Origin of the sequence: Pseudomonas sp. AB6 (assembly GCF_034314105.1) — a bacterium.
Lineage (GTDB): Bacteria > Pseudomonadota > Gammaproteobacteria > Pseudomonadales > Pseudomonadaceae > Aquipseudomonas.
In genome coordinates, this window is sequence record NZ_JAVIWJ010000001.1 from 3,191,837 (window position 1) to 3,305,441 (window position 113,605).

General features: G+C 54.8%; 113 protein-coding genes, 5 tRNA genes and 1 pseudogene (2 of these 119 cut by a window edge). 41 read left to right on the forward strand and 78 right to left on the reverse strand.

Annotated elements, in window-relative coordinates; all coding sequences use genetic code 11:
• On the reverse strand, window positions 1–198 hold the beginning of the coding sequence (gene rsmI / locus RGW60_RS15045) for a 16S rRNA (cytidine(1402)-2'-O)-methyltransferase (protein ID WP_322205347.1). It extends 675 nt beyond the left edge of the window; 198 of the gene's 873 nt are visible here — the first part of the coding sequence; its start codon is at window positions 196–198; the stop codon falls past the left edge of the window.
• A gap of 267 nt (window positions 199–465) precedes the next feature.
• Between rsmI and RGW60_RS15050 the strand changes: the two genes are divergently transcribed.
• From RGW60_RS15050 to RGW60_RS15065, 4 genes are all read left to right on the forward strand, one after another.
• On the forward strand, window positions 466–2,277 hold the full coding sequence (locus RGW60_RS15050; protein WP_322205348.1) for a penicillin-binding protein activator: 1,812 nt from the start codon (window positions 466–468) through the stop codon (window positions 2,275–2,277).
• Window positions 2,277–2,648, forward strand: a complete 372-nt coding sequence (locus RGW60_RS15055; RefSeq protein WP_407074089.1) for a YraN family protein — start codon at window positions 2,277–2,279, stop codon at window positions 2,646–2,648. The genes RGW60_RS15050 and RGW60_RS15055 overlap by 1 nt, the downstream gene beginning before the upstream one ends.
• Before the next feature lie 124 nt (window positions 2,649–2,772).
• The gene (locus tag RGW60_RS15060; RefSeq protein WP_322205350.1) at window positions 2,773–3,366 is read left to right on the forward strand and encodes a phosphoheptose isomerase; all 594 of its coding nucleotides are present in this window, start codon (window positions 2,773–2,775) and stop codon (window positions 3,364–3,366) included.
• On the forward strand, window positions 3,363–3,941 hold the full coding sequence (locus RGW60_RS15065) for a BON domain-containing protein (RefSeq protein ID WP_322205351.1): 579 nt from the start codon (window positions 3,363–3,365) through the stop codon (window positions 3,939–3,941). The genes RGW60_RS15060 and RGW60_RS15065 overlap by 4 nt, the downstream gene beginning before the upstream one ends.
• Before the next feature lie 134 nt (window positions 3,942–4,075).
• Here RGW60_RS15065 and RGW60_RS15070 read toward each other — a convergent pair whose 3' ends face one another.
• The 7 genes from RGW60_RS15070 to rplM form a co-directional block, all read right to left on the reverse strand.
• Complete coding sequence (locus RGW60_RS15070) at window positions 4,076–4,492, reverse strand: ClpXP protease specificity-enhancing factor (RefSeq protein WP_322205352.1); 417 nt, start codon at window positions 4,490–4,492, stop codon at window positions 4,076–4,078.
• Between the two features lie 17 nt (window positions 4,493–4,509).
• Entirely contained in the window at window positions 4,510–5,127 is a 618-nt protein-coding gene (locus tag RGW60_RS15075) for a glutathione S-transferase N-terminal domain-containing protein (RefSeq protein ID WP_322205353.1), read from the reverse strand.
• Window positions 5,128–5,303: 176 nt separating this feature from the next.
• Window positions 5,304–6,083, reverse strand: a complete 780-nt coding sequence (locus RGW60_RS15080; protein ID WP_322205354.1) for a cytochrome c1 — start codon at window positions 6,081–6,083, stop codon at window positions 5,304–5,306.
• Window positions 6,083–7,294, reverse strand: a complete 1,212-nt coding sequence (locus tag RGW60_RS15085; protein ID WP_322205355.1) for a cytochrome bc complex cytochrome b subunit — start codon at window positions 7,292–7,294, stop codon at window positions 6,083–6,085. The genes RGW60_RS15080 and RGW60_RS15085 overlap by 1 nt, the downstream gene beginning before the upstream one ends.
• Window positions 7,291–7,887 carry a ubiquinol-cytochrome c reductase iron-sulfur subunit gene (gene petA, locus RGW60_RS15090; protein WP_322205356.1) on the reverse strand — a complete coding sequence of 199 codons (597 nt, stop codon included), beginning with the start codon at window positions 7,885–7,887 and terminating at the stop codon, window positions 7,291–7,293. The genes RGW60_RS15085 and petA overlap by 4 nt, the downstream gene beginning before the upstream one ends.
• 255 nt (window positions 7,888–8,142) lie before the next feature.
• Window positions 8,143–8,535 (reverse strand): 30S ribosomal protein S9, encoded by a 393-nt coding sequence (gene rpsI / locus RGW60_RS15095; protein WP_322205357.1) that lies wholly within the window; start codon window positions 8,533–8,535, stop codon window positions 8,143–8,145.
• Window positions 8,536–8,549: 14 nt separating this feature from the next.
• Window positions 8,550–8,978 (reverse strand): 50S ribosomal protein L13, encoded by a 429-nt coding sequence (rplM, locus tag RGW60_RS15100; protein WP_297846182.1) that lies wholly within the window; start codon window positions 8,976–8,978, stop codon window positions 8,550–8,552.
• 557 nt (window positions 8,979–9,535) lie between these two features.
• Between rplM and RGW60_RS15105 the strand changes: the two genes are divergently transcribed.
• Complete coding sequence (locus RGW60_RS15105) at window positions 9,536–10,456, forward strand: GlxA family transcriptional regulator (protein ID WP_322206932.1); 921 nt, start codon at window positions 9,536–9,538, stop codon at window positions 10,454–10,456.
• Between the two features lie 93 nt (window positions 10,457–10,549).
• Here the strand turns inward: RGW60_RS15105 and zapE are convergent, their stop codons facing one another.
• From zapE to RGW60_RS15120, 3 genes are all read right to left on the reverse strand, one after another.
• Window positions 10,550–11,644 (reverse strand): cell division protein ZapE, encoded by a 1,095-nt coding sequence (zapE, locus tag RGW60_RS15110; RefSeq protein ID WP_322205358.1) that lies wholly within the window; start codon window positions 11,642–11,644, stop codon window positions 10,550–10,552.
• A gap of 67 nt (window positions 11,645–11,711) precedes the next feature.
• Window positions 11,712–13,055, reverse strand: a complete 1,344-nt coding sequence (locus tag RGW60_RS15115; protein ID WP_322205359.1) for a tryptophan--tRNA ligase — start codon at window positions 13,053–13,055, stop codon at window positions 11,712–11,714.
• A gap of 67 nt (window positions 13,056–13,122) precedes the next feature.
• Entirely contained in the window at window positions 13,123–13,752 is a 630-nt protein-coding gene (locus RGW60_RS15120) for an alpha/beta hydrolase (RefSeq protein ID WP_322205360.1), read from the reverse strand.
• Between the two features lie 145 nt (window positions 13,753–13,897).
• Between RGW60_RS15120 and RGW60_RS15125 the strand changes: the two genes are divergently transcribed.
• Window positions 13,898–14,332, forward strand: coding sequence for a YhcB family protein (locus RGW60_RS15125; RefSeq protein WP_322205361.1), 435 nt, complete (start codon window positions 13,898–13,900; stop codon window positions 14,330–14,332).
• A gap of 115 nt (window positions 14,333–14,447) precedes the next feature.
• Here the strand turns inward: RGW60_RS15125 and RGW60_RS15130 are convergent, their stop codons facing one another.
• The 7 genes from RGW60_RS15130 to cysD form a co-directional block, all read right to left on the reverse strand.
• Window positions 14,448–14,711, reverse strand: a complete 264-nt coding sequence (locus tag RGW60_RS15130) for a hypothetical protein (protein ID WP_322205362.1) — start codon at window positions 14,709–14,711, stop codon at window positions 14,448–14,450.
• 162 nt (window positions 14,712–14,873) lie between these two features.
• On the reverse strand, window positions 14,874–15,530 hold the full coding sequence (locus RGW60_RS15135; RefSeq protein WP_322206933.1) for a DUF2931 family protein: 657 nt from the start codon (window positions 15,528–15,530) through the stop codon (window positions 14,874–14,876).
• A gap of 12 nt (window positions 15,531–15,542) precedes the next feature.
• Window positions 15,543–16,199 carry a DUF2931 family protein gene (locus tag RGW60_RS15140; RefSeq protein ID WP_322206934.1) on the reverse strand — a complete coding sequence of 219 codons (657 nt, stop codon included), beginning with the start codon at window positions 16,197–16,199 and terminating at the stop codon, window positions 15,543–15,545.
• A gap of 12 nt (window positions 16,200–16,211) precedes the next feature.
• Window positions 16,212–16,868, reverse strand: coding sequence for a DUF2931 family protein (locus RGW60_RS15145; RefSeq protein ID WP_416194848.1), 657 nt, complete (start codon window positions 16,866–16,868; stop codon window positions 16,212–16,214).
• A 2-nt stretch (window positions 16,869–16,870) separates the two neighbouring features.
• Window positions 16,871–18,484: a DUF2235 domain-containing protein gene (locus RGW60_RS15150; RefSeq protein WP_322205364.1), complete on the reverse strand. Its 1,614-nt coding sequence runs from the start codon at window positions 18,482–18,484 to the stop codon at window positions 16,871–16,873.
• Between the two features lie 824 nt (window positions 18,485–19,308).
• On the reverse strand, window positions 19,309–21,204 hold the full coding sequence (gene cysN, locus RGW60_RS15155) for a sulfate adenylyltransferase subunit CysN (protein ID WP_322205365.1): 1,896 nt from the start codon (window positions 21,202–21,204) through the stop codon (window positions 19,309–19,311).
• A gap of 15 nt (window positions 21,205–21,219) precedes the next feature.
• Window positions 21,220–22,137 carry a sulfate adenylyltransferase subunit CysD gene (gene cysD, locus RGW60_RS15160; protein ID WP_322205366.1) on the reverse strand — a complete coding sequence of 306 codons (918 nt, stop codon included), beginning with the start codon at window positions 22,135–22,137 and terminating at the stop codon, window positions 21,220–21,222.
• 475 nt (window positions 22,138–22,612) lie between these two features.
• On the opposite strand from cysD, the gene algW reads away from it, so the two are divergent.
• The gene (gene algW / locus RGW60_RS15165) at window positions 22,613–23,773 is read left to right on the forward strand and encodes a Do family serine endopeptidase AlgW (protein ID WP_322205367.1); all 1,161 of its coding nucleotides are present in this window, start codon (window positions 22,613–22,615) and stop codon (window positions 23,771–23,773) included.
• A gap of 143 nt (window positions 23,774–23,916) precedes the next feature.
• On the opposite strand, the gene hisC is transcribed toward algW, so the two are convergent.
• The 10 genes from hisC to RGW60_RS15215 form a co-directional block, all read right to left on the reverse strand.
• Window positions 23,917–24,969 (reverse strand): histidinol-phosphate transaminase, encoded by a 1,053-nt coding sequence (gene hisC / locus RGW60_RS15170; RefSeq protein WP_322205368.1) that lies wholly within the window; start codon window positions 24,967–24,969, stop codon window positions 23,917–23,919.
• Complete coding sequence (gene hisD, locus RGW60_RS15175; RefSeq protein WP_322205369.1) at window positions 24,966–26,300, reverse strand: histidinol dehydrogenase; 1,335 nt, start codon at window positions 26,298–26,300, stop codon at window positions 24,966–24,968. Before hisD ends, hisC begins: the two co-directional genes overlap by 4 nt.
• Window positions 26,301–26,425: 125 nt before the next feature.
• A complete protein-coding gene (gene hisG, locus RGW60_RS15180; RefSeq protein WP_322206935.1) occupies window positions 26,426–27,061 on the reverse strand; it encodes an ATP phosphoribosyltransferase in 636 nt (211 codons plus the stop codon).
• A 90-nt stretch (window positions 27,062–27,151) separates the two neighbouring features.
• A complete protein-coding gene (gene murA, locus RGW60_RS15185) occupies window positions 27,152–28,417 on the reverse strand; it encodes a UDP-N-acetylglucosamine 1-carboxyvinyltransferase (protein WP_322205370.1) in 1,266 nt (421 codons plus the stop codon).
• A 22-nt stretch (window positions 28,418–28,439) separates the two neighbouring features.
• The gene (locus tag RGW60_RS15190; RefSeq protein ID WP_322205371.1) at window positions 28,440–28,679 is read right to left on the reverse strand and encodes a BolA family protein; all 240 of its coding nucleotides are present in this window, start codon (window positions 28,677–28,679) and stop codon (window positions 28,440–28,442) included.
• A gap of 142 nt (window positions 28,680–28,821) precedes the next feature.
• Entirely contained in the window at window positions 28,822–29,130 is a 309-nt protein-coding gene (locus tag RGW60_RS15195) for an STAS domain-containing protein (protein ID WP_322205372.1), read from the reverse strand.
• Window positions 29,127–29,777 carry an ABC transporter substrate-binding protein gene (locus RGW60_RS15200; RefSeq protein WP_322206936.1) on the reverse strand — a complete coding sequence of 217 codons (651 nt, stop codon included), beginning with the start codon at window positions 29,775–29,777 and terminating at the stop codon, window positions 29,127–29,129. Before RGW60_RS15200 ends, RGW60_RS15195 begins: the two co-directional genes overlap by 4 nt.
• Window positions 29,778–29,788: 11 nt before the next feature.
• Window positions 29,789–30,256: an outer membrane lipid asymmetry maintenance protein MlaD gene (gene mlaD / locus RGW60_RS15205; protein WP_322205373.1), complete on the reverse strand. Its 468-nt coding sequence runs from the start codon at window positions 30,254–30,256 to the stop codon at window positions 29,789–29,791.
• Entirely contained in the window at window positions 30,256–31,053 is a 798-nt protein-coding gene (gene mlaE, locus RGW60_RS15210; RefSeq protein WP_322205374.1) for a lipid asymmetry maintenance ABC transporter permease subunit MlaE, read from the reverse strand. Before mlaE ends, mlaD begins: the two co-directional genes overlap by 1 nt.
• Window positions 31,053–31,862: an ATP-binding cassette domain-containing protein gene (locus RGW60_RS15215; protein ID WP_322205375.1), complete on the reverse strand. Its 810-nt coding sequence runs from the start codon at window positions 31,860–31,862 to the stop codon at window positions 31,053–31,055. Before RGW60_RS15215 ends, mlaE begins: the two co-directional genes overlap by 1 nt.
• 296 nt (window positions 31,863–32,158) lie before the next feature.
• Between RGW60_RS15215 and RGW60_RS15220 the strand changes: the two genes are divergently transcribed.
• The 10 genes from RGW60_RS15220 to RGW60_RS15265 all read left to right on the forward strand — a co-directional run bounded on the left by RGW60_RS15220 (window position 32,159) and on the right by RGW60_RS15265 (window position 39,197).
• Window positions 32,159–33,133 (forward strand): KpsF/GutQ family sugar-phosphate isomerase, encoded by a 975-nt coding sequence (locus RGW60_RS15220; RefSeq protein ID WP_322205376.1) that lies wholly within the window; start codon window positions 32,159–32,161, stop codon window positions 33,131–33,133.
• A complete protein-coding gene (locus RGW60_RS15225) occupies window positions 33,133–33,669 on the forward strand; it encodes a KdsC family phosphatase (protein WP_407074066.1) in 537 nt (178 codons plus the stop codon). The genes RGW60_RS15220 and RGW60_RS15225 overlap by 1 nt, the downstream gene beginning before the upstream one ends.
• 9 nt (window positions 33,670–33,678) lie before the next feature.
• Entirely contained in the window at window positions 33,679–34,251 is a 573-nt protein-coding gene (gene lptC, locus RGW60_RS15230; protein ID WP_322205377.1) for an LPS export ABC transporter periplasmic protein LptC, read from the forward strand.
• Window positions 34,238–34,780, forward strand: a complete 543-nt coding sequence (gene lptA / locus RGW60_RS15235; protein WP_322205378.1) for a lipopolysaccharide transport periplasmic protein LptA — start codon at window positions 34,238–34,240, stop codon at window positions 34,778–34,780. Before lptC ends, lptA begins: the two co-directional genes overlap by 14 nt.
• Entirely contained in the window at window positions 34,780–35,505 is a 726-nt protein-coding gene (gene lptB / locus RGW60_RS15240; protein ID WP_322205379.1) for an LPS export ABC transporter ATP-binding protein, read from the forward strand. Before lptA ends, lptB begins: the two co-directional genes overlap by 1 nt.
• A 186-nt stretch (window positions 35,506–35,691) precedes the next feature.
• Window positions 35,692–37,182: an RNA polymerase factor sigma-54 gene (locus RGW60_RS15245; RefSeq protein WP_322205380.1), complete on the forward strand. Its 1,491-nt coding sequence runs from the start codon at window positions 35,692–35,694 to the stop codon at window positions 37,180–37,182.
• A gap of 79 nt (window positions 37,183–37,261) precedes the next feature.
• The gene (gene hpf / locus RGW60_RS15250; RefSeq protein ID WP_065832888.1) at window positions 37,262–37,570 is read left to right on the forward strand and encodes a ribosome hibernation-promoting factor, HPF/YfiA family; all 309 of its coding nucleotides are present in this window, start codon (window positions 37,262–37,264) and stop codon (window positions 37,568–37,570) included.
• A 13-nt stretch (window positions 37,571–37,583) separates the two neighbouring features.
• Window positions 37,584–38,048: a PTS IIA-like nitrogen regulatory protein PtsN gene (ptsN, locus tag RGW60_RS15255; RefSeq protein WP_322205381.1), complete on the forward strand. Its 465-nt coding sequence runs from the start codon at window positions 37,584–37,586 to the stop codon at window positions 38,046–38,048.
• Between the two features lie 2 nt (window positions 38,049–38,050).
• Window positions 38,051–38,908 carry an RNase adapter RapZ gene (gene rapZ, locus RGW60_RS15260; RefSeq protein ID WP_322205382.1) on the forward strand — a complete coding sequence of 286 codons (858 nt, stop codon included), beginning with the start codon at window positions 38,051–38,053 and terminating at the stop codon, window positions 38,906–38,908.
• A 16-nt stretch (window positions 38,909–38,924) separates the two neighbouring features.
• Entirely contained in the window at window positions 38,925–39,197 is a 273-nt protein-coding gene (locus RGW60_RS15265; RefSeq protein ID WP_322205383.1) for an HPr family phosphocarrier protein, read from the forward strand.
• A 174-nt stretch (window positions 39,198–39,371) separates the two neighbouring features.
• Here RGW60_RS15265 and pmbA read toward each other — a convergent pair whose 3' ends face one another.
• Complete coding sequence (gene pmbA, locus RGW60_RS15270; RefSeq protein WP_322205384.1) at window positions 39,372–40,718, reverse strand: metalloprotease PmbA; 1,347 nt, start codon at window positions 40,716–40,718, stop codon at window positions 39,372–39,374.
• Window positions 40,719–40,825: 107 nt separating this feature from the next.
• Between pmbA and yjgA the strand changes: the two genes are divergently transcribed.
• Window positions 40,826–41,347: a ribosome biogenesis factor YjgA gene (gene yjgA, locus RGW60_RS15275; protein ID WP_322205385.1), complete on the forward strand. Its 522-nt coding sequence runs from the start codon at window positions 40,826–40,828 to the stop codon at window positions 41,345–41,347.
• Window positions 41,348–41,394: 47 nt separating this feature from the next.
• Here yjgA and tldD read toward each other — a convergent pair whose 3' ends face one another.
• From tldD to mreB, 8 genes are all read right to left on the reverse strand, one after another.
• Entirely contained in the window at window positions 41,395–42,834 is a 1,440-nt protein-coding gene (gene tldD, locus RGW60_RS15280) for a metalloprotease TldD (RefSeq protein ID WP_322205386.1), read from the reverse strand.
• A gap of 2 nt (window positions 42,835–42,836) precedes the next feature.
• Window positions 42,837–43,688 (reverse strand): carbon-nitrogen hydrolase family protein, encoded by an 852-nt coding sequence (locus tag RGW60_RS15285; RefSeq protein WP_322205387.1) that lies wholly within the window; start codon window positions 43,686–43,688, stop codon window positions 42,837–42,839.
• A gap of 45 nt (window positions 43,689–43,733) precedes the next feature.
• Window positions 43,734–47,549: a YhdP family protein gene (locus RGW60_RS15290; protein ID WP_322205388.1), complete on the reverse strand. Its 3,816-nt coding sequence runs from the start codon at window positions 47,547–47,549 to the stop codon at window positions 43,734–43,736.
• A gap of 127 nt (window positions 47,550–47,676) precedes the next feature.
• Window positions 47,677–49,134: a ribonuclease G gene (gene rng, locus RGW60_RS15295; RefSeq protein ID WP_322205389.1), complete on the reverse strand. Its 1,458-nt coding sequence runs from the start codon at window positions 49,132–49,134 to the stop codon at window positions 47,677–47,679.
• Entirely contained in the window at window positions 49,131–49,742 is a 612-nt protein-coding gene (locus RGW60_RS15300; protein WP_322205390.1) for a Maf family protein, read from the reverse strand. The genes rng and RGW60_RS15300 overlap by 4 nt, the downstream gene beginning before the upstream one ends.
• A gap of 108 nt (window positions 49,743–49,850) precedes the next feature.
• On the reverse strand, window positions 49,851–50,342 hold the full coding sequence (gene mreD / locus RGW60_RS15305; RefSeq protein ID WP_322205391.1) for a rod shape-determining protein MreD: 492 nt from the start codon (window positions 50,340–50,342) through the stop codon (window positions 49,851–49,853).
• On the reverse strand, window positions 50,342–51,436 hold the full coding sequence (gene mreC, locus RGW60_RS15310; RefSeq protein WP_407074067.1) for a rod shape-determining protein MreC: 1,095 nt from the start codon (window positions 51,434–51,436) through the stop codon (window positions 50,342–50,344). The genes mreD and mreC overlap by 1 nt, the downstream gene beginning before the upstream one ends.
• A 228-nt stretch (window positions 51,437–51,664) precedes the next feature.
• Entirely contained in the window at window positions 51,665–52,702 is a 1,038-nt protein-coding gene (gene mreB / locus RGW60_RS15315) for a rod shape-determining protein MreB (RefSeq protein ID WP_322166077.1), read from the reverse strand.
• Window positions 52,703–52,911: 209 nt separating this feature from the next.
• Between mreB and gatC the strand changes: the two genes are divergently transcribed.
• The 5 genes from gatC (at window position 52,912) to RGW60_RS15340 (ending at window position 57,774) form a co-directional block, all read left to right on the forward strand.
• Window positions 52,912–53,199 (forward strand): Asp-tRNA(Asn)/Glu-tRNA(Gln) amidotransferase subunit GatC, encoded by a 288-nt coding sequence (gatC, locus tag RGW60_RS15320; RefSeq protein WP_322205392.1) that lies wholly within the window; start codon window positions 52,912–52,914, stop codon window positions 53,197–53,199.
• Between the two features lie 15 nt (window positions 53,200–53,214).
• Window positions 53,215–54,666 carry an Asp-tRNA(Asn)/Glu-tRNA(Gln) amidotransferase subunit GatA gene (gene gatA, locus RGW60_RS15325; RefSeq protein WP_322205393.1) on the forward strand — a complete coding sequence of 484 codons (1,452 nt, stop codon included), beginning with the start codon at window positions 53,215–53,217 and terminating at the stop codon, window positions 54,664–54,666.
• 11 nt (window positions 54,667–54,677) lie between these two features.
• A complete protein-coding gene (gene gatB, locus RGW60_RS15330) occupies window positions 54,678–56,123 on the forward strand; it encodes an Asp-tRNA(Asn)/Glu-tRNA(Gln) amidotransferase subunit GatB (RefSeq protein ID WP_322205394.1) in 1,446 nt (481 codons plus the stop codon).
• A gap of 166 nt (window positions 56,124–56,289) precedes the next feature.
• Window positions 56,290–56,670 (forward strand): septal ring lytic transglycosylase RlpA family protein, encoded by a 381-nt coding sequence (locus RGW60_RS15335; protein WP_322205395.1) that lies wholly within the window; start codon window positions 56,290–56,292, stop codon window positions 56,668–56,670.
• A gap of 45 nt (window positions 56,671–56,715) precedes the next feature.
• Entirely contained in the window at window positions 56,716–57,774 is a 1,059-nt protein-coding gene (locus tag RGW60_RS15340; RefSeq protein ID WP_322206939.1) for a calcium/sodium antiporter, read from the forward strand.
• On the opposite strand, the gene RGW60_RS15345 is transcribed toward RGW60_RS15340, so the two are convergent.
• The 4 genes from RGW60_RS15345 to ptsP all read right to left on the reverse strand — a co-directional run bounded on the left by RGW60_RS15345 (window position 57,771) and on the right by ptsP (window position 64,430).
• A complete protein-coding gene (locus RGW60_RS15345) occupies window positions 57,771–58,712 on the reverse strand; it encodes an AEC family transporter (RefSeq protein WP_322205396.1) in 942 nt (313 codons plus the stop codon). The genes RGW60_RS15340 and RGW60_RS15345 overlap by 4 nt on opposite strands.
• A gap of 100 nt (window positions 58,713–58,812) precedes the next feature.
• A complete protein-coding gene (locus tag RGW60_RS15350; protein ID WP_322205397.1) occupies window positions 58,813–60,552 on the reverse strand; it encodes a PTS fructose-like transporter subunit IIB in 1,740 nt (579 codons plus the stop codon).
• Window positions 60,553–60,567: 15 nt separating this feature from the next.
• Complete coding sequence (gene pfkB / locus RGW60_RS15355) at window positions 60,568–61,509, reverse strand: 1-phosphofructokinase (protein ID WP_322205398.1); 942 nt, start codon at window positions 61,507–61,509, stop codon at window positions 60,568–60,570.
• Window positions 61,509–64,430 carry a phosphoenolpyruvate--protein phosphotransferase gene (gene ptsP / locus RGW60_RS15360; RefSeq protein WP_322205399.1) on the reverse strand — a complete coding sequence of 974 codons (2,922 nt, stop codon included), beginning with the start codon at window positions 64,428–64,430 and terminating at the stop codon, window positions 61,509–61,511. Before ptsP ends, pfkB begins: the two co-directional genes overlap by 1 nt.
• Before the next feature lie 354 nt (window positions 64,431–64,784).
• Here ptsP and cra point away from each other — a divergent pair, with 354 nt between their 5' ends.
• Entirely contained in the window at window positions 64,785–65,780 is a 996-nt protein-coding gene (gene cra, locus RGW60_RS15365; RefSeq protein ID WP_322205400.1) for a catabolite repressor/activator, read from the forward strand.
• Window positions 65,777–66,562, forward strand: a complete 786-nt coding sequence (locus tag RGW60_RS15370; RefSeq protein WP_322205402.1) for a TatD family hydrolase — start codon at window positions 65,777–65,779, stop codon at window positions 66,560–66,562. The genes cra and RGW60_RS15370 overlap by 4 nt, the downstream gene beginning before the upstream one ends.
• A 6-nt stretch (window positions 66,563–66,568) precedes the next feature.
• Here RGW60_RS15370 and RGW60_RS23835 read toward each other — a convergent pair whose 3' ends face one another.
• From RGW60_RS23835 to RGW60_RS15390, 5 genes and pseudogenes are all read right to left on the reverse strand, one after another.
• Entirely contained in the window at window positions 66,569–67,282 is a 714-nt protein-coding gene (locus RGW60_RS23835) for a methyl-accepting chemotaxis protein (RefSeq protein WP_407074068.1), read from the reverse strand.
• A 144-nt stretch (window positions 67,283–67,426) separates the two neighbouring features.
• Window positions 67,427–68,566 (reverse strand): annotated as a pseudogene (locus RGW60_RS23840) (HAMP domain-containing protein); the annotation flags it as partial.
• A 274-nt stretch (window positions 68,567–68,840) separates the two neighbouring features.
• Window positions 68,841–69,677 (reverse strand): regulatory signaling modulator protein AmpE, encoded by an 837-nt coding sequence (ampE, locus tag RGW60_RS15380; RefSeq protein WP_322205405.1) that lies wholly within the window; start codon window positions 69,675–69,677, stop codon window positions 68,841–68,843.
• A gap of 15 nt (window positions 69,678–69,692) precedes the next feature.
• Window positions 69,693–70,241 carry a 1,6-anhydro-N-acetylmuramyl-L-alanine amidase AmpD gene (gene ampD, locus RGW60_RS15385; RefSeq protein WP_322205406.1) on the reverse strand — a complete coding sequence of 183 codons (549 nt, stop codon included), beginning with the start codon at window positions 70,239–70,241 and terminating at the stop codon, window positions 69,693–69,695.
• A 131-nt stretch (window positions 70,242–70,372) separates the two neighbouring features.
• Complete coding sequence (locus tag RGW60_RS15390) at window positions 70,373–72,616, reverse strand: DUF1631 domain-containing protein (protein WP_322205407.1); 2,244 nt, start codon at window positions 72,614–72,616, stop codon at window positions 70,373–70,375.
• Between the two features lie 331 nt (window positions 72,617–72,947).
• Between RGW60_RS15390 and nadC the strand changes: the two genes are divergently transcribed.
• Window positions 72,948–73,796: a carboxylating nicotinate-nucleotide diphosphorylase gene (gene nadC / locus RGW60_RS15395; RefSeq protein WP_322205408.1), complete on the forward strand. Its 849-nt coding sequence runs from the start codon at window positions 72,948–72,950 to the stop codon at window positions 73,794–73,796.
• Window positions 73,797–73,853: 57 nt separating this feature from the next.
• Here nadC and RGW60_RS15400 read toward each other — a convergent pair.
• Together RGW60_RS15400 and RGW60_RS15405 are read right to left on the reverse strand one after the other, a co-directional pair.
• A tRNA-Thr gene (locus RGW60_RS15400) sits at window positions 73,854–73,930 on the reverse strand.
• 128 nt (window positions 73,931–74,058) lie between these two features.
• On the reverse strand, window positions 74,059–74,496 hold the full coding sequence (locus RGW60_RS15405) for a pilin (RefSeq protein WP_407074069.1): 438 nt from the start codon (window positions 74,494–74,496) through the stop codon (window positions 74,059–74,061).
• Window positions 74,497–74,715: 219 nt separating this feature from the next.
• Between RGW60_RS15405 and pilB the strand changes: the two genes are divergently transcribed.
• The 5 genes from pilB to yacG are packed head-to-tail and all read left to right on the forward strand — an operon-like array spanning window position 74,716 to window position 79,330.
• Window positions 74,716–76,416, forward strand: a complete 1,701-nt coding sequence (gene pilB / locus RGW60_RS15410; protein ID WP_322205410.1) for a type IV-A pilus assembly ATPase PilB — start codon at window positions 74,716–74,718, stop codon at window positions 76,414–76,416.
• Between the two features lie 2 nt (window positions 76,417–76,418).
• Entirely contained in the window at window positions 76,419–77,636 is a 1,218-nt protein-coding gene (locus RGW60_RS15415; RefSeq protein ID WP_322205411.1) for a type II secretion system F family protein, read from the forward strand.
• Between the two features lies 1 nt (window position 77,637).
• Complete coding sequence (locus RGW60_RS15420) at window positions 77,638–78,510, forward strand: A24 family peptidase (protein ID WP_322205412.1); 873 nt, start codon at window positions 77,638–77,640, stop codon at window positions 78,508–78,510.
• Window positions 78,507–79,130 carry a dephospho-CoA kinase gene (gene coaE, locus RGW60_RS15425; RefSeq protein WP_322205413.1) on the forward strand — a complete coding sequence of 208 codons (624 nt, stop codon included), beginning with the start codon at window positions 78,507–78,509 and terminating at the stop codon, window positions 79,128–79,130. The genes RGW60_RS15420 and coaE overlap by 4 nt, the downstream gene beginning before the upstream one ends.
• Complete coding sequence (yacG, locus tag RGW60_RS15430) at window positions 79,127–79,330, forward strand: DNA gyrase inhibitor YacG (RefSeq protein WP_322205414.1); 204 nt, start codon at window positions 79,127–79,129, stop codon at window positions 79,328–79,330. Before coaE ends, yacG begins: the two co-directional genes overlap by 4 nt.
• A 26-nt stretch (window positions 79,331–79,356) precedes the next feature.
• Here yacG and RGW60_RS15435 read toward each other — a convergent pair whose 3' ends face one another.
• Window positions 79,357–80,055, reverse strand: coding sequence for an energy-coupling factor ABC transporter permease (locus RGW60_RS15435; RefSeq protein ID WP_322205415.1), 699 nt, complete (start codon window positions 80,053–80,055; stop codon window positions 79,357–79,359).
• A 200-nt stretch (window positions 80,056–80,255) separates the two neighbouring features.
• Between RGW60_RS15435 and RGW60_RS15440 the strand changes: the two genes are divergently transcribed.
• Genes RGW60_RS15440 through RGW60_RS15450 form a run of 3 tightly spaced genes read left to right on the forward strand, consistent with a single transcriptional unit; the run spans window position 80,256 to window position 81,602 of the window.
• On the forward strand, window positions 80,256–80,885 hold the full coding sequence (locus RGW60_RS15440) for a DUF1780 domain-containing protein (RefSeq protein WP_322205416.1): 630 nt from the start codon (window positions 80,256–80,258) through the stop codon (window positions 80,883–80,885).
• Window positions 80,882–81,391 (forward strand): MOSC domain-containing protein, encoded by a 510-nt coding sequence (locus tag RGW60_RS15445; protein WP_322205417.1) that lies wholly within the window; start codon window positions 80,882–80,884, stop codon window positions 81,389–81,391. The genes RGW60_RS15440 and RGW60_RS15445 overlap by 4 nt, the downstream gene beginning before the upstream one ends.
• Window positions 81,392–81,428: 37 nt before the next feature.
• Entirely contained in the window at window positions 81,429–81,602 is a 174-nt protein-coding gene (locus RGW60_RS15450; RefSeq protein ID WP_322205418.1) for a DUF3094 family protein, read from the forward strand.
• A gap of 165 nt (window positions 81,603–81,767) precedes the next feature.
• Here the strand turns inward: RGW60_RS15450 and RGW60_RS15455 are convergent.
• The 7 genes from RGW60_RS15455 to rluD form a co-directional block, all read right to left on the reverse strand.
• A tRNA-Pro gene (locus RGW60_RS15455) sits at window positions 81,768–81,844 on the reverse strand.
• Between the two features lie 98 nt (window positions 81,845–81,942).
• Window positions 81,943–82,018 (reverse strand) — tRNA-Lys (locus RGW60_RS15460).
• 5 nt (window positions 82,019–82,023) lie between these two features.
• Window positions 82,024–82,100 (reverse strand) — tRNA-Pro (locus RGW60_RS15465).
• 22 nt (window positions 82,101–82,122) lie between these two features.
• A tRNA-Asn gene (locus RGW60_RS15470) sits at window positions 82,123–82,198 on the reverse strand.
• Between the two features lie 288 nt (window positions 82,199–82,486).
• Window positions 82,487–85,051, reverse strand: a complete 2,565-nt coding sequence (clpB, locus tag RGW60_RS15475) for an ATP-dependent chaperone ClpB (RefSeq protein WP_322205419.1) — start codon at window positions 85,049–85,051, stop codon at window positions 82,487–82,489.
• Window positions 85,052–85,304: 253 nt separating this feature from the next.
• The gene (gene pgeF / locus RGW60_RS15480) at window positions 85,305–86,042 is read right to left on the reverse strand and encodes a peptidoglycan editing factor PgeF (RefSeq protein WP_322206940.1); all 738 of its coding nucleotides are present in this window, start codon (window positions 86,040–86,042) and stop codon (window positions 85,305–85,307) included.
• A gap of 8 nt (window positions 86,043–86,050) precedes the next feature.
• Window positions 86,051–87,013, reverse strand: a complete 963-nt coding sequence (rluD, locus tag RGW60_RS15485; protein ID WP_322205420.1) for a 23S rRNA pseudouridine(1911/1915/1917) synthase RluD — start codon at window positions 87,011–87,013, stop codon at window positions 86,051–86,053.
• A gap of 150 nt (window positions 87,014–87,163) precedes the next feature.
• Here rluD and RGW60_RS15490 point away from each other — a divergent pair, with 150 nt between their 5' ends.
• The 4 genes from RGW60_RS15490 (at window position 87,164) to RGW60_RS15505 (ending at window position 91,465) form a co-directional block, all read left to right on the forward strand.
• Entirely contained in the window at window positions 87,164–88,180 is a 1,017-nt protein-coding gene (locus tag RGW60_RS15490) for an outer membrane protein assembly factor BamD (RefSeq protein WP_322205421.1), read from the forward strand.
• Window positions 88,181–88,297: 117 nt separating this feature from the next.
• Window positions 88,298–88,537 carry a PP0621 family protein gene (locus RGW60_RS15495; protein WP_322205422.1) on the forward strand — a complete coding sequence of 80 codons (240 nt, stop codon included), beginning with the start codon at window positions 88,298–88,300 and terminating at the stop codon, window positions 88,535–88,537.
• A complete protein-coding gene (locus RGW60_RS15500; protein ID WP_322205423.1) occupies window positions 88,527–90,119 on the forward strand; it encodes a sensor histidine kinase in 1,593 nt (530 codons plus the stop codon). The genes RGW60_RS15495 and RGW60_RS15500 overlap by 11 nt, the downstream gene beginning before the upstream one ends.
• Window positions 90,120–90,121: 2 nt before the next feature.
• A complete protein-coding gene (locus RGW60_RS15505; RefSeq protein WP_322205424.1) occupies window positions 90,122–91,465 on the forward strand; it encodes a sigma-54 dependent transcriptional regulator in 1,344 nt (447 codons plus the stop codon).
• Between the two features lie 131 nt (window positions 91,466–91,596).
• Here the strand turns inward: RGW60_RS15505 and thiO are convergent, their stop codons facing one another.
• The 11 genes from thiO to pilV (RGW60_RS15560) all read right to left on the reverse strand — a co-directional run bounded on the left by thiO (window position 91,597) and on the right by pilV (RGW60_RS15560) (window position 100,841).
• Window positions 91,597–92,697 (reverse strand): glycine oxidase ThiO, encoded by a 1,101-nt coding sequence (thiO, locus tag RGW60_RS15510; protein ID WP_322205425.1) that lies wholly within the window; start codon window positions 92,695–92,697, stop codon window positions 91,597–91,599.
• A 22-nt stretch (window positions 92,698–92,719) separates the two neighbouring features.
• Window positions 92,720–93,145 (reverse strand): type IV pilin protein, encoded by a 426-nt coding sequence (locus RGW60_RS15515; protein ID WP_322205426.1) that lies wholly within the window; start codon window positions 93,143–93,145, stop codon window positions 92,720–92,722.
• Between the two features lie 10 nt (window positions 93,146–93,155).
• The gene (locus RGW60_RS15520; RefSeq protein ID WP_322205427.1) at window positions 93,156–96,227 is read right to left on the reverse strand and encodes a pilus assembly protein; all 3,072 of its coding nucleotides are present in this window, start codon (window positions 96,225–96,227) and stop codon (window positions 93,156–93,158) included.
• Window positions 96,214–96,705: a pilus assembly PilX family protein gene (locus tag RGW60_RS15525; protein ID WP_407074070.1), complete on the reverse strand. Its 492-nt coding sequence runs from the start codon at window positions 96,703–96,705 to the stop codon at window positions 96,214–96,216. Before RGW60_RS15525 ends, RGW60_RS15520 begins: the two co-directional genes overlap by 14 nt.
• 16 nt (window positions 96,706–96,721) lie before the next feature.
• Window positions 96,722–97,432: a PilW family protein gene (locus RGW60_RS15530; protein WP_322205429.1), complete on the reverse strand. Its 711-nt coding sequence runs from the start codon at window positions 97,430–97,432 to the stop codon at window positions 96,722–96,724.
• The gene (gene pilV, locus RGW60_RS15535; RefSeq protein ID WP_322205430.1) at window positions 97,429–97,911 is read right to left on the reverse strand and encodes a type IV pilus modification protein PilV; all 483 of its coding nucleotides are present in this window, start codon (window positions 97,909–97,911) and stop codon (window positions 97,429–97,431) included. Before pilV (RGW60_RS15535) ends, RGW60_RS15530 begins: the two co-directional genes overlap by 4 nt.
• Window positions 97,911–98,387 carry a GspH/FimT family pseudopilin gene (locus RGW60_RS15540; RefSeq protein WP_322205431.1) on the reverse strand — a complete coding sequence of 159 codons (477 nt, stop codon included), beginning with the start codon at window positions 98,385–98,387 and terminating at the stop codon, window positions 97,911–97,913. Before RGW60_RS15540 ends, pilV (RGW60_RS15535) begins: the two co-directional genes overlap by 1 nt.
• A gap of 368 nt (window positions 98,388–98,755) precedes the next feature.
• A complete protein-coding gene (locus tag RGW60_RS15545) occupies window positions 98,756–99,184 on the reverse strand; it encodes a type IV pilin protein (protein WP_322205432.1) in 429 nt (142 codons plus the stop codon).
• Window positions 99,181–99,690, reverse strand: a complete 510-nt coding sequence (locus RGW60_RS15550) for a pilus assembly PilX family protein (RefSeq protein ID WP_322206941.1) — start codon at window positions 99,688–99,690, stop codon at window positions 99,181–99,183. Before RGW60_RS15550 ends, RGW60_RS15545 begins: the two co-directional genes overlap by 4 nt.
• A gap of 12 nt (window positions 99,691–99,702) precedes the next feature.
• The gene (locus tag RGW60_RS15555; protein WP_322205433.1) at window positions 99,703–100,383 is read right to left on the reverse strand and encodes a pilus assembly protein PilW; all 681 of its coding nucleotides are present in this window, start codon (window positions 100,381–100,383) and stop codon (window positions 99,703–99,705) included.
• Complete coding sequence (gene pilV, locus RGW60_RS15560) at window positions 100,380–100,841, reverse strand: type IV pilus modification protein PilV (RefSeq protein WP_322205434.1); 462 nt, start codon at window positions 100,839–100,841, stop codon at window positions 100,380–100,382. Before pilV (RGW60_RS15560) ends, RGW60_RS15555 begins: the two co-directional genes overlap by 4 nt.
• Window positions 100,842–101,047: 206 nt before the next feature.
• Here pilV (RGW60_RS15560) and RGW60_RS15565 point away from each other — a divergent pair, with 206 nt between their 5' ends.
• Window positions 101,048–101,542 (forward strand): GspH/FimT family pseudopilin, encoded by a 495-nt coding sequence (locus RGW60_RS15565; RefSeq protein ID WP_322205435.1) that lies wholly within the window; start codon window positions 101,048–101,050, stop codon window positions 101,540–101,542.
• Between the two features lie 6 nt (window positions 101,543–101,548).
• Here the strand turns inward: RGW60_RS15565 and ispH are convergent, their stop codons facing one another.
• The 6 genes from ispH to murJ all read right to left on the reverse strand — a co-directional run bounded on the left by ispH (window position 101,549) and on the right by murJ (window position 108,959).
• Window positions 101,549–102,496 (reverse strand): 4-hydroxy-3-methylbut-2-enyl diphosphate reductase, encoded by a 948-nt coding sequence (ispH, locus tag RGW60_RS15570; RefSeq protein WP_322205436.1) that lies wholly within the window; start codon window positions 102,494–102,496, stop codon window positions 101,549–101,551.
• A gap of 57 nt (window positions 102,497–102,553) precedes the next feature.
• The gene (locus RGW60_RS15575) at window positions 102,554–103,021 is read right to left on the reverse strand and encodes a peptidylprolyl isomerase (protein WP_322205437.1); all 468 of its coding nucleotides are present in this window, start codon (window positions 103,019–103,021) and stop codon (window positions 102,554–102,556) included.
• The gene (gene lspA, locus RGW60_RS15580) at window positions 103,014–103,514 is read right to left on the reverse strand and encodes a signal peptidase II (protein WP_322205438.1); all 501 of its coding nucleotides are present in this window, start codon (window positions 103,512–103,514) and stop codon (window positions 103,014–103,016) included. The genes RGW60_RS15575 and lspA overlap by 8 nt, the downstream gene beginning before the upstream one ends.
• Window positions 103,507–106,338 (reverse strand): isoleucine--tRNA ligase, encoded by a 2,832-nt coding sequence (gene ileS, locus RGW60_RS15585; RefSeq protein ID WP_322205439.1) that lies wholly within the window; start codon window positions 106,336–106,338, stop codon window positions 103,507–103,509. Before ileS ends, lspA begins: the two co-directional genes overlap by 8 nt.
• A gap of 35 nt (window positions 106,339–106,373) precedes the next feature.
• Window positions 106,374–107,300, reverse strand: a complete 927-nt coding sequence (ribF, locus tag RGW60_RS15590) for a bifunctional riboflavin kinase/FAD synthetase (protein WP_322205440.1) — start codon at window positions 107,298–107,300, stop codon at window positions 106,374–106,376.
• A gap of 120 nt (window positions 107,301–107,420) precedes the next feature.
• Window positions 107,421–108,959 (reverse strand): murein biosynthesis integral membrane protein MurJ, encoded by a 1,539-nt coding sequence (gene murJ, locus RGW60_RS15595; protein ID WP_322205441.1) that lies wholly within the window; start codon window positions 108,957–108,959, stop codon window positions 107,421–107,423.
• A 249-nt stretch (window positions 108,960–109,208) separates the two neighbouring features.
• Between murJ and rpsT the strand changes: the two genes are divergently transcribed.
• Window positions 109,209–109,487 (forward strand): 30S ribosomal protein S20, encoded by a 279-nt coding sequence (gene rpsT / locus RGW60_RS15600; protein ID WP_322166129.1) that lies wholly within the window; start codon window positions 109,209–109,211, stop codon window positions 109,485–109,487.
• A gap of 73 nt (window positions 109,488–109,560) precedes the next feature.
• On the opposite strand, the gene RGW60_RS15605 is transcribed toward rpsT, so the two are convergent.
• The 5 genes from RGW60_RS15605 to rplU form a co-directional block, all read right to left on the reverse strand.
• Entirely contained in the window at window positions 109,561–110,034 is a 474-nt protein-coding gene (locus RGW60_RS15605) for a CreA family protein (protein ID WP_322205442.1), read from the reverse strand.
• A gap of 28 nt (window positions 110,035–110,062) precedes the next feature.
• Window positions 110,063–111,181: a glutamate 5-kinase gene (proB, locus tag RGW60_RS15610; RefSeq protein ID WP_322206942.1), complete on the reverse strand. Its 1,119-nt coding sequence runs from the start codon at window positions 111,179–111,181 to the stop codon at window positions 110,063–110,065.
• A gap of 88 nt (window positions 111,182–111,269) precedes the next feature.
• A complete protein-coding gene (gene cgtA, locus RGW60_RS15615) occupies window positions 111,270–112,493 on the reverse strand; it encodes an Obg family GTPase CgtA (RefSeq protein ID WP_322205443.1) in 1,224 nt (407 codons plus the stop codon).
• Window positions 112,494–112,704: 211 nt separating this feature from the next.
• The gene (gene rpmA, locus RGW60_RS15620) at window positions 112,705–112,989 is read right to left on the reverse strand and encodes a 50S ribosomal protein L27 (RefSeq protein ID WP_297836646.1); all 285 of its coding nucleotides are present in this window, start codon (window positions 112,987–112,989) and stop codon (window positions 112,705–112,707) included.
• A 34-nt stretch (window positions 112,990–113,023) separates the two neighbouring features.
• Window positions 113,024–113,335: a 50S ribosomal protein L21 gene (gene rplU, locus RGW60_RS15625; RefSeq protein ID WP_322166132.1), complete on the reverse strand. Its 312-nt coding sequence runs from the start codon at window positions 113,333–113,335 to the stop codon at window positions 113,024–113,026.
• A gap of 238 nt (window positions 113,336–113,573) precedes the next feature.
• Between rplU and RGW60_RS15630 the strand changes: the two genes are divergently transcribed.
• On the forward strand, window positions 113,574–113,605 hold the beginning of the coding sequence (locus RGW60_RS15630; protein WP_322205444.1) for a polyprenyl synthetase family protein. It continues 937 nt past the right edge of the window; the window shows 32 of its 969 coding nt (coding positions 1–32); the start codon lies at window positions 113,574–113,576; its stop codon lies off the right edge, out of view.

The window sequence follows — 113,605 nt, forward strand, 5'->3', positions numbered from 1 at the left end:
ATGACACGCCGCCAGTGGCGTAGGAATACCAAAATGCTGCATCAACCGTAACGAGTGACGAGTATCTTCGGCAGCAATTAGCGCCACGTCGCGCAACACCTTCAGCGCACGCACGCTCATGTCATCCAGGTTACCGATAGGCGTAGCAACAACATAAAGCGAGCCTGGAGCGGAATTCAAAGCACCTGGAGCAGTCAAAGCGCACACCTCTTGTGTTGAACAAAAAATGCATTGTACAGATTAAGGCCGTGGCGAACGGATCGCTGGCACAAGCGAACACTAAAACAGTTTGAGAGAACGTTTGATTTCCTTACCGCACAACGTGAATAAACAATAAAACACCGCTTCGCCTTTTATTTAGCTGCACCGCGACCAATATCACCGCTTTAACGCCATCAACATCGCGCCCCGGCCAGTGCTTGGGTACAATTCCAGCCTATTTGCTTGAGTATCAGGATCACATACATGATCGCTTGCCTGCGCCTGTTCACCGCCCTTTGTCTCGCTGCCCTGTTGGCGGCGTGTGCCAGTTCGCCGTCGTCGACCCTGGGCGAACTTCCTCGCACGCCCGACGCCAGCATCGAGCAATTGCTCGAACAAGCCGCTGCCGCCAAAACCCCCGATCAAGCCGCGTCGCTAAGGCTGAGCGCGGCCGATCAGGCCAATCGACAAGGGGACGTGGGCCGAGCCGCAAAAATTCTTGAGCAAGTTCCTGTTGATCAGCTCAAACCTGCACAACAGGTCTACGCGAGCACTCTTTCCGCTGAGCTGGCCCTGGGTCGCAACCAACCCAAGGTTGCTCTGGCAGCGCTAAGCCACCCAAGCCTGCTGCGCTTGGGCGAACTGCCTATTGATCAGCAAGTTCGCACCGGCCTTGTTCAGGCGCGCGCACTGGAAGCCGACGGACAAATCCTGGCCGCCGCCAGCCAACGGGTATTTATCGCGCCGCTACTTAAAAACGGCGATGCCACAGCCAACCACGAAGCGATCTGGTCGCTGGTTTCCCAGTTACCGCCTGAGCAACTCCAAGGCTCTGGCAACGGTGACCTTGCGGGCTGGCTGAGCTTGGCCCTGGCGGTAAAAACCGCCGGTACGCTGGAGCAGCAGCAAGCCGCGATCGATACCTGGAAAGCACAAAACCCGCAGCATCCGGCCGCCCAGCAATTACCACTTCCGCTGATTGCCCTCAAGGCATTAGCCAGTGCCCCGCTGACCAAAATTGCGTTGTTACTGCCACAAGACGGCCCGCTAGTTTCGGTGGCCCGGGCACTGCGCGAAGGCTTTATGGCTGCGCACTATCAAGCTCAGCAAGCGGGACAAAAGCCCCCCGTCATCCAAGTGTTCGATAGCTCACGCCTGACTTCGCTTGACGATTTCTACCGTCAGGCCAAAGCGTCCGGCGTGCAACTGGTAATTGGTCCGCTGGAAAAACCACTGGTTAAACAGTTAAGCAACCGTCCACACTTGCCTATTACAACGCTGGCACTTAACTACAGCGATTCTCGTCAAGCGGGGCCACCGGAACTGTTCCAGTTTGGCCTTGCCGCTGAAGACGAAGCCAGGGAAGTGGCGCGCCGCGCCTGGGCCGATGGCAAGCGGAGCGCTGCCGCCATGGTGCCGAGAGGTGAATGGGGTGACCGTGTTCTGGACGCCTTCCGTCAAAGCTGGCAAGCATTAGGCGGCACGTTCATCGTCGCCGAGCACGTAGACCAACCGGTCGCCCTCGCCCAGCAAATTGCTGACATGTTCCAACTGCGCAATGTCGATGCCCGCGCCAAAAGCTTGCAAAATACTGCAGGCGCTCAAGCACCTCAGCCAACGCGTCGCCAAGACATTGATTTTATTTTCCTGGCCGCCACGCCTCAGCTAGCGCAGCAGATCAAACCGACGCTGGTGTTCCAATATGCTGGTGATGTGCCTGTGTATGCGACCTCCCAACTGTTTACTAACAGCGGCGATCAAGCGCAGTACAAGGACTTGGAAGGCATTCAATTCTGCGATACCCCATGGCTGCTGAACACCAGTAATCCGCTGCATCAGCAAGTGATCGCGCAATGGCCACAAGCGGCCGGGAGCCTGGGTCGGTTGTACGCCATGGGAATCGATGCTTATCGCTTGGCACCGCGTCTGACACAACTCAAAGCGTTGCCTGACACTCGCCTGGATGGCGAGTCCGGCAGATTAAGTCTGGGCCAAGGGCAGCGTGTAGAACGGCAACTGCCATGGGCTCAATTTGTCGGCGGCCAGGTTCATCGCCTGCCAGACACCGCGCATTGATACCTGTCGCACCGCATTTGAGGGCCGGGCGTGAGGCTGAGGCATTCGCCCTGACATATCTTCAGCAGCAGGGATTAAGCCTGATCGCGCAGAACTGGTTATGCCCACGCGGCGAACTCGATCTGGTAATGCTTGATGGCGATACAGTAGTATTCGTCGAAGTGCGCTATCGGCGCCACGCAGGCTGGGGTGGCGCGCTTGAAAGCGTCGATGTTCGCAAGCGCGAAAAACTGGCTATGGCCGCTCAATATTTTCTGCAACAAGCGTCACACTGGGCTGACTCACCTTGCCGCTTTGATGTGATTGGCATTAATGGCGACCCTGGCAAGGAACCCTCATTAAATTGGCTCCAAAATGCATTTGACAGCTAGACCAGGCGGCAGGACTTGTCGAACCTGGATGCCTGATTTTCGAATGAAACACCTATACCGATTTTGCTTTGCAGGCTGCACATTGTTTGTGCCTGGAGCAGTTGCCCTACTTAAGGTCACATAGATGGACATGCAATCCCGAATTCGCCAGCTTTTCCAAGCCAGTATCGACACCAAACAGCAGGCGATGGAGGTTCTTGCACCCTACATTGAGCAAGCCAGCCAAGTGATGGTCAATGCGCTGCTCAATGAAGGTAAAATGCTTTCTTGCGGCAATGGCGGCTCTGCGGGTGACGCTCAGCATTTTTCTTCGGAATTGCTCAACCGCTTTGAACGTGAGCGCCCTAGCCTGCCGGCCATTGCGCTAACCACCGACACCTCAACCATTACCTCGATTGCCAACGATTACAGCTACAACGAAATCTTTTCCAAACAGATCCGTGCGCTGGGTCAGCCGGGCGATGTGCTGCTAGCTATTTCCACCAGCGGTAACTCGGCCAACATTATTCAAGCCATCCAGGCCGCACATGATCGGGAAATGGTTGTCGTAGCTATGACCGGTCGCGACGGTGGCAACATGGCGTCGCTGCTGCTGCCGGAGGACGTGGAGATCCGCGTTCCGTCCAAAGTCACTGCACGTATTCAAGAAGTCCACCTGCTGGCGATCCACTGCCTCTGCGATCTGATCGACAGCCAACTGTTCGGGAGTGAAGAATGACACCTAATCGCCTAAGCCTACTGGCTCTGACACTTTGCCTGGGTCTCAGCGGATGCAGTTCGGTCCTGACTGCCACCCGCGATACGCCGATCCAGGATGACCGTGGCACTCGCACGTTCGGCAGCAAAATTGACGACTCTCTGATCGAGACCAAAGTTGCGGTCAACGTCGCCAAGGCTAATCCTGACTTGGATGAAGGCTCGCACATCATTGTGACCAGCTTCAACGGCATCGTACTGCTGGCAGGCCAGACACCCCGCGCGGATCTGAAATCCCTTGCTGAACAAGCCGCAGCTTCGGTTCAACGGGTGAAAAAGGTCAACAATGAACTCCAGATCATGGCACCGTCTTCCATACTGGCGCGCAACAACGATGCTTGGTTAACCACCAAGATCAAAACGCAAATGTTGACGGACAACACTATTCCAGGCTCGCGTATCAAAGTCGTGACTGAGAACGGCATCGTTTACCTGCTGGGTCTAGTGACTCAACAAGAAGCCACCCGCGCTACCAACCTGGTCCAAGGCGTATCGGGCGTGCAGAAGATTGTGAAGCTGTTTGAGTATATTGATTGATCTGACCGTAGATACCGCCTCGACTGCGCCCACGTTGCGCTTACGCAGCGAAGGCCAAGATGGTGTCTGTTACTTCCAACAAAAAACGCCGACATCTCTGTCGGCGTTTTTTTGTTTCAAAAAGCTGAGTTCGATTATTTGACCACTTTCAGGCTCGGTCTGCCTGTCGGTCGCGGTGGTTCGCTTTCCGGTGGCGGTCCTTCATCATCAGGATCGATATCTTCATCAACGTCTTCAAGGGCCGGTTCTACTTCAAAAACCATACCCTGACCGTTTTCCCGGGCATAAATACCTAGAATCGCGGCAATAGGAACGTACAACGTGTGCGGAACACCGCCGAAACGACCTTCGAAACTGACAGCATCGTTATCCATGTGCAGATGACGCACAGCACTGGGCGACACGTTTAAAACGATCTGACCATCATTGGCAAAGCCCTGAGGGACCTGCACTGACGGGTATTCCGCATTAACCAGCATGTGCGGGGTGCAATCGTTATCTACGATCCACTCATACAGAGCACGAATCAGATAAGGGCGACTGGAGTTCATCAACGGCTCCTTAAGCCTTAGCGCATATCACGTTCAGCACCAGACAGACTTGTCTGGAAAGCCTCACGTGCAAATTGGCGCTCCATGTAATCAAGCAGCGGTTTCGCTTGCCGAGGCAATTCTATACCCAGGACCGGAAGACGCCAAAGTATCGGCAACAGGCAACAATCAACTAGGCTTTGATCTTCGCTGAGGAAAAAAGGCTTGTCAGCGAACAACGCAGAGACACCGGTCAAACTTTCACGCAGCTCTTTACGCGCCTGAACGCGAGCAGGTTCTTTACTGCGTGAATCCAGAATCAGATCCACCAAACCACACCAGTCGCGCTGAATACGATGAATCAGCAGGCGGCTGTTGGCGCGGGCTACAGGATAAACCGGCAACAAAGGGGGGTGCGGATAACGCTCATCCAAGTATTCCATCACCACCGTCGACTCGTACAAAGCCAAGTCGCGATCGACCAGCGTTGGTACGCTGCCGTACGGATTAACCTCGATCAATCTTGGCGGATGACGACCCGTCACAACATCAATGATCTCAGCGCTGACACCTTTCTCGGCGAGCACAATGCGCACGCGGTGGGAATAGTGGTCGGCGGGGTCGGAGTAACAGGCCAACCGATTGGTCACGCCCATGGCGGTCCTCCTCGCTTGTAAAAGTTTTCAGAAGCAGAAAAACGAGCGCGCCCAAGGGGCGCCTCCAAAAACGACTACGGGGGCAGACAACCACAGAAGCGGTCACTTGCCCCACGCTCGTTTTTCGGAGAAACACCCTAGGGCGCGGCTCGTTAACAGCAGGGGTTACAGCATAATCAATGGACGTCTTTCCAGTATTCGCGCTTGAGTAAATACGCGAAGACGAAGAAGAAGGCCAAGTAAAGCAATACATAGGTTCCGATGCGCTGATGCTGCAGCTTCACCGGATTTGCCGAGTAAGCGAGGAAGGTTACAAGATTTTTGATCTTCTCATCGAACTGTTCTTCATTTAGCGAACCGGTTTTCGGCAATACGGTCAATTGATCGCATGCTTCATGGGTCAATGGAGAACCTGTCAGAGGGTCGAACTGCTTCTTCCCATCCTCAACGATTTGCATTTGCTTACAGCCGATAACCTGACGACCTTGCAGACCAGCCAGTACGTTAGGCATACCGACGTTCGGGAAAACCTTGTTGTTCACCCCCCAAGGACGTGCAGGGTCTTCATAGAACGAGCGCAGATAGCCATAGAGCCAGTCAGTGCCGCGGACACGAGCCACCAGGGTCAGATCGGGCGGAGCCGCGCCGAACCAGGCTTTAGCGTCAGCAGGCTGCATGCCGATGGACATGTGATCGCCAATCTTGGCGCCCGTGAATATCAGCTTATCCAGCATCAAATCGTGGGGAATACCTAGATCGTCAGCCACACGCTCATAGCGCTGGAACTTGGCACTGTGGCAACCCATGCAGTAGTTGGCAAACGTACGTGCACCATCCTGCATGGCCGCTTTGTCAGAGACGTCAATATCAACATGCTCTAACTCTGGACCGTGCTCTGCCGCATAGGACACAACGGGCAGAAGAGCAAAAATCAATACAGCAAATAGCTTTTTCATCAGCCAGTCACCCTTTCTGGAACCGGTTTGGTCTTCTCGAGCCGGGTATAGAACGGCATCAGAATGAAGTAGGCGAAGTACAGGAACGTACAAACCTGCGACAGAATCGTGCGCTCTGGTGTTGGCGGTAGAACGCCCAGCACGCCGAGAATTACAAATGCCACGCAAAACACCAGTAACCAGATCTTGCTCAACCAGCCTTTATAACGCATCGATTTGACCGGGCTACGATCAAGCCATGGCAACACGAACAGAACGGCAATTGCAGCACCCATGGCAATAACGCCCATGAGCTTGTCCGGTATAGCACGCAGGATCGCGTAGAACGGCGTGAAGTACCAAACCGGAGCAATGTGCTCAGGGGTCTTGAACGCGTTAGCTACTTCAAAGTTAGGTTTCTCGAGGAAATAGCCGCCCATTTCAGGGAAGAAAAATACGATCGAGCAAAAAATGAACAGGAACACCACGACGCCGACGATGTCTTTCACGGTGTAGTACGGATGGAAGGGAATGCCGTCCAGCGGTATGCCGTTTTCGTCTTTGTGTTTCTTGATGTCTACACCGTCGGGGTTGTTGGAACCCACTTCGTGCAGTGCAAGAACGTGCAACACCACCAGACCCAGAATGACGATCGGCAACGCCACGACATGCAACGCAAAGAAGCGGTTCAGGGTAATACCTGAAATCAGGTAGTCACCACGGATCCATTGAGTCAGGTCACCACCGATGACAGGAATCGCACCAAACAGCGAGATAATTACCTGAGCGCCCCAATAGGACATCTGACCCCAAGGCAGCAGATAACCCATGAATGCTTCAGCCATCAGCGCCAAGTAGATCAGCATCCCGAACAGCCAGACCAGTTCGCGCGGCTTCTGATACGAACCGTAAAGCAGTCCACGGAACATGTGCAGATAAACCACGATGAAGAACGCAGATGCACCTGTTGAGTGAAGCAGGCGCAGGATTGAGCCATATTCCACGTCACGCATGATGTATTCGACAGAAGCGAACGCCTCTTCAGCCGATGGCGTGTAGCTCATGGTCAGCCAAACACCAGTAACGATCTGATTGACCAGCACCAGCAGCGCCAGTGAGCCAAAAAAGTAAAAAAAGTTAAAGTTTTTTGGGGCGTAGTACTTGCTGAGATGGTCTTCCCACATTTTTGTGGCGGGAAAGCGCGCATCTACCCAGTCCATGAACTTACTCATGACGCTTTCTCCTGATCGACGCCGATGACGATAATGCTGTCCGACTCATAGGAATGCGGCGGCACAGGCAAATTCAAGGGTGCCGGTTGAGACTTATAGACACGCCCGGCCAGATCGTAGTGCGAACCGTGGCAGGGGCAGAAATAACCACCGACCCAATCCTTGCCTAGATCTGCAGGAGCTACTTCGGGACGGAACGTCGGCGAACATCCCAAGTGCGTACAAATACCGACCAGCAACAAAATCTCTGGTTTGATCGAACGCATTTCAGGGTCGACGTAAGTCGGTTGCGAGGAGTTCTTTGAAGTGGGATCGGATAATTGCCCTTCGATCTTTTTCAGGTTCCCTAAAATCTCTGCGGTACGACGGACAATGAATACCGGTTGGCCACGCCATTCGGCAATCATTTGTTGTCCGGGCTCGACCTTGCTGATATTCACCTTTACCGGTGCACCTGCGGCTTTCGCCTTGGCACTGGGAAACCATGACCCCACGAACGGGACCGCCGCCCCCACCGCTCCTGCTGCACCAACCACGGATGTGGCTGCTACGAGGAAGCGACGCCGGCCTGCATTCACGCCGTCATTGCTCATTCCGTCCTCTCCCATCAGCTCTATGGCCTGTTTGATCAGGCGTCTACTTAATAAATATCTAGAACGGTGTAAAAATCCTGCCGGATGGTAATGAAAAGCCCCTCAATTGACAAGGTAATTACCATCACCCAATGGTCTCAAGCCTTATAACACGCGGCACCCAGACATGTGGCACGTTGTCACACCAAAACCGAGCGCCCATAAAAAAACGCCCAGATCCTAAAAGGAACTGGGCGCTTAGAAAGTAGCAGCGAATTAACGCTTCGAGTACTGCGGACGCTTACGCGCTTTACGCAGACCGACTTTCTTACGTTCTACTTCACGAGCATCACGAGTAACGAAGCCAGCTTTGCGCAGAGCGCCACGAAGGGTTTCGTCATACTGCATCAGAGCGCGAGTGATGCCGTGGCGAATTGCGCCCGCTTGACCACTTGTGCCGCCACCGATAACAGTGATGTAGATGTCGAATTTTTCGGTAGTCTGAGTCAATTCCAGCGGTTGACGAACTACCATGCGGGCAGTTTCGCGACCGAAGAAACCGTCAAGAGTACGGTTATTGATAGAGATGTTGCCAGTACCTGGACGCAGGAAAACGCGTGCAGTTGCGGTCTTGCGACGGCCAGTGCCGTAATTTTGAGTCGCCGACATAATGAACTATTCCGTTAAAACTTCAGTTCTTGGGGCTGCTGAGCAGTATGAGGGTGTACAGCGCCCGCATAGACTTTCAGCTTACGATACATGTCGCGACCCAGCGGGTTCTTAGGCAGCATGCCTTTAACCGCGGTCTCGATCACGCGCTCTGGGGCTTTAGCGATCAGCTTTTCAAAGTTGATCGACTTGATCCCGCCCGGAAAACCAGAGTGAGAGTAGTAGATCTTATCGGTGGTTTTAGCACCGGTAACACGGATCTGCTCAGCGTTGATAACGACGATGTAGTCGCCTGTATCTACGTGCGGAGTATATTCCGGTTTGTGCTTGCCACGAAGACGGCTCGCGATCTCGGTCGCCAGACGACCCAGTGTCTGACCAGCAGCGTCGACGACGAACCAGTCGCGCGTAACTGTTTCCGGTTTAGCAGTAAAAGTTTTCATTCTTTAATAGCCTCAGGGGCCGCCCTGATAAATTAGACGGCGGATCTTACTGAATAGTGCGTACTTTGACAAGGTCAAAGGCAGCCGGGAACAGACGCTGTCGGGGGCTCGGGTCGGCGCGTCCGTAATACGGCAAGATTCTTCGGCAGACGGCGCATCACTTCCACTGCAAAGAGCTGCGGAATTATGCAGATTTCGAAAAAAATCTCAAGCAGCTTTTGCAATTCACCCTGAATTCAGAGGTAGAAAGTGATGACATACAGTTTTAATCGACGAAATCAGACCATTCCAGATCCATTCCGCTCGACTTCCTCCGATTGAAACGAGCTCCAGCAATCATGTCACCCCCATCAGAAAGCCAAAACCCGGAATACATTTCGGAGCCTGAGCCCATGACCTGCACGAGGACACTGGACACATACAACAAAAAATAAGACGATCCCGCCGTCGCCTGACCACTTTCCCATATAAGAAAAAGAATTATGCCTACCCAGCTCTCCGCGCCATTGCGGCGCGTCAGCATCCTGGCCATCGATGGGGTATTCGCCTCGACCCTGATGCAAGCCAAAGATTTTTTCCACCTCGCCAGTCTGCGCTATGGAAAACAGCTCGGCCAAGGCCTAAAGACCACCTTCGAAACTCGAATCGTTAGCCCAAACGGCCTTCCTGTGCGCAGTTTCAGCGAGGTCATGCTGCCGGTGGAGGGAGGTCTAGAGCAGAGCGATGTGATTATCCTGCCGGCGTTTTGGGATAATTTCGATACGTTGTGCCAGCGATATCCCCAAGTGTTGCCGTGGTTACGCGAACAACACGCTAAAGGCGCCGTACTATGCGGCGAGGCCAGCGGGGTGTTTTGGCTAGCGCAATCGGGCTTGCTGGACGGCAAAGAAGCGACTACTTACTGGCGTGCGTTTGCGGAATTCGGGGAACGATTCCCACAGGTATTGCTCAATCAGGAAAAACACCTGACCGACGCCGATAACCTGTATTGCGCTGGCGGCACTACCTCAGCCTGCGACCTCTACATTTACCTGATCGAACGTTTCTGCGGGGCCAATGTTGCTCAAGCCGTGGCGCGCGACATTCTTTACGAAGTGCAGCGTAGCTATGTGCCGGGACGGATGGGTTTCGGCGGGCAAAAACTGCACCATGACGTGATCATTCTGCAGATTCAGCAATGGCTAGAAGAGCACTTTGCCGACAAGTTTCGTTTTGAAGACGTTGCGCGTGAGCACGGCATGAGCATTCGCAACTTCATGCGACGCTTCCAGACCGCTACTGGCGACAAACCGCTGCACTATCTGCAACGCTTGCGCATTGAAACCGCCAAGGGCCTGCTCTCGGGCACACGCAAAAGCATCAAGACGATTAGCTATGAAGTCGGTTACGACGATGCCAGCTTCTTTGCACGGCTGTTTCGTCAACACACGGAATTGTCACCGAATCAGTACCGCCAGCAATTTTTGCAGGCAGCCTGAGGGCAGTTACAAGCCATAAGTTTCAAGCTACAAGCTACAAGCTACAAGCTAATTCCTTCTTGCAGCTTGAAGCTTGTAGCTCGCAACTCTCCCCTAGGGTTTATGCGCCCGAGACAGGAACTCATGGGATTGCATTTCCAACAGCCGACTCAGGGTGCGCTGGAACTCGAAGTTCAGACGACCCCCGGTATACAAATCCTTGAGCTCGACTTCAGCTGAGATGATCAGCTTGACGTTACGATCGTAGAATTCGTCGACCATGTTGATGAAGCGGCGGGCGATGTCGTCAGTTTTGACACTCATCTGTTCGACGCCGCTGATTAATACTGCGTGAAATATTTTGCCGAGTTCGATGTAATCGTTTTGGCTACGTGGACCGTCACACAGTTCACGAAAGTCAAACCAGGCCACGTCATCGCAGGTAAGCATCGCCCGAATTTCGCGGTTTTCAATCATCAGCACATCGTCTTTGGTCGCTTGAGTGCATTCCGGGGTCAGCGCTCGGAAGCTCTTGCGTAGGCTTGCTTCGGCGGCTTCGTTCAGCGGGAAGTGAAACAACTCCGCCTGTTCCAAGTGACGCAAACGATAGTCGACGCCACTGTCGACGTTGACGATGTCAGTGTTGAGCTTGATCAAGGCAATAGCCGGCAAGAATCGCGCGCGCTGTAAACCGTCCTTGTATAAACCGTCCGGGACGATGTTCGACGTCGCGACCAAGGTCACGCCGTTCTTGAACAGTTCTTCCATCAGGGTGCCAAGGATCATGGCGTCGGTGATGTCTGAAACGAAAAACTCATCGAAACAAATTACCCGCGCCTCATCGGAAAAGCGCTTGGCGATAATGATCAGCGGGTTTTTCTCGCCATTGAGGGTTCTCATCTCTTCGTGCACACGCTTCATGAAGCGGTGAAAGTGAGTTCGGACTTTCTCCTTGAACGGCAGGGCTTCAAAGAAAGTGTCGACCAGGTACGTCTTTCCTCGGCCAACGCCCCCCCAAAAGTACAAACCTTTGACGGGCACCTGCGACTTCTTGCCGAACAGCTTGCCCAGCAGACCCGGCTTACTGTTGTGCGCGGCGACCAGATCGTCGTACAGGCGTTGCAGATGGCGCACAGCAGTTTCCTGCGCGGCATCATGGAAGAAGTCGGGGCGTTTCAGATCAGCTTGATATCGTTCTAGGGGGGTCATATTTGTTAACAAGGCGACAAAAACGGGCCGCCACTGTAGCGACGGCCCTTGGAAATGGCAATCAGACCTATTGCGATGCCAACGCCCGCTTCAGATTTTCGATGGCCGCGTCGCGCGCTGCGCCGTCGACAAACTCAGGACTGTCCGCCACACATGAATCGTTTAGCCATAACGTGAAGCGATCATCCTCGCTGCGCAGGTCCAGCTCGCCACCCAACTGCAGCTGCTTGCTGACTGCACCCGCCGCCTTGCCATCAGCGAACGTGCGCGATAACAACAATTGCTCACCGTCGGCGGCCAGCAGGCGAAAACGGAAGCTGCCATCGTCTTCACGGAAGCTGATAAACCGCACACCTTTGGCGGCTTTTTTTTTCCCGCTGTCAACGTTTTGCACAACGCTGCGGAACGACCGCAGGCCAACCGCCTCACGTAACTCGCCGAGGAAAGGCGTTGCGACGGCGCGGGCCTTTACAGCACCGGCGAGCAGAATATCTTCCAGATCGGCTGGACGCGCCATAAAACCATGATAACTCTCGCGAGCCTCGCCCAGCTCAGCGTCAAGCAGCGTGAACAAACGTTGCTTGGCCTCGCCCCAACCCAGGCCCTGCAACAGCTCTGAACGGAACTCAGCGCCTTGCTCCAGGGTGGCAAAAGCCTGATAGAGGGTGAACAGGTGCGAATTGTCCGGATCCTTAGCTTCGCCCGGCGCACGCGAGTCGGTGACGATCTGCGAAATCGAGGCTTTCATCTCTTTGGCACTGCTGAACAACGGAATGGTGTTGTCGTAGCTTTTCGACATCTTGCGACCATCCAGGCCGGGTAGCGTGGCAACGCTTTCTTCGATCAGCGCTTCGGGCATGACAAAAAACTCTTTGCCCTGCCCAAATAGGTGGTTGAAACGCTGACCAATGTCCCGGGCCATTTCCACGTGCTGAATCTGATCGCGGCCAACCGGCACTTTGTGCGCATTGAACATCAGGATGTCAGCCGCCATCAGCACCGGGTAGCTGTACAAACCCATGGTGATACCGGCGTCCGGGTCTTCACCGGCTTCTACGTTTTTGTCTACCGAGGCTTTATAAGCGTGTGCACGGTTAAGCAATCCTTTAGCCGCCACACAGGTCAACAACCAAGTCAGCTCAGGAATTTCCGGGATGTCGGACTGGCGATAGAACGTGACCCGATCGACATCAAGTCCCGCAGCCAACCAAGTCGCTGCGATTTCCAGACGTGAACGCTGAATGCGCAGCGGGTCATCACATTTGATCAGCGCGTGATAGTCGGCAAGGAAGTAGAACGAATCAGCATCGCTCTGGCGGCTGGCGATGATCGCCGGGCGAATGGCGCCGGCATAGTTGCCCAGGTGCGGCGTACCGGAAGTAGTGATGCCGGTCAGGATACGAGTGGTCATGGCTAGTCGCTGCTTATTAGAGTAGGGCAGGTTGGGCGCTTACAGAATCAGGCGCTTCTGGCTGCAATCAATTCGAAAGGCGTGGCAAGACCAAGTCTTTAAGGTCGGTTAGCTTGCCATGAAAAAAGTGTCCGCATTCTGCCACTTTCAGCAGCTCATGGGGACGCTTGAGAGCGGCGGACCAATCGTAAACGGTCTGCGGATCGATCACCTCGTCGGTTTCAGGTTGAATCAAGGTTATCGGACAGTTTTGCGGCACTGGGTGATCGGCGCTGAGTCGAGTGACCGCCGCCGCCACCATGAATAAATGCGCCAACTTCTCACCCCTGTCTTCCAAGCGTCCGCCAAGACTGGCCGCGACAAAACCACCAAACGAAAAGCCCAGCAGGGTCATTGGCAAGTCGAGGTGTTTATTACGCAACCACTGCGCTGCGGCTTGGGCATCATCGACTTCGCCAGCCGCCATGTCGTGGCTGCCCGCGCTGGCGCCAGTCCCGCGATAGTTGAAGCGCAAGGTGATCAAACCCGCATCGCGTGCAGTTCGCTGCAATGTCGATACGACTTTATTCAGCATGGTTCCGCCCTGCACCGGGTTAGGATGGCAGATCAGCGCCAGACCGCGAGCACCTTCGGTATTAAGGTAAAGGGCTTCGATTTGGCCGACTGGGCCATCAATCAATACAGGGGTTTCGCGCATGAGCAAAAATGAACTCCGTGACCTCGAATTGGGTCGACTCGTCTAGCTGATTGTCTGTGTCTGGCATATCCGAGAGCGTCTCGCGGTATACAGCGCAGGTTCGAGCCGTTAACGTAAAGCAAAGCCGTTTATAGAGGAAGGACTCGTGGAACACTCGCTCTTAGTTTGGTTGTTGCCGACTATCGCCCTGGTCGCAGGTGTGGTCATTGGTTTCCTGGTCGCACGTCTGCTACCCAACGCCGCACCGAGCAGCACCCAGCGTCAGCTGGATGATGTGCAGGAGCGCTTCAATAGTTATCAGAACGAGGTAGTCACCCACTTCAACAGCACGGCGAACCTGGTGAACAAGCTTTCGCAGAGCTACCAAGAAGTACAGGATCACCTTGCCGATGGTGCCAACCGCCTGGCCCTGGATGAGCAGACGCGTCAGCGCTTACTCGCCAGCTTACACGCGGACACCACTCAAGCACCTCGGGATCGCCTGACCCCACCGCGCAACTCTGAAGCGCCGAAGGACTACGCGCCCAAGACCCCGAATGCACCCGGCATGCTGGATGAGCATTACGGTTTAAAAAAGTGATGTGAGCGACACGCATCAACAAAAAGCCCGCCGTTCAGAGTGAACTTTGAACGGCGGGCTTTTTTTGGAGTTACATACGGTCGGGCCATACTCTCGCAGTCAACATGGGCTAACCCTATTCCGAGGCCTGACGTTTTGGCAATTTGACGTAACAGCCACGCGATTCTTCGATAGTTAGGCAATCGTCTCCGACAACCAATACCATCTCGTCGAAGAACTGGCTGATGTCATTTTCGCCGTTCAAGCCCTCGTTATTCCGGCGCAACGTTAGCCGTTGTCCGTCTTGTGACCATTTACCCTTTGCATAACCGTCAGCGGAGCCATATTCAACGACGGCTTCAAAGTTATCGCCCTCTTGCAGCGACAGCTGCGAGGCCATTTCCATGACCCCTTATAAATAATAGTTGCCGATTAAATCGTTGGATGGCGCGTTATCAGCATGGGAGCAGGAGGCCAGGAATAGAGCTGAAACGAGTAGGACGATTCCTTTCATTTGTTTCTCCGGGGTTGTGAATACAAGAGTTGAGAGGTTGACCGGGGATCACCAACTGCCATACGGAATGCCGAAGCGTTCGATGTATTGCTTCGAGTCCTTGGTTTGTTGGAAGTAGTGCCCGTTTGATTTACCCAGATACGGGCCTAAGGGTTCTATCCCCACTTGGGCGCGGTTGAAGGCGACTCGGCGTAAACACTCATCCCACACCCACACTTGCACGATACCGCCGGGTGCAAGCCCCAGGGTCAGGCTGGGGTGCCAGGATGCTGGGCGGTCAGGGTATTTGGCACAGCGTCGAGCGATGGAGTAGCGCATCAGTTGACGGGCTTCTTCCGGGATCTCTATCCAGCCCTGATAGGTTTGAGGCTCGACCGAGGATTGCCAGCGCACAAAGACCCGTTTCGGGAGATCGGCACCGGTGACAAAGCTCCCGTTTCCACCGGTATCCGACCATCCCCTAGCATCGTCGATGTCGTCATTCTGGAAAACTTCAATGCCAATTCCGCCGCCACCTCGGCGTGGGAAGAATCGGTTATTAATGTCCACTACCGCGCTCATCTCGACCCAACCCGTCATATAGTACGGCGCGGAGAATCGCAGATCCCACCATGGGTGATGGGGGTCATTAACGCCGGACAATGGGTCGGCGGCCTGGCATCCTGCGATCAGAGCTAGACCCAGTAATGCGGCGAGTTTTCTGATAATCATCCGGGATCACCAACTGCCATACGGAATACCGAAGCGTTCGATGTATTGCTTCGAGTCTTTGGTTTGTTGGAAGTAGTGCCCGTTTGATTTACCCAGATACGGGCCTAAAGGCTCGACTTCGACTTGTACGCGGTTGAAGGCGACTCGGCGTAAACACTCATCCCACACCCACACTTGCACGATACCGCCGGGTGCAAGCCCCAGGGTCAGGCTGGGGTGCCAGGAAGCTGGCTCTTCCGGATCCTCGGCACAGCGTCGAGCGATGGAGTAGCGCATCAGTTGACGGGCTTCTTCCGGTATTTCTATCCAGCCTTGATAGGTTTGAGGCTCGACCGAGGATTGCCAACGCACGAAGACCCGTTTCGGGAGATCGGCACCGGTGACAAAACTCCCGTTTCCACCGGTATCCGCCCATCCGTGGGCATATTCGATGCCGTCGTTCCGAAAAGCTCCGATGCCGATAGCCCCGCCGCCTCTGCGTGGAAAGAATCGGTTATTGATATCCACTACCGCGCTCATCTCGACCCAACCCGTCATATACCTTGGTGCAGAAAACCGTAAATCCCACCAAGGGTGATGGGGGTCATTAACGCCGGACAATGGGTCGGCGGCCTGGCATCCTGCGATCAGAGCTAGACCCAGTAATGCGGCGAGTTTTCTGATAATCATCCGGGATCACCAACTGCCATACGGAATACCGAAGCGTTCGATGTATTGCTTCGAGTCTTTGGTTTGTTGGAAGTAGTGCCCGTTTGATTTACCCAGATACGGGCCTAAAGGCTCGACTTCGACTTGTACGCGGTTGAAGGCGACTCGGCGTAAACACTCATCCCACACCCACACTTGCACGATACCGCCGGGTGCAAGCCCCAGGGTCAGGCTGGGGTGCCAGGAAGCTGGCTCTTCCGGATCCTCGGCACAGCGTCGAGCGATGGAGTAGCGCATCAGTTGACGGGCTTCTTCCGGGATCTCTATCCAGCCCTGATAGGTTTGAGGCTCGACCGAGGATTGCCAGCGCACAAAGACCCGTTTCGGGAGATCGGCACCGGTGACAAAGCTCCCGTTTCCACCGGTATCCGACCATCCCCTAGCATCGTCGATGTCGTCATTCTGGAAAACTTCAATGCCAATTCCGCCGCCACCTCGGCGTGGGAAGAATCGGTTATTAATGTCCACTACCGCGCTCATCTCGACCCAACCCGTCATATAGTACGGCGCGGAGAATCGCAGATCCCACCATGGGTGATGGGGGTCATTAACGCCGGACAATGGGTCGGCGGCCTGGCATCCTGCAATCATTGCTAGACCCAATAATATCCACAGCTTTTTGATCTTCATCGTTGGCCCTTGATTACGTGAGGGTGTTGGATGCGTATGCCGTTTTCCGTCGGTGCATTAAAGTAAAAAAGCTTCAGGCCCTCCCCATGTCGCTTAGTCACTGGGTTGTTCCAATGGGCGGAGGTATGGATATAGCGCAGCTTTAACTGAGCTTCTTCGGCAGGTGTGGTGCTGTAATCACCGGCCACAAAGCGGTCGCACAGCGATTGGAGGTCTTGAGGGAGCTTGTAGTCAGCACGCTGCTCATCGATATCGGTAAAACGTACCTTCTTTTGTTTCGCCAGGGTGTACATCACCCGCAAATACACACGCGACAACTCTCCGCGTACTGTTCGCTTGAGTTGTAGGCCCGCAAACACTCTTTTTTCCCGGGGTGCCTGTCGATCCTGCGGGTCGATCGCTAACTCCGTGGAGGGCGGCGTAATAATTTCCAGCATCTCGGCGGGCCAGCCTTTAGCGATCATGTGCAGTTTCGCTTGCAGCGCGTCCTGGTAAATGGAGGTGGTTTTTACGTCACAGTTTTCCGCGACCGTCAGCGCCTGCATGGGAGTGATCAGCACGCATTCGTCCGCCTCGGCGCGATAACCTCCTCCAACGTCCGAGTGAACACCGGGCACGATAATTTCAGGATGATCGGGGCCGATTTTATTAAGGGCAAAATTGTCTCGGCACTCGTCGCGAGCCACTAATTGCACCACGTATCTGAAGTCTGACGAGGGCAATGCAATGTTCAATCCGGGAGTAACTGAACTGCTGATATTGAGTAAGTTACTCAACCCACCCGTAGCTGCCACGGTATCGAACAGGCCGATAAAACCGATGCGGATATCTTTTTTGTATTGGCCAATGAATTCCGGGCTGAAGGCGATCTTTTGGCTATTAAGTGCAACCCCAAAGGGGCCATTACGAGCTTTGGCGACTTCTGTGGCAAAGTGCCTGGCCGCTGCTGCGCCTCGACTGAAACCGAAGACATCAAACATGATGTGGGTGATTTCATTATTAGGATCTTGCTTGTATATATCCCGAATATGTCGACCTATCGCAACGAATACCGACTGCACACGCTCTGCCACGCCAGTCTCGCCACGCCCTAGGCTTGAACCGAGCTTGCTGTCTTTTTCGCCCACCACGGTTCCAATACCGTTGACGTAGATTTTTCGGTAGGCGTACGAATTTGGTTCCCCAAAACCACCTTTCTCCAACTTTATAGGTGCGTGATAAAGATCATGCAACTTCGCTACATTGCTTAAATCATTCCCATAACTGCTGTCAGCATCCGCCATATACGGTTTGCAACTGGTCTCGAGGTCTTGCGGCTGAATCGGGTGATGCGCGCCACACATAATGCCCATCGCGGTGTTGCTGGCGTTATTGCAGGTGCCGTCGAAGAACACACCGATGGTCAAGAAGACCGGCACCTTGCTGTCCCGCTCGCGTTTTTTCTGCTCAGCCACCCTGCGGTAGAGCGCCTCTTGGCGTGCTTCCCTCTGCGCAATTGCGGCCAAGGCGGGTTTTTGCATCTCCTCCCGGGCGGCGAGTTGCTGAGGGGTTTTTTCTTTTGGTCGATTCGCCAGACATACCCGGCAGGAATTGGGGTCGTGTTTTTCCACAAGCGGTACTCCTGAATAACTTCGCGGACATTAGTCGTTTTAGATTGCGCAACTATTTGCGCGCTTGCTGCTTAAAATGGCGCACTCAAGACGAATGAAACCGCTATAGGCGCAACTATCCCAGCACCTAAGTCGAGGCAGTCAGTGCATAGATACATATGTACAAATAATTTGGTTGCGAAAAAATACGACGGTTAAGTGTTTATAACAAGCGAATTTATGCCATTTAAAAAGCTCCAATTTCCGTTATTTATGTGGGATATTTCCTACGGACAACAGCGAGTTTCAAATATTGGTAGTCTCTTATCAAAAATTTCGGAAGCTTCATCAGACGCACCCGATATAGGAAGGTAAAGAGTCCTACATAGCGAATGTAGTATCGCTTATTATTCGACTTAAGTTCGAGGAGCCCAAGTATGACGTACGATAAACAATAGGTTATTCGGTCAGCTTGCGCTGGCCTCTGCCTTAGGGAATAGCAAGCTGTGGCTGCCTACTCTAAGGCGCGCGTGCTCAGAGCAAATCAGCAAGCATCCGGGTAGATACTGCCAATGCAAGAGCCAGAGGCTGGCCTGCGGCACCTGTATCAAAACACCGCATAACTTGTTGAATAAGCGGGCTTGCTCGCGATGGAGCACAAAGCGGTCCTGATAGGCCGTCCCGGCTCCAACTGAAAAATAGAATGGCTGGTTTTACGACCGCTGCGTAGCCGATCGCGAGCAAGCCCGCGCCTACAGGTCCTGTGTTTGCTGCGCGACAGCATGGCCCATAAAAAGCCCCGCGATGAATCTCTCCATTGCGAGGCTTTTTAGTGCACGTTGCGATTAAATCGCGCCGCGGCTCCGGAGCAGTTCCAGCACTTGCTTGACGCTCTCTTCAATTGACAGCGATTGTGTGTCGATCACCAGATCAGCATTCAATGGCACGTCGTAGGGGAAAGAGTCACCCGGGATGTTGTCGCCATTGGCGGCATACAGGCCTTGTGGGTCGCGCTCGCGGCAAACAGTAGGCGATGCCTGGACATAGATCGTAATCAGACGATCAGTGCCAATCAGTGTTTTGGCCTGCTCACGGCCTTCGGCGTCCGGGGCAACGAATGCCGCCAGTGTCAATAGGCCCGCTTCGTTGAACTGACGTGCAACATGCGCTGCACGCCGCCAATTTTCAGTGCGACCGGCACGGGTTTGCGGCAGGCCTTTATTAAGGTCATGGCGCAGGTTTTGACCATCCAGGACGAACACCGCTCGCCCCATGTCGAACAACTTGCGTTCCAGCGCGTAAGCCAAGGTGCTTTTGCCCGCACCGGACAAACCGCTGAACAACACCGTTGCTGGCTGCTGGCCAAAACGACGAGCGCGCTCTTCAGTGGCCACGTGCGCTTTATGGTCGTGGTGACTGGCACCGGCGACGATTGGCCGGGCGATGATCATGCCCGCCGCAACCGTGCCGTTGGTCAACCGGTCAATGATGATGAACGAACCGGTAGTGCGGTTGCTGTCGTAACCGTCCAATGCAATGGCGGTGTCGAGGCTGACCTTGACTCGCCCGATTTCGTTCAGCTTCAACTCGCTGGCAGGACCTTCAGCCAAGGTGTTGACGTCGACCTTATAGGTGATGCTGGCAATCGAGCCCGGTATGTAGCTGGTGGCGCGTTTGATGTCGTATTTCTTGCCCGGCAGCATCGGCTCTTCTGCCATCCACACCAGCATGGCGTCGAAGGTGTCGGAGATTTGCGGAATACTGTCAGCGTGTACCAGCAAGTCGCCACGGGAGATGTCGATCTCGTCTTCCATGGTCAAGGTTACGGCCTGGCCTGGACCCGCCTGCTCCAACTCGCCATCGAAGGTGACGATGGATTTAACCCGGCTGGTTTTACCTGATGGCAGTACGACTATTTCGTCGCCCTTGTGCACGACGCCGCTGGCCAATGTGCCGGCGAAACCGCGGAAATTCAGGTTGGGACGGTTGACGTATTGCACCGGGAATCGCAAGTCGGTGAGGTTGCGATCAGCGGCCACCTCAACCGTTTCAAGGATTTCCATCAGCGTTTGGCCGGTGTACCACGGCGAACGCTCGCTGTGGTTCACCACGTTGTCGCCTTTTAGGGCCGACATCGGAACGAAATGCATGGTGGTCGGCTTGAGCGCGATGCCGTCGGCAAAATTCTTGTAATCCGCCTTGATCGACTCGAACACACCTTCGTCGAAGCCTTTAAGGTCCATTTTGTTAATCGCGACAACGATGTGCTTGATGCCTAGCAGCGAAGCGATGAAGCTGTGACGACGGGTCTGGGTCTGCACGCCATAGCGCGCATCCACCAAAATGATCGCCAGGTCACAGGTCGAGGCGCCGGTGGCCATGTTGCGGGTGTACTGCTCATGGCCTGGCGTGTCGGCGATGATGAATTTGCGTTTTGCGGTAGAGAAATAGCGGTAAGCAACATCAATGGTGATGCCCTGCTCGCGCTCGGCTTGCAAGCCGTCGACCAGCAACGCCAGATCGATGTCATCGCCGGTAGTGCCGACTTTCTTCGAGTCCCGAGTAATCGCCTCCAAGTGATCTTCGTAGATCATTTTGGAGTCATGCAGCAAGCGGCCGATCAGCGTACTTTTGCCGTCGTCGACATTACCGCAGGTGAGAAAGCGCAACAGTTCCTTGCGTTCGTGCTGGCCCAGATAGGCGAGGATGTCCTCGCTGATCAATTCAGATTGATGCGACATTGTGAGACACCCTGTTTAGAAATAGCCCTGACGTTTCTTTTCTTCCATCGACCCTGCGCCATCGTGATCGATGACTCGGCCTTGGCGCTCGGAAGTTCGCGTCAGGAGCATTTCCTGAATGATGTCGGTGAGGCTCGTCGCCTCAGACTCGACCGCGCCCGTTAATGGGTAGTCGCCAAGGGTGCGGAAGCGGACTTTCTTCTTGACGATGCGTGCGCGGTCTTCTTCGCTGAGGTGATTACGCAGGCGATCGTCGTCGATCATGATCCAGGTGCCATTCATCTCGATGACTTCACGTTCGGCCGCGAAATACAGCGGTACGATCGGGATGCCTTCGAGGTAGATGTACTGCCAGATATCCAGCTCGGTCCAGTTCGACAACGGGAATACGCGGATCGATTCGCCCTTGTTGACCTTGCCGTTGTAGACATTCCACAGCTCGGGACGTTGATTTTTCGGGTCCCAACGGTGTTTGTTATCGCGAAACGAGTAGACGCGCTCTTTGGCACGAGACTTCTCTTCATCGCGACGTGCGCCGCCGAACGCCGCATCGAAACCATACTTGTCCAGTGCCTGCTTGAGGCCCTCGGTCTTCATGATGTCGGTGTGTTTGGCGCTGCCGTGGGTCAGCGGATTGATACCCTGCGCAACGCCATCGGGGTTGACGTGCACTATCAGGTCAAGGCCCAACTCTTCGACCAGACGGTCGCGGAAGGCGTACATTTCCTTGAACTTCCAGCGGGTATCAACGTGCATCACGGGGAAAGGCAGCTTTCCGGGGAAAAACGCTTTGCGTGCCAAGTGCAGCATTACCGCAGAGTCTTTACCGACGGAGTAGAGCATCACCGGGTTATCGAACTCGGCGGCCACCTCGCGGATGATGTGGATGCTTTCCGCCTCCAACTGTTTCAGATGCGTCAGTTTGTCGACCATGGCTACTCACGAAAACGTACAGATGAACGGCCAACGGGCCGTGTTCGAGCCGCACACTTTATCACAGCGTCTGCTTATATTAACGGCCTGGTTAGATCGAAACGATATACCCATAGACCGCTTCGTTCGGGCTTTAGTGGGTGTCAGACCATCAATAAACGGAGGCTCAAACACGAAATATCTTAACGAGTAAAGCCCTATGTTTACCCTCCGTACCGCCTCGCTCACCGTCACGCCACTGACCCATCGCGTCAGTTGCGCACGCATCAGACCCGCAACCGCTGGAGCAATAATCCCGGATTCGTGAGCAGTCCAGATAGTCGTTCGAGCCCTCCACCAAGGTGCTCGGGGCGAAGGCCATAAAAGACGCTTAAATATGCAGTTCAGCGCTGCCCGGTACTCGTATAATGCCCGCCACTATGGCGCAACCCCCAGCTGAAAGCTGCCGCGCTTGGCATTTCTCAGGACGTGTTCAATGTTCAAGGCACTGCGTTTCTTCGCTTGGCCCCTGCTGGCTGGCGTGCTCATCGCCATGTTGATTATTCAGCGTTACCCACAATGGGTTGGCCTACCCAGCCAAGACGTTAATCTTCAACAAGCACCGCAGTCATCGACCGTACAAAAAGGCCCGGTGTCGTATGCCGACGCGGTGATTATTGCCGCGCCTGCCGTTGCCAATCTATACACCACCAAAGTGGTCAGCAAATCAAACCATCCACTGTTTGAAGACCCTCAGTTCCGCCGCTTCTTCGGCGATAACCTGCCTAAACAGAGGCGTATGGAGTCGAGTCTCGGCTCAGCTGTAATCATGAGCCCTGAAGGGTATTTGCTGACCAACAACCACGTCACCAGCGGGGCCGATCAGATCGTCGTGGCGCTCAAAGACGGCCGCGAAACCACCGCACGAGTCATTGGCAGCGATCCCGAGACCGACTTGGCAGTGCTGAAAATAGACCTCAAAAACCTACCCTCTATTACCATCGGCCGCTCGGACAATATCCGCATCGGCGATGTAGCGCTGGCCATCGGCAACCCGTTTGGCGTTGGTCAGACAGTGACGATGGGCATAATCAGCGCCACCGGCCGCAATCAACTGGGTCTCAATACCTATGAAGACTTCATTCAGACCGACGCGGCGATCAACCCCGGCAACTCCGGGGGGGCACTGGTTGACGCCAACGGCAATTTAACAGGCATTAACACGGCGATTTTCTCCAAGTCTGGTGGTTCGCAAGGAATCGGTTTCGCTATTCCAGTGAAGCTGGCGTTAGAAGTCATGAAGTCGATCATTGAACATGGTCAAGTGATTCGGGGCTGGCTGGGTATCGAAGTGCAGCCACTCACTCAAGAACTGGCTGAATCGTTTGGATTAAAGGATCGGCCAGGCATCGTGGTCGCGGGGATCTTCCGCGACGGACCGGCGCAAAAAGCGGGCCTGTTGTTGGGTGATGTGATTTTGAGTATTGACGGCGAACCTGCCGGTGATGGCCGTCGTTCGATGAACCAGGTAGCGCGCACCAAACCAAGCGACAAGATCGCAATACAGGTCATGCGTAACGGCAAGGAGCTAACGATGACCGCTGAAGTAGGCCTGCGACCGCCGCCTGCACCGAGCGCAACGCCGGAAGAGGAATAAGCCCTGCGGGGATCTTCGATTTTTCCTCGGTCTATGGGCGCGAAGTCTTCGCGAAGCGAACAATGCGGTCTGTCGGATGTACCGCTTTGTACCCTTCTCGAACACGTTCGCTCCCGTCGGATCGCGGCGTTGATCCACACTTCTTACAAATCGCCGAAACCATCGAGCAATGCCTGATTATGCTCAGGCGTGCCAATGCTGATTCGCAAGAATTGCGCGATGCGCTCCTGCCTGAAGTGTCGAACGATTACCCCCTGCTCCCGTAATTTAGCGGCAAGACCTGAAGCGTCATGCCGCGGGTGGCGGGCAAAGATGAAGTTGGCTGCGGAAGGCAAAACTTCGAAGCCCTTGGCCTCAAGCTGCTTGATTAACACCTCACGGCTGTCGATCACTGCCTTGCAGGTGCTTTCAAAGTACTTGCGGTCTTCAAACGCAGCGGTCGCACCGACAATTGCCAAACGATCCAGAGGATATGAGTTAAAGCTATTCTTAACCCGCTCCAGCGCCTCAATCAGATCAGGATGCCCCACGGCCAGACCCACTCGCAGCCCCGCCAGCGAACGCGACTTGGACAACGTTTGGGTAACCAGCAGGTTTGGATATCGGTCTACTAGACTGATGGCGGTTTCACCCCCGAAATCGATGTAAGCCTCGTCCACCACCACCACCGAATCAGGGTTAGCCCTGACCATATTTTCCACGGCATCCAGCGCCAAGAGGCAGCCAGTCGGCGCATTTGGGTTGGGGAAGATGATCCCGCCATTGGGTCGGGCATAGTCTTCGACGCAAATCTGAAACTGTTCGTCCAGCGCAATCGCGTCAAACTCAATGCCGTACAAGCCGCAGTACACAGGATAGAAGCTGTAGCTGATATCCGGGAACAATAAAGGCTTGCCGTGACGGAACAGCGCGTTGAATACGTGTGCTAGCACTTCATCCGAACCGTTGCCTAAAAACACTTGATTGCGCTGAACGCCGTAATAGGTGGCAACTGCCTGCTTTAACAGATCGCTGTTGGGGTCCGGATACAAGCGCAAATCGTCGGTCACCCCGACACGCATGGCAGCCAACGCTTTAGGCGACGGGCCATAAGGGTTTTCATTGGTGTTGAGCTTGATCAGTTTAGTCAGCTTTGGTTGTTCGCCCGGCACGTAAGGCACGAGGGTGCTGACAAATGGACTCCAGAACTTGCTCATGCTTTTTCCCCTTGCTCAGTGCTGCCAGCAATGCGGTATTCGGCGCTGCGAGCGTGGGCGGTCAACGACTCGCCTCGCGCCAATACTGAGGCCGTTTTGCCCAATTCAGAGGCGCCCTGCTCCGAGCAGTAAATGATCGACGAACGCTTCTGGAAATCGTATACGCCCAGTGGCGACGAGAACCGTGCAGTACCTGAGGTCGGTAATACGTGATTCGGGCCGGCACAGTAATCGCCCAGCGCTTCGGAGGTGTGACGCCCCATGAAAATCGCGCCGGCGTGGCGAATCTGCGGTAGCCAAGCTTCAGGATCGGCCACTGAGAGTTCAAGGTGTTCCGGGGCAATTCGGTTGGCAACCTCAATGGCCTGCTGCATATCAACCACTTTAATCAGCGCCCCACGGCCATTGATCGAGGTGCGGATGATCTGCGCACGCTCCATGGTGGGCATCAGCTTGGTGATACTTGCGGCCACTTTGTCGAGAAACTCCGCGTCCGGGCTGATCAAAATCGCTTGGGCGTCTTCATCATGTTCCGCTTGGGAGAACAGATCCATCGCGATCCAATCCGGGTCGGTCAGACCGTCACACACCACCAGAATCTCTGACGGACCGGCAATCATGTCGATTCCCACCTGACCAAAAACATGGCGCTTGGCAGTGGCAACATAAATGTTACCGGGGCCAACGACCTTATCGACTTTAGGCACGCTCTCGGTGCCGTACGCCAAGGCTGCAACAGCCTGCGCGCCACCGATGGTGAATACGCGATCAACCCCCGCGATACAGGCTGCCGCGAGCACCAGTTCATTGATTTCGCCACGCGGCGTAGGGACAACCATGACCACTTCGGTCACGCCAGCGACTTTTGCTGGAATCGCGTTCATCAATACTGACGACGGATACGATGCTTTGCCGCCCGGCACATAGAGCCCGGCGCGGTCCAGAGGCGTGACCTTCTGGCCCAACACCGTGCCGTCGGCTTCGGTGTAACTCCAGGAATCCTGTTTCTGCTTTTCGTGGTAAACACGCACGCGTTCGGCGGCTTTTTCCAACGCAGTGCGCTGCTCTGGCGTAATACGGGTCAGGGCCAGCTCTAACCGCTCGCGTGGCAAAATCAACTCTGCCATCGACGCCACTTCAAGACCGTCGAAACGTTGGGTGAACTCCACCAGTGCCGAGTCGCCACGCTCGCGCACAGCTTTGATGATCTCAAGCACGCGCTCGTTGACCGACTCGTCGGACACACTTTCCCAGCTCAGCAGGTGGTCCAGATGGCGCGCAAAATCTGGATCAGCGGCGTCGAGTCGGCGAATTGCAGTGGTCGTGGTCATAGCGGAAGCCTCAATAATTGGCGAATGCTCAGGCGCCGATAGACTACCAAGCCATCCGCGTGGGCACCTGAGAAATTTGGCTATGACACGGATAGATGGGCGCGACTCAAGGTCGCGCAGGTGAGTCAGCGGCGGTGTCGCGACTCGACTGCTTTACGCAGCGTATCGATCAACGCCTGAATACGCGCATGTTGCATCTTCATTGACGCCTTGTTCACCACCAGACGCGAACTGATAGTTGCAATCAGTTCCTGAGGTTCAAGCCCGTTGGCCCGCAGCGTGTTGCCAGTGTCGACGACATCAATGATTTTGTCCGCCAGGCCGATCAAAGGCGCCAGCTCCATCGAGCCATACAGCTTGATGATGTCGACCTGACGACCTTGCTCGGCGTAATAACGCTTGGCAACGTTGACGAATTTGGTAGCAACACGCAGACGGCCTTTTGGCTCAATCGCGCCGACGGCGCCAGCGGTCATCAAGCGGCACTGAGCAATTTGCAGGTCCAACGGCTCGTAAAGGCCCTGGCCGCCGTATTCCATCAGCACATCTTTACCGGCCACGCCCAGGTCGGCGGCACCGTGTTCAACGTAAGTCGGGACATCTGTAGCGCGCACGATCAACAAGCGCACATCAGCTTGGGTCGTGGTGATGATCAGCTTGCGGCTTTTGTCCGGATCTTCGGTCGGCACGATGCCTGCTTCAGCGAGAAGCGGCAGGGTGTCGTCGAGAATACGGCCCTTGGACAGTGCGATGGTTAGCATGGGAAACGTAAGTCCTTGGCAATCGGGCGCTTCCATGCGCCCCACGTATCCTGACTCAACGAGTCAGGACCTTGTGCTAATGATCAAAGCCTAGCCCGGAACGCGACGGATCTTGGCGCCGAGCATCTGCAGTTTTTCTTCGATGCATTCATAACCACGATCGATATGATAAATGCGGTCGATCAAGGTATCGCCCTGAGCAACCAACGCCGAGATGACCAGGCTGGCCGAAGCACGCAGGTCGGTAGCCATTACAGGCGCGCCTTTGAGTTTCTCAACACCGGTAACAACAGCAGTATTACCTTCGACCAGAATCTGCGCGCCCATACGGTGCATTTCATATACGTGCATAAAGCGGTTTTCGAAGATGGTTTCGATAACAGCACCGGTGCCCTCGGCGATTGCGTTGAGCGAGATAAATTGTGCTTGCATATCGGTTGGGAAAGCTGGATACGGAGCGGTCCGCACATTAACGGCTTTTGGCCGCTTGCCGTGCATGTTCAGCTCAATCCAGTCCTTGCCGGTGGTGATTTCAGCACCCGCTTCTTGAAGCTTGAGCAATACAGCTTCGAGAATGGCTGGATCGGTGTCCTTGAGCTTGACGCGACCACCGGTGGCAGCAGCTGCCACCAAGTAAGTGCCCGTCTCGATACGGTCCGGCATCACTTTGTAGGTAGCGCTGTGCAAGCGCTTTACACCTTCAATGGTGATGGTGTCAGTACCGGCACCGGTGATGTTCGCACCCATGGCGATGAGGCAGTTAGCCAGGTCAACCACTTCCGGCTCGCGAGCGGCGTTTTGCAAGACACTGCGCCCGTTGGCCAGGCTTGCGGCCATCATGATGTTCTCTGTTCCGGTAACGCTGACGGTATCAAAGAAGAAATTCGCACCACGCAAGCCGCCTTCTGGCGCCTTGGCCTTGATATAGCCACCTTCAACGTCAATTGTTGCGCCCATGGCCTCAAGACCGCGGATGTGCAGATCGACAGGCCGCGAACCAATGGCGCAACCGCCTGGCAAGGCGACTTCAGCGTAACCGAAACGAGCAACCATCGGACCCAATACCAAAATCGAGGCGCGCATGGTTTTCACCAGTTCATAAGGCGCGATCAAGGTCTTGATGGTGCGGGCGTCGATTTCAACGCTGAGCTTCTCGTCGATTACAGGCTCAATGCCCATGCGACCGAACAGCTCGATCATAGTGGTGATGTCGTGCAGGTGCGGCAGATTGCACACCGTTACCGGCCCATCCGCCAGCAAGGTTGCAGCAAGAATTGGCAGGGCAGAGTTTTTCGCCCCGGAAATGCGGATCTCGCCATCAAGACGAAAACCGCCGGTAATAATCAGTTTATCCATAAGAGTCTCGACGCCAATTGGCTCAGGTGCGCTCGGACCAAGCAGCGCGGCTGAAAAATTTCATGGTGACCGCATGGATGCTGCCATCGGCGATCCAGGGGTTTAAATGGGCATAGATCTGCTGCTGACGCTTGACTGGGCTAAGGCCCGCCAGTTCATCACTGATCACGTTCAGCTGAAAATTGCAGCCTTCGCCTTCAACTTCTACCTGGGTTTCTGGCAGCTTTCCTTCAAGGAAGCTTTTAACTTCTACGGCCTGCATGCTTAACCTCAATCGGCGCCCTACGCGCGCGGGTCGGCCATCATACAAAAAAGCCTGCCTGCTGCGAACCCCGGATTAACAGACTCGGACGGAAAGCTTTTCGGCGGGTCACCTGGAAACGCTTCATTCGACCCGCTGACGGCTATTGATGTTGATCGAACAATTCGGTCAAGCCAGAGACCTGCGCAATGTCGCGCATGTCCTGCGGCAGTGACTGAACGCTGACAACCTTACCCTCGGCGTTGGCGTCGCGCATGAACGCAAGCAGCAAAGACAGACCGACACTGCTGGATTTCTCCACTTCGGAACAATCCAGGATCAAAGCCGTCGCGTCAGTGGCCTTGATCAGCGCTTGACCCTGCTTACGCAAGGCCGGACCGCTGCGGTAGTCAAGTGCGCCACTCAGGTGCAACTCACCTGATGCGCCCAGACGAACAGCTGACTCACTCATTGGGCAGGCTTCTCGGCAGCATCAACCTTGGTTTTGGCTTTCGCAACTTCACCCGCCCATTCGTTGATGGTTTTATCCAGGTTATTGCTGTTCTGCCGCATAGCATCAGCGAATTGATCGCGGAACAGTTTGCCAATGTTGATGCCATTGACGATAACGTTGCGAACTTTCCACTCGCCATTAAGCTTCTCAAGCGTGTAGCTCACAGGGTAAATCGCCCCACCATTGCCTTTAACAGACATGTCGACGCTAGTGCGGTCGCCGCTCTCGTCCTTGGCCGCAGAAACAGTAATACCCTGGTTGTTGTATTCAAGCAGGGCATTGCCATAGAACTGAAACAGGCTGCGCTTGAAGTTTTCCTGGAAACGCTGCATCTGCTCAGGCGAGGCTTTACCTGAGTATTTAACCGTCATGACGCTTTTCGAGATGCCTTCAGCATCAACTACCGGACCCACAATTGTGTTTAACGCGTCGTAAAAAGCGCTTGGGTTGGTTTTGTATTGATCTTTGTGGGCAGCCAAATCGGCCAGCAGTGCTTTAGTCGTGCCGTCGACCAGATCATGGGCTGACTGGCTTGGGGCCGCATTCGCGAACAATGGAAAAGCAGTCAGCAGGATTAGCAGACCGCAGCGCAAGCTTGAGAACAGGGAGGAATTCCTCATTTGGCGTCTTTACCCACAGTGTTGAGCATGAATTTTCCGATCAGGTCTTCGAGAACCAATGCAGACTGAGTGTCATGAATAATACTGCCATCTTTGAGCAGCGCTTGCTCTCCCCCTACGCTGATGCCGACGTACTTCTCACCGAGCAAGCCAGCAGTAAGGATTGATGCAGTAGAGTCTGAAGGCAAGTTATTCACCCGCTTTTCGACTTCCATGGTCACACGACCCATAAAGGTGTCACGGTCCAGATCAATAGCCGTGACCTTGCCGATGGTCACACCGGCCATGGTCACCTTTGCTCTGACAGTCAAACCGGCAATATTGTCGAAGTTTGCGTAAAGTTTATAGCTGTCATGGCTGGCGCTTGCGCTCAGACCACTGACACGCAAGGCCAACAAGATCAAAGCCAGGATCCCGGCCAGCAAAAAAAGGCCAACGCCGGTTTCCACGGTGCGGTTTTGCATCAGAAATCTCCAAACATCAGGGCAGTCAAAATAAAGTCGAGGCCTAATATGGCCAGTGAGGCGTACACCACAGTTTTAGTGGTCGCACGGCTGATCCCTTCCGACGTGGGCTCACAGTCATAACCCTGGAATACGGCAATCCAGGTCACCACAAAAGCAAAAATTATGCTTTTAATTACACCATTGAGCACGTCACTTTGAAAGTTCACGCTATTTTGCATGTTCGCCCAAAACGAGCCCTGGTAGACACCAAGCCAGTCAATCGCGACCCATGAGCCACACCAGATGCCGACCACGCTGAAAATCATCGCCAGTAACGGCAAAGAAATAAACCCCGCCCACAAGCGTGGCGCTACGATGTATTTAAGCGGATCAACACCAATCATTTCCAGGCTTGACAATTGCTCAGTGGACTTCATGTTGCCAATCTCGGCCGTCAACGCAGAACCTGCACGGCCGGCAAACAACAAACCTGCAACGACCGGCCCTAGCTCACGCAGCAGCGTTAAAGCCACCATCTGCCCCACCGCCTGCTCCGATCCATACTTCTGCAGAATGCTGAAGCCTTGAAGCGCCAATACCATGCCGATGAATCCGCCTGAAACGACAATTATCAGCAGCGACATCACACCGACCGAATGCAACTGGCGAACCAGCAGTTGAAAACTGCCGCCGACTCCGCCACGACCGAACAACGCATGAAATAAAAACAGCCCCGAGCGGCCTAGCACCGTCACCATGTCGATTGCAGATTGGCCGAACAAATTAATTCGGCCCATTAAAGACTGTTTGCGCATCAGCGCTTCCCCAAAAGATCTTCGCGGTAATCCGGTGCCGGATAGTGAAATGGAACAGGGCCATCCGGGTCGCCGGTCATGAATTGATGGATGCGCGGATTATCCGAACCCAGCAGCTCTTCTGGAGTTCCCTGACCTAACACCTGACCATCGCCGACTACATATAAGTAGTCAGCGATGCTCGCGGTTTCCGCAAGATCGTGAGAAACCACAATACTGGTGATTCCCAACGCATCATTCAGCAGACGAATCAACCGGACCAATACACCCATGGCGATGGGATCTTGACCAACAAAGGGCTCGTCATACATAAGAATTTGCGGATCGAGCGCAATAGCCCTGGCAAGTGCCACACGCCGCTTCATACCACCAGATAACTCGTCAGGCATCAAATCGACGGCGCCACGAAGGCCGACAGCCTGCAGTTTAAGCAGGACAATGTCGCGAATCATGTCGTCCGGCAAATGGGTGTGAATCCGTAGCGGGAATGCCACGTTTTCGAACACATCGAGATCAGTGAACAAGGCCCCGCTTTGGAACAACACACCCATATGCTTGCGAGCATCGAATAAATCGCTGCGCGACAACTTGGGTAAATTCTGACCGTTGACCCACACCTCTCCGCTGTTGGGACGCAATTGAGCACCCATCAAGCGCAGCAGCGTGGTCTTGCCGCTTCCGGAAGGCCCCATGATTCCGGTGACCTTGCCCCGGGGAACACGTATATCAATATTATTGAAGATGCTGCGCGTGCCGCGCTTGAAGGACACGCCCTTCAGCTCGACCGCGTAGGCGTTATCGGCGCTCATCTAAACTCCTCACGAGGCGGCCTCACTCTCATAAACCGATGTCCATGGCGCTGTGCATGCACCGACTAGGTGGGCCGAACTGGCCGCGAACTATACCACTGCGCGCGCATGTGTCCCACGGAAGAAGCCTCTTTAGTTCAGGCGCAAGACAGATACTTCGAACAATTGCGAACCACTCTCGAAGAGTACGGGTCAACCGCGATGCGAGAACCTTGCACTGACATAAGATCAAAGGTGAGGGAATTGACCATTACCGCTATAATCGGCGCCTTTTCATCAGGCTGACCGTTTCCGACATGAGCCAATCCAGCGACCTGATTCAAACAGCACAACGCACTATCCGCTTAGAAATAGAAGCAGTAGAAGGTTTACTGATGTATATCGACGCTGATTTCGTACGCGCTTGCGAAATGATTCTGGCCGGCAAGGGCCGCGTAGTCGTAGTCGGCATGGGCAAGTCGGGCCACATCGGCAAAAAGATCGCCGCCACGCTGGCAAGTACCGGCACCACAGCATTCTTTGTCCACCCAGCCGAAGCCAGCCATGGCGATATGGGCATGATCACCCGTGACGACATCATCTTGGCCATTTCAAACTCGGGCACTACGACCGAAATCGTTACACTTTTGCCCCTGATAAAACGTCTGGGCATCCAGATGATCAGCCTGACCGGCAACCCAGACTCAACCCTGGCCAGGGCTGCAGAAGTCAATCTGAATGTTCACGTCGAACATGAGGCCTGCCCTCTGAACCTGGCCCCGACATCATCGACCACGGCAGCACTGGTAATGGGTGATGCGCTGGCCGTCGCGCTATTGGAAGCACGAGACTTTACAGCCGAAGATTTTGCTTTTTCGCACCCCGGCGGCGCCTTGGGTCGGCGATTACTGCTCAAAGTCGAGCACGTCATGCACATCGGCGAAGATTTGCCGAAGGTCCGGCGCGGCACTCTGTTGCGGGACTCGCTGATGGAAATGACCCATAAAGGTCTCGGCATGACTGCCGTTTTGGAAGCCGATGGTCGTCTGGCCGGAATATTCACTGACGGTGATTTACGCCGCACCCTTGATCGAGACATCGACATCCGCACGGCGATCATCGACGACGTTATGACGCTCCACGGCAAAACTGCCCGCCCCGAGATGCTCGCGGCCGAGGCACTGAAAATCATGGAAGATCACAAAATTGGCGCACTGATCGTTGTTGACGAAAACGACCACCCAGTCGGCGCCTTTAACCTGCAAGATCTTCTACGCGCGGGAGTGATGTAGTGAGTGGCGCAATAAATAAAGATTTGCTGCATCGCGGCAAAAATATCAAATTAGCGATTTTTGACGTGGATGGCGTATTGACGGACGGCCGCCTGTACTTTCTCGAGGATGGAAGCGAGTTCAAGACATTCAATACTCTTGATGGGCAGGGTATCAAGATGCTGATCGCATCGGGCGTAATCACCGCTATCATCAGCGGACGCAAAACCCCCGTGGTCGAGCGCCGAGCAATGAATCTGGGCATACAGCATCTGTACCAGGGCCGCGAAGATAAGTTGGTCGTACTCGACGAGTTATTGTCCCAACTCAACCTGACCTACGAACAAGTCGCCTATTTAGGCGATGATCTGCCAGACTTGCCAGTCATTCGGCGCGTCGGCTTGGGAATGGCCGTTGCCAATGCCGCAAGCTTTGTAAAGCTGCATGCTCATGGCGTTACCCAGGCTCGCGGGGGCGAAGGCGCAGCACGTGAGTTTTGCGAACTGATCCTGAACGCTTCAGGCAGCCTTGAAGCGGCCCACGCCGCCTACTTATAGAAGTTATTTATGCTGAGAAAAAAAATTCGCAGGTTCTTGATTCTGGGTGTGCTGGCATTATTAGTCGCAGCGGCAGGCTATTGGAACATCAGCCCAGAAACTTTTCTTGAGCAAAAAGCGGCCGTTGTCGATCCAGGCGCTATCGATTTCTATGCCACCAAGGCACACAGCTTGCAATTTTTGCCAGACGGTAAACTTCAGTACGATATGACATCCGACAAAGTTGAGCATCTTCAGGCCTCGGACGTCACGCTGCTGACAAATCCCGACCTGCAGCTGTTTCGCGGTGCGCAGTTTCCATGGCACGTACAAAGCTTGAGAGGTGAAGTTTCGCCTGGCGGCACTCAAGTCGAGCTGATTGACTCAGTACGCGTCGCCCGAACAGACGAAAAGAACCGTACAACCATCATTACCAGCAGTCGAATGACGGTATTCCCACAGAAGCAATATGCGCAGACCGAGCAAGCCGTTAGAATCGACGGCTTCGGCGGTGTTACCACCGGAACGGGCATGAAAGCGTATTTGAACGACGGCAGGATGAACCTGCTATCTAACGTAAGAGGACTGTATGAGGCTCGTTAAAACCCTCCCTTTTTTGCTCGGCCTGGGCACAGTACTGGGAAGCGTGAGCGCTTGGGCTCTGCCGACGGACCGCGATCAGCCTATTCATATCCAGTCTGACGACGCGCAACTCGATGACAAGCAAGGCATTGCCACTTACAAAGGCAACGTCATCATCACCCAAGGCACCATGAAAATCACCGGCAATACTGTGACTATCACCCGTACACCAACAGGTGAAATCAACGTATTTACCTCCGTAGGCAACCTTGCTTACTACGAACAGAAACCTGACGTGAACAAACCGATAGTTCAGGCGTACGGTGTAACTATTCAGTACTTTGCCCTGGATAATAAAATTGTGCTGATCGACAAAGCCAAGGTTATTAACGACGGCAACACCTCTGAAGGTGAAAAAATCATCTACGACACGGTGAGGCAGATCGTTAACGCCGGTCGTGCAAACGGCACTAAATTGACCGCTCCGCGTCCGCGGATCGATATGGTCATTCAGCCAAAAAGCAAACCCGACGCGCAGAAGGCCCCTTAATGGCGACGCTGAAAGCCCAACACCTGGCTAAATCCTACAAGGGTCGGCAGGTCGTACGCGATGTCAGCTTGTCTATCGACAGCGGTCAGATCGTCGGACTGCTTGGCCCTAACGGCGCAGGAAAAACAACCTGCTTTTATATGATTGTAGGGCTGGTACAGGCTGATCAGGGTCGTGTATTGATTGACGATCTGGACGTCAGCCACCAGCCAATGCACGGTCGTGCGCGGGCCGGAATCGGCTACTTACCGCAGGAAGCCTCCATTTTTCGCAAGCTGTCTGTTGCTGATAACATTATGGCGATACTAGAGACCCGCAAAGAACTAGATCGCGCGGCACGTCGCAAAGAGCTTGAAAGCCTGCTGCAAGAATTCCATATCAGCCATATCCGCGACAACTTGGGCATGAGCCTGTCAGGCGGCGAACGCCGTCGTGTGGAAATTGCACGCGCCTTGGCGACTTCACCCAAGTTTATTTTGCTGGATGAGCCTTTTGCAGGCGTCGACCCGATTTCAGTAGGCGATATAAAGCAAATCATCTACCACTTGAAGGCCAAGGGAATTGGCGTTTTGATCACCGACCATAATGTTCGCGATACCTTGGATATTTGTGAGACTGCCTATATCGTCAACGATGGACAACTGATCGCTGAAGGTGATTCAGAAACCATTCTGGCCAACCAATTGGTTAAAGAGGTTTACCTCGGCCATGAATTCCGCCTGTAAGGTCTGCGGTATATCGCTCTTCATAGGCGACAGACGCTAGAATTTCGCGCTGGCAAGCATTTTAATTTCCAGCGGACTCTAGGCAAACACTTAAGTTTCAGGCATATAATTTGCTTAAGTTGGCGCTCCGGCGCCCTGTAGTGGATGGCGCATGAGCGCCGGCGAATAAGGTGTTAAGCCCCTGCCATGAAACCATCGCTAGTCCTGAGAATGGGCCAGCAGCTGACGATGACACCTCAGCTGCAACAGGCTATCCGTCTACTCCAACTGTCGACCCTGGACCTTCAACAAGAGATCCAGGAAGCGTTGGAGTCCAATCCTATGCTGGAACGTCAGGAAGAAGGCGACGACTTCGACAACGCCGATCCAGTGGCCGATAGTGTAGAAAAACCTAACCCCGACATTCAGGAACCGACCTATCAGGAATCTGCCCCCACGGTGGACAACCTGGAAGAAGGTGACTGGAGCGAGCGAACGCCCAACGAGTTGCCCGTTGATACCGCGTGGGACGACGTTTATCAGTCCAGCGCCAGCAGCCTGCCGAGCAACGATGATGACGAATGGGATTTCACCACGCGCACCTCAGTTGGCGAGAGCCTGCAAAGCCATCTGTTGTGGCAGCTCAACCTGGCACCGATGTCCGACACTGATCGACTGATCGCAGTAACGCTGATCGACTGTATTAACAATCAGGGTTATCTGGACGAATCACTTGAGGAAATTCTCGACGCTTTCGATCCTGAGATGGACGTCGAACTGGATGAGATAGAAGCGGTGCTGCACCGCATCCAACAGTTCGAGCCCGCCGGGATCGGGGCTCGCAATCTGAGTGAATGTTTGTCACTTCAGTTGCGCCAGTTAGCCCCGAAAACTCGCTGGCTAGCAGAAGCACAACGCTTGGTATGCGATTACATCGACCTACTGGGGAGCCGAGATTACAGCCAATTAATGCGCCGTATGAAGCTCAAGGAAGATGAGCTGCGCCAGGTGATCGAACTGGTGCAGAGCCTTAACCCACGACCAGGCTCGCAAATCGAATCTGCTGAAGCCGAATACGTCGTGCCCGATGTGATAGTGCGCAAAGATAACGAACGCTGGTTGGTGGAGCTCAATCAAGAGTCAGTTCCACGCCTTCGGGTCAACCCTCAGTACGCTGGCTTCGTGCGCCGGGCCGATACCAGCGCCGACAACACGTTCATGCGCAATCAGCTGCAAGAAGCCCGCTGGTTCATCAAGAGCCTACAAAGCCGTAATGAAACCCTGATGAAAGTTGCAACACAGATCGTCGAACATCAGCGTGGGTTCCTTGAATACGGCGACGAAGCAATGAAGCCATTGGTCCTGCATGACATAGCAGAAGCGGTCGGCATGCATGAGTCGACAATTTCACGGGTGACCACCCAAAAATTCATGCACACCCCCCGCGGCATTTACGAACTGAAATATTTCTTTTCAAGTCACGTAAGCACCTCGGAGGGCGGCGAGTGTTCGTCTACGGCCATTCGCGCGATCATCAAAAAACTAGTTGCGGCGGAAAATCAGAAAAAGCCGTTGAGTGACAGCAAGATCGCTGGTTTACTGGAAGCACAAGGCATTCAGGTAGCCCGTCGCACGGTCGCCAAATACCGTGAATCATTAGGGATCGCGCCTTCGAGCGAGCGCAAGCGATTGATGTGATAAGGACCTGAAGCCGTAGCGTTCCAGTGGCAGGCATTTAGCCTGCCTCTTTATGCACTGGCAACGAAGGAGACGCTGTATGCAAGTCAACATCAGTGGACATCAGCTAGAAGTAACAAAGCCCCTGCGTGAATACATTGAGCTGAAACTCAAAAAACTAGAGGGGCATTTTGACAAGATTACAAATGTGCAGGTAACAATGGCGGTCGAGAAACTGAAACAGAAGATCGAAGCCACGCTGCACATCCACGGTGGGGAGGTAGTCGCTAACGCAGAACATGACGACATGTATGCGGCCATCGATCTACTTACTGACAAGCTCGATAGACAATTGCTCAAGCATAAGGAAAAGCAGCAGAACATCCTTAAAGGTGCGACAGCTCGCTAAACACTCCCAACTCATGATCCGACTTGAAAATATCCTGACCCCCGGCCGTTCCATTGTGAACGTGCCGGGCGGCAGCAAAGAAAAAGCGCTCAGGCAAGTTGCCAATCTGATCGGCCATGAACTGCCGGGACTGAATTCGCACGATATCTTCGAGAAGCTCACCGCTCGCGAAAAACTGGGGTCGACAGGTTTTGGCAACGGTATCGCTATCCCTCATTGCCGCTTAAACGGCTGCAGCGAACCTATCAGCGCCTTGATTCATCTGGACGCTCCGATTGATTACGACGCCATTGATGGCGCTCCAGTCGATCTGCTATTTGTTTTGCTTGTTCCCGAAGCTGCCACAGACGCCCACCTCGAACTACTGCGACAAATTGCCAGCATGCTAGACCGCAGGGACGTGCGTGACCGACTGCGTGGGGCGAAAAGCAGCGAGGCTCTCTACCAGGTGGTCCTGGACGTACAGAACGGACATTAATCATGCGAATGATCATCGTCAGTGGCCGATCCGGCTCCGGCAAGAGCACCGCACTCAACGTGCTAGAGGATAACGGCTTTTATTGCATCGACAATCTGCCCGCCGGCTTGCTTCCAGAATTGGCTGATCGTGCTCTTGTTCATACTGAACTGGCCGAACCACTCGTAGCCGTTTCAATTGACGCGCGCAACCTCCCTAGTCATCTATTCCGCTTTCCTCAGCTACTTGAGGAACTGCGCAATCGACATATTCAATGCGATGTGCTGTACCTGGACGCAGACGAAGAGACCCTGCTCAAGCGCTTCTCGGAAACGCGTCGCCGCCATCCGCTAAGCAGCGCCAATCGCTCGCTGGCTGAAGCAATACGCGATGAAAGCTCCCTGCTCGGGCCCATCATAGATTTGGCTGACCTGAAGATTAATACCACGCAGCTCAATCTTTATCAGCTACGCGATACGATCAAGCTGCGCTTATTAAACAAACCAGAGCCCGGTACCGCATTTTTGATAGAGTCGTTTGGTTTCAAGCGCGGCATGCCCGTAGATGCCGATCTGGTGTTCGACGTGCGCTGCCTGCCAAATCCCTATTGGAAAACAGAGCTGCGCGAGCAATCAGGCCTGGATCAACCCGTTGCTGAGTATTTGGCCGCCCAGCCTGATGTCGAAGAGATGTTCCAGGATATTTACACGTATTTGAACAAATGGTTGCCTCGCTTTGCCGCCAGCAGCCGAGCTTACGTCACAATTGCCATTGGCTGCACCGGCGGGCACCACCGTTCCGTCTATCTGACCGAACGTTTGGGTCGGGTGTTGCAGCAATCCCTCAAGAATGTTCAGGTTCGCCACCGCGACCTCAACTGATAGGACTTCTATCGCGATGCCCGTTCATCAAATTACCATTATCAACAAGCTTGGGCTGCATGCACGTGCTGCGGCGAAATTCGTCGGGGTTGCCGGACGTTTTCCCTGTCAGATCAGAGTCGGCCGCACAGCCGAAAGCATGGTCGACGGCAAAAGCATCATGGCCGTCATGATGCTAGCTGCGGGCAAAGGCACTGATATCCATCTGCACACTGAAGGTGACGACGAACAGGCAGCTTTAGACGGTTTGATTGAGCTGATCAATAACCGGTTTGATGAAGGCGAGTGAGCTGAGCCGATAATTCAACGGGATCTGCGTGAGACTGAGCGTGTTCGGGAAACGAGGTTGCGACGTTCAGATAATCATAATCGGACCTTCGCAAATAAGTTCGCACCGCACCGGCCTTTTTGTCTGTAGGAGCTAAAGGGCGGCTCCTACAGATATTCAGCGTCATTCGATGGTTTAGCTACCTGCAACCATCATCCGCTCGATCAATACCGAACCCGTACGAATATTACTGCGCAGTTCAAGATCGCTGCCAATAGCAACGATTTGCTTGAACATGTCTCGCAGGTTGCTGGCAATGGTGACCTCTTGGACAGGGAACTGAATCTCACCGTTCTCAACCCAAAAACCCGCCGCACCACGGGAGTAATCGCCCGTCACCATGTTCAAGCCGCTGCCCATCAACTCGGTGACCAACAAGCCGCGCCCCATGCGACGCAATAATGCAGCCTGATCTTCTACACCATGAGTAACAAACAGGTTGTGCACGCCACCTGAGTTTGCGGTACTCGGCAAGCCCAGCTTGCGCCCGGAATAGGTTCCCAGCACGTAGGACACCAGATCACCATTCTCCACGAACGGCTTTGCGTAAGTCGCAAGGCCATCCCCATCGAACGCAGAACTGCCCATGGCGCGCATTAGATGAGGCCGCTCGTCGAGGGTTAGCCATTCTGGAAATAGCCGTTGGCCCATCGCGCCTTCGAGAAATGACGACTTGCGGTACAAGTTGCCGCCTGAGATGGCCGCCAAAAAGTGTCCGAAAAGGCCACCAGCCAATTCTGCTGAAAACAATACAGGCACTTCGCACGTTGGGACCGGACGTGCGCCCAAACGGCTAGCGGCACGCTGCGCGGCACGTCGGCCAATGCTCTGGGCATCTGCCAACAATTCACCCTGGCGACTCACGTCATACCAATAATCACGCTGCATCTGGCCGTCACCTTCGGCAATCATGACGCAGCTCAGGCTATGACGGGTCGAAGCGGAACTACCGATAAAGCCATGACTGTTGCCATAAACACGGCAGCCTTGATGAGTGTTGAGCGTTGTACCGTCGGCGTTCTTGATGCGGCTGTCGGCGTCGAAGGCTGCGGCTTCACAGATCAAAGCACGCTCAATCGCCTGTTCCGGGGTTATGTCCCAAGCGTGGAACAGGTCGAAATCCTGCAGATCTTTAGCCATCAACGCGGCGTCGGCAAGGCCCGAGCTTTCGTCTTCGGACGTATGCTTGGCGATGGCTAGCGCCGCAGCCACTGTTTCGCGAATGGCATCAGCGCCGCTGGCCGAAGTGCTCGCAGAGCCTTTGCGTTGCCCTACGTACAAAGTAATACCAAACCCTTGGTCGCGATTAAATTCGACAGTTTCAACTTCACGTTGCCGAACCGACGTCGACAAACCTTGCTCCAGTGACACCGCCACTTCACAGGCGCTAGCGCCTTGACGCTTGGCTTCAGCAAGAATTTGCTCGACTTGGTCTTGCAGTGCCGGCAAGGCTTGTGGGCCGACGCTTTGAGATTCACTCATGACTTTCTCCATCAAATTCTGCTTTCGGTATAGACCGAATACCGAGCGGGCCGGACAAGCGGCCCCCGACTGGTTATCATGGCGGCGATTATTAGCGGACTGCCCCCATGGTTGATTCTTACGACGACTCCCTCGACGAGGGTAAAAGCAAAACTCAGGTCAAACGCGAGCTACATGCTCTGGTTGACATGGGCGAGCGCCTGACCACACTCAAGCCTGACCTGCTGGCTAAGCTGCCCCTGACCGACGCCCTGCGCCGGGCTCTGGCTGAAGCGCCCAAGCACACGGCAAACATTGCGCGCAAACGGCATATCCTGTTCATCGGCAAATTGATGCGCGATCAAGACCTTGACGCCATCCTGGTATTGCTCGATCAGCTGGATGCCTCCACTCGCCAATACAACGAACGCTTTCACGGCCTGGAACGCTGGCGTGATCGCTTGCTTGTTGGCACCGACGAGGTGATAGAAAAATTTGTCGGTGACTATCCGCAAGCAGATCGTCAGCAACTGCGCTCCTTCATTCGTCAGGCTCAACATGAGCTCGCGCAAAACAAGCCGCCGGCTGCCAGCCGCAAATTGTTCAAGTACATCCGTGAGCTCGACGAGACCCATCGCGGTCTGCGCTAGTCCCTGATCCGGGGTTGGGTGGTTCTCCACCCAACCCCGGATCGCGTTCAACCGCCTGTCCCCCCTACCGTGATCGCGTCGATCTTCAAGGTTGGCTGACCCACGCCCACCGGTAAGGACTGACCGTCTTTACCGCAGGTGCCTACACCGCTATCCAGCGACAAATCGTTACCGACCATCGACACTCGACTCATAGCTTCCGGCCCGTTCCCGATCAAGGTCGCGCCTTTGACCGGTGCTGTGATCTTGCCGTCTTCAATCAAATACGCTTCGCTGGTGGAAAAAACGAATTTACCGCTAGTGATATCCACCTGTCCGCCGCCCAAGTTGGCGCAGTAGATGCCGCGTTTTACCGAGGCGATGATTTCGGCAGGGTCACTCTGTCCGGCCAGCATGTAGGTATTGGTCATGCGCGGCATCGGCAAGTGCGCATAGGACTCACGACGACCATTGCCGGTCCGGGCCACGCCCATCAGCCGTGCATTGAGCTTGTCCTGCATGTAGCCCTTGAGCACACCGTTTTCAATCAGCGTTGTGCATTGCGTCGGTGTGCCTTCATCGTCCACCGACAGCGAACCTCGACGGCCGGCCAACGTACCATCATCGACGATCGTGCACAGATTGGACGCAACCATTTCACCCATACGCCCACTGTAAGCGGAGCTGCCCTTGCGGTTGAAATCGCCTTCCAGACCATGACCGACCGCTTCGTGTAGCAGTACGCCCGACCATCCTGGCCCTAACACTACTGGCAAGGTGCCCGCAGGTGCTGGAATTGCTTCCAGATTGACCAATGCCTGGCGCAGCGCTTCGCGGGCATAACCCATGGCACGGTCATCGCTCAGGAAATAACGGTAATCGGTACGCCCGCCACCGCCATGACCGCCGCGTTCACGTCGACCGTTCTGCTCGACAATAACGCTGACGTTAAACCGGACAAGCGGGCGTACATCCGCTGCCAGGCTGCCGTCGGTGGAAGCCACCAAAATGCGCTCCCAGACGCCGGCCATGCTGACTGTGACTTGCTGAATGCGTGAATCCAATGCGCGCGTAGCGACATCGACACGCTTGAGCAGTTCGACCTTCTCTGCCCTGCTCATGACTTCAAGCGGGTTATCCGGCGCGTAGAGCTGGGCTACGTCTTGCGTAGTAAACGCCTGAACCGTGCCTTCTTGCCCAGCCCGCGAAATCGAACGCGCGGCGCGCGCCGCCAGACTCAAGGCCTCATGGGTAATGGTGTTGCTGTAGGCGAAACCGGTTTTCTCGCCCGATTGCGCCCGCACACCGACGCCTTGATCGAGATTGAAACTGCCTTCCTTGACGATGCCGTCTTCCAATGCCCAGGATTCGGAAATCTGTCCCTGAAAATACAGGTCAGCCGCATCGATCCCAGGTCCGGCCAGCTCGCCAAGCACTGACTGCAAGCTGTCGAGGCTCAAACCGCCAGGCGCTAAAAGGTGTTCGCTGACAGAGGACAAATCGCTCATATTCACTCCGAGGTATACACAGGCCGCACGGCGTCCTGCGAAAAAAATCGCCGATGATTAGACACCGGCATCCGCGCCCGTATGGACGCCTGTTCATCGCTGTTGCGCTCGGCCAGCAGCACCGCTTCGCCTTGAGCCTGTTCGGCCAATACTCGCCCCCAGGGGTCGATGATTGCTGCATGCCCGTAAGTTTCTCGTGGCCCCGGATGGGTTCCACCTTGCGCTGCTGCCAGCACATAACACTGGGTTTCTATCGCACGCGCCCGGATCAGGATGTCCCAGTGTGCGGCACCGGTCACCGCGGTGAATGCCGACGGCGCGGTAATCAGTTCCGCCCCGGCCTCACGTAGCGCACTGTACAATTCCGGGAAGCGCAGGTCGTAACACACGCTCAATCCCACGCGCCCTACCGGTGTATCCGCCACCACCACATTGTTCCCGTGGGCATAGTCATCGGACTCGCGGTATCGACCTCGGCTGTCGGCAACGTCCACATCAAACAGGTGCAATTTGTCATACCGCGCAATTTGCTCGCCGCGCTCATCGATCAACAACGAGCACGCGGTCACTTTGCCTTGTTGCCGATCACTCGGCGGGAGCGGAATCGTGCCGGCAACTATCCATAACTTGAGGTCGCGGGCGGCCAGTTTCAACCATGGCATGATAGGGCCTTCGCCTAGCGCCTCGGCGCGACCAATATCGGCGACGTCTCGACGACCCATTGCAGCGAAGTTTTCCGGCAATACGACGAGACGTGCGCCGACCGCTGCCGCCTGTTCCAGAAGACGACGGGCTTGAGCGAGATTGGCCAGGACATCACTGTTGCTGACCATTTGAATCACGGCAAAAGACATCACGCGCTCCGGACAAGACATACGGCCACTGTACTCCACCGCGCGCTATTGAGGTTTTTCAAAAGGTTTGTAGAAAGTGATTTTGGGGTCTTTGACCGGTCCTTGGACGCTGTACTGCACACTGGCAAAACGAGCTACCCGGTCACCCAATAATTTATCGACCAGGAATAAAGCACCGCCAATCGCCGGTGCGCCTATGATCAACGCGGCAATTGGCAAGTTATTGGTGACCGGCAGCGTCACAAGTAGTTTCGCGTCGACCCGGTCCTTGACCATGTCCAACGTGCCATCGAGCTCTAGATTACTCGATGGACCCGCCAGGGTAATTGGGCTGCGCGTCACGTAAACACCGTCGCTGGCAACCAGCAGACCCTTGACTTGGTCGTAGCTTAAGCCTTTACCGAGCAAATCTGAAAAATCCAGGCGCAGTCGGCGACCAATTGAGTTGAAGTTCAGCAGTCCGAAAACCCTGAGCGCTTGAGCGCTGCCTTCCACTTCTACGAACTGGCCTCTGTGCAACATAGCATCAAGGCTGCCAGAGTAGCGCTTAAGCGCAATCCAAGCGGGCGAGCCCGGCCAGCGGCCATCGGCGTTGAGCTCAAAAGACTCACTGGTGACCGAGGGCGCAAAGCTCCATGCTTTCAACACATCCGCCAGATTTTTGCCGGTGATTTGCCCCTTGTACCAACTGCTGGTCGATCCTGGCGCCCCTTCCCAACCTCCTTCGCCCTGCAGCAACATGCCTTTGAGACCAAGGCTTAACTCCGACAGCCGAGTTCCGGTCGGGGTCGGTCGTGCTTTGAGCGACCAGCCGCCAATCAATTGATCGCCCTGATATAGCTGGGTAACTTTGATATCCATCGACGGAAGCGATCGCGGGTCAACGTCCGCCAGTGGGTCGGGTGCATTTTCCACCACGGCGGCACCGGGGTCGGCGGGTGGCAATTTCAAATACAACAGATCGATCGCAATCGGCGCCGTTTTCGCGTCGGGCAAGTTTGCAGTGCCTTTGAGTAATGCACTGTCCATCGTCACGGCCCATGCTGCGTCTTTACGATCCAGCTGCAAGCTGACGTTTTCTAGGGTTGAGCCCATAACACTAAGCTTGCCGATTTGCAGGTCTGCGTTGCTCAGCAATTGCTTGGCGCTGCCGCCGGGATCGTTACCCGCGTAGTGCTCGACTACGCTTTTCCAGGGTGCAACATCCAACTCAGACAATTCACCACGCACTCTAAGCCCTTTAGCGTCTGGAACGACCGCACCGCCTTTACCGAGGAACAGCTCACCCCGTCCTTGCGCCATCTTGCCGCTGGGCGAAGCGTAAGCGAGGTTGGCAAGGTCACCGTAAGTCACCCATAATCGCCGCTCCGGGCCTTGTAGGGTCATTCGGAACTGACTGTCACGCACTTCGTCCGGCCCTTTGCCAAACGGTGCAGGCAAGTCGACAGCCAACCCCTTAAGGTTGGAATCAATCTGTAGTTGGCTGTCGGCACCACCAAGGGTCACTTGCAGTTGATAAGGCATTTCGCCGGAAACCGGCATCGGCTGAGTATCACCCAACCATTGGGCAAGCCTTTTCTGTCCAATCTGGCCGCTGGCTGCGATCCGTGTCGTGATTGCTCCCGGCTTGCCTTCAGCAAAAATTTGCGCAGTGACCGGGTGCTCAAACGCTTGAGCGCGAATGTTATTGCCACTCAAACCTTTGGTATTGTCAAAGCGAAATGAGCCTTTAAGCTGGGTCAAGTCCAGCGACGGATTAGCCAATCTCAGACGCGCAGAGTCGGTATCGAAATCCACTAGAACCTTAGGCTCTTCGCCTTTACCCAAGGAAATGTCCAGCTTAAGTTTGCCTCGCAATGGGCCGTCACCCTGCCAACCGGCGAACGTATCGGCTGTACCGATGGGCGCTTCCTGTAAAATTTTCACGCCATCAGCCAGATCGCCCGCGAAGTCACTGTCGATCAATAAATGACTATTTTTTCCCGCAGCTGCATGGGGAATATTGACCGTGACATTGCTGATCTGAGTGTTTAGCAAACTACCTTTACTGGCGTTGATCCTGACACCTGCCCCATCGACAAATACCTTGGCGCTCACACCCGTCAATGTTGGCCAACCTGGTTGAAACGCCAGCGAGGCGTCGTGAACCTTAAAAAACAAACTGATGTTGCGCGCCGCATCCACAGCATCGTGCTGTAGCGAGCCTTGATACTGGAAGTAACCCTGATCCACGGCCCCACCCAGAATCGAAGTACGTAGCCACTCATCCAGGGCAGGGCTGAGCACCGCCGGTAAATACTTACCGGTGTAACGGCCATCGCCATCGACCAGGCCAACCCGCAGATCCATATAATCTTCCAGCGGGGAATTGAAGTGCAGCCTAATGAGAAAATCGCTGGCAATTTTGCCTTCATCACCGAGCACCTTGATGTACGGCGCAATCAAGGTAAAACTTTCCTTATCCAGCTTCCAAGTCAGTCGGGCATTGGCTTTTTGATACTGCCACGGCTTGGCAAAGATCGGGGACAAGTAAAGCATGAAGTCGTCAGTATCCAGGCGCAGCTCACCTTGGCCTAGATCGCCACTTATGCTGCCGCTGACATTTCCGGCTGCCGGTGCACCGTGATAAGCGTTGAAGCCGACCTTATCGAGATTGGCAGCGAAGCTGAAACGCTTGTCATCAATGGCTTGAGGCCGGTAGTCAAGCAGGACGTTGCGCAATCCGCCGGTCACTTTCAAGTGGTTTAGCACGACCATGAGTTGATCTGGCAGCGGCACCAGCGAATCGAGGATCGGCGTAATCGGCGTCAGGTCCAAACGATCGGCCTGCAGGTGCCAGAGTTCGTCATTGTCGCCAGTAGCAACCTGTTGCTTGAGCTGAATACGGCTTTCCCAGCGTTTGTCGCCAATGTTCATGGCTAACGATTCGAGCGACAGCGTGAAACCTGTTTCGATGCGCTGAAACCATGCACTTACGGCCAAATTGCTAATCTTGGTCGGCTTACGATCAGCATAAGCTCCAATAAATTGTGGGGCATTCACCCGAGCCACCGCACTTTGGAGCATGCCCTTGCTCCACGTTAGCCAAAATTCTCCACCCGCTTTAAGCGAGGATAGCTTCCACTGTTGTGTAAGGCTGGCCGGCAGCCAATGCGCCCAATCACTTTGAGGCAGGCTCAGGTAAACCTCAGCTTCGCCATCGCGCCATTTTTGCGGCTGAACTCGTGAACGCAAGTTAAGCGCTATGGGCTGGCCGTCGGGCAAGGTCAAGCGAGCGTCAAGTTGCTGATCATCCCCGGCAGTTTCAAGGGTAAAACCGAGGTAAGTAAAGGTCAGTGGTGACTGCCCGTAGGGTTGCAACGTAACTTGACTATCAAGCAACGACAGCCGGGTCACAGCTTTAATCTGGATCAACATTTGTTCGGGGTCGAACGGTTTATCGTCTTTAACCGGCAGTCCCTGAAGCGCCCAATGTCCGTCCTGATCCTCCCTAAGGCTCAGTTGTAAACCGTCGAGTTCAAGGTGAGCGATGCGTACTTCGTGGGCCATCAAGCTGGCCCAGAGATCGGGCACTGCTCTGACATGGTCGAGGCGCAAGGCGTTGGCACCCTCCCCCACGATCACATCATTGGCTATCAGCACGGGCACAAAGCCACTCCAGCGGCCTTCCAAGCTGCCGATGCTGAGGGGCATGGCAAGCGCGGCACGGGCTTTGGTTTGGATTTCGAACCGATACTCGGCAACCAACGGAACCAGTTGTCGGCCGACGCTGACATAGAGCGCCGTCAACACCAAAAACAGCGCGCAAGCGCCCAGGCCCAAACGAATCAAGACGCCAAGAACCCGTGTTAGCCGGCCCATATCAGCGGGCCATCCGGGCTAAAGTCTGAACATGCGATCGGCATTGCCGCGCAGTCATTGGGAAGATCCGGGATTGCTCATTCGCCACGCATAATTCTCATTAGATTTGAATCCGACGGATCACTGATCAGAGCAGCACTACGTCATATTGTTCCTGGGAATACATTGTCTCGACTTGAAAACGAATGGTGCGGCCGATAAAACCTTCCAATTCAGCGACATTACCCGACTCTTCATCCAGTAGGCGATCCACAACTTTCTGATTAGCCAGTACACGATAGCCTTCTGCTTGATAAGCCCGGGCTTCGCGGAGAATTTCGCGAAAAATTTCATAACAGACTGTTTCTGGAGTCTTTAATTTACCCCGACCCTGACAACTACTGCAGGGCTCGCACAGCACTTGCTCTATACTTTCACGAGTGCGCTTGCGGGTCATTTGCACCAGTCCCAACTCGGTAATGCCGATGATGTTGGTCTTGGCGTGGTCGCGTTCCAGCTGTTTTTCCAGCGTACGCAGTACTTGGCGCTGGTGTTCACCATCCTCCATGTCGATGAAGTCAATGATGATGATTCCGCCCAAATTACGCAGGCGCAATTGGCGTGCAATCGCCGTTGCCGCTTCAAGATTGGTTTTGAAAATGGTTTCTTCCAGGTTGCGATGCCCGACAAACGCACCAGTGTTGACGTCGATGGTGCTCATCGCTTCAGCCGGATCAATCACCAGATAACCACCGGACTTGAGAGGAACCTTACGTTCAAGGGCTTTTTGGATTTCGTCTTCAACCCCATAAAGGTCAAAGATCGGCCGCTCGCCTGGGTAATGCTCGAGGCGATCGGCGATTTCCGGCATCAGTTCGGAAACGAATTGAGTGGTCCGCTGAAACGTTTCCCGTGAATCGATACGGATTTTTTCGATCCGTGGGCTGACTAGATCACGCAGCGTGCGCAGGGCTAGACCAAGGTCTTCGTAAATCACACTGGGAGCGCTGACCGTCTGGATTTGCACGCCAATCTGATCCCATAAACGGCGCAGGTAGCGGATGTCCATTAGGATTTCATCGGCGCCAGCGCCTTCCGCTGCAGTCCGTAGAATAAAACCGCCAGCTTCAGTTATGCCTTCTTGCGCAACGCAGTCAGTCACTACTTTTTTCAGTCGCTCACGCTCAGCTTCATCTTCGATTCTGAGCGAAATTCCCACGTGCGCAGTCCGGGGCATATACACCAAGTAGCGGGACGGGATCGATAACTGAGTGGTCAGGCGCGCGCCTTTGCTGCCAATAGGGTCTTTGGTGACCTGCACTACCAAGCCCTGGCCCTCGTGAACCAGTGCGCTGATACTTTCAACCGACGGGCCTTCGCGCATGGAAATTTCCGAAGCGTGAATGAACGCTGCGCGGTCCAGGCCGATGTCGATAAATGCCGCCTGCATACCGGGCAAAACCCGCACGACTTTGCCTTTGTAAATATTGCCAACGATACCGCGCCGCTGGGTACGCTCAACGTGAACTTCCTGAAGTACGCCGTTCTCAACTACGGCCACGCGCGATTCCATCGGCGTGATGTTGATTAGAATCTCTTCACTCATGGCTTTTTACCTTCAAGGCGTTGCCAACAGGGTATGCCGAAACGGCTAAGCATTTCTGCGGTTTCGCACAATGGCAAACCGACGACTGCAGAATAACTACCCTGCAGGCTTTCGACGAAAATAGCTGCCAGGCCTTGAATTGCATAACCACCCGCCTTGTCTTGTGGTTCGCCGCTGTGCCAATAGGCCTGAGCTTCTGCGCTGTGGATTGGCCTAAATCGTACAAGAGTACGGACGATGAGGACTTCACACTTTTCGTGATCGAGGAGCGCGACCGCAGTCAGTACTTCATGCTCTCGGCCAGACAGCGCACTGAGCATGGCCAAGGCATCCGCTCGATCCACCGGTTTGCCAAGGATTCGGCCGTCTAGAACGACAGCGGTGTCGGCACCCAACACGCATGTTGGCGACCCCTTCGCGTCGAGCACAAGCAACGTCATACCCGCCTGGGCCTTCGCGCGCGCCAGCCGCTCTACGTAGGCAACAGGAGACTCTTCGGGGAAGGGGGTTTCGTCAATGTCAGCGCTGAGCGCCGCAAAGGACACGCCTATTTGCGTTAACAACTCACGACGACGCGGTGAACCAGAAGCCAGGTATAACAGGGGCATACGGACATCTCCTTGTCGGTGATCAGGCCATCGCCACCGTGTTCGTGACTATGCAAAAAATGCCACCGCGGAAAACGTAAGCCGTGACCGGTACAATAACTCTATCGATTAATAGATCGCCAAGCGTTTGCTCAAGCCTCTCAATCCATAACTGACCCATGGCCAGAGCAACGCACTGACTAGCGCTGGCAATACCAGCGCCAGCGTCGGCTGACGATTACCAGTCAACGCACTCAACCAGAGTTGCGCCAACTGGGCCAAACCAAAAATAACCAAAATGACCATACTTTGCTGCCACATCGGGAAGGTGCGCAGACGTTGCTGCAAAGACATCACCAAGAATGTGATCAGGGTCAAAATCATCGCGTTCTGCCCAAGCAATGTACCGTACAACACGTCTTCGGCCAGCCCGAGCATCCACGCAGTGGCCATGCCAATTCTATGCGGCAGCGCTAACGCCCAAAACGCCAACAGGAGCGCGAGCCAAAGCGGGCGAAATATTTCCATGAACTGCGGCAACGGGGAAACACTCAGCAGTAAACCAACAGCAAAGCTGAACCACACTACCCAACCATTTTTTGCGTGCGCGAGACGGACCATTATTCTTCCCTCGTCCCAGGTGCTACAGGTGCGGCAACCGGCGGTTTGATCGCAACTGGCTTGACCGGCGGTTTGCCGGCAGGGATTGTTTGCGTATGGGATGGCGTTGGCGAACCATGTGCCGGGGCCGGGTTGGGGACGGCGGATGTCGCCGGAGCATGAACTGCACCAGGGCCAGGTTTAGCGTGTGCCCCGGCAGGTATAGCAACGCCAGGTGCAGAAGGAGTGGCAGGCGTAGCAGCCTCCGCGCCAGGATGATCAATCACTTCCTGAGCTTGCGCAGCATCGGCCGCCCGCTGCTCGGCCGACCGGCCATCGCTGAAGACCAGCAACAGGTAACGGCTGCGATTCAATGCGGCAGTAGGAACGGCGCGCACGATGGCGAACGGTTGGCCGGGGTCGTGAATCACTTCCCTGACGGTCGCCACCGGGTAACCCGCCGGAAAGCGCTGACCGAGTCCAGAGCTCACCAACAGGTCGCCTTCTTTGATGTCCGCCGTGTCTGGCACATGCCGAAGTTCCAAGCGTTCCGGGTTACCAGTGCCACTGGCAATGGCACGCAAGCCATTGCGATTGACCTGAACCGGGATGCTGTGGGTGATATCGGTTAGCAGCAGAACTCTCGAGGTGTACGGCATTAACTCGACCACCTGGCCCATCAAGCCACGGGCATCGAGGACAGGCTGACCCAGCACCACGCCGTCGCGCTCACCCTTATTGATAATGATGCGATGCGTAAAGGGATTGGGGTCCATGCCAATCAACTCGGCCACTTCGACCTTTTCGTTGACCAGCGCGGAAGAGTTGAGCAACTCGCGCAGACGCACGTTCTGCTCAGTCAAAGCCGCCAGTTTTTGCAGGCGCCCTTGCAGCAGCAAAGCTTCAGTCTTGAGTTTTTCGTTCTCGGCGATCAGCTCGGTACGGCTGCCAAACTGGCTGGCGACACCTTGATAAAGGCGTTGCGGCAAATCGGCAATCCAGTACGACTGCATCAATACCAGCGACATCTGGCTGCGCAGAGGCTTTAGCACCGTAAAACGGGCATCCACTACCATCAGCGCAACGGATAAGACGACCAGCACCAGCAGGCGCACGCCCAGTGAGGGGCCTTTTGCGAAGAGCGGTTTAATAGGCCGCTCCTTGCGGGCATGCGTTCGATGGATTGAGCTTCAACTGGTTGTACTTATTCTTCATACGGCATGCAACCGGCCTAGACACAGATGGACAGAAGATAACGCCTTATTTTGGCGCCAGCCTAACGAATACAGGCAGCATCGCTGCTACCTGTAGACCACGACTGCTGGACTTTGCGCTCAACGAACTCACTCGGTAGAGAGCAGGTCCATGGTGTGCTTGTCCATCATTTCCAGCGCACGACCACCGCCGCGAGCCACGCAGGTCAGTGGGTCTTCGGCGACGATTACCGGCAAACCCGTTTCTTGGGCCAGCAACTTGTCCAGGTCACGCAACAACGCGCCACCACCGGTCAGCACCAGGCCGCGCTCGGCGATGTCCGAAGCCAGCTCCGGAGGCGACTGCTCCAGCGCGCTTTTAACCGCCTGAACGATAGTCGCCAGCGACTCCTGCAGCGCTTCTAGGACTTCGTTGGAGTTGAGTGTGAAAGCACGTGGAACGCCTTCAGCAAGGTTACGACCACGTACGTCAACTTCACGCACTTCTCCGCCAGGGTAAGCGGTGCCGATTTCCTGCTTGATGCGCTCTGCGGTTGATTCACCAATCAGGCTGCCATAGTTACGACGTACGTAGGTGATGATCGCTTCGTCGAAACGATCGCCACCCACTCGCACGGATTCGGCATACACAACACCATTGAGCGAGATCAGAGCGATTTCAGTGGTACCACCACCGATATCGACAACCATTGAGCCGCGCGCCTCTTCCACTGGCAGGCCAGCGCCGATCGCGGCAGCCATTGGCTCCTCGATCAGGAACACTTCACGAGCACCGGCACCAAGGGCCGACTCTCGAATGGCTCGACGTTCCACCTGAGTGGATTTACACGGCACACAGATCAATACCCGAGGGCTTGGCTGCAGAAAGCTATTCTCATGAACCTTGTTGATAAAGTACTGCAGCATCTTTTCGCACACGCTGAAGTCGGCAATAACACCGTCTTTCATCGGGCGAATGGCCGCAATATTGCCCGGAGTACGGCCAAGCATACGCTTGGCTTCCATTCCGACGGCAACAACGCTTTTCTGATTCCCGTGGGTGCGAATGGCCACCACCGAAGGTTCATTCAGTACAATACCGCGCTCACGCACGTAAATAAGGGTGTTGGCAGTGCCCAGATCGATCGAAAGATCGCTTGAGAACATGCCACGCAGTTTCTTGAACATGGGAAAAGGACCCTAGGCAACGCGTGGGTAAAAAAGTGCGGCAAACTCTAACAACGACAGGGATTTTGGGCAAGGAGCCAATATGTTAAATTGGCTGTTTTTCCAAGCACGAGCCAAGACGTTCGCGGCCATACGACCGCAGAAATGCGGTAGTGTTCGCACAATCTAACACACGGAACCCATCCGTCTGCTTTCCACTGGAGATTCCCATGGCGCTTGATCGCTCCGACGTGGAAAAAATCGCTCATTTGGCCCGACTAGGCCTGAATGACGCCGATATTCCGCGTACTACCGATGCACTTAATAATATTCTCGGGCTGGTAGATCAGATGCAAGCCGTTGATACCGGCGGTATCGAACCACTGGCGCACCCGCTCGAAGCCTCTCAACGCCTGCGTGCTGACGTCGTGACCGAGCGAAATCAGCGCGATACTTACCAAGCCATCGCACCAGCGGTCGAAAACGGCCTTTATCTGGTTCCGAAAGTCATCGAGTAAGGGAAAGAGCCTTCAATGCACCATTTGACCCTAGCCGAGATCGCCCGCGGACTCGCCGAAAAAAAGTTTTCTTCTGAAGAATTGACCCGGGTTCTACTGGCGCGTATCGCCCAGCTTGACCCGAAAATCAACAGCTTCATCACGCTCACCGAGGACTTGGCAATTGGCCAGGCACGCTCGGCCGATGCCCGCCGCGCGGGGGGTGAGAGTGGCGACTTGCTGGGCGTCCCACTGGCCCACAAAGATCTGTTTTGTACCTTGGGCATTCGCACCAGTTGCGGTTCGAAGATGCTCGACAACTTCAAAGCACCGTACAACGCAACGATTGTCGCTAAATTGGCCGCCGCCGGTACGGTAACGCTAGGCAAGACCAACATGGACGAATTCGCCATGGGTTCTGCCAATGAGTCCAGCTATTACGGTCCTGTGAAAAACCCGTGGAACCTTGAACACGTTCCCGGCGGCTCGTCGGGTGGTTCGGCGGCGGCCGTTGCCGCTCGCCTGTTGCCTGCCGCTACCGGCACCGACACTGGCGGCTCTATTCGCCAGCCGGCGGCGTTGACCAACCTCACGGGTCTAAAGCCGACATACGGTCGTGTGTCACGCTGGGGGATGATTGCTTACGCTTCAAGCCTTGATCAAGCCGGCCCGATGGCGCGCACGGCTGAAGACTGCGCTCTGCTGCTGCAAGGCATGGCCGGCTTCGATCCGCAGGACTCCACCAGCATCGATGAGCCCGTGCCGGATTATTCCGCCAGCCTCAACGGCTCGTTGCAAGGACTGCGAGTCGGTATTCCAAAAGAATACTTCGGCGCCGGTCTCGACCCACGTATTGCTGAATTAGTTCTTGAAAGCGTCAAGGAGCTGGAAAAACTCGGTGCCGTCGTCAAGGAAGTCAGCCTGCCGAACCTGCAACATGCCATCCCGGCTTACTACGTCATTGCACCCGCTGAAGCCTCCTCGAACCTGTCGCGTTTTGATGGCGTGCGTTTTGGCCATCGTTGCGAGGACCCGAAAAACCTTGAAGACCTGTACAAGCGTTCTCGCGCAGAAGGCTTCGGCCCAGAAGTGCAGCGGCGAATCCTGGTCGGGGCCTATGCGCTATCTGCCGGTTATTACGACGCCTACTACCTTCAAGCACAGAAAATCCGGCGCCTGATCAAGAATGACTTCATGAGTGCCTTCGCTGAAGTCGACGTAATTCTGGGGCCAACCACGCCGAACCCAGCCTGGAAAATCGGCGCCAAGAACGACGACCCGATTTCTGCCTATCTGGAAGATTTCTACACCATCACCGCCAACCTTGCGGGCCTGCCAGGCTTGTCGATGCCGGCCGGTTTCGTCGCCGGCCTGCCGGTCGGCGTGCAACTGCTTGCGCCCTACTTCCAAGAAGGCCGCTTGCTCAATGTCGCTCACCAGTATCAACAAGTGACCGACTGGCATACGCGCAGCCCATCAGGCTTCTAAGGAGAAAACACATGCAATGGGAAGTTGTGATCGGGCTGGAGATTCATACCCAGCTGTCGACCCAATCGAAGATTTTCTCCGGCAGCAGTACTACGTTCGGCTCTGAGCCAAACACGCAAGCAAGTCTTGTGGACCTCGGCATGCCTGGCGTATTGCCGGTGCTGAACCAGGAAGCGGTGCGGATGGCGGTCAAACTGGGCTTGGCGATTGACGCCGAGATCGGCCAGCACAATGTGTTCGCACGGAAAAACTATTTTTACCCGGACCTGCCGAAGGGTTATCAGATCAGCCAAATGGAATTGCCGATTGTTGGCAAAGGCCATCTGGACATTACGCTCGAGGACGGCACGGTCAAGCGTATCGGCGTCACCCGTGCGCACTTGGAAGAAGATGCAGGCAAGAGTTTGCATGAAGATTTCAACGGGATGACCGGGATTGACCTGAACCGCGCTGGCACGCCGCTGCTGGAAATCGTTTCAGAACCAGACATGCGGTCCGCCAAAGAAGCCGTAGCCTACGTCAAAGCCATGCACGCACTGGTTCGTTACCTGGGCATTTGCGACGGCAACATGGCCGAGGGCTCTTTGCGTTGCGACTGTAACGTATCGATCCGTCCGTTTGGGCAAGTCGAATTCGGCACCCGTTGCGAGATCAAGAACGTCAACTCGTTCCGCTTCATTGAGAAAGCCATCAACACCGAAGTTCGACGCCAGATCGAGCTGATCGAAGACGGTGGCCGGGTGATCCAGCAAACCCGTCTGTACGACCCAGGCAAAGACGAAACCCGCGCCATGCGCAGCAAAGAGGAAGCCAACGACTATCGTTACTTTCCGGACCCCGACCTGCTGCCGGTGGTGATCGAGAGTTCGTTTCTTGATGAAGTCCGCGCCACGCTGCCGGAATTGCCACCGCAAAAACGCGAACGCTTTCAGGCACAGTTCGGCTTGTCGGCCTATGACGCTAGTGTCCTGGCTTCAAGCCGCGAACAAGCGGATTACTTTGAAAAAGTTGTTGGTATCAGTGGCGACGCCAAATTGGCCGCCAACTGGGTCATGGTCGAGCTGGGCAGCTTGCTGAACAAACTGGCCGTGGAAATTGATCAGTCACCGGTCAGCGCCGAGCAATTGGGCGGAATGTTGCTGCGCATTACCGACAACACTATCTCAGGCAAAATCGCGAAGATGGTGTTCGAAGGCATGGCCAATGGCGAAGGTAGCGCTGACGAAGTAATCGAGCAACGTGGCCTGAAACAGGTAACCGACAGCGGCGCTATAGAATCGATGCTTGACGAAATGCTTGCGGCCAACGCTCACCAAGTGGAGGACTATCGCGCAGCAGACGAAGCCAAGCGCGGCAAGATGTTCGGTTTCTTCGTCGGTCAGGCCATGAAAGCGTCAAAAGGCAAAGCCAACCCGCAACAAGTGAATGAATTGCTGAAAAGCAAACTTGAGGGGTAAACATAACCCCCCCTGTAGGAACCAAGCTTTTTAAGTTCTGAGGGGCTGTGGGGCGAATTCATTCGCGATTGGGATGACGCGGTGACCATATTTACCGCGGTCCCGAAAGAGTTCGGTCCCATAGCGTTGTGCGAATCCAAGCCGAAAACCATTGAAGGACCAGACCATGTGGCGGCTCTTCAGCACGTGCGCTTTACTTACTTTGCTTACTTTACTGGCCGGTTGTGCCGGCCAGAACATAGATCCTCGGGGTTACAACGAAACCGGCAGCGCTTCTTTTTACGGCGCCAAACATCAAGGCAAACGCACCGCCAGCGGTGAGCGCTTTGACCAAAACTTACTAACTGCCGCACACCGCGACTTACCCTTCGGCACGCGGCTGTTGATCACAAATCTGGGTAACGACAAAACCGTCGAAGTTCGGGTTAACGATCGCGGTCCTCACTCCCATGGACGCCTGATCGATTTGTCACGCAAAGCCGCGGAGCAACTCGGTATGCTGAGCGCCGGTGTAGCGCGGGTACGCGTGCAAACGTTAGGCGACTGATAGGTGACTTGAATTCTAGGGCTATCCACGCTTGCTCTGCCGAACCTGCTTCAGCTGTTTGGCGGCTTATTTCTTTTGGTGGTGGGCGCTGAGTTATCAGTACGCGCAGCCGTGCGCTTGGCCGCCAGCCTAAAAGTCAGGCCATTGATTCTCGGGCTGACGGTGGTCGCCATGAGTAGCAGCGCTCCGCAAATGGCGGTTAGCCTGCAAGCTGCTTTTTCTTCCAGTCCTGACATCTCGGTGGCCAGCGTGGTGGGCAGTAACATTTTCAATGTGCTGATCACCTTGGGCCTGTGCGCACTCATCATCCCATTGCGAGTCGCACGGCAATTGGTTCGCGTCGACACGCCATTGATGATCGGTGCCAGTGCGCTGGTATTTGCTTTGTCTTATAAAGGCGAACTCGGCGCGGTAGACGGCGCTATCCTGTTATTTGCATTGCTGGCATATCTACTGACGTTGGCACGACGTTCGCGCCGGTACGTGCCGAAAAGTACGCCGAAACACACACATACGTCCCTAGCACGGCAAGTCGTCAGTGTTGTAACAATAGCTTTTGGTCTGATGTTGCTGGTGATGGGGGCGCACTTGTTGGTAGAAGCCGCTGTGGCGATTGCCCAAGATCTGGGGTTATCGGAACGGGTGATCGGCCTGACTGTGATCGCGGGCAGTACTTCGTTACCGGCGCTAACCACCTCGTTAATCGCCGCTATGCGGGGCGAGCGGGACATTGCGGTTGGCAATGTGATCGGTAGCAATCTGTTTAACCTGCTTGGCGTGCTGGGTATGACCGCGATGGTCGCACCGAGCCCGTTATCCATATCACCGAACGCGCTGGGCTTCGATTTGCCGGTGATGCTGGCGGTTTCTGCCGTATGTTTGCCGGTGTTCTATTCAGGCTATCGCGTCACGCGCACCGAAGGTTTGCTTCTGCTCGGGCTGTACTTGGCCTATGGACTGCACATTATCTCGTTTACCACGGGGATGCCGCTGGCCCATACGCTGGAAAAACTGATGAGCTACTTGATTCTGCCCCTGCTGGCTGTGCTCATCCTGTTTACTTCCGTGAAGGCATGGCGACGGCAGCATCAGAGAAGCAGCTAAATCCAACCGCCCCACTGCAGGATAAAAATTCCGATGTTGGTGGTGATCGCCGCTGCCAGCGTGGTGATCACAATAATCGCCGCGGCTAATTCATGATTGCCATTGGCCGCCCGCGCCATGACGAAGCTAACGGAAGCGGTTGGGCTGCCAAAATACAGAAACAAAATTCCCAATTCCGCCCCGCGAAAACCCCATAACCATGCACCCAATGTACTGAGCACCGGCAGCCAGATCATTTTTACCGTACTGGCACTGATCGCCAGATCGCCACTTTTGCGCAACGCCACCAGCGACAAGGTGCCCCCAATGCAGATCAACGCCAGCGGCAAGGTCATCTGTGCCAAGTATTCGCCGGAAGTTTGCAGCCAGCTCGGCAGACCAATCTTGAAGTAAGCGAACGGTGCAGCCACCAACACGCTGATAATCAGCGGATTGCATAAAACACTTTTTAATACGCTCCACGGATCAGACTTAATTACCGGGCTGTAGACCGCCAACACAATGGTCGACAACGTGTTGTAGAGCAAAATGACTAGCGCCGCGAGGATCGCGCCTAACGAAATCCCGTAGTCGCCATACAAACTGCCCGCCAGCGCGAGGCCAATAACACCATTGTTTCCGCGAAACGCGCCTTGAGTGAAAATCCCTCGGTCTTCGTAAGGGCAACGCCAAATCGCCCATCCCCATGCAAAGCCAAAGCTGACCAGTGTTGCAATGAAAAAATACCCCAGCAACGCCGGTTTCAACGCTGCGCTCAGGTCCGCATGAATAATGCCGAGGAATAACAACGCGGGCATGGTGACGTTGAACACCAAGGCTGATGCTGTATGGATAAAGCTGTCGTTGATCCAGCCCACCCGCTTGAGCGCCACACCGAGAAACAACATGGCGAAAACCGGCGCGGTGATGTTCAGGGTCTCTAAAAATATACCCAGCATGTGTTCAAAACCCTGGCCCGTCGTTAGGCGGGTAATGATATGTCAGCGGGCGTACAGATTCACTGTGCAGATCACCATGATTGGGGTCCACGGTCATTTGTTACACCACTGTAACCCCTTCCATCTCAACCACTTCCGGGCGCTTCAGCAGCGCATACGACACGCCGGTTAGCACACTGCCAGCCACAATGGCGAGCAGGTACAGCAAGGCATGATTGATCGCATTGGGGATCAACATTACGAACAATCCGCCGTGGGGTGCCATCAGCTTGCAGCCGAAGAGCATCGACAATGCTCCCGTCAGTGCGCCACCCGCGACGCTGGCCGGGATTACACGCAACGGGTCTTTCGCTGCAAATGGAATCGCCCCTTCAGAAATAAAACATAGGCCCAGCACCAGTGCAGCCTTGCCCGCCTCGCGCTCGCTCTGCGCAAATTTGTGACTCGCAATGACGCTGGCGATGGCCATGCCGATGGGCGGCACCATACCCGCAGCCATGGCAGCGGCCATGGGTGCATAGCTCTGCGACGCCAGCAGCCCGACTGAAAATGCGTAAGACGCTTTGTTGATCGGGCCGCCCAAGTCGACACTCATCATCGCGCCGAGCAACACGCCCAACAGCACCGCATTGGTGGTACCCATGCTGTCGAGGAAATGCGTCAAGCCTTGCAGCATCGCCGCCACGGGGGTGCCGACCACATAGATCATTACCAAACCAGTGAGCAAACTCGCCAACAACGGAATGATCAAAATCGGCTTAAGCGCTTCCAGGCTAGCTGGCAAGCGCGCATATCGGTTAACCGCCCAGGCGCTGTAACCCGCCAGAAAACCGGCAATGATCCCGCCAATAAACCCCGCACCCAAGGTGCTGGCTAGCAAACCCCCGATCATTCCCGGGGCGAGGCCCGGACGGTCCGCAATTGAATAAGCGATGTAACCCGCCAGCAAGGGCACCATTAACTTGAACGCTGTATCGCCGCCGATTTTCATCAACGCTGCGGCTAACGTGCCTTGATCTTCATACGCGTGGATCCCGAATACGAACGACAATGCGATCAACAGACCGCCCGCCACCACCATCGGCAACATGAACGACACACCCGTCAGCAGGTGTTTATAGACGCCGGTTCTCTCTTTTTTACGCGGCGCCGCGTGTGCACCCACTGCAGACTCCACCGCGCCTTCAGCCAAGGCAGCTTTTAACGTAGCCTCCGCTTGCTTAAGGGCAATGCCGGTGCCGCAGCGATAAATTCGCTTCCCGACAAACCGCTCGGTATTGACCTCGATATCCGCAGCCAGCAACACCACATCCGCTTCAGAAATGGCTTGAACGCCCAGCGGGTTGCGCGCGCCCACCGAGCCCTGTGTTTCTACCTGCAGTTCATAACCCAGCCGCTTGGCCGCCTGCTGAATAGCTTCTGCCGCCATAAATGTGTGAGCAACCCCAGTGGGGCAGGCGGTGACTGCGACCAAACGTGGAGGTCTGACGCTGGCGGTTATTGAAGGCGAAGCATCAACGGCCTGGTGGACGTGCACGATGGCGCGCTCAGCGGCCGTACGCAGGAAGCCTTCAGCGTCCGCTAATGCGTGAGCCGGCGTGGTTTGAAAAAGACGTTTACCCACAAACCGACTCAAATCCAAAGCACCGGTACTGACCACCAACACCCAATCAGCAGCGACGATCACTTCGGGCGAGAGTTGATTATCAGGCAGATCAGGTTTGTGGATTTCGACGCTGGCTTGCCAACCAAGGCGCTGCGCGGCAGCCTCCAGTAACCGGGCGCTGAGGACGCTGCTGATTTTGCCATTGGGACAGGCCGTAATAATCGCTAACTTCATGGGTCACAATCCTTCTTATTGTTCTGTCAAAGCGCGCACGTTGACGCCTTTTTCTAGCAACTTCAGTTGCGCCAAATCACCAATGCCAAAACCGATCTGAGTTACCGCCATTGCCGCAATTGCCGTGGCTGTACGCAAAGTCTGCTGGGGCGAATGGCCGCTTAGCAGCCCATGAACCATGCCCGCCAGCAATGAATCCCCTGCCCCGACAGTGCTGGCAACCACCACCTTGGGTGGCAATGCTTGCAGCGCCACGCCAGAACTGAACCAGTGCACCCCTTCCGAGCCTTGGGAAATCACCACATGCTTGATGCCTTGCGTATGCAAACGGGCAGCAACCTCGGCTTGGGCCTCAATTGAGATAATCGGAGAATCCAGAGCTTCAGCGAGCTCTTCGGTATTGGGTTTGATCAGCCAAGGGCTCGCCGACAATGCAGCGCGCAACGCCAACCCGCTGGTATCGACGGCAACCTTCAGGCCCAGACCGTTAAGACGCAGCAGTAGCGCTCGCAGCCATTCTGGGCTGACACCGCGCGGCAAGCTGCCGGCTAGGACGACGGCGTCAAAACCCCCAGCAATTTGCTCCAGACGCGTCATCAACTCATGTTGCGCATCTTCACCAACCTGTGGCCCCGGCCCGTTCAAATCAGTAATGCGCCCGCTGGTCTCTGCCAATTTGATGTTGCTGCGGGTTTCACCAGGCACCCGCACGAATTCATCGACAAACCGCCGCTTGGCAAACAACGTCTCAAACGGCTGCTGATTGTCGATGCCGAGAAATCCACCCACCGTCAACTGGTGTCCTAAATCGGCTAGCACTTGCGCGACGTTGAGACCTTTGCCCGCAGCATGACTGAACATGGCGTGGCTACGATTGACCTGCCCCGCCTGCAACGGCCCCATTTGCACAGTGAGGTCCAGCGCAGGATTTAGTGTCAGGGTTAGAATTTTCGCCATTATAAAGTCTCCAAAAGCCGAGCATCCGCCGACAGCGTTTCAACGAGCGCGCGCACTTCGCCGGCTGTCCCGAGGGTCAACGCACGGCGCGCCAGGTGCTGCACGTCGCCCAGGCTCAACTGACGAACGCAGGCTTTGACTTCGCCAATGCTGCGCGCCGCAACACTTAACTCATCGACGCCCAATCCCACTAGCAGTGCCACTGCCCCGGGATCAGCGGCCAACTCACCGCAGACGCCGACCCATTTACCATGGGCATGCGCAGCGCGCACGGTGATGTCGATCAGTTGCAGCACCGCAGGGTGCAAGCCATCCGCTTGCCCCGACAATGTCGGATGGCCGCGGTCGATGGCGAGGGTGTACTGAGTCAGGTCGTTGGTGCCAACACTGAAAAAATCCACTTCACGGGCTAGCACTGGCGCCAATAATGCGGCCGACGGCACTTCGATCATGATCCCTAGTTGCAGGTCCGCCACGGGGATTTCTTCACGCAAACGCAGGGCCATATCTCGGGCCTGGCGCCACTCTTCAACAGTGCCCACCATGGGAAACATGATCCGCAACGGGCGATTGTGGGCAGCACGTAATAGGGCGCGGAGCTGGCTTTCCATGATGTCCGGCCGCTGCAAGGTCAGACGAATACCTCTTACGCCCAAGAATGGATTCTCTTCCTTGTCCATCGGCCAGTACGGCAAGGGTTTATCGCCACCCACGTCTAGCGTTCGCACCACCAGCGGCCTGCCTTGGAGTGCATCAAATACGCGTCGATATTCATTTTCTTGGGTGGCTTCGTTTGGCGCCTGAGTATGGGCCATGAAAATAAGCTCGGTGCGCAAAAGGCCAATGCCCTCCGCGCCTTGCTCAACAGCCACTGCGGTACTGGCGCTATCGCCGATATTGGCGAACACCTCCACGGCGTGTCCGTCACGGGTGAGTGCAGGCTCAAGGCGTAATGCTGCCGCAGCGTTTAAGCGTTTGATACGGGTATCACGCTCAAGGATGGCGCGCTGCAAACTAGCGGTGTCTGGCGCGACGCTGAGTCGCCCGCGTAACCCGTCGAGCAGCAGCGGGGTGCCGGGCTTGATCAGTAACACTGCATTGCCCGCACCCACCACCGCCGGAATGCCTAGGGCTCGGGCAACAATGGCGCTGTGCGCGGTAGCGCCGCCACGGGCTGTCAGAATGCCTGCCACCCGTGCGGGATTGAGGCGTGCGACATCGGACGGACCGACTTCATCCATGACCAGGATGTAAGGTTGCTCGGGCTCGACGACAGTTTCGACGCCGCATAACTGTGCCAGCACCCGGCGCCCGATGTCTCGCAGGTCTGCGGCACGTTCCGCCAGCAGTGCATCATGCAATTGCTCCTGCCGCAGGGCGGCTGCTTCCACGACGCCGACCCAGGCCGCAGGTGCACTTTCGCCTTGCTCTAAGCGTGCGCAGACTTCATCGGTAAGGCCGGGATCGTCGAGCATTTCTTGGTGAGTGATAAAAATCTCACGAATCGCCTTGGCATTAGCGCGCTGGATTAGCCCCTCAAGGTCCTGACGAACCGCAAACAATGCCAATTGCAGGCGTTGATGCTCAGCCGCGCTAGATTCACCCCTCAAGGGATAGTCAAACTGATGCGCCACTGGAACGTGCGCCGGTCCCACCGCAATACCAGGAGCCGCAGCAATGGCCTGGATTACGCTGCCATCAGCGGGGGCAATCACGCTTGGCGCGATCGTCTTTGGCTCCGTCTCCACGGGTGACTCGACGGCAGCCATGTCGGTCTTCGAGAGCGGGCGGGAAAGCGCCTCGCTTTCCTCGCCCAATCCCTCTTGAACCGCTGCAATCAAGGCCGGCAAAGCATCGGCGGCGACCATGGGGTCAACCGTGAACTCCAGCGTTTGCCCATGGCGTGCGCCTAGACTGAGCAACCTGGTCAGGCTTTTGACCGACACAGCACTTTCACCACTTTCCACAACGCGTACGCGAATCTCGCCTTCGAAGCTTTTTGCCAGTTGCGCCAGAGTCTTCGCCGGTCGAGCATGAAGGCCGTGAGCATTGGCAAGTGTCACCCGCTGGCTGGGCCAATCTTCTGGTAATTGGCAGCCCAACACCGCCAAGACCGCGTGACTGCTGGTGGCCAGCCCTAGTTCGCGGCCTCGGCCTTCGACCAGCACCGAACACAAGCGCTCAAGGAGTGCTTGATGAGCCTCACCCATGCTGGCGAGGCAAAATAAACCGGTGAGCGGCTTACCCAAAAAACGAATCGGTTTGTCTGGGGTGACAAAGGCCAAGCCGGGACGCTTGACGGTTTGCTCGCTGTGCAGCCACCAAAGGCCGTCACCCAGTGGCAACGCTTTAACCTGTTGCAGTACGGCCGCGAAGCCGTTGCTCACACAGTCGGCTTTGCGCAAAAGACGCGCACCACGCCACACCAGCTCTTCGAAGTCATCTGCCGAGACACCAAGGCCGATCAACTGCGCATCAAGTGCCAACGCTTGCGGAGCGCCCTGCAATAACTCAATCAACGCTTCGGGGGATGCTGCCTGACGCAACGCTTCACCCAAGTCCGCGTCTCCTAGCGCCCGAGTGAGCAGTTGCAACAAGCGTAAGTGTTCATCGGTTTTAGCCGCGATACCGATGGCCAGATACACGATCCGCCCCTCACCCCAGTCCACGCCGTTGGGGAACTGCAACAGGCGCACGCCAGTGGCATAGACTTGATCGCGTGTTTGCGGAGTGCCGTGGGGAATGGCGATGCCTTGGCCTAGAAACGTTGAGCCCTGAGCTTCTCGGCTTTGCAGTCCTAGAAGATAACCCTCTGCCACCAAGCCATCGGCGACCAGCTTGCTGGCCAACAATTGCAATGCAGCAGACTTGTCCATAGCCGTTTGGCCCATGGATATCTGCTCTACGGTGAGTTCGAGCATACTTTTCTCCTTTTTGTTTAGGGACTGCATTCACACATCTGCGCATCCACGACTACTAGCAGGCGCGGAATAACTATCTGACCGCCTCGAAGCGAGTAGTGCAGAAGAATTATTTCTATAGCTGAATCGATTAATCTATCAAGTCCGGCACGTTACTCGATAATCTGCGGCCGTTGAAGCCCAACCGTCATATGGGCAGGACGGTTTTCAAAGGGATGCGCGAAATAACTGAGAGATTTGTGTTTTGCCAAGGTCTCTTCTGAATAAGTGCCTGAGAGTAGGCGTCAGCAGGGGTGACCCGCAGCAGCGGTATTTCAGACACCAGGCAATCCAACAACAAAAAGGATATTTGGGTTGAAACTCAGTGATATAGCTCGTCTGGCCGGTGTTTCCGTTACCACCGCCAGCTACGTCATCAACGGCAAAGCCGAACAACAACGCATCAGCAGCGCGACGGTCGAACGCGTGCGCAAGGTGGTTGATCAGCACGACTTTCGCCCCAACCCACAAGCCGCCGGTTTGCGCAGCCGTCATACCCGCACACTAGGATTTATCCTGCCGGACCTGGAAAATCCCAGCTACGCACGGATCGCCAAACTGCTAGAACAAGGCGCCCGCGCTCAAGGTTATCAACTGCTGATTGCCAGTTCCGACGACTCGCCAGCCAGTGAATTGCAGCTGTTGCAGCTCTTCCGCGCTCGGCGTTGCGACGCGCTCTTTGTCGCCAGTTGCCTGCCGTACGATGACGACAGCTACCGTGAGCTGCAAAAAGCAGGCCTTCCGATTATCGCGCTGGACCGCCAGATGGACCCTGCGCACTTCTGTTCAGTGGTCAGCGACGACCGAGCGGCCAGCCTGCAATTGACCCAAAGCCTGCTAAAACTAGCGCCACGGAACATAGCGCTGATTAGCGCACACCCGGAACTGATCGTCAGTCAGATCCGTACTGCCGGTTTCGAGCAAGCGCTTGTAGGCTTTAGTGGCGAAATCATTGTTCAACAAGGCGAGGTCTTCAGCCGTAAGTGCGGTCAGCGTCTGGCGAGCGAACTGTTAGCGCGCCGAGGCCAGTTACCCGACGCGCTTATCACGACGTCCTACGTACTGTTGCAAGGCATTTTTGATGTTCTGCACAGCCAGTCGCTGAACCCGGAGCATCTGCATTTGGCCACCTTCGGCGATACTCAGTTACTGGATTTCCTGCCGCTGCCGGTCAATGCCATGGCGCAACAACACCAACTGATCGCTGACAAAGCACTGTCGTTGGCCTTGGCAGCGGTGGAAAACGACGACTATCAACCCGGCGTGCATGCCATTGCGCGGACTTTCAAACAACGAATCCACGAGGCATGAGCGTGACGATGATCGACACTCACACTCATCTGGACTTTCCGGATTTCGACGCTGACCGCCCGACACTGCTGGAAAACTGTCGAGCGCTGGGTGTCGAACGGATGGTGGTGCTGGGTGTATGTCAGCGTAATTGGCAGCGAGTTTGGAATTTGACGCAAAATGACGCCGCCTTGTTCGCAGCATTCGGTCTGCATCCGCTCTACATTGATCAGCACCTGCCCGCGCACGTGGTGGAGTTGGGCGATTGGCTGACTCGCTTAAAGGGTCATCCACAGGTGTGCGCGGTGGGTGAAATCGGACTGGATTACTTTGTTGAAACATTAGACCGGCATCAGCAGCAAAGACTATTCGAGGCGCAACTGCAACTGGCCGTCGACTTCAAGTTACCGGCTCTTATACATGTGCGCCGCAGCCACGCCAGCGTGATAGACACGCTTAAACGCTTTAAGCTCAAGCGCGGCGGAATCATTCATGCTTTTGCGGGAAGTCGGGAAGAGGCGCGTGAATACATCAAGCTGGGTTTCAAACTCGGCTTGGGCGGCGCAGCGACCTGGCCACAAGCGCTGCGCATGCACCGGGTTATCGCCGAACTGCCGCTGGAGAGCGTCGTACTGGAAACCGACGCCCCAGACATGGCGCCCGCCATGTACCCCAACCAGCGCAACAGCCCTGAGCATCTGCCAGATATCTGCCTGGCGCTGGCCCGATTGATGGGCCTGCCAGCCGAGGATTTGGCCAACGCCAGCACCCGCAACGCTTACGAGCTGTTCAACTGGAAATAGGCAGCGTTATACCCGAAACGCACTGATCAGCTGCTTCAGCTCCACAACTTGCGCCGATAACTGGCGGCTGGCGTGTTCCGTTTGATTCGCACCTTCTGCCGTGCGTTCACCTGCTCGATTAATCTCGACAATGTTTCGATCAATGTCATGGGCAACAGCCGTTTGTTGTTCTACGGCCGCTGCAATCTGCTGATTTTGATCGACGATCATACTCACGGCGCCAAGTATGTTTTCCAGCGCTTGTTGGACCTTCTCCGATTGGCCTACGGTGCCGTTAGCCATTTCATGGCTGACACCCATGGCTTTGACCGCCGCCCCTACGCCGTTCTGCAATTTGGCGATCATCTGCTCGATTTCCTCGGTAGATTGCTGCGTACGCTTTGCCAGGGTGCGAACCTCATCCGCCACCACCGCAAAACCCCGGCCTTGCTCCCCCGCTCGCGCGGCTTCGATCGCGGCGTTAAGCGCCAGCAAATTGGTTTGCTCGGCAATACTTTTGATCACATCCAGAACCCGGCTGATAGACGAGCTGTCGGTAGCCAATTGATTGATCACTAGCACCGATTGATCAATCTCGCTAGCGAGCCGGGAAATGCTGCTCTGCTGGGACTCAACCAAGCCACGACCGCTGACTGTTTCCTGATTGACGCTGTGCGCACTGTTGACTGCTGCAGTCGCACTGCGCGCTACCTCTTGCGCCGTGGCCGACATCTGATTCATCGCCGTCGCCACTAATTCGATCTGGCTGCGCTGCCCCGCCACCGCCTGATTACTCACCGCGGACACGGATTCGACCTGACCGGCTTGCCGTTCAACCTCGATGACGGTCTTGCTTACTAACTCGATCAGGTCATGGATTTTTTTCACCGTACCGTTGAACACTCGACCGAGTTCACCCAACTCATCATGGCTGCGCGCAGTGAAGCTGGCGGTCATATCACCCGCAGCGACCTTTTCCATAACATCGCCCAGCTGCTTTAGCGTGGTGCGGGTAGAGGCATAGAACCCGCTATACAAATAAACAATCAGTAAAAACGCTCCCGCCAGCGCCAGCACCAAAAAAATCGTGTGTTGGCGATTTTCCACTAGCCGACCTTGCAGTTCCTGGCTCAGGAAGGTCAGGGTCGCATCGTCCAATTGGTACGTTTTGGCGATCAGCCCGCTAGCCTGCTCATAAAACTTCTCCCACGGCGCATTCAAGCTCTCAGCCGACACCACCTGCTGCTCGAATAACTCACTGCTTTGTTTAAGTGTCGCCAAGCTGGCCTGCGCTTGGGCCTGTAGTGCGTTGCGTGCAGCGACGCTATTGCCGATGGCGTCTTGCAGCTTTAACGCGTAATCACCCTGGATGCGTTCAAGTTGCTGCAATAGCTCATCGAAGCGGTTACTGGCCGATGAGTTGATCATGCCCTGCCCCAATGAATACGAACCCATCGTCCGACCGTCGCCGATGGCCTGAGTGATCAAGGGGGTAACGCTGGTGATCAAATCGACCAGTTGCCGCACGTCGCTGCTGCTGTCCTGACTAAGACCCGCTTGGCTAACGACTACTTTGCTGAAGGTCTGCGCCTTGCTTAGCAATCGCGACACCATGCCGCTTTTGCTTTGCAGCGAAGACTCGGCCTGTTGCGCCTTGAAGTCGGACAGCAGTTCGTCACGCTTGGTGTTAAAGGCAACGACCTGGGCCGCATCTTCCGTGGGCGCTTTCAGGCTCTTTAACGTGCTCATCACAGTAATTTCCAAAGCGGAAATTCGCAAATTCAAGGCTTCGAATTGACTGGCCTGGCCAAGCACTACATTCATCCCGACCAGCCCGTCGAGGGTTTCCAAATCCCGCCTCAGGTTTAGACTAGCGCCTACCCGTTCGATACTTTGCAGCTCGGTCCGGGTGCCCACGAACTCCCGATAGGAATCCCTGACCAAATAGAAGTTAGTCACTAACATAGGCAGGAAAAACAGAATACTGATGAGAGTGAACTTCATCGCGAAGCTCAGGCGGTTCATCAACGCGATCGCCGGGTACAAAAGACTCTTCACAAAGACGCTCCCTTTTCTTATTTTTAGGGTGAAGCGGTTCGTCGAAATAGCGCAAAGCCACTATTCGCGATGTTATCTGTATACCTGATATCCAGCGCAAGTTTTGTAAGTAAAGGTAAACGAACGAGATGCATCAGGTAAAACGCTGCCCGAATGAAATCGGTCCGGCAGGTAATCAGAAATCCCCTGCGGGAGCCTATTCATTCACTAGTGGCCTGATGCGGCCGGACCAAAAAACCGCTTAAATCAACAATGTCCACAACGCAAACCCTGCGTACCAAACCACCGCCGAGCGCAACAGCAATTCCCATAGCGCATCAAGGTTAGCCACACCCTCTGCCCCTACAACAGGGGTCGAAATCTCACTGGCTACTTGGCCGGTTTTTGTCACCAGTTCTGCGGCGCTGATATTCCAGTTGAGCAACTCATGCAGCATTAACCGACTGACCGCGACGAAGTTTCCGACCAAGGCAAAACTGGCGGCCAACAGTCGAACTGGAATCCAATCAAACGCGTGGTGCAGTTGAGCCGCACGCTCGACCAACGCGGGATTTTTACCGTGAGTAACGGCAAGGGCAAGCAGCCGGTAACTCAGGGCAGCAACTGGCCCCAACAGGAAATACCAGAAAATCACGGCAAAAAAGCTCTGATAAGCCTGCCACATCAAATAACGCTGAACACCGTCGAGCAACTGTTCGCCATCTTCAGCAATGACACCCATGTCACGTTCGGCAACAAGGCTGGCAGCTTGCTCGTCGCCTCTGCGCCAGGCATCTCGAAACGGTCCCAAAGCGGCCAATAAATCGCCGCGACCCAAACTGTAAATCAAGACCAGTAAGTGCACAGGCAAACCCAGCCAGCCATATGCCACTGACTGCAACACCACCAACAGCAAGGCTAATAGTGTGACTGGCAGCAAAATCAGCAGCGCCAAGACCAACCACGGCCGGGTATTCAGACGCGGGCTGATTTCAAGTTTCTCCAGCTCTCGCAGCCATGGGCCATCCCGCTGAACACGTCGGCGCAAGGCTGAGAACTTCTCTATCCAGACTGCCAACAGCAACACCAAAAAACTCATTCTTCGTCCCTCACTTCAATCCTGCAATGCAGCTCGAAAACGCGCCCAATCAAAGCATGGACCCGGATCTGTCTTACGTCCCGGAGCGATATCGCTGTGGCCGCAAATTCGCTGCGTGGTAATGGCTGAAAACGTCGATTGCAACTGGCGGGTCAATTCAATCAAGGCATCGTATTGAGCGTCAGTGAAGGCCAGTTCATCGGTACCTTCCAGTTCTATCCCAATGGAATAGTCGTTACAGGTCTCACGCCCTTCGAAACAGGAAATTCCCGCGTGCCAGGCACGATCCAGACAAGACACGAACTGAGTGAGCATACCGTCACGCTCAATCAAAAAATGCGCCGACACACGCAAATCAGCGATGCTTTCAAAATAAGGGTGTTGTGTGACATCCAATTGGTTCTGAAAGAACGCTTGCACATAGCCGGTCTTGAACTGAGCGGGGGGCAAACTGATGTTATGGATCACCAACAGCGAAATCTCTGCCTCCGGCCGCGCATTGAAGTTGGGCGACGGGCAGGACTTCGCGCCATGGCACCACCCGCTGACAGGGTCCAGTTGCATGAGGGGTTCCTTGAACGGCGGATCAATAACGCAAGTATGCCCGCGACGGAGAAATACGGGGCAGCACTATTTTCCGTTAACGACCAAACAGGTGTTTTCGCAGTGTCGAGCGCTTGGTCGAATAGCGGCGATCAGGCCCCGCCTTTGAGTCGCCGCAGGTTGCCGATCACTGCTTCCAGCGCACGATCAAACAGCAGGGCATCGTCAAGCAGGCGGACCGCGCCGCGCCGAAACTCAACCGCCAGGCCCATGCGGGTTTTTTCCAATACCTTCATGCCCGTGCGGTTAACGAATACGTAACGACCGGCCGGCTCGATGATGGCCGCCAATTTACAGCGCAGTTTGTGCTCCTCGTCCTCCTGTATTTCGACCCAGCAGCCAATACGCAGTTTGTCGACCTCAAGCACCGCGTCGTCATCGTCTTCCAAACGCACGCCTTGGTCGCTGTGCGGCTTTTCGCCGGGCGCGATCAGAATAATCTCTTCGACAACTGCAACCATTTCCGAGATTGACGCTGACTTTATCTGACTCTCGCCAAGGTCGTCCTGCTGGTGGGCGAAATACTGGAACGCCTGGACATGCAGGCTTTCTAGCTGACTAAAAAAGTCTCCGGTGGCGAACGGATCAAACGCCGCGCTGGTCAGGCCATCGCGCAACGATTTGAGCAAGCCGGGCACCAGGTCGAGCAATCGCTGCCGGGCTTCAGGTTCCCCATGTGGCTCGACGCTCCAGATCAGATCGTCCATAGCGCCCAAACCCGCACGCCACTCTGGCGACTGATCACCGTGTTTCAAACACGTCAGCAGCAGCACCTTGCTCCATGCTTCTTGAAGCAGTCGTACCACAACTTCAGGCAAGGTTTTGCCCAACAAGCGATGGTTCAACTCATGCTGCACAAGCTCCCGTGCTAACTCAGCTCGGGCTCGGCCCTCTTCCGCATCGCGGGTACGCTGCTCAAGTAGCTCACTGCGACGACGCTCGTCGGCCGTAAAAGCGAGAAAGTCCACCAGCAGCTCGGAGAAAATCGCTGGGTCGTCGACAAAATCGTTGAGCAACCGTTGCACAATCTGTTCGATTCGTAAGTAAAGCGTGTCGCGCTGATAGTCGTCGCGGCTACCCCATCCTAAAGCGGCGGAGGCGATTTCGTTAAGCAGGCGTCGCGCTGGATGGCTTCCACGACTGAAAAAGCTCTTGTCGATCACTGCCACCTTCAGCATCGGTATTTGCAGACGCCCGATCAACGCTTTAAGCGAATCTGGCAAGTTGCGGTCGTCGAGGATGAACTCGAACAGCATGGCAATAAGGTTGATTACGTCTTCGTCAACGACACCCACAACACGAAACTTCCCACTCTTCATGCTGACGCGGGCAAGCAATTCTTCGAGTTGATTACGCAGGTTGAACTCATCGTGCGCTTCAGGCTCAGGTACATATTGTTGTAGGTGCGACAAAAGACGTAGCAAGTCGTGGCTGGAAATCGGTTTGGCTTCGGCGTTGGGTTCAGGCAATGGTGCGACGCTGCGTACGTATAAAAGCAACTCCTGAAGCGCGGCGAACACCTCGTGGACATCTTGGTCGAGTTGCCGACTAACGCTAGCTGCGCCTGCTGTATCGCCCGTTTCGGCAGTTTGCGGTGCACGCGCGCTGGCACTTGCGCGATCAGAGACCCGTCGAGCCGGCGCTGCCTTCAAGTCTGGAAGGATACCGCTGGCAATCAATAGCTGATTGGCTTCGTCGTATAGCTGGTCAGCATCGGTCAGCACGTACTTTTCAAACAACTTGAAAATAATCAGTTTTACCTTGATTTCAACTATGAGGGTCCGACAGGCCTGCAAGAAGAAATCGCACAGCGCTGTCGGACCCATTGGGTTCGTGAGGTCTGTCAGGTGTTGGGGAATCAGGGTATTCAAGCGGGTAGTCAGCTGAGTAAGTGCGAAACCGTCGCGGCTCAAGACTTTAGAGACCATCGCATCGACAGCAACGGTTTTTTCAAGATCGTCGTTGTGTACCAACGCCAGCTTGTCAAAGGTCATCGGAGAAGCGATTTCAGGCTCACTGACTTCGTATTGCCCAAGACGCAAAAAGGCCTCATAAAACTTATCGAGGACCCCTCGCTCAATACTTTTACGCTTGAGGCGAAGGTCGCGCATCGCCTCAAAAAAGCTGTTTTGCTCAACGTTATTGTGGGCACGATCAGCCATTTCAAACAGCGTGTCATCGGCGTTATCGAACAGCGTCTGCAATGCATCTTTGACCTGCTGTGCAGCTTTGTCTCGAACTTGTAGCAAAACGACGGGAATCCGAACCAGCGAAGAGGCCGGTACCTGCTCTGGGACACTCTTGTTGAGTGGAACCACTTTGCCGTCGTTTTGCATCAACGTCTCCCATTGAGAACAATCGCGAACTCTCTACAGCCAAGACGTACAAGGCTCATCTGTAAAGTCAGCTTCTTTGAACATTTTTGCGCCAAAGACATGACGTCAAATGATCGACACAGTATCTTGCAAAAGATGTCAGTTAAGCCAGCTGTGTTTTCTACTATTTTTGGCCGCTGACAGTGCATAGACCGCCAATCTCACTGTCTATCTCGTCGGCCCCAGCAAAACCGACGAACCGCAGGCTTGGCCGCTGGCTGGCGTCTATTCGCGGGGTGGGTTGCTGCAATGGGGTGCCTTATACTTCACTCACTTAGAAGTGGAGTCTTAAATGCCGAACCTACGCCTCGCCCCCCTAACGACTGAAATCGAAGCCAACGTGCGCCGCGCGCTACTAGAGGATGTAGGCAGTGGCGACATTACTGCCCAGCTGATACCGGCAGAACGTATGGCCAAGGCCACCATCATTACCCGTGACGCTGCCGTGATCAGCGGCACCGCCTGGGTGGATACGGTTTTTCGGCAGCTGGACCCACGTGTTGCTGTGCACTGGCAAGTCGTCGATGGTGAGCGGGTCAAACCCAACCAACCGCTGTTTCACCTCGAAGGCCCGGCACGCTCGCTGTTGACCGGCGAACGCAGTGCGCTGAACTTCCTGCAACTGCTCTCGGGCGTTGCCACACGTGCACAGCACTACGCCGACAAAGTGGCCAGCACCCAAGTCAAACTGCTCGACACGCGCAAAACCCTGCCCGGCCTGCGCATGGCCCAGAAATATGCCGTCACCTGCGGCGGTTGCCATAACCACCGCATCGGCCTGTTCGACGCGTTCCTGATCAAGGAAAACCACATCGCTGCCTGCGGTGGCATCGCCCAGGCAATCGCCACCGCTCGCAAAATCGCCCCTGGAAAACCTGTGGAGATCGAAGTTGAGAGCCTTGATGAACTCAACCAAGCGCTGCTGGCGGGCGCCGACATTGTCATGCTTGACGAACTGAGCCTGGATGACATGCGTGAAGCGGTGCGCATTACGGCAGGACGAGCGAAACTGGAAGCCAGTGGCGGGATCAATGACACGACACTGGTGCCGATTGCCGAGACCGGGGTGGATTACATTTCGATTGGTGCGCTGACCAAGGATATAAAGGCAGTGGATTTGTCGATGCGCTTGAGTTTGTGAGGACCAGCATTCGCCAGATGTGAAAAAGCCCCGATTCGTGAGAATCAGGGCTTTTTTTGGTGCCGAAAATAGGAATCGAACCTACGACCTTCGCGTTACGAGTGCGCTGCTCTACCGGGCTGAGCTATTTCGGCGGTTGAGTGAGGCTAGCACTGAGCCAAACCTCCCACAACTTGACCCTAGCCCAACAACTATGGTTTTTAAGAGCGATAACCGCAGACCATCACAGCCCAACTCTGATTCGGACAACACCCACTAAGGCTTAGTTCCTGATGTAACCGGCACTTACGCAGGCACCGCCCCACGTCCAAGTTATAGCGGTGTTAGCGACTGGTGTAGAAGGTGAAAGTGTGCATGTTTCTGCAGCCAAAATCCCTTTATATGCATTTGGTGTAGCCGTAATAATAGCGGTCTTCGTAGTGATTGCAATACTGCTCAAAGCGGGCCCGGCACCGGGCATAGTTATACCTATAAGCGCTGGGGTATCACAGCCAGTATAGTCTGCACCGCCTTGAGCTTGCTGCTGAGCACAAATACTGATGGCCGCTTTTATTGGGTCCATAGCAGACGTGATTTCTGCATAGGCCGCTTTCTTGATGTAGTTCTGGTAAGCAGGAAGAGCCACGGCCGCCAGAATCCCGACAATCGCAACCACGATCATCAATTCGATAAGTGTGAAGCCTTTTTGCAATTTCATGATGTCTCTCCGTACGTCAGTAGGTACCGTCTAAAACTACCAAAGCACGGCCCGTGCCAAGCCGTTTAACCCTGGCGATTCAGGTCAAAAACCGTAAACTCCGCAATAAAAACCTCACCTATAAGCGCACAAACTGACAAATTTGGTCAGTTTGTCTTCGAGGGTTTGGCAGCACAGCCCGACTACGCTATAACCGTCACATTGTCTGTGTCCGGTGGTCTTATGACTGATGTCGCTTTAACAGGTTTGGCCAAGCAGTTGACGGTAGCAGGACTGCTCAATGAAAAAGTCGCTCAAGACGCTTATCAGAAAGCTCAGCGCAGCAAAATATCGCTGGTCAGCTATCTGGTGCAGAATAAGCTGCTTAAAAGTATTGTTCTGGCGGAAATTGCTTCTGAGCAATTTGGTGTGCCGTTTCTAGATTTGAGCAAACTGGATAAAGAGGGACAGCCTAAAGGGCTAGTAAGCGAGAAATTGATTCGCCAACACCATGTTTTGCCATTGTGGCGACGGGGCAACAAATTATTTGTCGGTATTTCCGACCCTACCAACCACCAAGCTATTACCGATGTTCAGTTCAGCACCGGACTTAATACTGAAGCGATTCTGGTGGAAGATGACAAGTTAACGGATGCGATCGAGAAGTTTTTCGAGGGTTCCAGCGCTGGCTTGGGCGACATGGCAGATGTTGACCTGGAAAATCTCGACATCGAATCATTGGACGATAAAAAACAGGACACCATTGCCGGCCAAGATGCGGACGATGCACCCGTTGTGCGTTTCGTTAATAAGATGCTGCTGGATGCCATTAAGGCAGGCTCATCGGACCTGCATTTTGAGCCGTATGAAAAAACTTACCGGGTGCGCTTACGCACCGATGGCATTCTTCACGAAGTCGCCAAGCCGCCCGTTCATTTGGCCAGCAGGATTTCCGCGCGTTTAAAGGTTATGGCCAGTTTGGACATCTCCGAACGCCGCCGTCCACAGGATGGCCGGATCAAATTGCGGATTTCCAAAACCAAAGCCATCGACTTTCGAGTCAATACCTTGCCCACCTTGTGGGGCGAAAAGATCGTGATGCGGATTCTCGACCCGTCCAGCGCACAGATGGGGATTGATGCCCTCGGCTATGAGCCCGATCAAAAAGAACTGTATCTGGCTGCACTTAAACAGCCTCAAGGCATGATTCTAGTCACCGGCCCTACGGGCTCTGGCAAAACCGTTTCGCTCTATACCGGCCTAAATATTCTTAATACCGTGGACATCAACATTTCCACCGCCGAAGACCCGGTGGAGATCAACCTGGAAGGCATCAATCAGGTCAACGTCAACCCGCGACAAGGCATGGATTTTTCACAGGCACTGCGTGCGTTCCTGCGTCAGGATCCGGACGTGATCATGGTTGGGGAAATTCGCGACTTGGAAACGGCGGAAATCGCCATCAAAGCCTCGCAAACCGGCCACATGGTGTTGTCCACGTTGCACACCAACAGCGCAGCGGAAACCTTGACTCGCCTCCAGCACATGGGCGTAGCCGCATTCAACATCGCAACGGCTATCAACCTGATCATTGCTCAACGTCTGGCACGAAAATTGTGTCCACTGTGCAAGAAAGAAGCGGATATCCCCCGTGAAACGCTGATTAAAGAAGGCTTCCCCGAAGACAAAATCGGCACGTTCAAGATTTACTCGCCGGTCGGCTGTGACCATTGCAACAACGGCTACAAAGGCCGTGTCGGGATTTATGAGGTGGTGAAGAGTACCCCCGAGTTGCAACGGCTCATCATGGAAGAGGGCAACTCAATGGATATTGCTGTTCAGATGCGTAAAGACGGCTTTAACGACCTGCGTACGTCGGGACTAATGAAGGCCATGCAGGGCGTCACAAGCCTTGAAGAAATCAACCGTGTGACCAAGGATTAAGCATGGCGACCAAAGTAGTTAAAGTCAGTGTTTATACTTGGGAAGGCACGGATAAAAAAGGTGCAAAGCTGACGGGCGAACTGAACGGGCACAACCCTGCCCTGATCAAAGCCCAACTGCGCAAGCAAGGCATAACACCTGTCAAAGTGCGCAAGAAAACCGTCTCGATTTTTGGTGAAGGCAAAAAGATAAAGCCGATCGATATTGCGTTTTTCACGCGACAGATGGCGACCATGATGAAAGCCGGAGTTCCGCTGCTGCAATCTTTCGACATTATTGGAGAGAGCTCGGATAACCCGCGAATGAGATCCCTGATCAACGATATTAAGCAGGAAGTGGCCGCAGGTAACAGCTTCGCTTCTTCCTTGAGGAAGAAGCCAGAATATTTCGATGATCTTTATTGCAGTTTGGTTGATGCTGGCGAGCAAGCGGGCGCTTTGGAAGCTTTACTGGAACGGGTGGCGACCTACAAAGAAAAGACAGAAATGCTCAAAGCAAAAATAAAGAAGGCCATGACTTATCCCATAGCGGTGGTAATCGTCGCCTTGATTGTTTCGGCAATTCTCCTCATAAAAGTTGTTCCGCAATTTCAGTCCGTCTTTTCAAGCTTCGGCGCAAAGTTACCCACATTTACGTTAATGGTCATTGGCCTTTCTGAACTACTGCAGAATTGGTGGTATATCGTTTTAGCGGCAACTATTGTTTCAATATATGCATTTAAACGAGCCTACAAAACCTCTCAAAAATTTCGCGACACATTAGACCGCGGGCTACTCAAAGTCCCCATCGTTGGCCCCCTCATCTACAAATCATCGGTCGCCCGCTACGCCCGCACCTTGTCCACCACGTTTGCAGCCGGTGTGCCGTTGGTCGAAGCCCTCGAGTCAGTAGCCGGCGCCACGGGCAATGTAGTTTTCCGAAACGCCGTTAACCGAATCAAACTCGACGTTTCCACCGGCATGCAGCTGAATTTTTCGATGCGCACCACGGGGGTATTTCCCACGCTGGCAATTCAAATGACCGCCATCGGTGAAGAGTCAGGCGCTTTAGACTCAATGCTCGATAAAGTCGCGACCTTTTATGAAGATGAAGTAGACGGTATGGTCGACAACATGACGGCACTGATGGAGCCGTTCATCATGGCCGTCCTCGGCGTCGTAGTCGGCGGTCTCGTCATCGCTATGTACCTTCCCATCTTCCAGCTCGGAAACGTCGTTTAACATGCCGCTCATTAATCTGCTGGCCAGTTCTGCGCTGGCCTTTGTTATTTGCGCTCTAGTCTTAGGCCTGCTGGTCGGCAGCTTCCTGAATGTGGTCATCTATCGCCTGCCCATCATGCTCGACCGTGACTGGAAGTCCCAAGCCAGGGAGATGCTTGCCCTCCCTGCTGAGCCGGAACCTGACACCTTTAATCTGATGCTCCCCCACTCCCGCTGCCCGCATTGCGCACACAAGATTCGTGCGTGGGAGAACTTGCCGGTGATCAGTTATTTGTTCCTCGGCGGTAAGTGCTCTGGCTGTAAAGCGCCGATCAGTAAACGTTACCCAATCGTTGAACTTGCCTGCGGGTTGCTTTCGGCGTTTATTGCCTGGCATTTCGGGTTCGGTTGGCAGGCGATAGCAATGTTGGTACTGGCCTGGGGCCTGTTGGCGATGAGTTTGATTGATGCGGACCATCAACTGCTGCCCGACGCATTGGTGCTGCCCTTGTTGTGGCTGGGGTTGATTGTGAACACTTTTGGTCTGTTCACTAACTTGCACGATGCCTTGTGGGGGGCGGTGGCCGGTTACATGAGCCTGTGGCTGGTGTTTTGGATATTTAAGTTGGTGACCGGCAAGGAAGGCATGGGCTATGGCGACTTTAAGTTGCTGGCGATGCTCGGCGCATGGGGCGGTTGGCAGATTCTGCCGCTGACGATTCTGCTGGCGTCGCTGGTGGGCGCGGTGTTGGGCTTGATCCTGTTGCGTTTGCGCAACGCCAGTACCAGCACACCAATTCCCTTCGGTCCTTATTTGGCGATTGCAGGCTGGATCGCGCTGCTCTGGGGTGGTCAAATAACCGCCTCTTACATGCAGTTTGCCGGTTTCAGATGACCAAAAACCCTTTCAAACCCTGGATTCTCGGCCTCACTGGCGGCATCGGTAGCGGCAAAAGCGCAGCGGCGCAGTGCTTTACAGACCTAGGCGTGCACTTGGTGGATGCGGACCACGCCGCACGCTGGGTGGTCGAACCCGGTCGGCCGGCACTGGCGCAAATCGTCGAGCACTTCGGGGCTGGTGTGTTGCAGCCTGATGGGCAACTGGACCGCTCCGCATTGCGCGGTCTGGTCTTTCAGAACCCTGAACAGCGGCGCTGGCTTGAGGCTTTGCTGCATCCGCTGATCGGCCAAGAGATTATGAGTGACCTGGCTCGGGCAGAATCGCCCTATGCGATTCTGGTTTCGCCGCTTCTCGTGGAGTCAGGCCAATACAAACTGACCCAGCGCGTGTTGGTGATTGATGCTCCTGAGGATCTTCAAATCCAGCGCACCATGCTTCGCGATAGCACCAGCGAGGAGCAGGTCAAAGCCATTCTCAACGCCCAGGCCAACCGCGAATTACGCCTGAGTCATGCCGATGATGTGCTGGTCAACGACCGCGATCCTGCCTGGCTTAAAAGCGAAGTTGAGCGCTTGCATCATTTTTATTTAACTTTACATGGAGGCCAACCATGAGCCAGCCCTTGACCGTCGAATGCCCTACCTGTGGCGCCCCTGTGGAATGGAGCGCCGCCAGCCTGTTTCGACCGTTCTGCTCTGATCGCTGCAAACTGATAGATTTAGGCGCATGGGCTTCCGAAGAGCATGCGATCCCGGTGGGCCCGGACGCAGAAGACGAGTCGTTCTCGGGCGATTTTCCGTCCCGCGACCATTGATCAAGCCTGACCGCTGATTGCAATGATCAGCGGTCGCTGTTTGAAGGCTTCTCCTCGTTCCAAGGCGCAGACAGGTATCGGGTACGATTGAATGTCTCAAGCCACTCAGGACAAAACACCACGAACGCACTGACCACCATGCCGTTGATGAACGCCTCGGGAAAGATGATCAACCACAGGTAGCCCACGAAGTCTTCTAGCCACTCTGGCATCGCAAACAACCCGTCGAACCACAGCAGGACCAATCCCAGCAACAGGCACAACAAGGCGGATATCGCTGCAGCTAGAAAGCCTGAACAATAGATGTATACAAAGGGATTTTTGGGTCGTGCGCGCTCTACCAGCAGGGCGCAAGCCTCTGTCACCATCACCGGCAAGGCGATCAACAACAGGCCGTTCACGCCCAATGCAGCAAAGTCCTGTCGACCCAGTAGTAGCAACCCCAATTGCGCCAATAGCCCACCCATAATCGCCAACGGCCAATCGAGCAGCAGGGTCACGGCGGTCATGCCAATAAAGTGATAAGAAACACCCGTATCGAAATCCCGCCGCACCAGCCATAGCAGGAACAGCGCAAACACCGTGCCGTAAAACAAATGCTGGCGACGGTTGTCAGTAAACAACTCGACCCAAGGTGAACGCCATAGCGCCCACAGCACTAAAGGTACATACAGCAACCAACCAACGACCATGGTTTCCGGGGAGAGCACATGGGCGCTGATCATAGTGCGGCGCCGAGCAGGAAAACGATGTCAATGTTCAATTAAATCTCCTTATCGTCGCTTTCGTTATACAGAGGAGAAATTCGTCACCACCCGCGAACATCAAAATCGCGGCTTGCCGGTTTGGGCTAAATAATGCTCCAAAGTCTACACCTCCTCATTCTTGCTTTCAGTTATCACACGTTGGACGCTAAGCTTGGCCTATGGATGACTCTGACTACTTACGCCTGCTCACGATTCAGGCCGAACAAGCCAACGCATTTCTTTCCAATGCGCGTAAGTGGGAGCGCGAGCGCTGGGTTTGTCAGCGGTTATTACAAGGGTTGAACATTGCACATCGCAACGAAGACTTCACCCCGGCCGGACAGGAGCCGCCCGACGTGCTGTTTCGCGAGGCCAGCTTTGAGGTGTTTTTTGTGCTGGATGAAGGTCGGCGCTTAAACGACGAATGGCGTGAAGAGTTGCAACGGCGGCGCAGTGCTTTTTCGTTGAGACAATTGGTACGCCGTGAAGCCAAGCCAAAACGGATCTCTGCGCCAGAACTGCTTCAGCGCTTGGCGCCGACCCTACGTAAAAAAGCGCACAACTATCGAGAGCGTGGGCTAGACCTCGGGGAGCTGGATATCATTGCGTTTGCCAGCCTCAAGCGGGAAGTCCTCGATCTGAACAGTCATTTTCCACCGCCGACTGAATATTTGCGCCAAGGCTGGCGCTCATTGTCATTGGTCGGTCCAACCTTTGCCCGGGTATTGTTTGCGCACCCCGATGCACCGGATTTTTTACGCACTAACCTTGGCCGTAGCGTGGTTTTTGACGTAGGTATCAGCCTATGAGTCCGTTGCAGGAACTCCTCGCCGACGTACCTCAGCGGGGTCGTGTGCGCTGGATTGGCGTGCGGCCAGAGTCGCGCATCGACATGATCGAGCTGGATGCCGTGGAGGCGCGCCGCGAAGCTGGGCTGACCGGTGATCATTCACGGCCCGGCCCGCGTAACGCCAGGCAAGTGACGTTGATCCAATGGGAACATCTTGCCGTAGTCAGCTCGTTGTTAAGTCGCGCCGACGATAACCCCATCGTGCCGCAAGACCTGCGGCGAAACCTGGTGATCAGCGGCATCAATTTATTCAGTCTAAAGGGCCGACGCTTCAAGATCGGCCAGGCGATTCTGGAAACCACAGGATGGTGCCAGCCTTGTGCCCGCCTTGAACATCGACTTGGCCACGGGACGTTTCAAGCCTTACGCGGCCATGGCGGAATTACGGCACGGGTGCTACAAAGCGGAATCATCCGACTGGATGACGCCCTCTGCGTCGAACTACTGGAATTCATCCAAACCTGACTTTTATCCGCGTGTTTCATTATCCAATGAGGCTCACATGACTAGCCGCCTAAACCCCGATGACCAGCAACGTGTCGAAGAGTATCTGCACACATCTCAGCATCAGATCGAGCGCAAGCCTTTTCGGCCGTGGCTGCTTCTTATCGTGGTAGTGGCGGTCACGGTTGGTTTGGGCCTGCTGAGCCGCTTGTTGAGTTACATGGCGCTCTAAAGGCTGGCACGGCTTAGCTAATTTTCGTCCAATTTTTTGGGGTCAGATCAGACGCGTTTATTTCAGGCATAAAAAAAGCGCCCCGAAGGGCGCCTTTTTCATTTGGCTTCGATGCGCGAAGCATCTGGCCTGTATCTTCAAACCCATAACAACATGAGTAGAAAATGGTCGGGGTAAGGGGATTCGAACTCCTGACATCCTGCTCCCAAAGCAGGCGCGCTACCGGACTGCGCTATACCCCGGTTATACAAAAAGGCACCTAGTAAAAGGTGCCTTTTAGATTGGGTGATGCTTTTGGCATCACTCCCTAAGATTCAACCCGGTACAACCCGGCAGAAAATGGTGGGTCGTGTGGGATTCGAACCTACGACCAATTGGTTAAAAGCCAACTGCTCTACCAACTGAGCTAACGACCCAAAAATGGTCGGGGTAAGGGGATTCGAACTCCTGACATCCTGCTCCCAAAGCAGGCGCGCTACCGGACTGCGCTATACCCCGATGTGGCTACATCTAGAATAAGTGGCTCCACGACCTGGACTCGAACCAGGGACCCAATGATTAACAGTCATTTGCTCTACCAACTGAGCTATCGCGGAACTATCGATTTCAGACGCAACTTTACAACTACATCGCTGAATTAACTACTTATTTCAGCCTCTTCGACTATTTCGCATCGCTGCGTTAGCATCTCTGAGGCGCGCTATTCTACAATTTTAAAAAAGACTGTCAACCCTTAAAACTGCATTTAAGACAATGATTTGCGTTTTTTTCTACTCTCCTATGAGAACGCTCAAAATAGAGGTTTCTCACCGTAAGCTGCTATGCCCATAAAAAAAGACCCTCACCGAGAGGGCCTTAGTTTATAGAGCAAAGCCGTGATCCGATCAGCCAAAAACGATCTCGTTGTTGACCACCGTGCCCGTCACACTAGCGCCTGGCAGGAAGCGTCCAGAAAGGATCAACTGCGCCAGCGGGTTTTCAATCCAGCGCTGTATCGCACGTTTGAGAGGCCGTGCGCCATACACTGGGTCGTAGCCCACCGCGATCAATTTATCTAAAGCTTCGTCGCTTAACTCCAGCTTTAGTTCGCGTTCAGAGAGGCGCCCACGCAGGCGTCCCAACTGAATATTGGCAATACCGGCGATCTGATCACGCGCCAACGGCTCAAACACCACGACTTCATCGATACGGTTCACAAACTCCGGACGGAAGTGCGAGCTGACCGCATCCATCACCGCAGCATGTTGCGCCTCGCGGTCACCGACCAAGTCTTGAATCTGTGCCGAACCCAAGTTCGAGGTCATCACGATTACGGTGTTGCGAAAATCCACTGTCCGCCCATGACTGTCAGTCAAGCGACCGTCCTCAAGCACCTGCAGCAGCACGTTGAAAACATCAGGATGGGCCTTCTCGACCTCGTCCAGCAGAACCACTGAGTAAGGCTTGCGGCGGACAGCTTCAGTCAGGTAGCCGCCTTCCTCATAACCTACGTATCCCGGAGGCGCGCCGATCAGCCGAGCGACGGAGTGTTTCTCCATGAATTCAGACATGTCGATGCGAATCATGGCTTCTTCAGTGTCGAACAAAAATTCTGCCAGCGCCTTGCACAGCTCGGTTTTACCAACGCCGGTCGGGCCGAGGAACATGAATGAGCCGCTCGGGCGGTCCGGGTCGGAGAGACCGGCACGGGATCGACGTACAGCATTTGAAACCGCGATGACCGCTTCGTCTTGGCCGATGACGCGCTGATGCAGCAAACTTTCCATCTTCAACAGCTTGTCGCGCTCGCCCTCAAGCATTTTCGACACTGGAATACCGGTCCACTTGGACACAACCTCGGCAATTTCTTCTTCGGTAACCTTGCTGCGCAACAACTGATTTTCGCTTTTTCCGTGCTGATCGACCATTTGCAGGCTGCGTTCCAAATCCGGAATGACCCCGTACTGCAACTCAGCCATACGATTCAAATCACCCCGACGGCGGGCAGCTTCCAACTCTTGGCGCGACTGCTCGATTTTCTGCTGGATCTGCGCCGAACCTTGGACCTCAGCTTTTTCAGCCGTCCAGATCTCTTCTAGATCAGCGTACTCACGCTCGAGCCGGTTGATTTCTTCCTGAAGCTTTTCAAGACGCTTGATCGCCGCCTCATCGTCTTCTTTTCGTAGCGCCTGGGATTCAACCTTCAGTTGAATCAGACGCCGCTCCAGACGATCGAGCACTTCCGGCTTGGAGTCGATCTCCATACGAATGCGGCTGGCCGCTTCGTCGATCAGGTCGATGGCTTTGTCTGGCAACTGACGATCGGTGATGTAGCGGTGGCTCAGCTTGGCCGCTGCGATGATCGCACCGTCGGTAATCGCCACTTTGTGGTGAACCTCGTAGCGCTCCTTCAAGCCCCGCAAAATTGCAATGGTGTCTTCTTCGCTCGGTTCTTCTACCAATACTTTCTGGAAGCGCCGCTCAAGGGCTGCGTCCTTCTCAATGTATTGACGGTACTCATTGAGCGTGGTCGCGCCGACGCAGTGAAGTTCGCCACGCGCCAGTGCAGGCTTGAGCATATTGCCCGCATCCATTGCACCTTCGCCTTTGCCAGCACCGACCATGGTATGCAGTTCATCAATAAACAAGATGATCTGGCCCTCTTGCTTCGAAAGCTCATTGAGTAACGCCTTCAAACGCTCTTCGAACTCACCACGAAACTTGGCACCCGCAATCAAGGCGCCCATATCTAACGACAGCACACGCTTACCCTTGAGGCCGTCGGGCACTTCGCCATTTATGATGCGTTGAGCCAAACCTTCGACAATTGCGGTTTTACCCACGCCTGGCTCACCGATCAGCACTGGGTTGTTCTTGGTGCGACGCTGCAGCACCTGAATGGTCCGACGAATCTCGTCGTCGCGTCCGATCACCGGATCAAGCTTGCCTTCTTCAGCGCGCTTGGTCAGGTCGACCGTGTATTTGTCCAAGGCCTGACGGGACTCTTCGACGTTGGAGTCATTCACCGCCTCGCCGCCACGCAGATTGGTGATGGCGTTCTCAAGGGCTTTTTTGCTTACCCCTTGGGCAAGCAACAGTTTGCCGAGCTTACTGTTGTCTTCCATCGCAGCCAGTAAAACCAACTCACTGGAAATGAACTGGTCACTTTTCTGCTGTGCCAGGCGATCCGCTTGGTTGAGCAGCCGTGCCAAATCCTGCGACATGTTGACGTCGCCGGTAGGATTCTGAATTTTTGGCAGATGGTCGAGCTCTTTGCTCAATTCTTTGCGGAAGCTGTTGACGTCAAAGCCAACCTGCATCAGCAGCGGCTTGAGTGTGCCGCCTTGCTGTTCAAGTAGGGCCTGCATTAAATGTGCAGGCTCAATGGCAGGGTGATCGAGGCCTACCGCCAACGATTGGGCATCAGATAACGCTAGCTGCAATTTACTGGTTAATCGGTCAATACGCATAATTCACCTTCCTTAGAGCAGGCCGGAGCGATGGACACACCTATAAAGAAAACCTGCGAGATAGCCCATAAGATGTGGTCGATTTTGCAGTATTCAAGCGCAATTTGATTGACGCAGATCAGCTACTAAGGGGTCTGAGCGTAGCAGCTCAGGCACGACCCTGTGGAGCCAACTGGTTGGCGAAAGGTCGTATGCGCTTTTAGCCGTTCAGATAGCTCGCCAGCACGTTAGTCCACAGAGGATAGCGTCGGTATTACAAGGAGTGGGGGCTATCAATCCAGACCAGAGATGCAAACCGCCCGGTACGAGCGCTGCGGCGGTAGGAATAAAAACGCGGGTCATTGACAGTGCAGAATCCACCTCCATAAACCGCAGTCACTCCGCACGCGGCCAAACGCAGGCGCGCCAGAGCGTAGATATCGGCCAAAAAGCGACCGTCGTTCAAGCTGGGTACAAACGCCTCAACGGCTTCAGGATGCGTGCCAACGAACGCATCACGCACTTCGGGCCCGACTTCAAAAGCCTGAGTCCCGATTGCAGGCCCCAGCCAAACCATGATTTGGCTGACGGGCACCGCCATTTGAACAACTGTCGCTTCCAAAATGCCAGCCGCCAACCCCCGCCATCCTCCGTGTGCCGCAGCCACACGGGTTCCCGCACGGTCGCAGAACAGCACCGGCAAACAATCGGCTGTCATTATGGTGCAGGCAACACCGGGGGCGTTGGTCCAACTAGCGTCAGCGGCGACCACACGGAGCGGGTTTGCTTGAACGACGTGAACCCCATGTACTTGGCTCAGCCAAGCAGGCTGAATGCCCAAGTGCGAGGTCAGACGTATCCGATTAGCAGCCACTGCCTCCAGGTCGTCATCAACATGATCACCGAGATTAAAGCTATCGAACGGCGCCAGACTGACGCCGCCCGCACGGGTGGTGACACAGGATTTGATATTCCCTGGCGCAGGCCAGTCAGGTATCAACCACTGCGCCAAGAATTCGCTCACCCGATGAACGCCTCGCGATCTTGCTTCAAGAGCGTCAATAACCAGACAAAGTCGTCTGGAAGGGGCGATTCCCATTTCATGCGCTTACCGGTGATCGGATGATCCAGCTCCAGGAAACGCGCGTGGAGCGCCTGACGCGGAAAATGCTTCAGCGACTCGACCATAGTCACACTGGCCGCCGGTGGAATACGGAACCGACCACCGTAGGCCGGATCTCCGACCAACGGGAAGTTGACGTGTGCCATGTGAACGCGAATCTGGTGAGTGCGACCGGTTTCCAGCTTGACTCGCACATGAGTGTGGGAGCGGAAGCGCTCAAGTACACGGTAATGACTTACCGCCTGCTTCCCGCCTTCCATCACCGCCATACGCTGACGCTGCTGACCGTGACGACCAATCGGTGCGTCAATCTTGCCGCCGGCGGTCACGACACCAATAACGATGCATTCGTAAATCCGGCTGACCGTGCGGCTTTGCAGCTGAGTAACAAGCTGGGTCTGCGCCTGAATGGTTTTGGCCACCACCATCAAACCAGTGGTGTCTTTGTCCAGACGATGAACAATACCGGCTCGCGGCACATTGACTATGTCTGGAAAGTGATGCAACAGAGCATTAAGCAGCGTGCCATCGGCATGACCGGCCGCTGGGTGAACCACCAAACCTGAAGGTTTATTGATCACCATTATTTGATCGTCCTCGTAGACGATATCGAGCTCAATATCCTGCGCCACCCATTCACCTTGGGCTTCCTGCTCTGCGGTCAGGTGCAGAACAGCGCCGCCATGCACGATGTCACGTGGCCGTATAACGGCCCCGTCCACAGTCAGGCAGCCGTCTTTTATCCAGGCGGAAAGGCGCGAGCGCGAGTGCTCAGCGAATAATTGTGCGGCGACTTGATCGAGGCGTTGACCACCCATTTCGGACGGTACCTCTGCGCTAAGTTCTATATTCTCGGACATGGCCAGACTAGGAGGCGGCGTAGCCTTTGGTTTCGGCTGCGCGCTTGTGGTTAAATACGGCGTCTTTTGCCCCGGGGGTTCCGCGGGGCGCCCATCATAACAGGACGGCCACGCCCAAGACAGCGGGCCGTCATAGGGACGCTAGCCGCCATGCAAGTGAAACACCTGCTGCTGATCGCCATCCTCGCACTCACCGCCGCGTGTTCATCGAAAGAAGTAATCGACGAAAACTTGAGCGAAGTCGAGCTGTACCAGCTGGCGCAGGCCGACCTGGACAATAGTAGTTACTCGAGCGCGACCAACAAGCTGAAGGCTTTGGAGTCGCGGTATCCGTTTGGACGCTATGCCGATCAGGCACAGCTCGAGCTGATTTACGCCAACTATAAAAACGGTGAGCCCGAGGCTGCGAAGTCTGCTGCTGAACGCTTTATCCGTTTACACCCGCAACACCCCAACGTCGATTACGCCTATTACCTTAAAGGTCTGACTTCATTCGACCAGGACGTCGGCCTGCTGGCTCGCTTCCTGCCGCTGGATATGACCAAGCGTGACCCCGGCGCCGCTCGTGATTCCTATAACGAGTTTGCGCAGTTGACCGCTCGTTACCCCAACAGCCGTTATTCGCCTGACGCCAAGCAACGCATGATTTATCTGCGCAACTTGCTGGCGGCCTACGAAATCCACGTAGCCGATTATTACTTGACCCGTCAGGCTTACGTTGCAGCCGCCAACCGTGGGCGCTATGTGGTAGAAAACTTCCAGGAAACACCGGCCGTTGGCGACGGCCTTGCAGTGATGGTCGAGTCTTATCAGCGCATGCACCTGGATGCACTGGCGGCCACCAGTTTGGAAGTCCTTAAGCTGAACTACCCCAATCATCCCAGCCTGGTTGATGGTCAGTTCGTGCCGCAGGTCTCAGACGCGGACAACCGCTCGTGGCTGTCCAAAGCGACTTTGGGCTTGATCGAGAACCGTCCACCTCTGCCGCCAGGTGAAACCCGCGCCAACCAGGACGTGATCAAACAATACCAAGACGCTAAAGACGCGATTCCGAAAGACCTGCTTCCTGACAATCAGGATCAGGTAGACGAAGAACAGCATCAGGCGCAAGGCAACACCAATGATCGCTCGTGGTTCAGCTACATGACCTTCGGTGTATTCGACTGATTCCGCCGTAGTGAGAAAAGAGGCCTGCGGGCCTCTTTTTTTATTCGCGATTTCTGTGCTGTGCGCCCGTCATGTCCTTGGCTACACTGCGAATCTTTATTCAGAAAGCTGGTAGCCATGGTTCGCTTACTGTTGTGGGTCATTTTAATTGCGGTGGCGGTGTACTACTTCAAGCGCCTGGGAAAACACTCAGCGGCACGCAAGAGTCCTGCGCCTCCCGAGGGTGTCGCAGCTCCAATGGTTCGCTGCGATCACTGTGGCGTTCATTTGCCGCGTGACCGTGCACTTAGCCAGCAGAACCAATGGTATTGCAGCCAGGCCCATCTTGAACAAGGCCAAGGCTCCCGTGACCGCTGAAGTACTTTCACTTAACGGCATTCAAGGCCAGCGAATCCTGCGGCTTTATCATCTGTATCGCGTGGCCATCGGCATCACGTTAATCCTGCTGATCTCCAGCAACCTCGACACTGACCTGCTCGAACTGGCCAACGCGGACCTGTTCAGAAGCGGTTGTTGGGTTTACTTGATCGTCAACATCATGGCCGGTGTGCTACTGAACAGGCCAGAACACGCGGCTCAGGTCTTCAGCCTGGCGATGGCCGATATCGTAATGCTGTCCGCACTGTTCTATGCAGGCGGTGGCCCACCCAGCGGGATAGGCAACCTGCTGATAGCCTCGGTGGCTATCAGCAATGTGTTACTGCGAGGACGCATCGGCTTGCTGATTGCTGCGGCAGCTGCCATCGGAATTATTTACCTGACGTTCTACCTCAGTTTCAATCGCCCATCGGCTTACAATCATTACCTTCAGGCTGGCTCGCTCGGTGCGTTGAGCTTTGCCGCCGCGTTGTTAGTACAAGCACTCACTCGACGCCTGCATCTGAGTGAAACATTGGCCAATGCACGTGCTGCGGATGTCGACAATCTGGAAGCCCTTAATGCGTTGATTCTGCAACGCATGCGTACCGGCATCTTGGTACTCGATGCTCGGCGCAAGGTATTGCTGGCCAATCAAGGGGCCCTGACATTAATTGGCCATGAGCCATTGACTGGCGAAACCATTGACGAGTACTCACCCCAACTGGTGGATCGTCTACGGCAATGGTTAATCAATCCGATGTTACGCCCGCGTAGCGTCGAGACATCCGTTGCGGGCCCGCTGCTGCAACCGAGCTTTATCGCGCTAAATCACGGGGAGCACCGGCAAACGTTAGTGTTTCTCGAGGATTTGTCATTAATTTCTCAGCAGGCTCAACAACTCAAATTGGCGGCATTGGGGCGCCTGACAGCCGGTATTGCTCACGAAATCCGTAATCCGCTGGGTGCCATCAGCCACGCAGCTCAGTTGCTAAAAGAGTCTAACGAACTGACAACTCCAGATCGTCGTCTGAGCCAGATCATTCACGACCAGACGCGGCGGATGGACCAGGTCATTGAAAATGTCCTGCAGCTATCTCGTCGCCGCCAAGCAGATCCGCAGTTACTTGACCTCAAAGGTTGGCTTGAAGATTTTGTCGACGAGGTCCGTGGCTCAATCCTTACCAATCAACTGTTGCACGTCGACATTGGCACCGGAACGTTAAGCACGCGGATGGACCCCGAACAATTGACACAAGTGGCGATCAACCTGCTGCAGAATGCCTTGCGTTACAGCGCCCAGATCCACGACTTGACGCAGGTTTGGTTTCATCTGTTTCAAGATCCGCTCAGCGACTTATCGGTACTTGAAATACTCGACGACGGTCCTGGTGTTGCCTACGAACAGCTACCAAAGATTTTCGAACCGTTCTTCACCACAGAAAACAAAGGCACCGGTTTGGGCCTATATATTTCCCGTGAGTTGTGCGAAAGCAATCAGGCGCATCTGGATTACAGACCCCGGGAAGGCGGTGGCAGCTGTTTTCGAATAACCTTTGCCCATCCGCTGAAGTTGAGCTGACCATGAGCCCACAGCAAAAAATCCTGATCGTCGACGATGAACCGGACATCCGCGAACTGCTGGAGATCACGCTGGGGCGAATGAAGCTCGACACCCGCAGTGCCCGCAACGTCAAGGAGGCCCGGGATTGGTTACAGCGCGAACCTTTCGATTTATGCCTGACCGATATGCGCTTGCCTGATGGTAATGGCCTGGAACTGGTCCAACACATTCAACAGCGTTATCCCCAAGTGCCGGTGGCCATGATCACCGCCTACGGCAGTCTCGATACCGCGATCAATGCGCTGAAAGCCGGAGCTTTCGACTTCCTGACCAAGCCGGTAGACCTCACTCGCCTTCGCGAGTTAGTCGCTAGCGCGTTGCGCATGCACACCCCCAGCGGCATCGAAAATACATTTGATAGCCGCCTGCTGGGCGATTCGCCGCCGATGCGGGAATTACGCAAGCAGGTCAGTAAGCTGGCTCGCAGCCAGGCTCCGATTTACATAAGTGGCGAATCGGGCAGTGGCAAAGAATTGGTAGCACGTCTGATTCACGAGCAAGGTCCGCGCATCGACCATCCGTTTGTGCCGGTCAATTGCGGGGCAATTCCCTCAGAGCTGATGGAAAGCGAGTTTTTCGGTCACCGCAAAGGCAGTTTTACCGGCGCGACCGAAGACAAGCCCGGGCTATTCCAGGCTGCTAACGGTGGAACACTGTTCCTTGACGAAGTGGCTGACTTACCCTTGGCGATGCAGGTTAAATTGCTCCGGGTAATCCAGGAAAAAGCCGTTCGTAGCATAGGTGGTCAGCAAGAACTGGTCGTCGATGTGCGCATACTGTGCGCCACCCACAAAGATTTGAATGTTGAGGTTACCGCCGGACGCTTCCGTCAGGATTTGTACTACAGGCTAAACGTCATTGAACTGCGTGTCCCTTCGTTGCGCGAACGCCGAGAAGACATCGTGCAGTTGGCTGACAGCATACTCCGGCGATTGGCAGAGAACTCAGGCCAGCCTCCTGCCACGCTCAACGCCCCGGCAATAGAGACCCTGAAAAGTTATCGTTTCCCGGGCAACGTGCGCGAACTGGAGAACATGCTGGAGCGCGCTTACACCTTGTGCGAAAACGACCAGATAGGAGCCAATGACCTGCGCCTGATCGACACCCCCGCCGTCGGCGGCCCGGGCGAACATCACTTGGCCGACATCGACAATCTGGAAGACTACCTGGAAAGCATCGAGCGAACGCTGATCCTCCAAGCCCTCGAAGAAACCCGCTGGAACCGCACCGCTGCCGCCCAACGCCTAAACCTGACATTCCGCTCGCTAAGGTATCGGTTGAAGAAGTTGGGATTGGATGATTGATTCGCGCCCAAGCCGGCAGGTACGTGAAAGCGTACTGCTGCAAAAGCAGACCTGTTCGCGAGGCTGAAGGCATGCCCCCCTTAGCCAACACGTTGGTTTAACGGGTCGAGGCCGCCAATCTCAATCGTGTTTCAGCCTAGCCGTCCTTCAGGCGCATAAGGTGCTGCATTGATCATTGGCTCCTGCCCCATCAGCAAATCAGTGAGCAATCGGCAAGACGCCGGGGCGAGCACCAGACCATTTCGGTAATGCCCGCAGTTCAACCATAAACCATCAAAACCGGGCACCGGACCAATAAACGGGACGCCTTCGGGCGACGCTGGCCGTAGCCCTGCCCAATGCCCTACGACTTCGGCGTCGGTCAGGGCCGGTATCAGCTCTTCGGCCGACACCTTCAGGCTTTCGAGTGCAGTGCTGGTCGGAGTCTTGTCGAAACCTTCATGCTCCAGCGTGCTACCAACCAGAATGTGGCCATCACGTCTGGGAATCGCGTACCGGCCTTTGGCGAGAATCATGCTCGGGAGAAAGTCCGCCGCACATTTGTACAAAATCATTTGCCCCTTGACCGGCTCGACTGGCAATTCAAGGCCCAGGGTTTTCAATAACTCACCGCTCCACGCGCCTGCCGCTAATACCACTCGGTCGCCGAGTATGTCGCCAGAGGCCGTGCTAACGCCCAGAACAGTGCCGCCATCACGGATAAACCCGCTGACTTCACAGTGCTCGTGAAGGGTGACATTGGGCAGCGACAACAAAGCCGCTTTCAGCGACTTAACCAAACGCGGGTTACGTACATTGGCAACGTCAGCCATGTATATCGCACGGGAATAGCCACTGCCCATGACCGGAACCGCTTCATACACGGTGGAAATATCTACTGCACGTAAAGGACGATTAGCGGCCGCTGCCCACTCCAACGCTTCTTTTTCATCTTCAAGATCAAGCCAATAAAGACCGGTCGTATGGACTTCAGGATCAACGCCCGTGATTTCGAACAACCGGTCAGCCAACTGTGGGTAATAATCCTGCGACCAATGCGCCAAGGCCGTCACCGCCGGGCTGTAGCGCCACGGATAAAGCGGCGAAACAATTCCGCCACCCGCCCAAGACGATTCCTGTCCGACGTCGGAGCGGTCCAGCAGGACCACACTTTCAACCTCAGTGGCCAGATTGAACGCGGTCAACAGACCGATCACTCCGCCGCCGACAATAACTACCTGTTGCTTGAACATAGTGAACTCAATGCAAAAAAAGTTAGCGGCCCCAACAGATTTGGGAGGTGGCTCCACCCGTTACGGCGGTATTACTACGCAAGCCGGTGTTGTCGATCACAAAATTGCCGCATTTATCGCCCGCCATCATAGTGCCTGCGATGGGGGTCGCCGTCAGCGTGAATGCAGCGGCGGTTCGAACTGTCGCGGCAAGGGTGTAATAGCCATTTCCGGCCGGGAGGGTCAAAGCGACGGCAGGTGGACCAACCACGTCGGAATACTGCCCATTTCGCGTATAAAATCGCTCCATGCTCTGCGCCGTTGCGGATACCAGTGCTGCAATTTCAGAGCGATGCGTTCGCTTCACATACTCGGTGTAACTGGGATAAGCAACCGCCGCCAGAATACCAATGATCGCTACTACGATCATTAATTCAATTAAGGTGAAGCCCTTGATTCTTTTATGCATGAACAACTTCCTACTGTATTTGGCGCCACATGATTCGGCGATTGATAACACCACCAGGCTCTAAATAGGCAGCTGCCGGGCCTCCCACACCTTGTATTATGACTCGCTGATTAGTGGCAGAGGTGGAAACAATTGAGGTAATAACGGGTATGCCAGTCACGAAATGAAGTCCAGCGGCGACGGCAGTATTACCCAATATTGGAAACGTCAGCATTTTTCCGCTGGTGGCATCCAATTCGATTACGTTTCCCGCGCCTGCACTGGCACAGGGGTCAGTGGTATCCAGGATCGCAGTAGTAAAATAGACCCTGCCGAATCGCAATAGCGCTGCGTATATAACCCGTTCTCCGGCGTTGACACCACCCACCGTCAGCGGCATGTAGAAACCTTTCTGGGAAGTGTAGTCGACATTATTTTGGCTCGTCGAAATCAAAGACCCGTTAATGCCAGTTATCGACTGCGCCTGCAGTTGGCTTTCAGTGAAGTTTCCATTGATATCATCATCCAGTACCGCGTAAAACGCCTGACGCGACTTAGTGCTCTTGTCGGCCGTTTCGTTAAGCTTACCGCTGCCGAAATAGATTAGCTTGCGACCGTTGGTGTAGCTACCGATAATCGGCTGAGCAGTAATTGCCTGGGTCGCACCACCAGAGGCCGTAAACAGCGGTTTACCGGAAAACGCCACCTTCCAATTGGCTGGCACCGGATCACTCAAATCAAACTTCCACATTTGTCCTTTGAGGTCTCCCCCATAAGCATATTGAACGACGCTTTGGGCATTGACTCTCAACTTGACCGACGACAAGCCATTCGATCCACTTATATCGGTCACAATCTCTTTAATCAACGAACCGTCGCGAATATCAACAACGTATAACGACGCAACGCCCGTGTAACTGCCATACCCATTAGAGATAAATGCCGCCCATCGCCCATCCGATAGCCGCGCAATTTCCGGTTTTGCATACGCATACCCCAAATCATTGAACACATTGGCCGTAGTTGATACGTCTGGCGCCCGAATCTCCCATAAGGCATTGATGACATTACCTGCTGAGGCGTCGAACAACTGAAGAGCATAAAAGGCTTTGCCACCCGCCCCGGCGCCGCCCACCGCCACGGTTTTCCATGAAGCATCAAACTTCGCATCAACGACGGATATTTGTCCATCGACTAAAAATTTATGTGTCACTCCGTTGATATACGCAGGATCGGCTACATAGTGCAGGTTGGGCAGTACACTCGAAGGCATATAGGCATATAACCGAGTCCCTTTTCCGGCATCAATAACGTTAACCAGGCCATCATTCGCATTGACTACCAAGCTGGCATTCATAGAAGCCTTAGTAGTCAGATACGCTGTATAGCTGGTATCGCCCGCAGAATCCGAAGCGGTGTGGGCCGCCGGGGATGCGTAAGCTAATGGTGAGTTGATCACATCGCCTAACAATACAGAGCGGACTTTGAAGCCGGTCTTGCTAACGCCTTTGCTCCACTCAATGAGATCGTTGCCGGACAAACCCGATGGCAGATTTAAGTTCAGGGTCGCCTGCTGATTGGTTGAGAAGTTAGCGTAAACCAATGAAACCACCGCATTGGACAACGTATTCCAAGACTGATAAGTCGGTGTTATCCCGGGAACGATGGTCGTATCGGTGACCCAAGTGGGGGTGGTCGTATTGAGCGAACCATCGGTATTAAAGGCGAACGCTTTGACAGTGCCGCGCCAATCCGTGGGATCGTAAAAGGTTTGAAAGTACTTCGTCGTAGAGGACAATGAAGCAGAACTCGTTGAGCCGCCGCCACCCGAGCCCGCCTTAGAGGTGATGTCATTCAAGGCAGCCGAGAGTGCAATGTTCAACCCGGCGCTATTGTTTGCTTGATAATATTGGCCATGTCCGTACCTGGCCGCATCCGAAAGCATCTGGTTCGTCGTAGTAAAACCTACGGTATACGTCAATAAATTCTGTTTCGGGAAATCTGTTGAATCCCAGCTCTTGCCAGCCAAGTCATTCCCGCCAGTTTGCATATCGATGTCATATGCAAATTTCGCCAAGTCATCCAGGTATAAAGTGTCTCCCTCGCCATCGCCATTAAGGTTCGCTCCATCGTTATTTATCCCGTCCCAATTTGGCAAATTTGCGCCGCCCAGTGGGTCATCCGCCGGAAAGGTTCGGTCATAGGTGGGCAAGCCATCGGTAATCACCACACCATAGTTCTTTTGGCAACGGTACTGGATTGGACTAGTGAAGGTAGTGGATGGGATATTTTGAAACGATGTCATACCTCGAAAATAGCGGGTAATTTCATAGTAAGTTTCCGCCAACGGCGTGTTTGCGATCGCTGCTAAACCGTTGATCGACGAGAGCAGATTGTTATAGTTGGTATCCGCCTGAGCCTGAGTCGTGGTGCCAGTGACCGAAAGATCACTGACTGCCCGAGTGATAGTGCCGCCGGGACCATAGTCTTGGTAAGTTGGAGGATTGAAGGAGGCAAGACCTATCCGCAGATTTCGATTACTGGCGACCAAAGCCGATGAGACATTGCGCGCGACATTAACTCTATAATCGTTGGGAATGGAGCCGTCGGTATAATCTTTCGTTGAGGTCGTTGACTGCGCCAGCAAGTAAGAGAGATAGGTAGCGGCATAGCGCGTCTGCCTATTTCCTACCGGATCCGGCAACTTCAAACACGTAATATTTCCGGTTGAGTTTGTTTTACTAAATCCGTAATAACCAGTGCCACATCGCCCATAACCTAAACTACTGAGTTGATAGTTGTCATTGGTCATATCCAAGGCGTTCAAGCCATTGCAGCTGCTGTCCGAGTTGCAGGCATAGACGGATGGACGCCCAGTAGCGGTGGGGTCGTACCCTGTCGCCCAAATGATACTGTTCATGCTGCCGGAGTCATCCACCAACAGCATGACATTGGGCGTTACTGAACCAGCGCTCAACAATGGAGAGTCAGCCGGCGTAAAAGCGTAAACCGGGGCGGCAAGATACAGTCCTAAAAACACACCTAAACCCAAGTTCAAGGTTCGCGTAAGGCTGGCGGCAGACTGCTTTTTATTTTTTGGCATAAATGCTCTCCAGCACGGTGCGTGAATTCCCCTGAATACCCACTCCCGTTATTCGATACAGGATCGTAGAGCCACTACTCATGTTGATGGGGTCCATGGTTGTACCGATCATCTGTACTCCATAAAATCCATTACCAACGGCGACCCATACAACTCCAGAAACGCCACCCAAGCCACTCGATGTGAGAGTGGTAGAGTCCGAAGGAGGACTGCATTTGACGCTGGTGAGGGCGACGTCACAGACCGGAATGCTATAGGCACTCGCCGAGACGGCGTTTTCACCGATCCGAAGCGCTGTTTCCGCTAACTGGAAAGATTGATTACGTAGCGTCACGCTACCCGCCATTTTCTCCTGCAAGGTTGCATTTTGCATGGATGAAATACCCAGCAACGTCAACAGCAGGAGAAATACCAAGCTCACCAAAAGCGCCATGCCACGTTGCGATCTGCCGGCGCGTGTAACTTGAGGTCTATTCATTTTCATACCAATTCCACTACAGCAGCCTATTACGCAACGCTGCCACCACATTAAAAGTCTGATCTTTAACATTGTTGCTTGGGTCGGTCAGCGTAAGTGTCAAACGGATACTGCGAATATCAGCACTGGTCGGCGTAGCCGAATAGCTGCTAACGGCAGTGGCCGATAGGATGCCCGCCATACCGAAGGTAATATTGAATGCTTTTACATTGTTCACGAGCACCGCCGCCGCCGCGCCAGACCCCAAATACAGCTGATTATTCTTAAAGGTGTAAACGACGTTTCGGATGGGGAACGCTACTTGCCCTGAAACGGGAGCCTTAACTCCGTCGTAGGCGGTGGCGGAAGTTACACAGTCAGAAACTATCGTCCAGGTAGGCGCGCCACCGTTGCTGCCAACGTCAGCGGTATTCATCGTCAGGATACTGGCCCCTGAAGCGTCGGTCGTGAAGCTAATTGGTGTATAAAAATTAGGAGTGAAATTGGACGAAGAACTCGCGTCTTTTACTGTAGCAAGACAGCCGAACATACCAACCATGCGTATCTCTTGCACCATCTTACTCAGGGCATATCGAGCATCTTCCTGCATCGTAGCCGATGCATTTTGAGACACGTAGGTACCTCTGGCCGCGATGAATACCTGAATGATGCCCGCGACGACAACCAAGCCGAGCACTAACGCAATCATCATTTCGATTAGACCGAATCCCTTTGCTTGCTTGCTCATGGAATCCCCAAATCAATGGCTACGCGACTAGTGAGGATGAACGATTGCGTTGAAGTGGCGGTACTGGCCGTGTTGTCCGCATTAGCACTGCTGGTAGCACGGGTGTCTAGCCAGGTGATCGCTATAGTCACCTCTCTGCCCACCACCGTAATAGATCGTTTTGAGCCCGCTCCCGCGAAGGCGGCGACATTCGCGGAAAAATCTGCAAGATCCTGATCGTGAGCAACGCTGATATTTGCCGTCGGAGCCGCACCCGAAACGGCGAGGCTATAGTCAACGTCCGGATTTGCCCGAATCCGGTCCATCATGTCGTACGCAACGAAGCTGGCTTGACTGGAGAGGGTAGAACTATCGGTGTATTTCAATGCATTGAGTTGAATGGCCGCTGCACCCAGCAGGCCTATAGCCAGAACAAGTACCGATATCAGCACTTCTACAAGAGTCGTCCCGGCCTGAGCGTGGTTCTTTCGGTCAGCCATCAACAAAGTCCGCCGACAACGATCCGGCCGTTCAAGCATGCCCTCACCGTTTGGGTGATAGTGCCCTGCGTGTAGGTCATATCGAGCTGAGTACTCGGCGCAGCAAGCCCGCCTAGATTATTGAAATCAATGGCAACAACGCCACTGTTTGAGCCACCGAGGACGACGACCGCCCCACTGCTCATAGCTGACACAAGTCGCAAGGGGATATTGGGCGCTGACGCGAGTACAACCTGCAGCTGACCACTCCAAGTGCCACCTACGGCACTGGGCATTACCCTGGTATTGACGCCACGATTGATTGCCTCTAAACGCGCATAGTTTAGCGCTCGCTGCAAGTCGCTGACCTCGGTATCGGCTCTTGAACGCTGTATCGAACTCTGGAAGTTAGGAACTGCGATAGCCGCTGCAATCCCCAGGACTGCCACGGTAATTAACAATTCAACCAGGCTAAACCCTTTGGGGTGTCGGTGCATTATGGGGCTCCTTGACGACCTGACTATAAGGCAGTAATACGCCGCAAAAATCTACCGTTAGATGTACGGTTATTTAACAAGGATGAGTGCCCAGGCGATGCTCGATTGCTAGCGTTCAAACACACAATCTGCGTCAATCGAATAGTGTTTAGTCTTAGTGTGTGTATCCACTTAGTGATTTGAGACCGCGTAATTGGAGCGGCGGACATCTTGCTCGGTCATTGCTTGCGTGCGGACGCCATGTCAGCTCGAGCTTTACACTGATGAATGAGGCTGAACGCCGGGCCTGTAAGGTCAACAACATGATCTCGAATGTCCCCCGGCCAAGCAAAGCCCCTATGTTGAGCGTGGTTTACGCTGTGAAAATATTATCCCCAGCAATCATGGCTTGCCTCTGCCTCTTTGATATTCCGGCGCCGCCCAACGTTATCCACCACATACACACCACACCTGTCTCCATCCATCATCCCCGCCGCAATCGGCGTTGCAGTCAACCTAAAGGCTTGTGCATCACGTTCAGCTATCACCCTGTAAAGCCTATTCCCCGGGGTGATTTCTAGCTCCACCGAAGGCGGTCCAATAATGTCTGCGTACTGCCCATTACGTGAGTAAAACCTCTCCAATTGCTGCGTCTTGTCGCTGAGTAAGCCGACGATATCAGAGCGGTGGGCGCGCTTCAGGGAGTCGGTGTAGCTGGGATAACCGAGGGCGGCGAGTATGCCAATAATGGTCACGACGATTAGCAATTCAATCACCGTAAAGCCCTTTTCACGCATGGCGACAGCGCTCGGGCTCATTGTATTTGCCGCCACATGATGCGGCGATCCAATGCGTAAACGCTCTCTAGTACTGTTCTGGACCTGCCTTGAATACCCACGCCAGTTACTCGATATAACGTCCATATTTTTGGCTCCGTCCCTTCTATTGGCGATGGCACATTTAACGGCTCGGTTGTTTCAGCAAAGTTTTGAACGGCGTAGAAACCTCCTTTAATCGCTATCCATGTCACGCCGGAGGTTGGGTTCGCGCCCGGCATAGTGACGTCAAACGCCTCTTGCGGAGGCGCGCAGGAGACGATGGCTATGCAGCGGGCCAGCGAGTATCCCGGCTGTTGCACCGCAGATTCGCCGATTCGCAAGGCAGCTTCTGCCGCCTGAAATGACTGATTACGCAGCTTTACGCTACCGGCCATTTTTTCCTGGAGGGTGGCGTTTTTCAGAGATGAAAGGCCGATGAGAGTCATCAGCAGCAGAAACACCAAGCTGATCAATAGGACAGTGCCGCGCTGGCGGTACATGCTCATTAGAGGCTTCATCTACCCCAGCCTGTTGCGCAATGCGGCAACGACCATGAAGGTTTGGTCTTTAACCCGTTTAGCTGGGTCGCTCAGCGTGAGGTTTAAGCGAACGCTTCGAATCAGCTCAGGATTGACGGGATTGGCGCTGTAGTGTGAAACCGACCTGTCTTCCACAGTATTGGCCACGCCAAACAGCACCGAGAACGCACTAACATTTTTAATCAACCCGCTGATCTCACTGTTGCGCCGGTTGTAGGTATAGGTAACTTCCCGGATCGGGAATTTCATTTGTCCGAGACCCGGATCATGGTCTCCAGCGTAAGCTGTGGCGGATGACTCACAGTCGGATATAACGACCCAATCGGATTTACCGCCGGTAGTGCCAACATCAGCAGTGATCAGGGTCAACGTTTGCTTAGCGTTGTCCCAACGAATTGGCGTTTGCCTAGCCGCGCTAAAGCCTTTGCCAACATCATCTATGGTTTTCAGGCAACCAAACATGCCGACCATGCGGATTTCCTGAAGCATTTTACTCAGTAGAAATCGTGCATCTTCTTGCATGAACGCCGCGGCGGTTTGGCTGACGTAAGTGTTTTTGGTGCCTATGAACAGCTGAGTCAAACCTAGGGTGATGACCAACCCCAAGGTCATCGCCAGCATAATTTCGACTAGGCCGAAGCCGCTGGATACTAACTTCATGGACGCCCCTGCGAATCAACCGCCACGCGGCTGCTCAAACTGAACGTCTGCATGTCACCGAGAGCATTGGCGGCTCTGGAATCGTTCCAAGTGATGGTGATGTCAATGTTCCGCCCGACGACGGTAATGCTAGCGTCGGCGTCGCTGCCCGCGAGCAGGTTGATGCTATTAGCAAAGTCATAGAGATCCTGGTCACGAGGCATAGCAAGGTTGCCAAAGACGGGAGCAGCCGCCAGTGAAGTCAGGGTGTAGTCGGCATACGGGTTGGCACGCATGCGCTCAATTATGTCGTGCGCGACGAAACTGACGTGACTGTGCAGCATCGCACTATCGGTGTACTTCAACGCATTGAGCTGCACTGCTGCTGCCCCGAGCAAGCCGATAGCTACAATCAGCAGAGAAACCAGCACTTCGATCAACGTCATTCCGGTTTGAAAATGTCTGTTTCCCTCACGCATAAGCAGGCTCCGTCCAAAAACATTTCGTCCGACCATTGAAGTCGATGAAACGGGAAGTGGGGAGCGGATCTGCAGCCTGATTTGTAACTCTTTAGGTGCTGGCCATTGCGAAATAAAGACTGACAATTCACGCCAGCACAGGGGCTAGGAACCAGCGTGAATGAGGTGTTTGCTAGCTGACCTGACCGCAGGCAAGGACGCAAAGCATGAAGCAAGCAGGTGTTGGGCTTATCCAGTTAATGGCCGGAGTGGCATTGATTGCCGTTGCCGCGCAACTGGCGGTTCCGGGGTTTGGGCAATTGGTTGAGTCTCAGCGGCGAACGGAGGTCGCTAACCAGCTAGCCAGCGCGCTACGATCTGCGCGCACCGAGGCGATCTTGCGCAACACGCCGGTTTTGGTTCATGCGATAGACGACAACTGGAGCTTTGGATGGCGAATTATGCTCGAGCACAAAGCCGCAGGAGGAGAGTATGGCGAGGTATTGCAGGAGCACATCAGCAGCGGAAAAACACCGATTACTGGCAACTTTCGAGGAAAACCTTACGTGCGGTTCAACGGCTTGGGTTCCGCTTTGACCAGCAACGGAACACTGCTGGTCTGCGAAATCCAAAAGCCCATCAGCCATTACCAGATAGTGGTTGCGGCCAGCGGAAGGGTTCGGTTAGAGAGCAACAAAGCCCGTCAGCAAACCTGTCGCTAACCAACCTCACAATAACGACTTGACTCGCAACTCTTTGGGCATCGAAAAGGTGATGTTCTCTGCACGTCCTGCCAACTCGTCAGCGCCGGTCGCGCCCCAGGCTTGCAGTTGCTCAATCACGCCGCGCACCAGCACTTCGGGTGCCGAGGCACCTGCGGTAATACCGATGCGCTCTACCCCATCGAACCAGCTGCGTTGCATGTCTTCGGCACCGTCGATCAAGTAGGCCGGTGTCGACAAGCGTTCTGCCAACTCGCGCAAACGGTTGGAGTTTGAACTGTTTGGGCTGCCGACAACTAACACCACGTCGCACTCGCTCGCCAATTGTTTGACTGCATCCTGGCGATTTTGCGTGGCGTAACAGATGTCGTCTTTACGCGGGCCGCCGATGCTCGGGAAGCGTTTGCGCAAGGCATCAATCACCCGGCCAGTGTCGTCCATAGACAACGTCGTTTGGGTGACAAACGCGAGACTCTCAGGATTATTCACTTGAAGATTGGCGACATCGTCTTCGTCTTCCACCAGATAAATTGCGCCACCATTGGTGCCATCGTACTGGCCCATGGTGCCTTCAACTTCTGGATGGCCTTCGTGACCGATAAGAATACACTCTCGGCCGTCACGGCTATACCGCGCAACCTCAATATGGACCTTGGTTACCAGCGGGCATGTGGCGTCGAATACTTTCAAGCCCCGACCGGAGGCTTCGGTGCGTACAGCTTGAGACACCCCATGGGCACTGAAAATGACAATGACGTCGTCAGGCACCTGATTGAGCTCTTCGACGAAAATCGCGCCACGGGCACGGAGGTCTTCGACGACAAATTTGTTGTGAACCACTTCGTGGCGCACGTAGATCGGCGGGCCAAAGACTTCCAGGGCACGATTGACGATCTCAATCGCCCGGTCTACTCCAGCACAGAAGCCACGGGGGTTAGCGAGTTTGATTTGCATAAGGGGCCTCGTTTCTACGCGCTGGAAAGATAGGGCATCTGATCGAACTTGATTCACTCAGAGCGCCTTGACCTCAAAAATTTCCACTTCGAAGGTCAGTGTTTTGCCGGCCAGCGGGTGGTTAAAGTCGATGGTCACTTGAGCATCATCAAAAGCTTGAACGATACCCGGAAGCTCAGTGTTGGCGGCATCGTTGAAAATGACCAATAAGCCATCAGACAGCTCCATGCCCTGAAACTGCGAACGCGCAATAATTTGCACATTTTGCGGGTTCGGCTGCCCGAAAGCATTTTCTGGCAGCACTTCAACGGTGCGTTTGTCACCGGCTTTGAAGCCAAATATCGCCAGTTCAAAGCCCGGCAGTAAACTGCCGTCACCGACCTTGAACGTCGCCGGTGCTTTATCAAACGTGCTGTCTACGGTATCGCCGTTTTCCAGGCGCAGGGCGAAATGCAGGGTAACTTCCGTGTTCTGGCCGATACGTTGCTCGTTCGGCGAGCCTTGAGCCAAAGACTGTTCAGTCATGAACGGGTTCTCCAGATTTTTTACTTTTGAACATGTCCAGCGCCAACATGACAGCACCGACGGTAATCGCGCTATCTGCAAGGTTGAACGCAGGGAAATACCAGCGGTTCTGCCAATGCACCAAAATAAAATCGATGACATGACCTAACACAATACGATCATAAAGATTACCCAAGGCGCCACCCAAAACCAGCGCCAACGCCACTGCCAACCAGGTTTCACCTTGGCCAAGTCGTTTTAGCCAAACTACTAGCACAGCACTGACGACCACTGCGATCATTGCGAACAACCAACGCTGCCAGCCGGAACCGTCAGCGAGAAAACTGAACGCAGCTCCGGTGTTGTAGGCCAGGGTCCAACTGAAATAGTCAGGAATGACAATAATTTGCTGATAAAGGGTTAATCCGTGCGCGAAGTAGAACTTGCTGACTTGGTCAATGACCAACACCAGCACGCTCAACCAGAGCCAGCTCAAGCGGCCTGAGTTAGGCATAGTGACGCACCTCGCCCTTACCGCTGATGTTGTCGACACAGCGACCACAGATTTCCGGGTGCTCAGGATCGATCCCGACGTCCTCGCGATGGTGCCAGCAACGAGCGCACTTCGGATGCCCGGACTTGACCACTTTCAGTTTCAGCCCGGCGACTTCGGTAACCACCGCATCGGCTGGTGCATCGATGAACGGCGCAACGGCAGCGGTGGACGTAATAAGCACGAAACGCAGCTCATTGCTCAGCTTCGACAGGTCGGCGACCAGCGAATCTTCAGCGTACAAGGTCACTTCCGCTTGCAGGTTGCCGCCAATGGCTTTGGCTGCGCGCAGGTTTTCCATCTCTTTGTTGACTGCCACTTTCACTGCCATGATCCGCTCCCAGTAAGCGCGATCGAGCTCAAAGCTTTCCGGCAATTCGCTCAAGCCTTCGTACCACGTGTTGAGCATCACCGATTCGTTGCGCTCGCCCGGCAGGTACTGCCACAGTTCGTCGGCGGTGAAGGCCAGGATTGGAGCGATCCAACGCACCAGCGCTTCTGAAATGTGGAACAGCGCGGTCTGACATGAGCGACGCGCGGTGCTGTCGGCGGCGGTGGTGTACTGACGGTCCTTGATGATATCGAGGTAAAAACCACCCAGTTCCTGCACGCAAAAATTGTGCACCTTGGAATATACGTTCCAGAAGCGGTATTCGCCGTAATGCTCTTGCAGCTCCCGTTGCAGCAGCAACGCACGATCCACCGCCCAACGGTCCAGCGCCAACATTTCTTCGGCAGGCAGAATGTCGGTGGCCGGGTTGAAACCGGTCAAATTTGAAAGAAGAAAGCGCGCTGTATTGCGAATCCGCCGATAGGCGTCTGCGCTGCGTTGGAGAATCTGGTCGGAGACCGCCATTTCGCCTGAGTAATCGGTAGCCGATACCCAAAGACGCATGATGTCGGCGCCCAAGGAGTCGTTGACCTTTTGCGGCGCGACGACGTTGTTGAGCGATTTCGACATCTTACGACCGTTCTCGTCGACCACGAACCCGTGGGTCAGCAGTTCGCGGTACGGCGCGTGATTGTCGAGCATGCAACCGGTCAGCAACGAGGAGTGGAACCAGCCCCGGTGCTGGTCCGAGCCTTCCAAATACAGATCAGCACGCGGGCCGCTCTCGTGGCCCATCGGGTGAGAGCCACGCAGGACGTGCCAGTGCGTGGTGCCCGAGTCGAACCAGACGTCCAGCGTGTCGGAAATCTTGTCGTACTTGGGCGCCTCATCACCCAGCAACTCAGAGGCGTCCATCTTGAACCAGGCCTCAATGCCTTCCTGTTCAACACGTAGCGCCACTTCTTCCATCAACTCGACGGTGCGCGGGTGCAGCTCGCCACTTTCCTTGTGCAGGAAGAACGGAATCGGCACGCCCCAGTTGCGCTGACGGGAAATACACCAGTCTGGGCGGTTGACGATCATCGAGTGCAAGCGTGCCTGACCCCAGGCCGGAACGAAGGCGGTGTCTTCGATGGCTTTGATTGCGCGTTTGCGCAAGGTGTCGCCCGTGGTCGGCTGTTTGTCCATACCCACAAACCACTGCGCTGTGGCGCGGTAGATCAGCGGGGTTTTGTGGCGCCAGCAGTGCATGTAGCTGTGGGTGATGACTGCGGTGTCCAACAGGGCGCCGACTTCAGCCAACTTGTCGATGATGTTCTGGTTGGCCTTGAAGATGAACTGGCCACCGAAGAATTCCAGCGAATCGACATACACTCCGTTGCTTTGCACTGGGCTGAGGATGTCGTCGTTGGTCAGGCCGTAACTTTTACTGATGACAAAGTCATCGACGCCATAGGCCGGTGAGCAGTGAACCACACCGGTACCAGCGCTCAATTCGACGTAGTCAGCCAGGTACACCGGCGACAGGCGGTCATAGAACGGATGGCGGAAATTAATCAGTTCCAGCTGTGCGCCGGTGGTGGTAGCGACCACCGAACCTTGCAGGTTGTAACGGGCAAGGCAGGCCTCGACCAGCTCTTCAGCCAGCACCAGGTATTTGTCACCCACATCAACCAACGCGTAGGTGAACTCTGGATGGACGTTCAGCGCCTGGTTGGCCGGAATGGTCCACGGGGTAGTGGTCCAGATCACGATGGAGGTCGGCTTGGCCAGCGTTGGCAGACCGAACGCAGCGGCAAGCTTGGCTTCATCAGCGATGGGGAACGCGACGTCGATAGTGGAAGACTTTTTGTCCTGATATTCGACTTCTGCTTCAGCCAGGGCCGAACCGCAGTCGAAGCACCAGTTCACAGGCTTGAGGCCCTTGAACACAAAACCGCCCTTGACCATTTCAGCCAAGGCGCGGATTTCTCCGGCTTCATTGGCGAAATCCATGGTGCGGTAAGGGTTGTTCCAGTCGCCCAAGACACCCAAACGGATGAATTCCGCTTTCTGGCCTTCAATCTGCTCGGCAGCGTAGGCACGGCTCAGTTCACGAGTCTTGTCCGCAGGCAGGTTCTTGCCGTGGGTGACTTCGATTTTGTGCTCAATCGGCAGACCGTGGCAGTCCCAGCCTGGAACATAAGGTGCGTCGAAACCCGAAAGAGTTTTCGAACGGATGATCATGTCCTTGAGAATCTTGTTAACCGCGTGACCGATGTGAATATTGCCGTTGGCGTAAGGAGGCCCGTCGTGCAACACGAACTTTGGACGATCTTTGCCAATCTCACGCAGCTTCTGGTACAGGCCAATACTGTCCCAGCGCTGCAGAATTTGCGGCTCGCGCTGTGGCAGGCCGGCCTTCATTGGGAAGGCGGTGTCCGGAAGGTTTAGCGTGGCTTTATAGTCGGTCATTTAAGGCTCTTAATTAGCGATTAGCGCTACTAATGTTACTTGCGCCAATGGGCACGGGCGGTGGCGACATCCGCATTGATCGCCGTCTTGAGCGCCTCCAGAGAGGCAAACCGCTGCTCATCACGCAGCTTTTGGTGGAAAGCCACCGTCAAACGCCGGTCATAAAGATCGCCGGTAAAGTCCAGAATGTGTATTTCCAAGTGAGCATTGCCGTCACCCGCAACGGTCGGACGGACGCCAATATTGGCGACTCCCGGCCAAGTCTTTCCGTCGATCTCCGTACTGACCAAATACACCCCGGTAAACGGCACGCGACGACGCTTGAGTTGTACGTTGGCGGTGGGCGTACCCAACTGCCGAGCCAGTTTCTGGCCATGCAAAACGCGTCCGGTAATCCGAAACGGTCGGCCTAGCAAACGCTCAGCCAACACAAAATCTGCGGTGGCTAATGCGTCACGAACCTTGGTACTGCTAACCCGAACCCCATCTATTTCGACCGTTTGTGCCGCTTCCACAGTAAAACCCTGGGTCGCGCCTGCTTGCTGCAGAAAGTCGAAATCACCCAGCCGGTCGCAACCGAAACGAAAATCGTCACCCACTTCCAGATGCTTCACGCCAAGGCCGTCAACCAGAATGGTGTTGACGAATTCGGCGGCACTGAGCTTTCTCAAGCGTTGATTGAAGGCGAGGCATAGCACCAGGTCAACACCCTCCTGCGCCAGTAATTCAAGCTTGTCACGCAGCCGAGCCAAACGCGCCGGTGCTGTATCGGGGGCGAAGAACTCACGTGGCTGTGGTTCAAAAATTACTACGCAGCTGGGCAGGCCCAACTCGATGGCGCGCTCACGCAATCGCGCCAGGATAGCCTGGTGGCCACGGTGAACACCGTCAAAGTTGCCAATAGTGGCGACACAGCCCCGATGCTGGGGGCGCAGATTTTGGAGGCCTCGAACCAGCTGCATAACACGCTTCTTGCTCATAAAGTGGCCGATTATAACCACACCCGGCCCGCTACAACAGGCAACAGTCCCAGGCAAACCGCATGCAGTTGCCTTAGGACGCGAAAAACCAACGAATCTTGCTTACATAATTACCTTGCGAGCAAAGTCCTTCAGACGAAAGCCCAACAGCAGCAACACACCGAAATACGTCACCACGCCCGCCCCCACCAACGCGCCGAGTCGAAGCAGTCGCTCCAGCATGCCGCCCTGGTCCCACGCAGGCATGAAATGCATCAGACTCAGCAACACACCGGACATGACCAACACCGCGACGATCAATTTAGATAAAAATGCCGTCCATCCGGGTTGTGGCTGAAACAAACCCTGCCTAAGTAGTTGGAAAAAAAGCAGCCCTGCGTTGATGCAAGCACCAACGCTGATCGCCAACGCCAGACCCGCATGTTGCAGTGGACCAATGAAGGCCAAGTTGAGCAACTGGGTAACAATAAGCGTGAAAATGGCGATTTTCACCGGGGTGCGAATATTTTGTTGTGCATAAAACCCGGGCGCCAGCACCTTGATCACGATGATGCCCAGCAATCCTACCGAGTATGCGACTAACGCGCGCTGGGTCATTACCGCGTCGAACGCATCAAACTTACCGTACTGAAACAGCGAAACCGTTAGCGGCTCAGCCAGCAATCCCAACGCCAAAGTGCATGGCAGTACTAGCACGAAGCACAGGCGCAGCCCCCAATCGAGAATATGCGAATACTCCTGGCGGTCTTTGCTGGCATAGGTTTTCGACAAGACCGGCAGCAGAATCGTACCCAACGCTACTCCGAGCACCCCGGAAGGCAGCTCCATCAAGCGGTCGGCGTAATACATCCAAGAGACCGAACCCACGGCCAGAAAAGAAGCGAAGATCGTGTTAATGATCAACGAAATCTGACTGACTGAAACCCCGAGAATCGCTGGCAACATCTGCTTCATGACTCGCCAAACGCCGCTGTCCCGCAGATTTAGGCGCGGCAAGACCAACATGCCGATCTTCTTCAGGTGCGGCAGTTGATACAGCAATTGCAATAGTCCACCCGCCAATACTGACCAGCCGAGTACCATGACCGGCGGGTGGAAATACGGCGTCAGGAACACCGCAAACACGATCATGCTGAGGTTAAGCAACGTCGGCACAAACGCCGGGACCGAGAAACGGTTCCACGTATTAAGGATCGCTCCGGCCAGCGAAGACAAGGAAATGAGCAATATATAAGGAAAGGTCACCCGGAGAAGGTCAGTGGTTAACGCAAATTTTTCCGGTGTATCTGCAAAACCGGGGGCTGTTATCCAAATGACCCACGGTGCGGCTACGATTCCCACTAACGTGACCAGCGCCAACACTAACGTGAGCAAACCGCTGACATAGGCAATGAGGGTGCGCGCTGCCTCCTCGCCCTTTTGATTTTTATATTCAGCCAGAATCGGCACGAACGCCTGCGAGAACGCGCCCTCGGCAAATATCCGACGCAGCAGATTGGGCAGTTTAAACGCGATAAAAAACGCGTCTGTTGCCATACCTGCGCCAAAAGTGCGCGCGATTATGGTGTCCCTCACAAAACCCAAAACGCGGGAAATCATTGTAATAGAGCTGACGGCAGCTAGTGATCTGAGTAGGTTCATTGAAAGAGTTTTGCGCCTTGGCCAAAGGACACGCCATCGGGCCGTCCATTTATGCGATACTCCGCGCCGCAGCAGCACAGAGCCAAAGCCCGCGAGTTTACAGGTCGCACGCCGGAAATAAATAACCCGGCGTTGCATTAGCACCACTCAGCGGAACGCATCATCTGCCCTTGACAAGACATCAACTCGTCGGCATGATTCGCGGCCTATTTTGTTTGCTAATTTCCAAGTCTTTCGAGGAGCTCGACGGTGGCCAACACACCTTCCGCCAAAAAACGTGCAAAACAGGCTGAGAAGCGTCGCAGCCACAACGCCAGCCTGCGTTCCATGGTTCGTACTTACATCAAGAATGTAATTAAGGCCATTGACGCAAAAGACGCTGAAAAAGCGCAAGCTGCTTATGTTCTGGCTGTGCCAATCATCGACCGTATGGCCGATAAAGGCATCATCCACAAGAACAAAGCTGCTCGCCATAAGAGCCGCCTGAATGGTCACGTCAAGGCTTTGAACCTTGCCGTTGCCGCTTAAGCGATAAGCTTTTTAAAAAACCGACCTCCGGGTCGGTTTTTTATTGCCTGCGATTTGACCAGAATACTCCGCCTTACTGCGCCGGCGGAGCGGGCACCCAAGGCAGGATCGGAATCGCGGTCACAGCGTTCTGCGGGCTACCCTCGATGACACGGTCGCTGTAGACCAGATACACAAGCGTGTTGCGCTTCTTGTCGAGAAAACGAACAACTTGCATGGTTTTGAACACCAGGGATGTGCGCTGTTTAAAGACCTCATCTCCGTCCTTCAGCTGCTCCGTAAACTTGATCGGACCCACCTGGCGACAGGCGATGGACGCCTCGGCGCGATCTTCAGCCAAACCTAGACCGCCTTTCACTCCGCCCGTTTTCGCTCGGGAAAGATAGCAAGTCACGCCTTCGACCTTGGGATCATCGAACGCCTCGATCACGATCCGGTCGTTCGGGCCGACGAACTTGAATACTGTCGACACTGAACCGATCTCCTCCGCCGAAGCCAGCAGCGGAACAGCCAACAGAACACCCAGTAACCCACATACAATTCGCATAGCATCTTCCTTAATGAGGCGTCGCCACTTAGACCAGAATCAAATTATCGCGATGTATCAGCTCAGGCTCGGCCATATAGCCCAACACGTGAACGATGGCATCAGAGGACTGGCCAATTATTTTTTGTGCTTCAAGTGCACTGTAGTTGCTCAAGCCGCGAGCGACCTCACGACCATCCGGCGCGACACACACCACCATTTCGCCCCGTCGAAAGCTGCCCTGAACCAGCTTGACCCCCACTGGCAACAAGCTTCGGTGACCTTCCGCCAGTGCCACCACGGCACCCGCATCGAGTACCAGCGTGCCACGGGTCTGCAAATGCCCGGCAAGCCACTGCTTACGCGCCGCGAGCATTTCGCGCTCTGGGGACAACAAAGTGCCCAGTTGCTCACCTTCTTTAAGCCGCGCCAGCACACGATCAAGCAGCCCACCGACGATCACGGTGTGCGCACCGGAGCGCGCTGCCAGCCGAGCTGCGCGCAATTTGGTCTGCATGCCGCCGCGACCCAGCGCGCCACTGGTACCGCCTGCAACAGCGTCTAGCGCCGGATCATCGGCACGCGCCTCGTGAATCAACTTGGCATTGGGGTTATTGCGAGGGTCCGCATCGAACATACCGTCGCGATCAGTGAGAATCACCAGCAGATCAGCTTCGACCAAATTGGCGACCAGCGCTGCAAGCGTGTCGTTGTCGCCGAAACGGATCTCGTCAGTGACCACGGTGTCGTTTTCGTTGATCACCGGAACTACGCCCAGGTCGACCAGCGTGCGCAAGGTGCTACGAGCGTTCAAGTAGCGCTTGCGGTCGGAAAGATCGTCGTGGGTCAGCAGGATCTGCGCAGTATGGCGGCCATGCTCGGCAAAGCTGGACTCCCAAGCCTGTACCAGCCCCATCTGACCGATGGCGGCCGCAGCCTGCAGCTCATGCATAGCACTGGGTCGAACGGTCCAACCCAAACGACTCATGCCCGCGGCGACAGCGCCGGAGGAGACTAGAATCAATTCGACGCCCGCTTCCTGCAGCGCCACCATCTGCTTGACCCAGACCGCCATTGCCGCCCGATCCAGCCCTTTGCCGTCAGCCGTCAGCAGCGCGCTGCCGATTTTCACGACCCAGCGCTGGGCACCTGTCACTTTGCTGCGCATCATCTTCCAACCTTAGCCAGAGAATTTTGATTAATTCGAGATACAAAAACGCCGCTAATAATAGCGGCGTTCAGTTTACTGCACCCGATCAGTCACGGACGTAAATGATTTCCGGACCGTCTTCATCGTCATCATCGTCATCGCCCCACACATCTTCGTCGGCGTCATGCACGCTCTTCACGCCAGTGCGGCGCAAGGTGCGCGCATCATCCAGCGCTTGCAACTGAGCGCGCGCCTCGTCTTCGATGTTCTGATCCAGCTCGGCCAGTTCACGGGCGAAGACAGGGTCTTCAACGATACGCAGGTTACGCTCTTCGAGGTAACGCATGATGTCACGGCTAAGCTGCTCGGTGCCCTGCTTGGAGATAGCCGAGATCACATAGACCGGGCCAGTCCACTCCAAACGGTCAACGATTTCCTTGACCCGCTCTTCATGCTCTTCTTCGAGGATCTGATCGCACTTGTTCAGCACCAACCAGCGATCACGATCAGCCAGTGACGGGCTGAACTTGACCAACTCGTTTACGATAACTTCGGCAGCATCAGGCGCACTGGTTTCATCCAGCGGCGCCATATCAACAAGGTGCAACAATAAACGCGTGCGAGCCAAGTGCTTGAGGAAACGGATGCCGAGGCCTGCACCGTCGGAAGCGCCTTCGATCAAGCCAGGAATGTCGGCAACAACGAAGCTTTTCCAGCGGTCGACACTGACGACACCCAGGTTCGGGATCAAGGTCGTGAACGGATAGTCCGCCACTTTCGGCTTGGCGGCTGAAACCGAGCGAATAAATGTACTTTTGCCGGCATTCGGCAAGCCCAGCAAACCGACGTCCGCCAGCACTTTCAATTCAAGCTTGAGGTCGCGCTGATCACCGAACTTGCCTGGCGAGGTTTGGCGTGGCGCACGGTTGGTACTGGATTTAAAACGGGTGTTACCCAGACCATGCCAGCCGCCGCTCGCCACCAGCAAACGCTGGCCAGCCTTGGTCAAGTCGCCGATGATCTCCTGGGTCGCGGCATCAATCACGGTGGTACCTACCGGTACGCGCAACACCATCTCTTCGCCTTTCTTCCCAGTGCAGTCTGCGCTGCCGCCGTTCGAACCACGCTCAGCATCGAAGTGACGGGTGTAGCGATAGTCGACCAGCGTGTTGAGGTTTTCGTCGGCGATCATGTAGATCGAGCCGCCGTCACCGCCATCACCGCCGTTAGGACCACCGTTTTCAATAAATTTTTCGCGACGGAAACTCATGCAACCGTTGCCGCCATCGCCCGCCTTTACTCGAATCGAAACTTCATCAACAAACTTCATTTAAAGCACGCCTCTCGCCACAGGGACGAGCTGAATAGTACAAAAATATAAGACTCTTGCCAAAAATGAGCGTTGCGATACCGATCAGAAACCAGCGACCCCAGAGGTCCGCATCACAACAGCCCGCACAAACAGTTTTGCAAGAGACTCACCTACGCCTAAAAACAAAAAAGCCCCGTCGCGAGACAGGGCTTTTCCAGCAACTACGTAATTATGCAGCGACGACTACTGCAGCTGCAGTCTTCGGAACGATGCTTACGTAACGACGACCGAAGGCGCCTTTAACCTGGAACTTGATCACGCCTTCCACTTTCGCGAACAGGGTGTGATCTTTACCCATACCAACGCCGTAGCCAGCGTGGAATTGGGTACCGCGCTGACGCACGATGATGTTGCCCGGAATGATTGCCTGGCCGCCATACATCTTGACGCCAAGGCGTTTGGCCTCTGAGTCACGACCGTTACGGGTACTACCACCAGCTTTTTTGTGTGCCATGAGTTCAATACTCCAAATAGAGGATTAGGCTGAATTAAGCCTGAATACCGGTGATTTTGATCTCGGTGTACCACTGGCGGTGGCCCATACGCTTCATGTGGTGCTTACGACGACGGAACTTGATGATGCGGATCTTATCGTGGCGACCTTGGGAGATCACTTCAGCAACGACGGTTGCGCCGACAACGACAGGAGCGCCGATGTTGACTTCTTCGCCGTCACCAATCAACAGAACACGATCAAAAGTCACGGATTCGCCGGTAGCGATTTCGAGCTTCTCGATCTTCAGGTATTCGCCCGGGGCGACTTTGTACTGCTTGCCGCCGGTAACAATTACTGCGTACATGGTATTTCTCCGTTAATCCTGCTCACCCAGCTCTTTATAAGTAGAGTATTGGCTGGCATGGCTGCGTTGGGCTGGAGGGCCCGTTGCAATTGCGTAAGGCAGGTGCTGCCCAGGAAAGTTAGGGTGCGCGATTGTACGCAAGGCACAAACGTGATGCAAGTACCTAAACGTCATACCTTGACAGGTCCCGGCCCTGCACCTAGCATGCCGCGCAACCCTTCTGGAGCACCTGTCGCTGATGCAACCCCAAGCTTTCTACCGCGCGGTGGC

What these genes read in the sequence shown, in the direction of transcription:
- RGW60_RS15050 (WP_322205348.1), top strand. Translation starts at nt 466, where the DNA reads ATGATCGCTTGCCTGCGCCTGTTCACCGCCCTTTGTCTCGCTGCCCTG.
- RGW60_RS15060 (WP_322205350.1), top strand. Translation starts at nt 2,773, where the DNA reads ATGGACATGCAATCCCGAATTCGCCAGCTTTTCCAAGCCAGTATCGAC.
- RGW60_RS15065 (WP_322205351.1), top strand. Translation starts at nt 3,363, where the DNA reads ATGACACCTAATCGCCTAAGCCTACTGGCTCTGACACTTTGCCTGGGT.
- RGW60_RS15070 (WP_322205352.1), bottom strand. Translation starts at nt 4,492, where the DNA reads ATGAACTCCAGTCGCCCTTATCTGATTCGTGCTCTGTATGAGTGGATC.
- RGW60_RS15075 (WP_322205353.1), bottom strand. Translation starts at nt 5,127, where the DNA reads ATGGGCGTGACCAATCGGTTGGCCTGTTACTCCGACCCCGCCGACCAC.
- RGW60_RS15080 (WP_322205354.1), bottom strand. Translation starts at nt 6,083, where the DNA reads ATGAAAAAGCTATTTGCTGTATTGATTTTTGCTCTTCTGCCCGTTGTG.
- RGW60_RS15085 (WP_322205355.1), bottom strand. Translation starts at nt 7,294, where the DNA reads ATGAGTAAGTTCATGGACTGGGTAGATGCGCGCTTTCCCGCCACAAAA.
- petA (WP_322205356.1), bottom strand. Translation starts at nt 7,887, where the DNA reads ATGAGCAATGACGGCGTGAATGCAGGCCGGCGTCGCTTCCTCGTAGCA.
- rpsI (WP_322205357.1), bottom strand. Translation starts at nt 8,535, where the DNA reads ATGTCGGCGACTCAAAATTACGGCACTGGCCGTCGCAAGACCGCAACT.
- rplM (WP_297846182.1), bottom strand. Translation starts at nt 8,978, where the DNA reads ATGAAAACTTTTACTGCTAAACCGGAAACAGTTACGCGCGACTGGTTC.
- RGW60_RS15105 (WP_322206932.1), top strand. Translation starts at nt 9,536, where the DNA reads ATGCAAGCCAAAGATTTTTTCCACCTCGCCAGTCTGCGCTATGGAAAA.
- zapE (WP_322205358.1), bottom strand. Translation starts at nt 11,644, where the DNA reads ATGACCCCCCTAGAACGATATCAAGCTGATCTGAAACGCCCCGACTTC.
- RGW60_RS15115 (WP_322205359.1), bottom strand. Translation starts at nt 13,055, where the DNA reads ATGACCACTCGTATCCTGACCGGCATCACTACTTCCGGTACGCCGCAC.
- RGW60_RS15120 (WP_322205360.1), bottom strand. Translation starts at nt 13,752, where the DNA reads ATGCGCGAAACCCCTGTATTGATTGATGGCCCAGTCGGCCAAATCGAA.
- RGW60_RS15130 (WP_322205362.1), bottom strand. Translation starts at nt 14,711, where the DNA reads ATGGCCTCGCAGCTGTCGCTGCAAGAGGGCGATAACTTTGAAGCCGTC.
- cysN (WP_322205365.1), bottom strand. Translation starts at nt 21,204, where the DNA reads ATGTCGCATCAATCTGAATTGATCAGCGAGGACATCCTCGCCTATCTG.
- cysD (WP_322205366.1), bottom strand. Translation starts at nt 22,137, where the DNA reads ATGGTCGACAAACTGACGCATCTGAAACAGTTGGAGGCGGAAAGCATC.
- algW (WP_322205367.1), top strand. Translation starts at nt 22,613, where the DNA reads ATGTTCAAGGCACTGCGTTTCTTCGCTTGGCCCCTGCTGGCTGGCGTG.
- hisC (WP_322205368.1), bottom strand. Translation starts at nt 24,969, where the DNA reads ATGAGCAAGTTCTGGAGTCCATTTGTCAGCACCCTCGTGCCTTACGTG.
- hisD (WP_322205369.1), bottom strand. Translation starts at nt 26,300, where the DNA reads ATGACCACGACCACTGCAATTCGCCGACTCGACGCCGCTGATCCAGAT.
- hisG (WP_322206935.1), bottom strand. Translation starts at nt 27,061, where the DNA reads ATGCTAACCATCGCACTGTCCAAGGGCCGTATTCTCGACGACACCCTG.
- murA (WP_322205370.1), bottom strand. Translation starts at nt 28,417, where the DNA reads ATGGATAAACTGATTATTACCGGCGGTTTTCGTCTTGATGGCGAGATC.
- RGW60_RS15190 (WP_322205371.1), bottom strand. Translation starts at nt 28,679, where the DNA reads ATGCAGGCCGTAGAAGTTAAAAGCTTCCTTGAAGGAAAGCTGCCAGAA.
- RGW60_RS15195 (WP_322205372.1), bottom strand. Translation starts at nt 29,130, where the DNA reads ATGAGTGAGTCAGCTGTTCGTCTGGGCGCATCAGGTGAGTTGCACCTG.
- mlaD (WP_322205373.1), bottom strand. Translation starts at nt 30,256, where the DNA reads ATGCAAAACCGCACCGTGGAAACCGGCGTTGGCCTTTTTTTGCTGGCC.
- mlaE (WP_322205374.1), bottom strand. Translation starts at nt 31,053, where the DNA reads ATGCGCAAACAGTCTTTAATGGGCCGAATTAATTTGTTCGGCCAATCT.
- RGW60_RS15215 (WP_322205375.1), bottom strand. Translation starts at nt 31,862, where the DNA reads ATGAGCGCCGATAACGCCTACGCGGTCGAGCTGAAGGGCGTGTCCTTC.
- RGW60_RS15220 (WP_322205376.1), top strand. Translation starts at nt 32,159, where the DNA reads ATGAGCCAATCCAGCGACCTGATTCAAACAGCACAACGCACTATCCGC.
- lptC (WP_322205377.1), top strand. Translation starts at nt 33,679, where the DNA reads ATGCTGAGAAAAAAAATTCGCAGGTTCTTGATTCTGGGTGTGCTGGCA.
- lptA (WP_322205378.1), top strand. Translation starts at nt 34,238, where the DNA reads ATGAGGCTCGTTAAAACCCTCCCTTTTTTGCTCGGCCTGGGCACAGTA.
- lptB (WP_322205379.1), top strand. Translation starts at nt 34,780, where the DNA reads ATGGCGACGCTGAAAGCCCAACACCTGGCTAAATCCTACAAGGGTCGG.
- RGW60_RS15245 (WP_322205380.1), top strand. Translation starts at nt 35,692, where the DNA reads ATGAAACCATCGCTAGTCCTGAGAATGGGCCAGCAGCTGACGATGACA.
- hpf (WP_065832888.1), top strand. Translation starts at nt 37,262, where the DNA reads ATGCAAGTCAACATCAGTGGACATCAGCTAGAAGTAACAAAGCCCCTG.
- ptsN (WP_322205381.1), top strand. Translation starts at nt 37,584, where the DNA reads ATGATCCGACTTGAAAATATCCTGACCCCCGGCCGTTCCATTGTGAAC.
- rapZ (WP_322205382.1), top strand. Translation starts at nt 38,051, where the DNA reads ATGCGAATGATCATCGTCAGTGGCCGATCCGGCTCCGGCAAGAGCACC.
- RGW60_RS15265 (WP_322205383.1), top strand. Translation starts at nt 38,925, where the DNA reads ATGCCCGTTCATCAAATTACCATTATCAACAAGCTTGGGCTGCATGCA.
- pmbA (WP_322205384.1), bottom strand. Translation starts at nt 40,718, where the DNA reads ATGAGTGAATCTCAAAGCGTCGGCCCACAAGCCTTGCCGGCACTGCAA.
- yjgA (WP_322205385.1), top strand. Translation starts at nt 40,826, where the DNA reads ATGGTTGATTCTTACGACGACTCCCTCGACGAGGGTAAAAGCAAAACT.
- tldD (WP_322205386.1), bottom strand. Translation starts at nt 42,834, where the DNA reads ATGAGCGATTTGTCCTCTGTCAGCGAACACCTTTTAGCGCCTGGCGGT.
- RGW60_RS15285 (WP_322205387.1), bottom strand. Translation starts at nt 43,688, where the DNA reads ATGTCTTTTGCCGTGATTCAAATGGTCAGCAACAGTGATGTCCTGGCC.
- RGW60_RS15290 (WP_322205388.1), bottom strand. Translation starts at nt 47,549, where the DNA reads ATGGGCCGGCTAACACGGGTTCTTGGCGTCTTGATTCGTTTGGGCCTG.
- rng (WP_322205389.1), bottom strand. Translation starts at nt 49,134, where the DNA reads ATGAGTGAAGAGATTCTAATCAACATCACGCCGATGGAATCGCGCGTG.
- RGW60_RS15300 (WP_322205390.1), bottom strand. Translation starts at nt 49,742, where the DNA reads ATGCCCCTGTTATACCTGGCTTCTGGTTCACCGCGTCGTCGTGAGTTG.
- mreD (WP_322205391.1), bottom strand. Translation starts at nt 50,342, where the DNA reads ATGGTCCGTCTCGCGCACGCAAAAAATGGTTGGGTAGTGTGGTTCAGC.
- mreB (WP_322166077.1), bottom strand. Translation starts at nt 52,702, where the DNA reads ATGTTCAAGAAACTGCGTGGCATGTTCTCAAGCGATCTTTCGATCGAT.
- gatC (WP_322205392.1), top strand. Translation starts at nt 52,912, where the DNA reads ATGGCGCTTGATCGCTCCGACGTGGAAAAAATCGCTCATTTGGCCCGA.
- gatA (WP_322205393.1), top strand. Translation starts at nt 53,215, where the DNA reads ATGCACCATTTGACCCTAGCCGAGATCGCCCGCGGACTCGCCGAAAAA.
- gatB (WP_322205394.1), top strand. Translation starts at nt 54,678, where the DNA reads ATGCAATGGGAAGTTGTGATCGGGCTGGAGATTCATACCCAGCTGTCG.
- RGW60_RS15335 (WP_322205395.1), top strand. Translation starts at nt 56,290, where the DNA reads ATGTGGCGGCTCTTCAGCACGTGCGCTTTACTTACTTTGCTTACTTTA.
- RGW60_RS15345 (WP_322205396.1), bottom strand. Translation starts at nt 58,712, where the DNA reads ATGCTGGGTATATTTTTAGAGACCCTGAACATCACCGCGCCGGTTTTC.
- RGW60_RS15350 (WP_322205397.1), bottom strand. Translation starts at nt 60,552, where the DNA reads ATGAAGTTAGCGATTATTACGGCCTGTCCCAATGGCAAAATCAGCAGC.
- pfkB (WP_322205398.1), bottom strand. Translation starts at nt 61,509, where the DNA reads ATGGCGAAAATTCTAACCCTGACACTAAATCCTGCGCTGGACCTCACT.
- ptsP (WP_322205399.1), bottom strand. Translation starts at nt 64,430, where the DNA reads ATGCTCGAACTCACCGTAGAGCAGATATCCATGGGCCAAACGGCTATG.
- RGW60_RS15370 (WP_322205402.1), top strand. Translation starts at nt 65,777, where the DNA reads ATGAGCGTGACGATGATCGACACTCACACTCATCTGGACTTTCCGGAT.
- RGW60_RS23835 (WP_407074068.1), bottom strand. Translation starts at nt 67,282, where the DNA reads ATGAATCAGATGTCGGCCACGGCGCAAGAGGTAGCGCGCAGTGCGACT.
- ampE (WP_322205405.1), bottom strand. Translation starts at nt 69,677, where the DNA reads ATGAGTTTTTTGGTGTTGCTGTTGGCAGTCTGGATAGAGAAGTTCTCA.
- ampD (WP_322205406.1), bottom strand. Translation starts at nt 70,241, where the DNA reads ATGCAACTGGACCCTGTCAGCGGGTGGTGCCATGGCGCGAAGTCCTGC.
- RGW60_RS15390 (WP_322205407.1), bottom strand. Translation starts at nt 72,616, where the DNA reads ATGCAAAACGACGGCAAAGTGGTTCCACTCAACAAGAGTGTCCCAGAG.
- nadC (WP_322205408.1), top strand. Translation starts at nt 72,948, where the DNA reads ATGCCGAACCTACGCCTCGCCCCCCTAACGACTGAAATCGAAGCCAAC.
- pilB (WP_322205410.1), top strand. Translation starts at nt 74,716, where the DNA reads ATGACTGATGTCGCTTTAACAGGTTTGGCCAAGCAGTTGACGGTAGCA.
- RGW60_RS15415 (WP_322205411.1), top strand. Translation starts at nt 76,419, where the DNA reads ATGGCGACCAAAGTAGTTAAAGTCAGTGTTTATACTTGGGAAGGCACG.
- RGW60_RS15420 (WP_322205412.1), top strand. Translation starts at nt 77,638, where the DNA reads ATGCCGCTCATTAATCTGCTGGCCAGTTCTGCGCTGGCCTTTGTTATT.
- coaE (WP_322205413.1), top strand. Translation starts at nt 78,507, where the DNA reads ATGACCAAAAACCCTTTCAAACCCTGGATTCTCGGCCTCACTGGCGGC.
- yacG (WP_322205414.1), top strand. Translation starts at nt 79,127, where the DNA reads ATGAGCCAGCCCTTGACCGTCGAATGCCCTACCTGTGGCGCCCCTGTG.
- RGW60_RS15435 (WP_322205415.1), bottom strand. Translation starts at nt 80,055, where the DNA reads ATGATCAGCGCCCATGTGCTCTCCCCGGAAACCATGGTCGTTGGTTGG.
- RGW60_RS15440 (WP_322205416.1), top strand. Translation starts at nt 80,256, where the DNA reads ATGGATGACTCTGACTACTTACGCCTGCTCACGATTCAGGCCGAACAA.
- RGW60_RS15445 (WP_322205417.1), top strand. Translation starts at nt 80,882, where the DNA reads ATGAGTCCGTTGCAGGAACTCCTCGCCGACGTACCTCAGCGGGGTCGT.
- RGW60_RS15450 (WP_322205418.1), top strand. Translation starts at nt 81,429, where the DNA reads ATGACTAGCCGCCTAAACCCCGATGACCAGCAACGTGTCGAAGAGTAT.
- clpB (WP_322205419.1), bottom strand. Translation starts at nt 85,051, where the DNA reads ATGCGTATTGACCGATTAACCAGTAAATTGCAGCTAGCGTTATCTGAT.
- rluD (WP_322205420.1), bottom strand. Translation starts at nt 87,013, where the DNA reads ATGTCCGAGAATATAGAACTTAGCGCAGAGGTACCGTCCGAAATGGGT.
- RGW60_RS15490 (WP_322205421.1), top strand. Translation starts at nt 87,164, where the DNA reads ATGCAAGTGAAACACCTGCTGCTGATCGCCATCCTCGCACTCACCGCC.
- RGW60_RS15495 (WP_322205422.1), top strand. Translation starts at nt 88,298, where the DNA reads ATGGTTCGCTTACTGTTGTGGGTCATTTTAATTGCGGTGGCGGTGTAC.
- RGW60_RS15505 (WP_322205424.1), top strand. Translation starts at nt 90,122, where the DNA reads ATGAGCCCACAGCAAAAAATCCTGATCGTCGACGATGAACCGGACATC.
- thiO (WP_322205425.1), bottom strand. Translation starts at nt 92,697, where the DNA reads ATGTTCAAGCAACAGGTAGTTATTGTCGGCGGCGGAGTGATCGGTCTG.
- RGW60_RS15515 (WP_322205426.1), bottom strand. Translation starts at nt 93,145, where the DNA reads ATGCATAAAAGAATCAAGGGCTTCACCTTAATTGAATTAATGATCGTA.
- RGW60_RS15520 (WP_322205427.1), bottom strand. Translation starts at nt 96,227, where the DNA reads ATGCCAAAAAATAAAAAGCAGTCTGCCGCCAGCCTTACGCGAACCTTG.
- RGW60_RS15525 (WP_407074070.1), bottom strand. Translation starts at nt 96,705, where the DNA reads ATGAATAGACCTCAAGTTACACGCGCCGGCAGATCGCAACGTGGCATG.
- RGW60_RS15530 (WP_322205429.1), bottom strand. Translation starts at nt 97,432, where the DNA reads ATGAGCAAGCAAGCAAAGGGATTCGGTCTAATCGAAATGATGATTGCG.
- pilV (WP_322205430.1), bottom strand. Translation starts at nt 97,911, where the DNA reads ATGGCTGACCGAAAGAACCACGCTCAGGCCGGGACGACTCTTGTAGAA.
- RGW60_RS15540 (WP_322205431.1), bottom strand. Translation starts at nt 98,387, where the DNA reads ATGCACCGACACCCCAAAGGGTTTAGCCTGGTTGAATTGTTAATTACC.
- RGW60_RS15545 (WP_322205432.1), bottom strand. Translation starts at nt 99,184, where the DNA reads ATGAGCCCGAGCGCTGTCGCCATGCGTGAAAAGGGCTTTACGGTGATT.
- RGW60_RS15550 (WP_322206941.1), bottom strand. Translation starts at nt 99,690, where the DNA reads ATGAGCATGTACCGCCAGCGCGGCACTGTCCTATTGATCAGCTTGGTG.
- RGW60_RS15555 (WP_322205433.1), bottom strand. Translation starts at nt 100,383, where the DNA reads ATGAAGTTAGTATCCAGCGGCTTCGGCCTAGTCGAAATTATGCTGGCG.
- pilV (WP_322205434.1), bottom strand. Translation starts at nt 100,841, where the DNA reads ATGCGTGAGGGAAACAGACATTTTCAAACCGGAATGACGTTGATCGAA.
- RGW60_RS15565 (WP_322205435.1), top strand. Translation starts at nt 101,048, where the DNA reads ATGAAGCAAGCAGGTGTTGGGCTTATCCAGTTAATGGCCGGAGTGGCA.
- ispH (WP_322205436.1), bottom strand. Translation starts at nt 102,496, where the DNA reads ATGCAAATCAAACTCGCTAACCCCCGTGGCTTCTGTGCTGGAGTAGAC.
- RGW60_RS15575 (WP_322205437.1), bottom strand. Translation starts at nt 103,021, where the DNA reads ATGACTGAACAGTCTTTGGCTCAAGGCTCGCCGAACGAGCAACGTATC.
- lspA (WP_322205438.1), bottom strand. Translation starts at nt 103,514, where the DNA reads ATGCCTAACTCAGGCCGCTTGAGCTGGCTCTGGTTGAGCGTGCTGGTG.
- ileS (WP_322205439.1), bottom strand. Translation starts at nt 106,338, where the DNA reads ATGACCGACTATAAAGCCACGCTAAACCTTCCGGACACCGCCTTCCCA.
- ribF (WP_322205440.1), bottom strand. Translation starts at nt 107,300, where the DNA reads ATGCAGCTGGTTCGAGGCCTCCAAAATCTGCGCCCCCAGCATCGGGGC.
- murJ (WP_322205441.1), bottom strand. Translation starts at nt 108,959, where the DNA reads ATGAACCTACTCAGATCACTAGCTGCCGTCAGCTCTATTACAATGATT.
- RGW60_RS15605 (WP_322205442.1), bottom strand. Translation starts at nt 110,034, where the DNA reads ATGCGAATTGTATGTGGGTTACTGGGTGTTCTGTTGGCTGTTCCGCTG.
- proB (WP_322206942.1), bottom strand. Translation starts at nt 111,181, where the DNA reads ATGCGCAGCAAAGTGACAGGTGCCCAGCGCTGGGTCGTGAAAATCGGC.
- cgtA (WP_322205443.1), bottom strand. Translation starts at nt 112,493, where the DNA reads ATGAAGTTTGTTGATGAAGTTTCGATTCGAGTAAAGGCGGGCGATGGC.
- rpmA (WP_297836646.1), bottom strand. Translation starts at nt 112,989, where the DNA reads ATGGCACACAAAAAAGCTGGTGGTAGTACCCGTAACGGTCGTGACTCA.
- rplU (WP_322166132.1), bottom strand. Translation starts at nt 113,335, where the DNA reads ATGTACGCAGTAATTGTTACCGGCGGCAAGCAGTACAAAGTCGCCCCG.